The 112476-nt window shown below is 62.8% G+C and carries 109 protein-coding genes and 1 tRNA gene (1 of these 110 only partly in view); 56 read left to right on the top strand and 54 right to left on the bottom strand.

What is annotated here, in order from left to right; all coding sequences use genetic code 11:
• The 10 genes from PMI07_RS20245 to PMI07_RS20290 form a co-directional block, all read left to right on the top strand.
• Nucleotides 1–1409, top strand: a 1409-nt coding sequence (locus tag PMI07_RS20245) for a carboxylesterase family protein (protein ID WP_024163973.1), incomplete at its 5' end; no start/stop codon positions are given.
• Nucleotides 1410–1591: 182 nt separating this feature from the next.
• Nucleotides 1592–2989 (top strand): neutral/alkaline non-lysosomal ceramidase N-terminal domain-containing protein, encoded by a 1398-nt coding sequence (locus PMI07_RS20250; protein WP_024163974.1) that lies wholly within the window; start codon nt 1592–1594, stop codon nt 2987–2989.
• A gap of 230 nt (nt 2990–3219) precedes the next feature.
• Complete coding sequence (locus PMI07_RS20255) at nt 3220–4593, top strand: GH1 family beta-glucosidase (RefSeq protein WP_007768158.1); 1374 nt, start codon at nt 3220–3222, stop codon at nt 4591–4593.
• 66 nt (nt 4594–4659) lie between these two features.
• Nucleotides 4660–5409, top strand: coding sequence for an EAL domain-containing protein (locus PMI07_RS20260; RefSeq protein ID WP_007768160.1), 750 nt, complete (start codon nt 4660–4662; stop codon nt 5407–5409).
• 327 nt (nt 5410–5736) lie between these two features.
• Complete coding sequence (locus tag PMI07_RS20265; protein WP_037087722.1) at nt 5737–6777, top strand: ATP-binding cassette domain-containing protein; 1041 nt, start codon at nt 5737–5739, stop codon at nt 6775–6777.
• Nucleotides 6767–7435: a methionine ABC transporter permease gene (locus PMI07_RS20270; RefSeq protein ID WP_007766725.1), complete on the top strand. Its 669-nt coding sequence runs from the start codon at nt 6767–6769 to the stop codon at nt 7433–7435. The genes PMI07_RS20265 and PMI07_RS20270 overlap by 11 nt, the downstream gene beginning before the upstream one ends.
• Before the next feature lie 67 nt (nt 7436–7502).
• Nucleotides 7503–8279 carry a MetQ/NlpA family ABC transporter substrate-binding protein gene (locus tag PMI07_RS20275; protein ID WP_007766728.1) on the top strand — a complete coding sequence of 259 codons (777 nt, stop codon included), beginning with the start codon at nt 7503–7505 and terminating at the stop codon, nt 8277–8279.
• A 117-nt stretch (nt 8280–8396) separates the two neighbouring features.
• Complete coding sequence (locus PMI07_RS20280; protein WP_007766731.1) at nt 8397–10595, top strand: EAL domain-containing protein; 2199 nt, start codon at nt 8397–8399, stop codon at nt 10593–10595.
• A gap of 194 nt (nt 10596–10789) precedes the next feature.
• A complete protein-coding gene (locus PMI07_RS20285) occupies nt 10790–11047 on the top strand; it encodes a hypothetical protein (RefSeq protein WP_007766734.1) in 258 nt (85 codons plus the stop codon).
• Between the two features lie 307 nt (nt 11048–11354).
• The gene (locus PMI07_RS20290; RefSeq protein ID WP_007766736.1) at nt 11355–11753 is read left to right on the top strand and encodes a RidA family protein; all 399 of its coding nucleotides are present in this window, start codon (nt 11355–11357) and stop codon (nt 11751–11753) included.
• Nucleotides 11754–11798: 45 nt separating this feature from the next.
• Here PMI07_RS20290 and PMI07_RS20295 read toward each other — a convergent pair whose 3' ends face one another.
• From PMI07_RS20295 to PMI07_RS20305, 3 genes are read right to left on the bottom strand one after another with little or no spacing between them, the layout of a single operon-like run.
• Nucleotides 11799–12743 (bottom strand): rhodanese-related sulfurtransferase, encoded by a 945-nt coding sequence (locus PMI07_RS20295; protein WP_007766739.1) that lies wholly within the window; start codon nt 12741–12743, stop codon nt 11799–11801.
• Between the two features lie 17 nt (nt 12744–12760).
• Nucleotides 12761–13753 (bottom strand): CHAD domain-containing protein, encoded by a 993-nt coding sequence (locus PMI07_RS20300; protein ID WP_007766742.1) that lies wholly within the window; start codon nt 13751–13753, stop codon nt 12761–12763.
• Nucleotides 13753–14226: a CYTH domain-containing protein gene (locus tag PMI07_RS20305; protein ID WP_007766745.1), complete on the bottom strand. Its 474-nt coding sequence runs from the start codon at nt 14224–14226 to the stop codon at nt 13753–13755. The genes PMI07_RS20300 and PMI07_RS20305 overlap by 1 nt, the downstream gene beginning before the upstream one ends.
• A 167-nt stretch (nt 14227–14393) precedes the next feature.
• On the opposite strand from PMI07_RS20305, the gene PMI07_RS20310 reads away from it, so the two are divergent.
• The 3 genes from PMI07_RS20310 (at nt 14394) to PMI07_RS20320 (ending at nt 16286) form a co-directional block, all read left to right on the top strand.
• Nucleotides 14394–15032, top strand: coding sequence for a 2-dehydro-3-deoxy-phosphogluconate aldolase (locus PMI07_RS20310; RefSeq protein ID WP_007766748.1), 639 nt, complete (start codon nt 14394–14396; stop codon nt 15030–15032).
• Between the two features lie 46 nt (nt 15033–15078).
• Nucleotides 15079–15459 (top strand): GFA family protein, encoded by a 381-nt coding sequence (locus PMI07_RS20315; RefSeq protein WP_007766750.1) that lies wholly within the window; start codon nt 15079–15081, stop codon nt 15457–15459.
• Between the two features lie 110 nt (nt 15460–15569).
• Nucleotides 15570–16286, top strand: a complete 717-nt coding sequence (locus PMI07_RS20320; RefSeq protein ID WP_007766752.1) for a tellurite resistance TerB family protein — start codon at nt 15570–15572, stop codon at nt 16284–16286.
• Between the two features lie 96 nt (nt 16287–16382).
• On the opposite strand, the gene PMI07_RS20325 is transcribed toward PMI07_RS20320, so the two are convergent.
• Nucleotides 16383–16787 (bottom strand): heavy metal-binding domain-containing protein, encoded by a 405-nt coding sequence (locus PMI07_RS20325; RefSeq protein ID WP_081760903.1) that lies wholly within the window; start codon nt 16785–16787, stop codon nt 16383–16385.
• A 341-nt stretch (nt 16788–17128) separates the two neighbouring features.
• Here PMI07_RS20325 and PMI07_RS20330 point away from each other — a divergent pair, with 341 nt between their 5' ends.
• The 3 genes from PMI07_RS20330 to PMI07_RS33735 all read left to right on the top strand — a co-directional run bounded on the left by PMI07_RS20330 (nt 17129) and on the right by PMI07_RS33735 (nt 19233).
• The gene (locus PMI07_RS20330) at nt 17129–17824 is read left to right on the top strand and encodes a GNAT family protein (RefSeq protein WP_007766759.1); all 696 of its coding nucleotides are present in this window, start codon (nt 17129–17131) and stop codon (nt 17822–17824) included.
• A complete protein-coding gene (locus tag PMI07_RS20335) occupies nt 17821–18027 on the top strand; it encodes a hypothetical protein (protein ID WP_007766762.1) in 207 nt (68 codons plus the stop codon). The genes PMI07_RS20330 and PMI07_RS20335 overlap by 4 nt, the downstream gene beginning before the upstream one ends.
• 120 nt (nt 18028–18147) lie before the next feature.
• On the top strand, nt 18148–19233 hold the full coding sequence (locus tag PMI07_RS33735; protein ID WP_007766765.1) for an acyltransferase: 1086 nt from the start codon (nt 18148–18150) through the stop codon (nt 19231–19233).
• A 12-nt stretch (nt 19234–19245) separates the two neighbouring features.
• On the opposite strand, the gene PMI07_RS20345 is transcribed toward PMI07_RS33735, so the two are convergent.
• The 4 genes from PMI07_RS20345 to PMI07_RS20360 form a co-directional block, all read right to left on the bottom strand.
• Nucleotides 19246–20265 carry a nickel/cobalt transporter gene (locus tag PMI07_RS20345; RefSeq protein ID WP_155956608.1) on the bottom strand — a complete coding sequence of 340 codons (1020 nt, stop codon included), beginning with the start codon at nt 20263–20265 and terminating at the stop codon, nt 19246–19248.
• Between the two features lie 29 nt (nt 20266–20294).
• Nucleotides 20295–20939: a DUF1007 family protein gene (locus PMI07_RS20350; RefSeq protein WP_007766772.1), complete on the bottom strand. Its 645-nt coding sequence runs from the start codon at nt 20937–20939 to the stop codon at nt 20295–20297.
• Nucleotides 20940–21020: 81 nt separating this feature from the next.
• Entirely contained in the window at nt 21021–22196 is a 1176-nt protein-coding gene (locus tag PMI07_RS20355) for a glycosyltransferase (protein ID WP_007766781.1), read from the bottom strand.
• Nucleotides 22197–22356: 160 nt separating this feature from the next.
• Nucleotides 22357–23250 carry a LysR family transcriptional regulator gene (locus tag PMI07_RS20360; RefSeq protein WP_007766786.1) on the bottom strand — a complete coding sequence of 298 codons (894 nt, stop codon included), beginning with the start codon at nt 23248–23250 and terminating at the stop codon, nt 22357–22359.
• A gap of 528 nt (nt 23251–23778) precedes the next feature.
• Between PMI07_RS20360 and odc2 the strand changes: the two genes are divergently transcribed.
• The 3 genes from odc2 (at nt 23779) to PMI07_RS20375 (ending at nt 26538) form a co-directional block, all read left to right on the top strand.
• On the top strand, nt 23779–24912 hold the full coding sequence (gene odc2, locus PMI07_RS20365; RefSeq protein WP_007766789.1) for an ornithine/lysine decarboxylase: 1134 nt from the start codon (nt 23779–23781) through the stop codon (nt 24910–24912).
• Between the two features lie 110 nt (nt 24913–25022).
• Nucleotides 25023–25592, top strand: a complete 570-nt coding sequence (locus tag PMI07_RS20370) for an N-acetyltransferase (protein ID WP_007766792.1) — start codon at nt 25023–25025, stop codon at nt 25590–25592.
• 256 nt (nt 25593–25848) lie between these two features.
• Nucleotides 25849–26538, top strand: a complete 690-nt coding sequence (locus tag PMI07_RS20375) for an OmpW family protein (protein ID WP_007766794.1) — start codon at nt 25849–25851, stop codon at nt 26536–26538.
• 139 nt (nt 26539–26677) lie between these two features.
• On the opposite strand, the gene PMI07_RS20380 is transcribed toward PMI07_RS20375, so the two are convergent.
• The 4 genes from PMI07_RS20380 to PMI07_RS20395 form a co-directional block, all read right to left on the bottom strand.
• On the bottom strand, nt 26678–27757 hold the full coding sequence (locus tag PMI07_RS20380) for an aspartate-semialdehyde dehydrogenase (RefSeq protein ID WP_024163976.1): 1080 nt from the start codon (nt 27755–27757) through the stop codon (nt 26678–26680).
• A gap of 221 nt (nt 27758–27978) precedes the next feature.
• Entirely contained in the window at nt 27979–28632 is a 654-nt protein-coding gene (locus PMI07_RS20385) for a glutathione S-transferase (RefSeq protein WP_024163977.1), read from the bottom strand.
• 323 nt (nt 28633–28955) lie between these two features.
• Nucleotides 28956–29168 carry a 4-oxalocrotonate tautomerase family protein gene (locus PMI07_RS20390; RefSeq protein ID WP_007768466.1) on the bottom strand — a complete coding sequence of 71 codons (213 nt, stop codon included), beginning with the start codon at nt 29166–29168 and terminating at the stop codon, nt 28956–28958.
• A gap of 25 nt (nt 29169–29193) precedes the next feature.
• Nucleotides 29194–29934 carry an SDR family oxidoreductase gene (locus tag PMI07_RS20395; RefSeq protein ID WP_007768460.1) on the bottom strand — a complete coding sequence of 247 codons (741 nt, stop codon included), beginning with the start codon at nt 29932–29934 and terminating at the stop codon, nt 29194–29196.
• Nucleotides 29935–30034: 100 nt separating this feature from the next.
• On the opposite strand from PMI07_RS20395, the gene PMI07_RS20400 reads away from it, so the two are divergent.
• A complete protein-coding gene (locus PMI07_RS20400; protein WP_007768455.1) occupies nt 30035–30928 on the top strand; it encodes a LysR family transcriptional regulator in 894 nt (297 codons plus the stop codon).
• A gap of 228 nt (nt 30929–31156) precedes the next feature.
• Here PMI07_RS20400 and PMI07_RS20405 read toward each other — a convergent pair whose 3' ends face one another.
• Together PMI07_RS20405 and PMI07_RS20410 are read right to left on the bottom strand one after the other, a co-directional pair.
• Nucleotides 31157–31396, bottom strand: a complete 240-nt coding sequence (locus tag PMI07_RS20405) for a hypothetical protein (protein ID WP_007768452.1) — start codon at nt 31394–31396, stop codon at nt 31157–31159.
• The gene (locus PMI07_RS20410; protein ID WP_007768449.1) at nt 31396–31662 is read right to left on the bottom strand and encodes a hypothetical protein; all 267 of its coding nucleotides are present in this window, start codon (nt 31660–31662) and stop codon (nt 31396–31398) included. Before PMI07_RS20410 ends, PMI07_RS20405 begins: the two co-directional genes overlap by 1 nt.
• Nucleotides 31663–32117: 455 nt before the next feature.
• Here PMI07_RS20410 and PMI07_RS20415 point away from each other — a divergent pair, with 455 nt between their 5' ends.
• Nucleotides 32118–33149: a serine hydrolase gene (locus PMI07_RS20415; protein WP_007773053.1), complete on the top strand. Its 1032-nt coding sequence runs from the start codon at nt 32118–32120 to the stop codon at nt 33147–33149.
• An 89-nt stretch (nt 33150–33238) separates the two neighbouring features.
• Entirely contained in the window at nt 33239–34396 is a 1158-nt protein-coding gene (locus PMI07_RS20420) for a GGDEF domain-containing protein (protein WP_007773056.1), read from the top strand.
• Nucleotides 34397–34788: 392 nt separating this feature from the next.
• On the opposite strand, the gene PMI07_RS20425 is transcribed toward PMI07_RS20420, so the two are convergent.
• Nucleotides 34789–35775, bottom strand: a complete 987-nt coding sequence (locus PMI07_RS20425) for a WD40 repeat domain-containing protein (RefSeq protein WP_007773058.1) — start codon at nt 35773–35775, stop codon at nt 34789–34791.
• Nucleotides 35776–35833: 58 nt separating this feature from the next.
• Nucleotides 35834–36952, bottom strand: a complete 1119-nt coding sequence (locus tag PMI07_RS20430) for a GTP-binding protein (RefSeq protein ID WP_037087830.1) — start codon at nt 36950–36952, stop codon at nt 35834–35836.
• A 264-nt stretch (nt 36953–37216) separates the two neighbouring features.
• On the opposite strand from PMI07_RS20430, the gene PMI07_RS33740 reads away from it, so the two are divergent.
• Nucleotides 37217–37867 (top strand): GNAT family N-acetyltransferase, encoded by a 651-nt coding sequence (locus tag PMI07_RS33740; RefSeq protein ID WP_007756702.1) that lies wholly within the window; start codon nt 37217–37219, stop codon nt 37865–37867.
• An 11-nt stretch (nt 37868–37878) separates the two neighbouring features.
• Here PMI07_RS33740 and PMI07_RS20440 read toward each other — a convergent pair whose 3' ends face one another.
• From PMI07_RS20440 to PMI07_RS20450, 3 genes are read right to left on the bottom strand one after another with little or no spacing between them, the layout of a single operon-like run.
• Nucleotides 37879–38277, bottom strand: a complete 399-nt coding sequence (locus PMI07_RS20440; RefSeq protein WP_007756703.1) for a type II toxin-antitoxin system VapC family toxin — start codon at nt 38275–38277, stop codon at nt 37879–37881.
• The gene (locus PMI07_RS20445) at nt 38274–38531 is read right to left on the bottom strand and encodes a type II toxin-antitoxin system prevent-host-death family antitoxin (RefSeq protein WP_007756716.1); all 258 of its coding nucleotides are present in this window, start codon (nt 38529–38531) and stop codon (nt 38274–38276) included. Before PMI07_RS20445 ends, PMI07_RS20440 begins: the two co-directional genes overlap by 4 nt.
• A gap of 57 nt (nt 38532–38588) precedes the next feature.
• Nucleotides 38589–39386 (bottom strand): creatininase family protein, encoded by a 798-nt coding sequence (locus tag PMI07_RS20450; RefSeq protein WP_007756717.1) that lies wholly within the window; start codon nt 39384–39386, stop codon nt 38589–38591.
• An 83-nt stretch (nt 39387–39469) separates the two neighbouring features.
• On the opposite strand from PMI07_RS20450, the gene PMI07_RS20455 reads away from it, so the two are divergent.
• Complete coding sequence (locus PMI07_RS20455; protein ID WP_007756723.1) at nt 39470–39961, top strand: MarR family transcriptional regulator; 492 nt, start codon at nt 39470–39472, stop codon at nt 39959–39961.
• A gap of 116 nt (nt 39962–40077) precedes the next feature.
• Nucleotides 40078–41100: a LacI family DNA-binding transcriptional regulator gene (locus PMI07_RS20460; RefSeq protein WP_007756725.1), complete on the top strand. Its 1023-nt coding sequence runs from the start codon at nt 40078–40080 to the stop codon at nt 41098–41100.
• Here the strand turns inward: PMI07_RS20460 and PMI07_RS20465 are convergent.
• Complete coding sequence (locus PMI07_RS20465) at nt 41097–42164, bottom strand: FUSC family protein (RefSeq protein WP_007756727.1); 1068 nt, start codon at nt 42162–42164, stop codon at nt 41097–41099. The genes PMI07_RS20460 and PMI07_RS20465 overlap by 4 nt on opposite strands.
• 58 nt (nt 42165–42222) lie before the next feature.
• Between PMI07_RS20465 and PMI07_RS20470 the strand changes: the two genes are divergently transcribed.
• Nucleotides 42223–42678, top strand: a complete 456-nt coding sequence (locus tag PMI07_RS20470; protein WP_007756729.1) for a MarR family transcriptional regulator — start codon at nt 42223–42225, stop codon at nt 42676–42678.
• Between the two features lie 57 nt (nt 42679–42735).
• On the opposite strand, the gene PMI07_RS20475 is transcribed toward PMI07_RS20470, so the two are convergent.
• Nucleotides 42736–43509, bottom strand: coding sequence for a gamma-glutamyl-gamma-aminobutyrate hydrolase family protein (locus tag PMI07_RS20475; RefSeq protein WP_007756731.1), 774 nt, complete (start codon nt 43507–43509; stop codon nt 42736–42738).
• Between the two features lie 306 nt (nt 43510–43815).
• Between PMI07_RS20475 and PMI07_RS20480 the strand changes: the two genes are divergently transcribed.
• Entirely contained in the window at nt 43816–44922 is a 1107-nt protein-coding gene (locus PMI07_RS20480; protein ID WP_007756732.1) for a TRAP transporter substrate-binding protein, read from the top strand.
• A 753-nt stretch (nt 44923–45675) separates the two neighbouring features.
• Here PMI07_RS20480 and PMI07_RS20485 read toward each other — a convergent pair.
• Nucleotides 45676–47184, bottom strand: a complete 1509-nt coding sequence (locus PMI07_RS20485) for a TRAP transporter large permease subunit (RefSeq protein ID WP_007756733.1) — start codon at nt 47182–47184, stop codon at nt 45676–45678.
• 27 nt (nt 47185–47211) lie between these two features.
• Nucleotides 47212–47751, bottom strand: coding sequence for a TRAP transporter small permease subunit (locus PMI07_RS20490; RefSeq protein ID WP_007756734.1), 540 nt, complete (start codon nt 47749–47751; stop codon nt 47212–47214).
• A 315-nt stretch (nt 47752–48066) separates the two neighbouring features.
• Here PMI07_RS20490 and PMI07_RS20495 point away from each other — a divergent pair, with 315 nt between their 5' ends.
• From PMI07_RS20495 to PMI07_RS20530, 9 genes are all read left to right on the top strand, one after another.
• Nucleotides 48067–50388 carry a GGDEF domain-containing phosphodiesterase gene (locus PMI07_RS20495; protein WP_037087836.1) on the top strand — a complete coding sequence of 774 codons (2322 nt, stop codon included), beginning with the start codon at nt 48067–48069 and terminating at the stop codon, nt 50386–50388.
• A gap of 169 nt (nt 50389–50557) precedes the next feature.
• Entirely contained in the window at nt 50558–51316 is a 759-nt protein-coding gene (locus PMI07_RS20500) for a hypothetical protein (protein WP_007756736.1), read from the top strand.
• 101 nt (nt 51317–51417) lie between these two features.
• The gene (locus PMI07_RS20505) at nt 51418–51732 is read left to right on the top strand and encodes an aa3-type cytochrome c oxidase subunit IV (RefSeq protein WP_007756745.1); all 315 of its coding nucleotides are present in this window, start codon (nt 51418–51420) and stop codon (nt 51730–51732) included.
• 86 nt (nt 51733–51818) lie between these two features.
• A complete protein-coding gene (locus PMI07_RS20510) occupies nt 51819–53099 on the top strand; it encodes a Re/Si-specific NAD(P)(+) transhydrogenase subunit alpha (protein ID WP_024163979.1) in 1281 nt (426 codons plus the stop codon).
• A complete protein-coding gene (locus PMI07_RS20515) occupies nt 53099–53497 on the top strand; it encodes a proton-translocating transhydrogenase family protein (protein WP_007768069.1) in 399 nt (132 codons plus the stop codon). The genes PMI07_RS20510 and PMI07_RS20515 overlap by 1 nt, the downstream gene beginning before the upstream one ends.
• A gap of 13 nt (nt 53498–53510) precedes the next feature.
• Nucleotides 53511–54911: an NAD(P)(+) transhydrogenase (Re/Si-specific) subunit beta gene (locus tag PMI07_RS20520; RefSeq protein ID WP_024163980.1), complete on the top strand. Its 1401-nt coding sequence runs from the start codon at nt 53511–53513 to the stop codon at nt 54909–54911.
• Between the two features lie 98 nt (nt 54912–55009).
• Nucleotides 55010–55180 carry a hypothetical protein gene (locus tag PMI07_RS35390; protein WP_007765402.1) on the top strand — a complete coding sequence of 57 codons (171 nt, stop codon included), beginning with the start codon at nt 55010–55012 and terminating at the stop codon, nt 55178–55180.
• Between the two features lie 10 nt (nt 55181–55190).
• A complete protein-coding gene (locus PMI07_RS20525) occupies nt 55191–56156 on the top strand; it encodes an acetylxylan esterase (protein ID WP_037087726.1) in 966 nt (321 codons plus the stop codon).
• A complete protein-coding gene (locus tag PMI07_RS20530) occupies nt 56153–56881 on the top strand; it encodes an alpha/beta hydrolase-fold protein (RefSeq protein WP_007752466.1) in 729 nt (242 codons plus the stop codon). The genes PMI07_RS20525 and PMI07_RS20530 overlap by 4 nt, the downstream gene beginning before the upstream one ends.
• 32 nt (nt 56882–56913) lie before the next feature.
• Here the strand turns inward: PMI07_RS20530 and PMI07_RS20535 are convergent, their stop codons facing one another.
• The 3 genes from PMI07_RS20535 to rpsU form a co-directional block, all read right to left on the bottom strand.
• On the bottom strand, nt 56914–58206 hold the full coding sequence (locus tag PMI07_RS20535; RefSeq protein WP_007752469.1) for a pilus assembly protein TadG-related protein: 1293 nt from the start codon (nt 58204–58206) through the stop codon (nt 56914–56916).
• A 169-nt stretch (nt 58207–58375) separates the two neighbouring features.
• A complete protein-coding gene (locus PMI07_RS20540; protein ID WP_155956609.1) occupies nt 58376–59215 on the bottom strand; it encodes a tetratricopeptide repeat protein in 840 nt (279 codons plus the stop codon).
• Between the two features lie 236 nt (nt 59216–59451).
• Nucleotides 59452–59697 (bottom strand): 30S ribosomal protein S21, encoded by a 246-nt coding sequence (gene rpsU, locus PMI07_RS20545; RefSeq protein ID WP_007752473.1) that lies wholly within the window; start codon nt 59695–59697, stop codon nt 59452–59454.
• 250 nt (nt 59698–59947) lie between these two features.
• On the opposite strand from rpsU, the gene PMI07_RS20550 reads away from it, so the two are divergent.
• The 6 genes from PMI07_RS20550 to PMI07_RS20575 all read left to right on the top strand — a co-directional run bounded on the left by PMI07_RS20550 (nt 59948) and on the right by PMI07_RS20575 (nt 66132).
• Nucleotides 59948–60427, top strand: coding sequence for a VOC family protein (locus PMI07_RS20550; protein ID WP_007752476.1), 480 nt, complete (start codon nt 59948–59950; stop codon nt 60425–60427).
• A 163-nt stretch (nt 60428–60590) separates the two neighbouring features.
• Nucleotides 60591–61844, top strand: a complete 1254-nt coding sequence (locus PMI07_RS20555) for a sarcosine oxidase subunit beta family protein (protein WP_024163982.1) — start codon at nt 60591–60593, stop codon at nt 61842–61844.
• Between the two features lie 15 nt (nt 61845–61859).
• A complete protein-coding gene (locus PMI07_RS20560) occupies nt 61860–62201 on the top strand; it encodes a sarcosine oxidase subunit delta (protein ID WP_007766024.1) in 342 nt (113 codons plus the stop codon).
• Nucleotides 62198–65173 (top strand): sarcosine oxidase subunit alpha, encoded by a 2976-nt coding sequence (locus PMI07_RS20565; RefSeq protein WP_007766025.1) that lies wholly within the window; start codon nt 62198–62200, stop codon nt 65171–65173. The genes PMI07_RS20560 and PMI07_RS20565 overlap by 4 nt, the downstream gene beginning before the upstream one ends.
• Complete coding sequence (locus PMI07_RS20570; protein ID WP_024163983.1) at nt 65166–65738, top strand: sarcosine oxidase subunit gamma; 573 nt, start codon at nt 65166–65168, stop codon at nt 65736–65738. The genes PMI07_RS20565 and PMI07_RS20570 overlap by 8 nt, the downstream gene beginning before the upstream one ends.
• A gap of 85 nt (nt 65739–65823) precedes the next feature.
• The gene (locus tag PMI07_RS20575; protein WP_007771357.1) at nt 65824–66132 is read left to right on the top strand and encodes a hypothetical protein; all 309 of its coding nucleotides are present in this window, start codon (nt 65824–65826) and stop codon (nt 66130–66132) included.
• Nucleotides 66133–66142: 10 nt separating this feature from the next.
• Here PMI07_RS20575 and PMI07_RS35995 read toward each other — a convergent pair whose 3' ends face one another.
• From PMI07_RS35995 to PMI07_RS20660, 18 genes are all read right to left on the bottom strand, one after another.
• A complete protein-coding gene (locus PMI07_RS35995) occupies nt 66143–66271 on the bottom strand; it encodes a hypothetical protein (RefSeq protein WP_007771355.1) in 129 nt (42 codons plus the stop codon).
• Nucleotides 66268–66507: a hypothetical protein gene (locus PMI07_RS20580; protein ID WP_007771353.1), complete on the bottom strand. Its 240-nt coding sequence runs from the start codon at nt 66505–66507 to the stop codon at nt 66268–66270. Before PMI07_RS20580 ends, PMI07_RS35995 begins: the two co-directional genes overlap by 4 nt.
• Nucleotides 66504–67562 carry a DUF2332 family protein gene (locus PMI07_RS20585; protein ID WP_007771351.1) on the bottom strand — a complete coding sequence of 353 codons (1059 nt, stop codon included), beginning with the start codon at nt 67560–67562 and terminating at the stop codon, nt 66504–66506. Before PMI07_RS20585 ends, PMI07_RS20580 begins: the two co-directional genes overlap by 4 nt.
• Before the next feature lie 5 nt (nt 67563–67567).
• Nucleotides 67568–68053 (bottom strand): MaoC family dehydratase, encoded by a 486-nt coding sequence (locus tag PMI07_RS20590; protein WP_024163984.1) that lies wholly within the window; start codon nt 68051–68053, stop codon nt 67568–67570.
• A 135-nt stretch (nt 68054–68188) separates the two neighbouring features.
• Nucleotides 68189–70135, bottom strand: a complete 1947-nt coding sequence (gene glgX / locus PMI07_RS20595; RefSeq protein WP_007775667.1) for a glycogen debranching protein GlgX — start codon at nt 70133–70135, stop codon at nt 68189–68191.
• Nucleotides 70136–70139: 4 nt separating this feature from the next.
• Entirely contained in the window at nt 70140–71768 is a 1629-nt protein-coding gene (locus PMI07_RS20600; RefSeq protein WP_024163985.1) for an alpha-D-glucose phosphate-specific phosphoglucomutase, read from the bottom strand.
• A 2-nt stretch (nt 71769–71770) separates the two neighbouring features.
• Nucleotides 71771–73228 carry a glycogen synthase GlgA gene (glgA, locus tag PMI07_RS20605; protein ID WP_024163986.1) on the bottom strand — a complete coding sequence of 486 codons (1458 nt, stop codon included), beginning with the start codon at nt 73226–73228 and terminating at the stop codon, nt 71771–71773.
• A gap of 6 nt (nt 73229–73234) precedes the next feature.
• Nucleotides 73235–74497, bottom strand: coding sequence for a glucose-1-phosphate adenylyltransferase (gene glgC / locus PMI07_RS20610; protein ID WP_007770211.1), 1263 nt, complete (start codon nt 74495–74497; stop codon nt 73235–73237).
• A gap of 20 nt (nt 74498–74517) precedes the next feature.
• Nucleotides 74518–76728 carry a 1,4-alpha-glucan branching protein GlgB gene (glgB, locus tag PMI07_RS20615; protein ID WP_007770210.1) on the bottom strand — a complete coding sequence of 737 codons (2211 nt, stop codon included), beginning with the start codon at nt 76726–76728 and terminating at the stop codon, nt 74518–74520.
• Nucleotides 76728–79190 (bottom strand): glycogen/starch/alpha-glucan phosphorylase, encoded by a 2463-nt coding sequence (locus tag PMI07_RS20620; protein WP_024163987.1) that lies wholly within the window; start codon nt 79188–79190, stop codon nt 76728–76730. Before PMI07_RS20620 ends, glgB begins: the two co-directional genes overlap by 1 nt.
• 199 nt (nt 79191–79389) lie before the next feature.
• The gene (locus PMI07_RS20625) at nt 79390–80625 is read right to left on the bottom strand and encodes a TadE/TadG family type IV pilus assembly protein (RefSeq protein WP_007774196.1); all 1236 of its coding nucleotides are present in this window, start codon (nt 80623–80625) and stop codon (nt 79390–79392) included.
• Nucleotides 80626–80759: 134 nt separating this feature from the next.
• Nucleotides 80760–81641 carry a transglutaminase family protein gene (locus PMI07_RS20630; RefSeq protein ID WP_024163988.1) on the bottom strand — a complete coding sequence of 294 codons (882 nt, stop codon included), beginning with the start codon at nt 81639–81641 and terminating at the stop codon, nt 80760–80762.
• Complete coding sequence (locus PMI07_RS20635; RefSeq protein ID WP_024163989.1) at nt 81641–84052, bottom strand: circularly permuted type 2 ATP-grasp protein; 2412 nt, start codon at nt 84050–84052, stop codon at nt 81641–81643. The genes PMI07_RS20630 and PMI07_RS20635 overlap by 1 nt, the downstream gene beginning before the upstream one ends.
• Before the next feature lie 8 nt (nt 84053–84060).
• Nucleotides 84061–87387 carry a transglutaminase family protein gene (locus tag PMI07_RS20640; protein ID WP_024163990.1) on the bottom strand — a complete coding sequence of 1109 codons (3327 nt, stop codon included), beginning with the start codon at nt 87385–87387 and terminating at the stop codon, nt 84061–84063.
• Nucleotides 87388–87549: 162 nt separating this feature from the next.
• Nucleotides 87550–88713 carry an ABC transporter permease gene (locus PMI07_RS20645; protein WP_007771260.1) on the bottom strand — a complete coding sequence of 388 codons (1164 nt, stop codon included), beginning with the start codon at nt 88711–88713 and terminating at the stop codon, nt 87550–87552.
• Complete coding sequence (locus PMI07_RS20650; protein ID WP_007771258.1) at nt 88710–89675, bottom strand: ABC transporter ATP-binding protein; 966 nt, start codon at nt 89673–89675, stop codon at nt 88710–88712. The genes PMI07_RS20645 and PMI07_RS20650 overlap by 4 nt, the downstream gene beginning before the upstream one ends.
• On the bottom strand, nt 89672–90637 hold the full coding sequence (locus PMI07_RS20655; protein ID WP_024163991.1) for an HlyD family efflux transporter periplasmic adaptor subunit: 966 nt from the start codon (nt 90635–90637) through the stop codon (nt 89672–89674). Before PMI07_RS20655 ends, PMI07_RS20650 begins: the two co-directional genes overlap by 4 nt.
• Complete coding sequence (locus PMI07_RS20660; protein WP_007772175.1) at nt 90634–91254, bottom strand: TetR/AcrR family transcriptional regulator; 621 nt, start codon at nt 91252–91254, stop codon at nt 90634–90636. The genes PMI07_RS20655 and PMI07_RS20660 overlap by 4 nt, the downstream gene beginning before the upstream one ends.
• A 381-nt stretch (nt 91255–91635) precedes the next feature.
• Here PMI07_RS20660 and PMI07_RS20665 point away from each other — a divergent pair, with 381 nt between their 5' ends.
• From PMI07_RS20665 to PMI07_RS20675, 3 genes are all read left to right on the top strand, one after another.
• Nucleotides 91636–93414: an ABC transporter ATP-binding protein/permease gene (locus PMI07_RS20665; protein WP_007772177.1), complete on the top strand. Its 1779-nt coding sequence runs from the start codon at nt 91636–91638 to the stop codon at nt 93412–93414.
• 1 nt (nt 93415) lies between these two features.
• Nucleotides 93416–94138: a DUF1003 domain-containing protein gene (locus PMI07_RS20670; protein ID WP_007772185.1), complete on the top strand. Its 723-nt coding sequence runs from the start codon at nt 93416–93418 to the stop codon at nt 94136–94138.
• 166 nt (nt 94139–94304) lie between these two features.
• Nucleotides 94305–94802, top strand: a complete 498-nt coding sequence (locus PMI07_RS20675) for a hypothetical protein (protein ID WP_007772187.1) — start codon at nt 94305–94307, stop codon at nt 94800–94802.
• A gap of 83 nt (nt 94803–94885) precedes the next feature.
• Here PMI07_RS20675 and PMI07_RS20680 read toward each other — a convergent pair whose 3' ends face one another.
• The 4 genes from PMI07_RS20680 to PMI07_RS20695 form a co-directional block, all read right to left on the bottom strand.
• A complete protein-coding gene (locus tag PMI07_RS20680) occupies nt 94886–95668 on the bottom strand; it encodes an alpha/beta hydrolase (protein WP_024163992.1) in 783 nt (260 codons plus the stop codon).
• Nucleotides 95669–95788: 120 nt separating this feature from the next.
• Nucleotides 95789–97858 (bottom strand): ATP-dependent helicase, encoded by a 2070-nt coding sequence (locus PMI07_RS20685; RefSeq protein WP_007772148.1) that lies wholly within the window; start codon nt 97856–97858, stop codon nt 95789–95791.
• Between the two features lie 80 nt (nt 97859–97938).
• On the bottom strand, nt 97939–98745 hold the full coding sequence (locus PMI07_RS20690; protein WP_007772149.1) for a hypothetical protein: 807 nt from the start codon (nt 98743–98745) through the stop codon (nt 97939–97941).
• Nucleotides 98742–99317: an RNA polymerase sigma factor gene (locus tag PMI07_RS20695; RefSeq protein WP_007772150.1), complete on the bottom strand. Its 576-nt coding sequence runs from the start codon at nt 99315–99317 to the stop codon at nt 98742–98744. Before PMI07_RS20695 ends, PMI07_RS20690 begins: the two co-directional genes overlap by 4 nt.
• Nucleotides 99318–99652: 335 nt before the next feature.
• On the opposite strand from PMI07_RS20695, the gene PMI07_RS20700 reads away from it, so the two are divergent.
• The 4 genes from PMI07_RS20700 to PMI07_RS34380 all read left to right on the top strand — a co-directional run bounded on the left by PMI07_RS20700 (nt 99653) and on the right by PMI07_RS34380 (nt 103619).
• A complete protein-coding gene (locus tag PMI07_RS20700) occupies nt 99653–100666 on the top strand; it encodes an iron ABC transporter substrate-binding protein (RefSeq protein ID WP_007772151.1) in 1014 nt (337 codons plus the stop codon).
• Nucleotides 100667–100738: 72 nt separating this feature from the next.
• Nucleotides 100739–102307: an iron ABC transporter permease gene (locus tag PMI07_RS20705; RefSeq protein ID WP_007772152.1), complete on the top strand. Its 1569-nt coding sequence runs from the start codon at nt 100739–100741 to the stop codon at nt 102305–102307.
• A complete protein-coding gene (locus PMI07_RS20710; RefSeq protein ID WP_024163993.1) occupies nt 102304–103353 on the top strand; it encodes an ABC transporter ATP-binding protein in 1050 nt (349 codons plus the stop codon). The genes PMI07_RS20705 and PMI07_RS20710 overlap by 4 nt, the downstream gene beginning before the upstream one ends.
• A gap of 92 nt (nt 103354–103445) precedes the next feature.
• Nucleotides 103446–103619, top strand: a complete 174-nt coding sequence (locus PMI07_RS34380) for a DUF1328 domain-containing protein (protein ID WP_007773470.1) — start codon at nt 103446–103448, stop codon at nt 103617–103619.
• A gap of 217 nt (nt 103620–103836) precedes the next feature.
• Here the strand turns inward: PMI07_RS34380 and PMI07_RS20720 are convergent, their stop codons facing one another.
• The 3 genes from PMI07_RS20720 to cpdR1 all read right to left on the bottom strand — a co-directional run bounded on the left by PMI07_RS20720 (nt 103837) and on the right by cpdR1 (nt 104790).
• Nucleotides 103837–104076 carry a hypothetical protein gene (locus PMI07_RS20720; protein WP_007773472.1) on the bottom strand — a complete coding sequence of 80 codons (240 nt, stop codon included), beginning with the start codon at nt 104074–104076 and terminating at the stop codon, nt 103837–103839.
• Nucleotides 104077–104247: 171 nt separating this feature from the next.
• Nucleotides 104248–104322: transfer RNA gene (locus tag PMI07_RS20725), tRNA-Val, on the bottom strand.
• A gap of 105 nt (nt 104323–104427) precedes the next feature.
• Nucleotides 104428–104790, bottom strand: a complete 363-nt coding sequence (gene cpdR1, locus PMI07_RS20730; protein ID WP_037077221.1) for a response regulator CpdR1 — start codon at nt 104788–104790, stop codon at nt 104428–104430.
• A gap of 184 nt (nt 104791–104974) precedes the next feature.
• Here cpdR1 and PMI07_RS20735 point away from each other — a divergent pair, with 184 nt between their 5' ends.
• Nucleotides 104975–105862 (top strand): N-formylglutamate amidohydrolase, encoded by an 888-nt coding sequence (locus PMI07_RS20735; RefSeq protein WP_024163994.1) that lies wholly within the window; start codon nt 104975–104977, stop codon nt 105860–105862.
• A 347-nt stretch (nt 105863–106209) separates the two neighbouring features.
• Entirely contained in the window at nt 106210–106986 is a 777-nt protein-coding gene (gene hisN, locus PMI07_RS20740) for a histidinol-phosphatase (protein ID WP_007758996.1), read from the top strand.
• Nucleotides 106987–107005: 19 nt separating this feature from the next.
• On the opposite strand, the gene PMI07_RS20745 is transcribed toward hisN, so the two are convergent.
• Entirely contained in the window at nt 107006–107995 is a 990-nt protein-coding gene (locus tag PMI07_RS20745) for an alpha/beta hydrolase (protein ID WP_155956591.1), read from the bottom strand.
• A gap of 230 nt (nt 107996–108225) precedes the next feature.
• Here PMI07_RS20745 and PMI07_RS20750 point away from each other — a divergent pair, with 230 nt between their 5' ends.
• The 4 genes from PMI07_RS20750 to mazF all read left to right on the top strand — a co-directional run bounded on the left by PMI07_RS20750 (nt 108226) and on the right by mazF (nt 110179).
• Nucleotides 108226–108609 carry a YciI family protein gene (locus PMI07_RS20750; RefSeq protein WP_007759000.1) on the top strand — a complete coding sequence of 128 codons (384 nt, stop codon included), beginning with the start codon at nt 108226–108228 and terminating at the stop codon, nt 108607–108609.
• A gap of 357 nt (nt 108610–108966) precedes the next feature.
• Nucleotides 108967–109449 carry an Hsp20 family protein gene (locus tag PMI07_RS20755; protein ID WP_007759002.1) on the top strand — a complete coding sequence of 161 codons (483 nt, stop codon included), beginning with the start codon at nt 108967–108969 and terminating at the stop codon, nt 109447–109449.
• A 152-nt stretch (nt 109450–109601) separates the two neighbouring features.
• The gene (locus PMI07_RS20760; RefSeq protein ID WP_007759004.1) at nt 109602–109844 is read left to right on the top strand and encodes an AbrB/MazE/SpoVT family DNA-binding domain-containing protein; all 243 of its coding nucleotides are present in this window, start codon (nt 109602–109604) and stop codon (nt 109842–109844) included.
• Nucleotides 109841–110179, top strand: coding sequence for an endoribonuclease MazF (gene mazF / locus PMI07_RS20765; RefSeq protein WP_007759006.1), 339 nt, complete (start codon nt 109841–109843; stop codon nt 110177–110179). The genes PMI07_RS20760 and mazF overlap by 4 nt, the downstream gene beginning before the upstream one ends.
• Before the next feature lie 16 nt (nt 110180–110195).
• On the opposite strand, the gene PMI07_RS20770 is transcribed toward mazF, so the two are convergent.
• Nucleotides 110196–111197, bottom strand: coding sequence for a bile acid:sodium symporter family protein (locus tag PMI07_RS20770; RefSeq protein ID WP_007759008.1), 1002 nt, complete (start codon nt 111195–111197; stop codon nt 110196–110198).
• Between the two features lie 88 nt (nt 111198–111285).
• On the opposite strand from PMI07_RS20770, the gene PMI07_RS20775 reads away from it, so the two are divergent.
• Nucleotides 111286–112140: a LysR family transcriptional regulator gene (locus tag PMI07_RS20775; RefSeq protein ID WP_007759010.1), complete on the top strand. Its 855-nt coding sequence runs from the start codon at nt 111286–111288 to the stop codon at nt 112138–112140.
• Between the two features lie 194 nt (nt 112141–112334).
• Here the strand turns inward: PMI07_RS20775 and PMI07_RS20780 are convergent, their stop codons facing one another.
• Nucleotides 112335–112476 carry the end of a low specificity L-threonine aldolase gene (locus tag PMI07_RS20780; protein WP_007759028.1) on the bottom strand. Its footprint extends 911 nt past the window's final position, so the window shows 142 of its 1053 coding nt (coding positions 912–1053); its start codon lies off the right edge, out of view; it ends in the stop codon at nt 112335–112337.

Below are 112476 nucleotides of genomic sequence, written 5' to 3' on the forward strand. Positions count from 1 at the left end.
CGAAGCCGGTGGAGCCGTGGGAAGGCACCAAGCCTGCGGTTACCTATGGAGAGAATTGCTTCATCCCGGACATGAAGACGGTGGCGGGCGACGAACTCTTCAACCCGCATCGCTACCTGCCGATGAGCGAGAATTGCCAGTATCTCAACATCTGGACGAAGGGCATCAAGGACGGCGCCAAGCGCCCGGTCATGGTCTGGCTGCATGGCGGCGGTTACACCAACGGTTCGGGCATAGAACTGACCTCCTATGACGGAGAGAACCTTGCCCGCAAGGGCGATGCCGTCGTCATCACGCTCAACCATCGCCTGAACGTGCTCGGTTTTCTCGATCTTTCGGCCTATGGCCCGGAATATAAGCAGTCCGGCAATGCCAGCATGGCGGATCTCGTGGCAGCGCTGCAATGGGTGAAGGACAATGCCGAAGCTTTCGGCGGCGACCCGAACAATGTTACGATCTTCGGCCAGTCCGGCGGCGGCAGCAAGGTGCGTACCCTGATGGGCCTACCGGCAGCCAAGGGCCTGTTCCACAAGGCGATCGTCCAGAGCGGTGCCACCACCAGCCCGGTCACGTCGCAGAAATCGGCGCAGCGCGTCGCCGAGTTGACGCTCAAGAACCTCGGGCTCGATGGCTCCAAGGTGGGTGACCTGAAGACGGTGCCTTATCCGAAGCTCCTGGAAGCCGCCACCAAGGCGCTCGATGAGGCCAAGAAGGAAGGCGATCCGAACCCGCGCTGGGCGCCGGTCGTTGATGCAGCCTATCTGCCGCGTGATCCGGTCGGCGACGCCTGGGTGGATCAGGCCCGCGACATCCCGCTTCTGATCGGCACGGTGCTCAACGAAAGCGAAACGATTATCCGCAACAACCCGGCTGTTCTTTATGCGGACAACAAGAACAAGTGGACGGACGAGCGGGCACAGGCAAAGCTCAAGGAACGTTTCGGCGACAAGGCGAATGCGGTCGGCAAGGCCTTCCTCGAAGCCTATCCGAACAAGAAGCTCTCCGACGCTTTCTTCGTCGATCTGAGCGGCCGCCCGGGCACGCTGAAGAATACCCAGCTCAAGGCAAAGCAGGGCGGGGCGCCGGTCTATAGCTATGTCTTCTCGTGGGAATCACCGGCCATGGGCGGCATCGGCATGTCGTGGCATTGCTCGGAAATCTCGCATGTCTTCGCCAATGCGGCACTTGTCGCTACGGCCACCGGCGGCGGGGCGGATGCGGTCGCCATGTCGGAGAAGATGAGCCAGGCCTGGGTCAATTTCGCTCGCAGCGGCAATCCGAGCCACAAGGGCCTTCCCGAATGGCCGGCCTATACGGTGGAAAAGGGCGCGACGATGATCTTCGACAACAACAGCGAGGTCCGCTTCAACCACGACCTGCCGCTGCTGAAGGCCGCCGGCGTGATGTAGTCGGCAGCCGGGCTGTCACCAGCACATAACGAGCTACGGGCGCGGCAGACAAGATCGCCTGCCACGCCCAAGGGCCGGCCACGGGGAGGCGGTTATGCCGGCTCTCCATTATTTGGCTCGTCCCGGCTTGGGAGCGAGCCGATCGGCCGGATTTTTTCAGGAGGAATATTGTGGAGAACAAAATGAAGAAAGCAGCCACCGTACTGGCAATCGCCGCCTGCGCCGTCACGATGACGATGATGCCGGCCGGCGCACAGGAGAAGGCCGGGACACTGCGCGTCGGCACGGCGCGCATCGACATCACCCCGCCGGCAAATGCCGCCTATCCGGCGATGAACGAATACGAACACGAGAAGCTCTATCTGCGGGCGATCGTTGTCGACAACGGTACGACGAAGGCGGCATTCCTCGGCGCCGATCTCGGCGGCATCAACGAGAATGTCTGGGCTGACGCCAGCAAGCGCATCGCCGAGAAACTCGGCGCGCCGGCGGAGAACATCATCCTGTCGTCCACCCACACCCACAGTGACTGGCCGGCCAACGCCACGACGGCGCCGGGCCAGCCACGCTACGGCAGCGATTTCGTGGCGAATGTGGCGCTCGATGCGGTGACAAAGGCGATGGCCGGGCTGCAGCCCGCGCTCGTCGGTTATTCCACCGGCGAGTCCTATCTCAACGTCAACCGCGACGTGGTCGACGACGAGACGCATCTGTGGACGCAGGCCGCCAATTTCAAAGCCTTCTCCGACAAGACCGTCGGCGTGCTGTCCTTCGTCAAGCCGACCGGCGAGCCGATCGCGGCCTATGTCAATTACGCCATGCACCCGGTCAACGGCTACCTGTCCGGCTTCGTCAGCGGCGATTTCGCGGCCGCGACCAGCCGTTATGTCGAGCAGAACCTCAGCGATGACATGGTGACGATCTTCACGCAGGGCGCATCCGGCGACCAGAATCCGCGTTGGCTGCGCACCGGCACGAACACGCTTGCCTCCAAGACCGGCGTCAAGATCAGCGGCTACGAGATGACCCGCGAAAAGATCGAGGCGCCGCTCCGCAACAAGCAGGTGGCGGACGGGCCGCTCGATCCCAAGGTAGCCCGCCAGCTCGGCGAATACATGCAGGCGCTCGGCGTCATCCTCGGCGAAGAGGTGATCCGGGTCATGTCGCATACGGACGGCCGGCTGAAATCGCCGGAGATCTGGGGCGCGCAGAGCACGTTGACATGCCCGGGCCGGACGCGGCTCGACAATGCCCGCGAAGGCGTGGCCGGCCAGTACAAGGACGGCGACAATGTCGATATCCGGCTCGGCGTCGTCGGCATCGGCGATATCGCACTCACGACGGTCAATGCCGAGATCTACAGCCGCATCGGCCAGCGCACCAAGGAGGCATCGCCGCTTTCCAAGACGATGCTGGTGACGCTTGCCAACGGTCGCGCCAATTCCGGTTACATTCCCGACGACGAGTCCTTCCAGCACCAGACATTCCAGGTGCTTGGCTCGAAGCTCAAGCCGGGCTGCGCCGAAGACGGGATCGCCAGCGGGATTGCTGCCTTGGTGAGCGGCCACCTCACCCAATGAGGTGACGCGGGGCCGAGGCCACCCCGAAGGAGGCCGGTCTGGCGAGACCGGTCTGCGATACTGTGCCATCTGGGGCGCCATCCGGACGATCAGTACCGGATGGCGCCAATTGCATGATCTAAAACGTTTCAGAATTATCATCTGAAATCTGTACAATCGGGCTTGGCTTGGTTAAACCGCCGCCGAACACGGTCTGGCAGACCACCCGCAACCAGCTATGGCGGCATCCAATGATCGATCCCAAGACATTTGCGAAGCGTTTCCCCGGCGATTTCCTGTTCGGGGTCGCGACGGCGTCCTACCAGATCGAAGGCTCGACCAAGGCGGACGGCCGCAAATCCTCGATCTGGGATGCGTTTTCCAACATGCCGGGCCGGGTCCATAACCGAGACAATGGCGATATCGCCTGCGATCACTACAATCGCTGGGAGCAGGATCTCGATCTCATCCAGGAAATGGGCGTCGAAGCCTATCGGTTCTCGATCGCCTGGCCGCGGATCATTCCGGAGGGTACGGGCCGGATCAACGAGAAGGGGCTGGATTTCTACGACCGGCTGATCGACGGCTGCAAGGCCCGCGGCATCAAGACCTATGCGACGCTCTATCACTGGGACCTGCCGCTGGCGCTGATGGGCGAGGGCGGCTGGACGGCGCGTTCGACGGCCTATGCCTTCCAGCGTTATGCCAAGGTGGTGATGGCGCGGCTCGGCGACCGGCTCGATGCGGTGGCGACCTTCAACGAACCCTGGTGCATCGTCTGGCTCTCCCACCTCTACGGCATCCACGCACCGGGCGAAAAGAACATGCAGGCGGCGCTTGCCGCCATGCACCATGTCAATCTCGCTCATGGCCTCGGCGTCGAGGCGATCCGGCATGTGACGCCGAACGTGCCGGTCGGCACCGTCATCAACGCTGCGTCGATCATCGCCGGCTCCGACAGCCCGGCCGATATCGCCGCCGCCGAGCGCGCCCACCAGTTCCACAACGGCGCCTTCTTCGATCCTGTCTTCAAGGGTGAATATCCGAAAGCGTTCCTGGAAGCGCTCGGCGACCGCATGCCGGTCGTCGAAGAGGGCGATCTCAAGATCATCAGCCAGAAGCTCGACTGGTGGGGTCTCAACTATTACAAGCCCGACCGCGTCCATGATGATGCGACGCGCACCGGCGATTTCCCGTGGACGGTGGAGGCGAAGCCCGCCAGCGACGTCAAGACAGATATCGGCTGGGAGGTCTATTCGCCGGGCCTGAAGCTGCTGGTCGAGGATCTCTACCGCCGCTACGACCTGCCGGATTGCTACATCACCGAGAACGGCGCCTGCTACAACATGGAACCGGAAAACGGTGAGGTGGATGACCAGCCGCGTCTGGATTATTATGTCGAGCACCTTTCCGTCGTCGCCGACCTGATCAAGGACGGCTACCCGATGAAGGGTTATTTCGCCTGGAGCCTGATGGACAATTTCGAATGGGCGGAGGGCTACCGCATGCGGTTCGGTCTCGTGCATGTGAATTACGAGACCCAGGAACGGACGATCAAGAAAAGCGGCAAATGGTATCGCGAGTTCGCCTCGTTGTTCCCGAAAGGCAACCATAAATCGGCGTAAATGCGAAGATCCTTTTTTAAGGGATGCTGTGATACCCATCGCCTCCTGATTGCTGGAGATAGTGCGATGGCTGGTTGTGTGGGATGCCGCGATGGCGAGGGTTTCGAAATCCCATTTTCGATGGCTTTCCAGCCGATCGTCGATCTGCGAACCGGTACGGTCTTCGCGCAGGAGGCCCTGGTTCGCGGGCTCGGTGGAGAGGGCGCCATGTCGGTCCTGTCGCAGGTAACAGAGCATAACCGATATGCGTTCGACCAGCAGTGCCGCGTCAAAGCCATTCAGCTTGCGGCGCGCCTGGGCGCTGATTGTCCGGATACCAAGCTTTCCATCAATTTCATGCCGAACGCCGTCTACGAGCCGCGGGCCTGTATCCGGTTGACGCTTGCGACGGCCATGCAGGTAGGTTTCCCACTGGACCGCATCATCTTCGAATTCACCGAGGGCGAGCAGGTGGATGTGAAACATCTCCTGAATATTCTGCGCACCTACAAGGACATGGGCTTCAAGACGGCGATCGACGATTTCGGCGCCGGTTATTCAGGGCTCAACCTGCTTTCGCAATTCCAGCCGGATATCGTCAAATTCGATATGGAGCTGATCCGCGGCATCGATACCGACCCGGCCAAGCGCGTCGTCGTCAAACACAGCCTGGCGATGCTTGACGAATTCGGCGTCGTTGCCCTTTGCGAAGGCGTGGAAACGCACGAGGAACTCAAGGTCCTGCAGGATCTCGGCGTATCGCTGGTGCAGGGCTACATTTTCAGCCGGCCGACCTTCGAGAGCTTTGCAAGTCCGGAGATGAAACTGGCTTCGTGACGCGGATTGCCGCCTAATCCGTCCGAATATTTTCCATCCCCCGCAATATCTGGAAATTCGTTTCTCGGCCCGGCGACGCTGCGGTGCAATAAGAGCACTGGATTGTCGGCCGAGTGGCGGCTGCGTGTGGACGAGACATGGGTAGACTACTATATCGACGCGTGAGCCGAATGTGTGATTGACCAGCGGGATGTTCCCTTGTGTCACCATTGCGCCGGCCGGTCCGTAAAAGAGTTTCCGATGTCTATAAAAGTTCAAACCCTGCCCGAGGCGCAGCACGGCGCCGTGTCGATACCGCCTGAACAACCCCTGTCTTCACCAATATCGATGGTCACTTTCGAAGCGGTGACGAAGCGGTTCGGCGGGGCTGACGACAAGAGCCAGTTCACTGCTCTCGACGGTATCGACCTTTCGGTTGCGCGCGGCGCGATCACCGGCATTATCGGCCGCTCGGGCGCCGGCAAGTCGACGCTGATCCGGCTCGTCAACGGGCTGGAAAAGGCGACCTCCGGCCGCGTCGTCGTCGATGGCGTCGAGGTGGGCGATCTTTCAGAGACGGGGCTTCGGGACCTGCGCCGCCATGTCGGCATGATCTTCCAGCACTTCAATCTGCTTTCGTCGCGCACCGCCTTCGACAATGTCGCCCTGCCGCTCGAGATCGCCGGCCTTTCCGCCAAGGCGATCCGCGACAAGGTCGCGCCGCTGATCGATCTGGTCGGTCTTGGCGACAAGTCGGACCGTTACCCGGCCGAACTCTCCGGCGGCCAGAAGCAGCGCATCGGCATCGCCCGGGCGCTTGCCACCTCGCCGAAACTGCTGCTCTCCGACGAGGCGACCTCGGCGCTGGACCCGGAAACCACGCAGTCGATCCTGGCGCTTCTGAAGCGCATCAATGCCGAACTCGGCCTAACGGTGCTTCTGATCACCCACGAGATGGAGGTGGTGAAGACCATCGCCTCCGATGTCGCGGTGATCGACCGTGGCAAGATCGTCGAGGCGGGTCGCACCTTCGACGTCTTCACCGGCGCCAAGCACGAGACGACGCGCTCGCTTCTGTCGGCAGCGCTCGGCACCAATCTGCCGGACTGGATCCGCTCGAACCTGAAGCCGCAGCCCTCGGCAGGCGATCGCGTGCTGGTGCGGCTGATCTTCTTCGGCTCGACGGCCTTCCAGCCACTGACCGCCCGGCTGGTCACCGAACTCGGCGCCGACGTGAACATCCTCGCCGGCACGATCGAGGAGATCGCCGGCGAACCCTATGGTTCGCTGGTCGTCGCCTACCCGGCCGATCCCGCTGTCACGGAGCGCGCCGAACGCTTCTATGCCGCAACCGGTCTCACCACGGAGGTGCTCGGTTATGTCGCTTGATATGCTTTTCGGCCTTCTTTCGAAGGCGCTGTGGCAGACCCTGCAGATGGTCGCCGCCGCCGGCCTGATCGGTTCGCTGATCGGCCTGCCGATCGGCGTGTTCCTGGCAACCAGCGGCAAGGGTGAGCTCTTCCCCGCACCGGTCAGCAACCGCATCATCGGCGCGATCGTCAACGCGGCGCGCTCGACGCCCTTCATCATCCTGGTGGTGGCGATCATCCCGTTCACGCGTCTCGTCACCGGCACCTCGATCGGCACCTATGCCGCGATCGTGCCGCTCACGGTCGCGACCATTCCCTTCGTCGCGCGGCTTGCCGAAGCGGCGATCCGCGAGGTGGACAAAGGCCTGATCGAGGCCGCCCGCGCCATGGGTGCCACGCCGCTGCAGATCGTCTTCAAGGTGCTGCTGGCAGAAGCCAAACCCGGCCTCACGCTCGCGCTGACGCTCACCCTCGTCAGCCTGGTCGGCTATTCGGCCATGGTCGGCGCGGTCGGTGGCGGAGGCCTCGGCGATCTCGGCATCCGCTACGGCTACCAGCGCTTCATGCCGGATGTGATGCTGGCCGTCGTCGTGGTGCTGATCGTGCTCGTCCAGGCGATCCAGAGTGCCGGAGATGCGCTCGCCCGCCGCTTCGACAAGCGCAACCGCAAGACCTGACACTTCAATCCCGGAAAACCAGCCTCCCAAGACTGGCGTATATATAATCGAACCCAAGGAGACACTTATGAAGAAGCTCATCATCGCGGCGGCACTCGCCGCCTTCGTTGCTGCGCCGGCACTTGCCGAAGACATCAAGATCGGCGTCACGCCCGGCCCGCATGCGCAGATCATGGAAAAGGTCAAGGAAGTCGCGGCTGCCAAGGGCCTCAACATCCAGATCCTCGAATTCTCCGACTACGTCGTGCCGAACCAGGCGCTGGCCGACGGCGAACTCAACGCCAATTCCTTCCAGCACCAGCCTTATCTCGACAACCAGGTCAAGGATCGCAAGTTCGATATCGTCAGCGTCGCGCAGACCGTCAACTTCCCGATGGGCGTCTATTCCAAGAAGGTGAAGAGCCTCGCCGACCTGAAGCAGGGCGCCACCGTCGCCATCCCGAACGACCCGACCAATGGTGGCCGCGCGCTGCTCATCCTCGCCGACCAGGGCCTGATCAAGGTCAATGCCGCCAAGGGCCTGAAGATCGGCCCGGCCGACGTGACCGAGAACCCGAAGAAGATCGAGTTCGCCGAACTCGACGCCGCCCAGCTGCCGCGCTCGCTCGACGATGTCGACGCCTCGGTCATCAACACCAACTACGCATTGGAAGCCGGCCTCAACCCGAAGACCGATCCGGTCGCCAAGGAAGGTGAAAAGGCCCCTTACATCAACATCATCGTCGTCAAGGCGAAGGACAAGGACGCGGCCTGGGTGAAGACCCTCGTCGAGGCCTATCACAGCGCTCCGGTGAAGGATTTCGTCAACACCCAGTTCAAGGGCGCCGTCATCGCCGCCTGGTAATATCGAATTCTCGAAAATTCTTCGTGGGCCGGCCCTCTACTGCGAGGACCGGCCCATTTACTTTAACGCTATCTGAAGGAATACCCGCGAAAGATGTAGGACTTCACGAGGTCTTCGATGCGGCTTCTTCCGTCTCGCTTCCGCCGCTCCGCAACACTTGGCCGTCGCTCCGCCGTGACGTCGATGCTGCTTGCCTTCGCGGTGGTCGTGGTTCTGGTGACGATCTTCATCCTGACTGCACTCGACCGCATCGCCGACTACGCCAATCGCCTCGATGACGGGCGCTCGCAGGAGACGACGACAGGCGCGATCCAGACGTTCGAAGAGCAGCTGCATGCGACGCTCAACGATTACGCCGCCTGGGACGATGCCGCCCAGTTCGTCTATGCGGATGATCAGGCCTGGGTCGTCAGCAACTATGGGGAGATGACCGCCAACAGCGATCTCTTCGACGTCGCGATCGTCATGGACATGAACCAGAACGTGCTGATGGCCTATCAGGACGGCGCGCCGGCCAACTGGGCCCCGCGTGACTATTTCGACAGCTCGCTGTGGACGCTGTTCGACAAGGCGAGTTCCGCCGGCGCGGAAAACCTGCCGGAGGCAGCCGATTTCGTGCAGACCAAAAAGGGTGTGGCGGCCGTCGGCGTCGCGTTGATCCGGCAGAAATCGGGGCAGCTCGATCAGCCGGTCTCGAACCGCCGCTTCCTGATCTTTGCCCGGCATCTCGACGAGGCCAAGGTTCAGAAACTCTCCGATACCTATGTCATCGAGGGGCTTCGTTTCGCGAGCCCAGCCCATACCGTGTCCAACATGGTGGAGATCCGCAATATCCACGGCAAGGTGTTGCAGCGGCTCGTGTGGAATTCGCGCAGGCCGGGCGACATGGGTTATGCCCAGGTCCGGCCGCTCGTCTATTGCGCGCTCGCCATGGTCGGCCTGTTTTTCCTCCTCCTCTTCGTCAGCGGCAGCAACACGCTCAACCGCCTGACGGCGGACGAAGCGTCGGCGCGGCATCTCGCCATGAGCGACCGGTTGAGCGGGCTCCTCAACCGCGCCGGCTTCTTCGCCGCTCTCGATGCGCTGGTGCTGCAGAGCCGCCGCAACAACAATGACGTGGCGCTGCTCTATCTCGATCTCGACGGTTTCAAGGAAGTCAACGACGCCTATGGCCACGGTACCGGCGACAAGCTGATCCGCGGCGTCGCGGCCGGCCTCAAGACGCTGGTCGGCGATACGGCGACCCTTGCCCGCGTCGGCGGCGACGAGTTCGCCATCGCGCTCGCGACCACGGATATCGCCCGGGTCGTGGATACGCTAAGCGACCGCATTCTCGGTTTTTTCGACGAGCCCTTCGTGATCGGCGAGAGGGTCGCGACGATCGGCACCTGCATCGGCGTCGCCATTTCGCCGCGCGGCAAGGTCTCCGGCGAGGAGCTGGTGCGGCGTTCCGACATGGCCATGTATCACGCCAAGGAAACCGGACGCGGCCGCACCGAATATTACCGGCCGGAAATGGATGCGCAGCGCGAAGAGCGCAACATGCTGGAAATCGACCTCAGGATTGCCATCGAACGCCGGGAGCTCAGCGTCGTCTACCAGCCGGTGGTGGATGCCAGGACCTGGCGGATCATCGGCGTCGAGGCGCTCGCCCGCTGGAACCGCACCGGTTACGGCCCGGTCTCGCCCGACGTCTTCATTCCAATCGCCGAATCGACCGGGCTCATCGACCAGCTCGGCCTGTTCGTGCTGCACCGCGCCTGCGAAACGCTGACATTGTGGCCGGAGCTCAAGCTCGCGGTCAACATCTCGCCCGGCCAGTTCCGCGATCCGGCATTTGCCGTGCATGTCGCGTCGGTGTTCCGCAAGACCGGCACCGATCCTTCCCGCATTACGCTGGAAATGACCGAGGGCTATTTCATCCAGAGCCCGGAACGCGCCCGCGCCGCGCTTGCCAAGCTGAAACAGCTCGGGGTGAAGATCGCTCTCGACGATTTCGGTGCCGGCTTTTCGAGTGTCGGATATCTGCGCCAGTTCGGTTTCGACCGGATGAAGATCGACAAGTCGCTGGTGCATGCGCTCGAGGAGGGCGGCCGCGCCGTCGATCTCTTGCAGGCGACCGTGGCGCTCGCCCGCTCACTGGAAATCCCGGTCACCGCCGAAGGCGTCGAGACGGAGGCGCAGGCGATGCAGCTGAGGCTGACTGGCTGCGACGAGTTGCAGGGCTATCTGTTCGGCAAGCCGATGTCATGGGAAAAGATCGACATCATCTACCGCGGCAACCGACTGCCGGGCGGGATGAGCGGGGCGGCGTGAGCTCCTTACGCGTCACGTGGGCCTCTACGTCCTGAGGTCTGGATCCTCGGGTCGAGCCCACGGCAGAATAGGGCCATTTCTCATCCTTGTGATATTCTCTGGGTACAAACGAAGGATACAAGCAGGAAAATTATCAACAAGGCGCCCGAGCCGCATTGCCCGGTACTGCCTCAGCTTCGACCCGGGTGAACTCAATGACATCGCCATTGTTCAAGATACTACGCCGGCTCGACGAGGCGCACATCCATTACTTCATCGAGCGGCACCGGGATGACACGATCGACATTACCGCGACGATCGTCGGTCAGCGCATCGAGATATCGGTATTCGAGGACGACCACGTCGAGATATCGCGCTTTGTCGGACACGAGGAGATCGAGGGCGAAGACGTCCTACATGCGATCATCGACCGGGAGATAGCAGAAGAGCTACGTTACGAGAAGAAAGACTGACGGCAGAGCGCCGATTATTCACTGGCGAACCGTCGGACCCCATTTGTCCGGGATACTAGCCCAACCGTCTCCGCCGATATACCTCACGCCGCGCTTCTTGGCGAGCCTGATTTGGAGCTGGCGCCGGCTGCGGAAGCAGCTCCTTTATTCCACATACGCCGCGTATGCCAATTGACATACGCGGCGTATGTGATGTAAAGGCGCATACGGGGCGTATGTCAACGCGCCCGTATGTTAAAACCAAAGGCCGGATGCGAAGAGCCATCACGACGCGGCGGAAACCGGCCTTTCAAAAAGGAATGAAGCAATGAGCACACGCGAGGCGATCTTCCCTGCCGGCCGGCATGCACTCTACGAAGAGCACCGCTATTCGGCGGCCATCCGCTCTGGAGACCTTCTGTTCGTTTCCGGCCAGGTCGGCAGCCGGGTAGACGGTTCACCGGAGCCCGACTTCGAGCGTCAGGTGCAACTGGCGTTCGACAATCTGGCGGCCGTATTGAAGGCGGCCGGCTGCACGTTTCAGGACGTCGTCGACGTCACGACCTTCCATCCCGATCCGCAGGCCCAGCTCGAAACCGTCATGGCCGTGCGGCAAAAGGCGATCGGCGAGGCACCCTATCCGAACTGGACAGCGGTCGGCGTCACCTGGCTCGCCGGTTTCGATTTCGAAATCAAGGTGATCGCCCGGATACCGCAGGCGGCTTGAAGCAGCGACAATGCGCTCGCGCCAGCGATCTGGCGCGGGCAAGCCTTACCCGCCGATATGCCTCACGCCGCGCTTTTTGGCGAGTGCGATCTGGAGCTGGCGCTGGCGGTAGCGATCGCGGTCGTCCTCGGTGCGGGTCGGGTAGCAGTTCGAGCAGGAGACGCCTTCCTCGTAATGGGGCGAGGTCACTTCTTCAGCCGTGATCGGGTTGCGGCAGGCGTGGCAGAGCTTGTGGTTGCCTTCCTTCAATCCGTGCTCGACGGACACGCGTTCGTCGAAGACGAAGCAGGCGCCTTCCCAGAGGCTTTCCTCGGCGGGCACCTCTTCCAGATATTTCAGGATGCCGCCCTTGAGGTGGAAGACTTCGTCGAACCCCTCTTCCTTCATGAAGGCGGTCGCCTTCTCGCAGCGGATACCGCCGGTGCAGTACATGGCAATCTTCGGCTTGTTGTGCAGGCCGGGATTGTTCTTCACCCAGTCGGGAAACTCGCGAAATGTCTTGGTCTGCGGATCGACGGCGCCCTTGAAGATGCCGATCGCCGTTTCGTAGTCGTTGCGGGTGTCGATGACGATCGTTTCCGGATCGGAAATCAGCGCGTTCCAGTCTTTCGCCTCGACATAGGTGCCGACGATGCGCTTGGGGTCGATGTCCTCGACGCCCATGGTGACGATTTCCTTCTTCGGCCGCACCTTCATGCGCAGGAAGGGCATTTTGGAAGCACGGCTTTCCTTGTGCTCCAGGCCGGCGAATTCCGGCTGGGCGCGCAGATAGGTGATGAGGCCAGCGATCGCCGCGTCGGAGCCGGCAACCGTGCCGTTGATGCCCTCGCGGGCGATCAGCAGCGTGCCCTTGATGCCGTTCTCGTCGCAGAAGGCCTGCAGTGGCTCGCGAAAGCTCTCATAGCGGTCGAAACGCGCGAAATGATAGAGCGCGGCGACGAGCCAGGCGCCCGTTGTTTCCGGGCGGGTTTGAAGGATGTTGTCGGTCATGGCGCTGAAATACAGCGTCAGGACACGCCGCGCAACGCGGTTTCTTTCGCAGGTGCTTCATGCGCCCTGTGCAGCTTTGCCGCACGGCGCTCCCTGCGCGGCGCGGTAGCCGCCTTTTCCCAGAGCAGCGTGATCAGCCCGCTTTCCGTCTCGGCGCTGTCGGCAAACACCTCGTGCGCCGCTTCCAGCGCCTCGTACCGCAGCGCCTGCTGGCGGGTGATGATGGAGCCGAGCACCAGCGCCAGCGTGTCGCTGTCGCCGAACAGTTCCGGGTTTTCGTTGACGAGCCCGGTCAGCACCGAGAGGTCGTGCTCATGGCCGAGCAGATCGACAAGCGCTTTCGCCTGCTTCTGTTTGGCGAGCATCGCGGAGGGCCAGATCTCGCTGAGCAGGGACAGGTGCATCCAGTAGGTCTGGCCGCATTTTCGCAGCTCGTGATAGACCTCGGCATCGCCGTGTTCCTCGCAGCCGGCCAGTGCGCCGAGCGCTTTCTCGCGCTGTTTCTTCCAGGCCCTGGCGAGCCGCTTGGCCGTCTTGTGCGGATCGTCGTCGAGATCGAGGTCGTCGAGGGCCGCGATCGCGGCGCGACAGGTATCGGCGGCCGCTGCCATCTTGGCCGGCAGGTCGTGTTCCTCCGAAGCGATCCGGTCGCGCCTCTCGGTCAGTGCCGTGGACGCAAAGGCGAGTGCTGCCATTTCCTCCGCGGATGTGGCTTGGGTTGCGAGATAGTCGACCGTTTCGACCAGCGCGGTCGCGTCGCGCACGGCCGAGAGCGTCTGCGCCATGTCGCGGATGCGGCTGTTTTCGCGGGCACGGAATTCCTTGGCATCCTGCTGGACCAGCCGGTAGAGGGCGCGGACCCGCTTGAAGCGTTTTCGCGCGTCGTGGACTGCCTCGTGCGGGCCGTCCGGCTGTTCCTCCAGCAGATGGATTGCCTTGGAGAGCTGGCTTTCCGCAACCGAGCGGAACTCGTCGGTGAAGGGTTTGGCGGGCCGCAGACGGTATGCCATTACAGAAGTTCTCCGCTCATGTCTTCCGTTGCCATCACCATGTTGGAATATCGTCTGTCGCCGGTGATTTCCCGGCCGATCCAGTCGGGAATGTTGGGCAGGGCGCCCACATCCTCCACCTCGACTTCGGCGACGATCAATCCCTTGTAAGCTCCGTCATAGACGTCGACTTCCCAGATATAACCTCCGTGCTCGACTTCATGACGGGTCTTTTCGAGCACGACGCCGATGGCATTCTGCGCCATCTCTTCGGCATCGGCCAAGGGGATTTCGTATTCGAATTCATCGCGGGCGATCAGGTCCCGGCCGATCTTGATGGTCAGCTTGGCGCGCTTGCCGTCCATGATCCGGATGCGTACCGAACGGTCGTCGCCGGATGCGATATAGGCCTGCAGGAAATCGGTGGACGACGACACTTCCGAGCGCCAGCCGTCGCTCTTCACCAGAAATTTCCGTTCGATTTCCTTGGCCATGCTCCACCCGCCGCCCCGGGAATTTTTACAAACTGTGCCAACCCTAGTGCAAACTCTGCATGCCGCAAACCCGTTCGACGATGACAGCCTGTTTTTTCTCGACAATGACAGGCTTGAGGGGTATCTCGGCCTTAAAGTTTTCAATCGTTTTAGCGGAGACCTGACCCATGACCGGCAAGACCGAAAAGCTGCTTTCCATCCTGAAACTGCAGCCGGTGGTTCCGGTGCTGATCGTCGACGACGCCAAGTCGGCTGTGGGTCTGGCTCGCGCACTGGTCGCCGGCGGTCTGCGGGCGATCGAGATCACCATGCGCACGCCGGCGGCCCTCGATGCGGTGAAGGCGGTGGCCGCCGAAGTCGAAGGCGCCAATGTCGGCGCCGGCACGATCCTCAACGCCCGCGATTACGAGGCGGCCGTCAAGGCGGGTTCGACCTTCATCGTCTCCCCCGGCGTCACGCCCGGTGTGCTGTCGGCCGCCAAGGACTCTCCGGTGCCGCTTCTGCCGGGTGCCGCGACCGCCAGCGAAGTGATGACGCTGCGCGAGGCCGGCTACGAGGTGCTGAAATTCTTCCCCGCCGAACAGGCCGGTGGCGCCGCCTACCTGAAGGCGCTGTCCTCGCCGCTCGCCGGCACGCTGTTCTGCCCGACCGGCGGCATTTCGCTGAAGAACGCCAACGACTACCTGTCGCTGCCGAACGTTATCTGCGTCGGCGGCTCCTGGGTCGCGCCGAAGGACCTCGTTGCCGCAGGCGACTGGGCCGGCATCACCAAGCTCGCTTCGGAAGCGGCGGCGCTGAAGGCATAGCCGGAACTCGTTTCCGAGCTCTGACTGGTGGCCGGGGAGGGCTTGCATGCACAAGGGATCATGTCTCTGCGGCGCGGTCACCTTCGAGATCGAGGGTGACCTGTCCGCGCCGGATGCCTGTCATTGTTCGAAATGCCGAAAACATTCCGGCCATTTTTTCGCATCCACGGATGTCGTCAGGGAGCGGCTGGCGATCAAGGGTGCCGAGAACATCACCTGGTTTCAGTCTTCCGAGAAGGTCCGGCGCGGGTTTTGCGCCACCTGCGGCTCTTCCCTCTTCTGGGATCCGCTGCACAAAGACTGGATCGCCATTGCCATGGGCGCGTTTGACGGCCCGACCAGGACCCGGTTGAACAAGCATATCTTCGTCGCCGACAAAGGCGATTATTACGACATTGCCGACGGGCTGCCTCAGAACCAGCAATGAATGTCTTCGAGACCCTGTTTCTCCCGCGACACTAGGCCGCCGCAACCGGCCTTTGTAATTTGATGGCTGAATTCCTATCTCTCCCCGGAAACACAACAGGGAGATGTGCGATGTTCGACGCGAAGAAGCTTCTCGACCAATTTCTGGGGTCACAGATTCCGGGCATGTCGGGGGGAAGCGTGAGAGACCGGGCGGGGCAGGCGACCCAGCTTGCCAAGAACAACCCGCTCGCCACCGGCGCGATCCTGGCGGCCGTCCTCGGCACCAAGACCGGCCGCAACATCGCCGGCAATGTCGCCGCCGTCGGCGGCATCGCAGCGATCGCCGGCCTCGGTTATCTCGCCTACAAGAACTATCAGTCCGGCCAGTCGCCGCAGACGGCGCCGCAGCCAGCTCCCCAGGCCGACAAACCGCTGCTTTCGCCGCCGGCCGATTCACCCTTCCATCCGCAATCTTCCGCCCTCACCAACGATTTCGCGCTGACGCTGGTGCGCGCGATGATCGCCGCCGCCAAGGCCGACGGGCATATCGATGCCGGCGAGCGCGCCAACATCATGGACAAGGTGCATGCAGTCGATCTCGGCGCCGAGGCGGAAGCCTTCATCGAGAACGAGCTCGCCAATCCGGTCGATATCGACGATCTGGTCGCGGCTGCCCGCACCGAGGAGCAGAGGGTCGAGATCTACGCCGCCTCGCGCCTCACCATCGATCCGGACACCCGTGCGGAGCGCGGTTATCTCGACCTGCTGGCCGGCCGCCTCGGACTGAACGATGCGCTGATCGAGCATATCGACGCCACCGTTTCGGCCGCGAAGGTCAAGGCGTAAGCCGAAGCCGCGCTACCCTCTGTCAATTCGCTGTGTTTCCTATCCCGGTCCCGCTCCGGCGGGCTGGGGAACGCGCAATCGTCAGCGAGGTTGTGGTCAGTCGGCGAGTTTGACGGCGGTGCCAGTCGCCGCGACGAACAGGATGCCGCCGGACCCGCCGGTCGACAACTCGCTGAAATCGATCTTGATGGCGATGATCGCGTCGGCATTCAGGCGGATCGCCTCGCGGCGAAGCTCGATCATGCACACGGTCCGGGCGTCGCGCACGGCGGTTTGTACGGTCTTGCTGCGACCGCCGAATAAATCACGGAAACTGTTGGCGATATCCTTGAAGATGCTCATGCCGAGCGCCGTTTCGGCTCCGACGATCCCGACGATGCTGTCAATCTGCCGGCCCGGAATGTCGTTCCCGGTGGTGATGATGATCCTCGCAAGCGCCGGGTCATTGAGATCTTCGGGGGAGACGATACCCTCCTCGATCTTCTGGTAGGCCGATGCCATGCTTGCGGCTTCCGCCTTCGCGCGGCAGTCCCGGCAGATGCCGCCCCGCAGATCCCCGAAGCCGAATTCCCTATTGCATGAGGTGCAGACCGCCATTGGACAACTCCCATGATTGATCTTTGAAGGGAAGCAGAGAGCCGGGACCGTGTCCATATCAAAGTGAGGATGGGAAGCAGCCGCCCTCGCTCTTCTCCCCTCGGGGAGAAGATGTATGCCGTGCCGTCTTCTTCCCCATCAGCTCGAGCTCGGCAGGTCCTGCTACTTGCACGCAGACCACCTCGCTACCGGTTGCCTTTCGCGTATCGCTGGCCTAAGCCTCGGCTAAGATACAAGAGGCTGATATGCGCGATCTGAAGAACTACAAAGTTGCCGCCCCCTCTCCCGTTACCCTCAAGGGCCGGTTCGTGACGCTCGAACCCTATGACAGGGAGACCCATCTCCAGGCGCTGTGGGACGGGCTCGGCGGAAAGGACGGCATCAATCCGCTTCTCAAATATTTCCCCAACGACGATTTCGCTGATGTGAACGCGTTCGGCGACTGGCTGGAAAACGCCCGCGTCCATTCGAGCTTCGTGACGCTCGTCTCGCGCGACAACGCGACCGGCAAAGTGGTCGGCATGGCGAGCTATATGCGGCCGGATCCGAAGAACGGCGTCATCGAAGTCGGCTCGGTCGCGCATGGCGCGTCCATGAAGCGTTCGCCGCTGTCGACCGAAGTCCATTACCTGATGGCGAAACACGTGTTCGAGGGGCTTGATTACCGCCGCTACGAATGGAAATGCCACAACGAGAATGAGCCGAGCAAGACGACCGCCCGCCGTTACGGCTTCACCTTCGAGGGCGTGTTCCGCCAGCACGTCATTTCCAAGGGCGCCAATCGCGACACCGCCTGGTTCTCGATGATCGATGTGGAATGGCCGCTGTTGAAGGCGGCCTTCGAGGCCTGGCTGTCGCCCGACAATTTCGATGCGGACGGCATGCAGAAGCGGCGGCTCGAAGATATCCGCGCCGAGCTCGCAAAAGGAACGATGGCATGACGCCCGAGGCAAAATCGCAGGCGATCGCCGCTGCCGTCATTCTCGTCAGCATCGGGCTGGTGATCTATTTCCTGCCGACGATCGTGATGTGGATTGCCCAGTTTTCTCCGGTGCTCGCCTTTGTCATCGGCTCGCTGCTGCTGCTCGGTTTTTTTGCCATCTTCTGGCTGAGGGCGCGCTACCAGCGCAATCGCGGCCGCTGACCCCGCGATCGGGGCGCAGTCCTAAGGCGTAGCCGCCTAGCCTGATGGCCGGGTTGTGCGTTGTTCCAGCCCTTGTAAGCTGCCGGCCTTGCCTGGTTTACAGGTCCTGGAGGTGCTGTCATGGCGGTGGGCGAAATCAGGTCGATGACGGGCGTTCGCGGGGCGGCGGCCGTGTTCGTGATGGTCTATCATTTCGAGCTCGACCGGATCCCGTCGGACGGCGCACTCTCGACTTTCCTCAATCACGGCTATCTGTCTGTCGATCTGTTCTTCATCCTCAGCGGCTTCGTCATGGCGCATGTCTACGGGCCGTCGTTCCTGTCGGGCGCCTTCCGGTTCGGTGATTTCCTGTGGCACCGCATCGCCCGGATCTATCCGCTCTATCTCGCCGTGACGCTGGGGTTCATCGCGCTCGCCTTCGTCAAGTCCTCCCAGCTCGATATCGGGCCTGACGTCTTCGTCTCGAATGTCCTGATGCTGCAGGCGCTCGGCAACTGGCCGAGCATCGATCCGCCCGCCTGGTCGGTCAGCGCCGAAATGCTGGTCTACCTGCTGTTTCCGGTGATCGGCCTTTTGTGCCTGAAATCGAGCCGGACGGCGGCGCTCCTTCTCGGTATCGGAGCGCTCCTCGCGATCCTGATCCTGACGCTTGCCGCCTCGCTCCACTATATCGGGTCGACGATTTCCAAGGGACTGCTCGACCTGATCGCTGCCCCGTTCACGCTGATCCGCTGCCTTGCGGGTTTCACCCTCGGCCAGCTGCTCTGGCGGCTGCATAACGACCCGGTTGCCGCATCCTTCGCCTCGCGGACCTCGATCCAGATCTGTGTCGCTCTTCTGGCGCTGGTGGCGCTCACCCAGCCGGATTGGGATTTCCCGATCTATCTGCTGATCATCCTGCTGATCTTCTGCCTCAGCACCGACCGCGGCATGTTTTCCGGCTTTTTCGCCTCCCGGCCGCTGCATTTCCTCGGCGACATTTCCTTTGCCGTCTATCTCACCCATTACCGGGCGCTCGGCGTCTGGAGCATGGTCGAGGGTAGGCTCGGCAATACGGGCTTCGTGATCCGCAACGTGGTTGCGACGGTGGTGACGAGCATGGTGGTGATCGGCGTATCATGGCTGCTGCATGTGGGCATCGAACGGCCCTGCCGGCAATTGATGCGCAAGGGCAGCGCGGCTTTCGTGAGAAAGCCGGCCGCCTGAGAGCGACCGGGGTTACGCTTGCAAAGCGGCGCCGAGCAGCGACAGCCCGACCAGCAGCACGAACAGCGCGCCGCCGATCTCGATAACATGGGTGATCCGCCGTCCCGCGCGCGAGCCCGGTCCGGCAAAGCGGACGGCGAGGTCCTTGGCGGTAACCGCAAGCGTCGCCAGGATGGTGACGGTGATCGCCGTGCCGATCGACATGGCGAGGACCGACAGAACGCCGCCGAGATAAAGGCTGTTCAACAGCGCAAAGCTCATCACCAGGATCGCCCCGGAACAGGGCCGCAGGCCGACGGCAATGATCGCCGACCAGGCCTCGTGCAGGCTGAAATCCTTGGACTTCAGCATCGCCGGGTCCGGCATGTGACTGACGCCGCAGGTCTCGCAATATTCGCCGGAGCCCTGGTAGTCGTGATCGTCGATCTCGACCGCCTGGAAATTGAGTCCCGTCGGACCGCGCCCGATCCCGGCGGGGGCTGCGACCGGCATGCTGACGACACGCATCCGGAGCGCCCGGATCTTTTTCACCAGCAGCCAGGCGCCGAACAGAGCGACCATGGCGAAGCTGGCGATCTCCATTGCCTGGGTCGCCGCCGTCATGGTGATGCCGGAACCGCGCAGCACCAGATAGGCCGCGCCGACCAGCAGCACCGCCACCACGCCCTGCAGCAGCGCCGAGATGAAGGAGATGACGACGCCGCGCTTCAGCTCGATCTCGTTGGCGATCATGTAGGAGGAGATCACCGCCTTGCCGTGGCCGGGGCCGGCGGCATGGAAGACGCCGTAGGCGAATGACAGCCCGATCAGGCCGGAGAGCGCCCAGGGGTCCTCGCGCATCGCCTTCAGCGAACCGGTCAGCGCCCGGTAGAAGGACTGCTGGTAGACGTTGATCCACGCGAAGAACGGGCCGAGCGGCCCGCCGATCGAGAATGAGGGTTCCGCCGAACCGACGCCGAGCGGCGACTGCGCATGCGCCGAACCCGCCGTCAGGATGCCGACCGCCGCGACGGCAAGAAGGGCAGGGATCATGACGGAAGGGATAAGCGCGCTGCGGGTCGTCAGCATGTCAGTTCCAGTCGGGTAGCGAAGAGTTTCGACATGTCGGTGCCGGTCGGATCGTTGAAGAACGCGTCGGTCAGTGACGTGGTGTTCTGCGAGATCACCTCGTCGGGATCGGGGCGCACCACCTTGTGCTGGCAATGGGAAAAACCCTCGCCCTTGGTAATCAGGTCGCCGTCGGTCGGGAAGTCGATCGAGGTGTACATGGAGGGATCGTAGATGCCGAAGGTGAGCCTGCCCTTGAGCGGCACCGGTTTCTCGGGCTTGACCGCAAACAGGACCATAAGCTGGTTGCCGTCGAGCGAGACATGGATCACGTCCGGCTTCTGCACGCCGACGACCGCGCCGTTGACCGTGATCGTCGTGAAATAGTGATAGTCGCCCAGCGACTTGCGCATCACCTCGCCGAGGGCCGCGAGCTCCTTGGCGTCGAGCTTGAGGTCGGTATTCTTGTCGAAATCGAGCAGCACGCTCGAGGAGAAGACCTCGTCGAAGCGCCAGACATTGTGCAGCTCCGCGACATGGCCGTCGGTGCCGGCCACGACTTCCAGCCGCGCCTCGGCGAAGATGTGCGGGTGGGCGATCGCGGGGAGGGGAATGCAGCCTGCCGCCAGCGCGGCAATGGTCAAGACTCGGTATCGCATTCGGCCTGTGGCTCCCCGGTTCGTCCGCCCTTGCAGTGCAGCGCAAATGAGACGGAATTTCGACTCGAACCGAGTGGGAGTCTAGTGCCTGGTCAGATTTTCCAGATGCTCCATGCGTTTGCGGAACTGGCTTTCGAAATCCCAGCCTTGAGCGAATCGAAGCGCGTTTTCGCCGCGCTCCACGATCGACGGACGATCCCTATCGAGTGCTGCGATTCGCTCGGCCATCGCTCCGATATCACCGAGCGGTGCGATCCAGCCGGCCTTGGATTCTGCCATCAGTGCCGACCACATCTTGTTGTCGTAGCCGGCGATCGGAACGCCGCAGCCCATCGTCTCGATATAGGTGCAGGAGGGGTCGGACTGCCTGTGGCAGCTGAGGAAGATATCCGCACCCGTTCGCGTCAGCGGCACGAGTTCCCGCTCGAAATCGACCGGATCCTTGAGGAAGACGCAGTCCTGAAGCCAGTGTTTTTGGATGTCCGCGGCGATCTCACCGGAAAGGCTTCCTTCGCCGTAGATCGTCAGCGTGAAGTCGATGCCCTGCTCGTTGAGCAGCCTGGCGATCGGAATAAGATCCTGCGACCCTTTCATCGATTCGAGCCGTCCGGAATGGATGAGCCGCAACGGCTCGCCACTGAGAAGATACCGTTTTCGCGCGTTCATCTCCTCCGGTGTCGCGAACATCGCCGGTTTCATGCGGTTGTCGAGATAGAGGAGCTGGCTGCCGCCCATGTTCCGATAAGCGGTGTGGGCCGGATAACCGTTCGCCTGGATGCCGCGGGCGGCGCGGAAGGCGCGCTTGCGTTTGTATTCCTGCATTACCGTCCAGGCCATGCCGTAGATTTTCCGCGGCAGGTTGCGGCTATCGTCGAGCGAGATGATCTGCAGCCGGGTCTGATGAGTGTATTCGATCGAATAGACGACGGCGCTCTTCGCCTGCCGGATCACTGCCGGCGGCAACAGGTCCAGATAGGAATCCCCCGACAGCAGCGCGAGGTCGAAATCGGCAAGATGCTCTGCGGAAACCCGCTCCTCGGGCTCCAGGATACGCACCCGGAAATCCAGGTCGTCGACGTCGTAGCGACCCCCGAAGGGTATGTCGGTCGCGCCGCGCCGGATGAAGCAGGTGACTGGCCCCGACCAGTGCTGCACATGCAGGGCCATGCCGGAGACGAATTTCTTGTCGAGCACCAGCGTGCCGCTCGCCGCCTCGATCACCGGGGCCGATACGAACATCGCCAGGCTTTTCTGCATGGATATCCATCCCTCCGCGGTGACGAGACTTTTGCACGCCGAACCGCACTATGCGGATCGAATTGAAGCCTGGGCAAGCCGGCCAATAGGTCGACACATGTCGGAGAGATTACCTCGTTCGCGGTAGGAACGGCCGAGGCGCCGAGCGCCTCGCCCGGCATCAATGCTGGCGGCGGAACCAGGCGGAAAGGAAGTCCACGAAGCTTCTCACCTTCGCCGGCAGATAGCGGCGATGCGGATAGACCGCATAGATGCCGCGGTCCTTGGCGATATAATCGTCGAACAGCGTTACCAGTTCGCCCGACTGGATCGAGGCGTTGGCGATGAAATCCGGGATGATCGCGACGCCGAGGCCCGCACGGGCGGCACGCAGCGTCGCCTGCGGGCTGTTGATCTCGACCGGGCCGCTGACGGCGACCGAGATCGTCGAGCCGTCCTTGTCGGTGAAGCGGACATTGTTGTGCCAGCGGGAATTGGTGTCGATGATGAAGGGGACGCGGTTCAAATCCTGCGGGTGTTCGAGCGGGCCGTATTTCGCGACGAAATCGGCGGTCGCCACCGTATAGACCCGGAAGTCCGAGAGTTTTCGCGCGATCAGGCCGGAATCCTCGAGCTTGGTGATACGGATCGCGAGGTCGAAATTTTCCTCGATCAAGTCGACGAAGCGGTCTTCGGCGACGATTTCCAGCGACACTTCCGTATGGCTCTTGGCGAAATCGATCAGCGACTGGCCGACCTCCGCATCGACGAAGGTGCGGGGCACGGACACGCGCAGGCGGCCCTTCAGATCGGCATTGTTCTCGCGCACCAGGTCGGCGAGGTTGTCGATCTCCTTCAGGATGTCGGCGGCGGTCCTGTAATAGGTATGGCCGGCTTCGGTCATCGAGAACTGGCGGGTGGTGCGGTTGAGCAGCAGCGCGCCGAGATCGTCTTCGAGTTCGCGCACGTATTTGGACAGCAGCGCCTTGGACCGCCCGGTCCGCCGGGCGGCGGCCGAAAAGCCTTCTGCTTCAACCACATCGATGAAGGCCCGCATGCGGGTGAGAGTGTCCAAATGTCGCCCCTTTTGGTCTGGTCGATCCTAGTTGGGATTTTGCACGGAATTGTGCAATGCGAATTTTCGACGAAGGTCAAAAAAACTCTTGATTATGACCGCGAATATTCTTATCTCCCGGTCAGCCCAAAGTCGCACGTGCCCGTGGGTGTCCGCCGACCCTCTATTTGGTGAGGTCATCGGTAAGGTACCTGGAACTAACCCCTCCAGTCGCTATTCCGGCCATCCGGGAAATGCGAGGACATCTGAAGCAACGACGGTGCGGGCCTTTTTGTTCTCTCCCTGCTTTCCATCAGCGGGGGTTACTGAAGAGGCACACCATCATTGCCGGAAGTGCGGTAGGGACCTCCCTCCAATCCATGGCAGACAAAGCCGGATCATTGTTCGTGGCAGAGCGTTGATCCACTTATCGCGCGTTTGAGCGTGTCAAGGAACCGGTGTCTCCACCGATCGGGTCCTGGCGCATTCTCATCCGTCCTTTGTCCTCCGGTTCACAGCCGGAGCTTTGAGATTTGAAGGGACTGACCGATGACCACTGCTCGTATCCTCGACTTCATCAAGACCCAGCGTCCCGAAGGACCATATCTTGTTGTCGATCTCGACGTCGTGCGCGACAATTTCACCGCTTTCCGTCATGCCCTGCCGGACAGCGCGATCTATTACGCGGTCAAGGCCAACCCGGAACCGGCAATCCTGAAGCTGCTCGCTTCGATGGGTTCCAACTTCGACTGCGCCTCGGTCGCCGAAATCCAGATGGCCCTCGATGCCGGCGCTTCCGCCGACCGCATCTCGTTCGGCAACACGATCAAGAAGGAACGCGACATCGCTCGTGCCTTCGCGCTCGGCGTCGGCCTCTATGCCGTCGACAGCCATGAGGAAGTCGAGAAGATTTCCCGCGCTGCCCCGGGTTCCAAGGTGTTCTGCCGGGTGCTGACCGATGGCGAAGGCGCCGAATGGCCGCTGTCGCGCAAGTTCGGCTGCGTGCCGCAGATGGCCGTCGACGTGCTCGTCTATGCTCACCAGATGGGCCTCGAGTCCTACGGCGTGTCCTTCCATGTCGGCTCGCAGATGACCAAGGTCGATGCCTGGGATGCGGCTCTTGCCGATGCCAAGCGCGTCTTCGGCTCGCTTGCAAAGCAAGGCATCGTTCTGCAGATGGTCAACATGGGCGGTGGTTTTCCGACCAAGTACCTGCGCGACGTGCCGTCTGCCGAAGCCTACGGCAAGGCGATCTTCGCTTCGCTGCGCAAGCATTTCGGCAACAACCTGCCGAAGACGATCATCGAGCCGGGTCGCGGCATGGTCGGCAATGCGGGCGTCATCAAGGCTGAAGTCGTCCTCGTGTCGAAGAAGTCGGACAACGACAATCACCGATGGGTCTTCCTCGACATCGGCAAGTTCGGCGGTCTCGCCGAAACCATGGACGAGGCCATCCGTTACCCGATCCGCACCGAGCGGGACGGCGACGAGATGCAGCCCTGCGTTCTCGCCGGCCCGACCTGCGACAGCGCCGACGTGATGTACGAGAAGAACATGTATCCGCTGCCCGTGACGCTCACGATCGGCGACGAGGTTCTGATCGAAGGCACCGGCGCCTATACGACGACCTATTCGGCCGTCGCCTTCAACGGTTTCGACCCCCTGAAGGCCTACGTCATCTAAGGGGCGGATTTCCGCTCCCTAATACCGCCGGCCCCGTAACCAGCCGGGGCGGCAAATTCACAATTCCTCTTCATCGCCGCTGATAACGGTATTGGGTACGGGAGGCCAAGATGGCCGCTGTTCTTGATTCTGTACGCGCATTCTTTGCGCCAAACTCCACTTTCACCATCGACGCCGAAACTCCGGCCGATGTGGTCGCCCGCGAAACCCTGCTCGACCGTGCCATGGGGCCGGATCGTCGCAAGAAGTCGTCGGAAAAGATCCGCCGCAACCGCGTGCCGGCCGATGGCCTCGCCATCGTCGCCCGCGACGGCGCCGGCCATGTGATCGGCACCGTGCGGCTCTGGAACATCGAAGCCGGCATCTCCTCCGAGGGCCAGGCGATCGATGCGCTGCTGCTCGGCCCGCTGGCCGTCGACGCTGCCCACGAGGGCAAGGGCATCGGCGGGGCGCTGATGCGGGCTGCGATCGCCGAGGCCCACAAGCGTGGCCACGGCGCGATCCTGCTCGTCGGCGATGCAGCCTATTATGAGCGGTTCGGCTTCTTCGCCGACAAGACGCGGCATCTCGTCATGCCCGGCCCCTTCGAGCGTTCGCGTTTCCTGGCGCTCGAACTCAAGGCCGGCTGGCTGGAAGGTGCCGCCGGCGTGATCGTCGCCAACGGGCGCAAGCTGGCCTGACAAAGGTCGAGCTTCCATCGAAGGCATTCAGCACTCAAGGTCTCGCGCCCCGACGATCTGCCAAACCCCGTCTCCCCGGTGGAGCGTTCCGATTGGAACGCCCTGAAGGGGAGGCGGGGTTTTTCGTGCGACAAATTCTCCCTTTCGGGCTGCAACGGCGCCTCCGCCGGCAGCGGTTGATCCTGATCAATCCGACTCTCGATGACCGCTCCTAAGCCTCTCCCTGCAAGATAAAAACGCGAGCAGGAGAGCTTACATGAACACGAACGGGGTACGGCATCTGAGATGGATCGCAGGCGCGGGTGCGGTTTTTTTCGCATTCGGGGCGGCCGCGGCGGATCTGACGCCTGTTCCCGTCGCCCCGGTGGCGCAGGAGGTCGCAACCGGCCGGAGCCCCTGGCAGATCCGCGTGCGCGGCTTGGGCGTGATCACTGAGGACCGCGGTTCGGTCGATGGCGTTGCGGGTTCGGACCTGTCCTATTCCGACTCGGTCATCCCCGAACTGGATATCAGCTACTTCTTCACCGACAATATCGCCGCCGAACTGGTCCTCGGCACGACCTACGCAAATATCAAGGAAGACGGTGCGGTCGGCGTGCCGGTCGGTCGCGCCTGGCTTCTGCCGCCGACGCTGACGCTGCAATACCATTTTACGGATTTCGGCGCCTTCAAGCCCTATGTCGGTGCGGGCGTCAATTATTCGCTCTTCTACAACCAGTCGGAAAAGCCGGGCTTCCACAATCTCGACGTCGAGAACAATGTCGGCGCGGCCCTTCAGGTCGGCTTCGACTACATGATCGACCAGCACTGGGGCGTGAACTTCGACGTCAAGAAGATCTTCCTCGAAACCAAGTGGAAGGCCGACCACGACGTGCTCGGGCCGCTGAGCGGGAAGGCGAAGATCAATCCCTGGCTGATCGGGACAGGGGTTACCTACCGATTCTAGAAGAACAACGAGGGCGGTAGGGGGGCGGGGCCGGCGCCAGCCAGGTGGCGCCGGCCCCGTTTTATAAGTCTTCATCGCATGCAGGGCGGCGGGCCGCCATCGACGACGAACGCCTCACCGTCGCGCATGAGGTAGAGCCTCACGGCTTCCGCCCGGCATCGGCAAGCAGCCGTTCGGCGATCTGTACCGCGTTGAGCGCCGCACCCTTCAGCAACTGGTCGCCGGCGACGAAGATCGCCAGCGTGCGGCCGGACGGATCGCCGAGATCGGTGCGGATGCGGCCGACCAGCACGTCGTCTTCGCCGGAGGCTTCCGAAGGCATCGGGAAGCGGTTACGGATGCGGTCGTCGACCAGCCGCAGGCCGGGGGCGGCGGACAGCAGGCCGCGGGCTTCCTCGGGCGATACCGGCTGGTCGAACTCGATCGAGATCGCCATGGCATGGGCGCGCAGCACCGGCACGCGGATGCAGGTGATGCCGATCGGCAGGGCGGGCACGTCGAGGATGCGGCGGGTCTCGGCCACCACCTTCAGTTCCTCGCCGTTATAGCCGCTCTCCGGGTCCATCTCGGCATTGTGGCTGAAGAGGTTGAAGGCGTAAGGGTGCGGCAGCACCTTCGGTTCGAAGACCTCGTCGGCGAGATAGGCCGCGGTCGACAGCCGCAGCTCTTCCATCGCCGCAGCGCCTGCGCCAGAGGCTGCCTGGTAGGTCGAGATGTTCAGCCGGCGGATCGGATGGGCGCGGTGGAGCGGGGCGAGCGCCACGGTGGCGATAGCCGCGACGCAGTTCGGGTTGGCGATGATGCCCCGGTGCTGCCCAAGCGCCTCGCCGTTCACCTCCGGGACGATCAGCGGCACCGCGGCCTCCATGCGGAAGGCGGAGGAATTGTCGATGACGACGGCGCCGGCCTTCACCGCGATCGGCGCAAAGCGCTTGGAAATGCTGCTGCCGGCCGAGAAGAGGGCGATATCGACGCCCTCAAAGCTCTCCTCGGTCAGTTCCTCGATGACGAGTTCGGTGCCCTTGAATTCAACCGTCTTCCCGGCGGAACGGGCCGAGGCGAGCAGCTTCAAACCGCCGAGCGGAAAGTTGCGGGCTGCCAGGCAGTTCAGAAGCTCGACGCCGACCGCACCGGTGGCGCCGACGATCGCGACGATCGGGGTTGCGGTCGAAAGGCCGATGGACTGGCCGGGAGCGAGGTTTTCAAGATCGATCAGCATTTTGTCTCTCCTTGGATTTTCGAGAGAGACAGGGCTGTTTGTCACCTTTGAATCCCGTCCGTCTCTGGCGGGGTTTTGAGGATGATGTCGCTTCTACCGCGCACGCACCCAAAAACGCCCCGCGTCAGCGGTCGTTTTGGTGGTGGTTTTGGTGGTCAGGTTTGCGAACATGGCGGCTTGATAACACGAGCCTGCGGCGTCGCCAAGCGGGTCAGCGGCGGCTATTTTCCCGGCCGCGCGAAGACGTAGTCGCCGCCCTTCTGGAGCGCGCACTGATAGGCAGGTCGGGCATGGATGGTATCCAGCCAGGCGATGGTCGCCGGCCTGCTGTCGTCGAGGCCGGCGCGGCCTCTCGCTGTTTCCAGCGGAAAGCTCATCATGATGTCGGCGGCCGTCATCGTTTCGCCTGCAAACCACGGGCGGCCGGAAAGTTCTTGCTCGACATAGTCGAGATGGACGTCGATCATTGGCTGGACCTGTTTTCTCGCCCGTTTGCCGAGCAGCGGAACGCGGCTGACAACCAGTTTTGCGAAGATCACCGGCATGACCGAACCCTCGGCATAGTGCAGAAACTGCCGGTACTTCAAGGCACCCGCCTCGTCGGCTGGCGGACCGAGACGGCCACCGCTTTTGGCGACGAGGTATTCGCAGATGGCGCCGGTCTCGACCAGCTTGACGCCGGCGCCTGCGAGTGCCTCGGTGTCCTCGACGACCGGCGACTTGCCGAGCGGATGGACTTGGCTCAGCTCCGGCGGGGCAAGCATGGTCTGCCTGTCGCGCTGGTAGAAACGGATCTCGTAGGGCAGTTCCAGCTCCTCGAGCATCCAAAGCACGCGCTGCGAGCGGCTGTTGTTGAGATGGTGGACGATCAGCATGGCGGGCTCCGGTGGTTGCGGCGCAAACGGCACCTTGGAACCTATACGGATCGGCCAGCGGTTCGGACCACTCGGCGGGGCGTTGGGCGATCGCCCGGCGGGGTGGGATAGGGCCCGGCAGTGCGGCAAGCTAAGCCCCTCCCCCTTTTGGGGGTCCGCAGGACGGGTTGAGACGGGTGGCTCAACCCAGGTACGGTTGGTGAGGGGCCTTCGCTCCGCATAAAACCCCTCCCGCCTGCCGGCCACCCTCCCCACAAGGGGGAGGGTTAAGACCGCCGCACCGCCTCACCTCCGATATGTGATGCTCTGCCCATATTTCTCAATCACTCCCTGGCGCGGTAGGCGTCCGGGATCATGAAAATCTCGTCGGCGCGACCGTATCCGCCGTCCTTGACCTCCTCGATCAGCACCATGGTGTGAGGCCGAGCGGCCTCGCTCATGTATTCGACCAGCATCTCGGTCGTGCGGTGGACGATCTCTTCCTTCTGGGCCTTGCTGAGGGCGCCTTCGGGCGTCTTGATGTTCACGAATGGCATGGTTCTCTCCTTTGGTTTTGGTGTTTCAGATCATGCCGCCATTGGCGCGGAGCACTTGGCCGTTGACCCAGCCGCCATCCGGGCCGGCGAGAAAGGAGACCACTGTGGCGATGTCCTGCGGCTGGCCGAGGCGGCCAAGCGGGATGGTTCTCACGATATTCTGGACCAGTTCGTCGGACTTGCCGGTCATGAACAGCTCGGTTTCGACAGGGCCGGGGGCAACTGCGTTGACGGTGATCTTGCGCCGGCCGAGTTCTTTCGAGGCGACATGGGTCATCGCTTCGACAGCCGCCTTGGTGGCGGCATAACCGCCATAGGCTTGACCGTAGGCTCCGACGACGCTCGACGAGAAGTTGATGATGCGGCCGCCGTCGCGCAGCCGCTTGCCCGCTTCGCGAATGCCGCGGAACGTGCCGGTCAGGTTGATGGCAAGCAAGGTTTCGAAGGCCTCGTCATCCATCTCGGCGAGCGGCGCAAGCCTCATCACGCCGGCATTGTTGACGAGGATGTCGGCACCGCCGAAGTTTTGTTCCGCGGCGTCGAACAGGGTGGCGGCGGCGGTCGGGCTGCCGACATCCGCCTGCACCGCGACGGCCTTGCCGCCGCCCGCTTCGATCTCGGCAACGACCTCGTCGGCGGCCTGCCGGCTGGTTGCATAGTTGACGACGACGGCGATGCCATCCTTTGCGAGGCGGAGCGCGATGGCTCTGCCGATGCCCTTCGATGCGCCGGTGACGATCGCGACGCGTTGTCCGTTGGTGGTCATGGGATCTCTCCTTGGTTGGTGGCTAGGAGATATTGCTGACACGGACTGAGAACAATTGCCGATAAATTGACATCAGAGTTCCCCTGTGGTGAACAAAGCCATGGATCGTCTCGACCGCATGCAGCTTTTCGTCCGGATCGTCGAACGGCGCAGCTTTTCCGCTGCTGCCGCCGATCTCGGCCTTGCCCGCTCGACCGTCACCGAGGCTGTCAAGCTGCTGGAGGAGGGGATCGGCACGCGGCTGCTGGAGCGGACGACGCGCCACGTTACCCCGACATTGGACGGCCGGGCCTTCTACGAGCGTTGCCTTGCGATTCTGGCCGAGGTGGACGAGGCGGAGAACATCTTTCGCGATGCGCAGCCGCGCGGCCTGCTGAGGGTCGATGCGCACGGGTTCCTGACCCGCACGTTCCTTTTGCCGCGCCTCCATGAATTCCTCGACCGCTATCCGCTGCTGGAACTGCAGATCGGCCAGGGGGACCGGCTGGTGGACCTCGTGCGCGAAGGCGTGGACTGCGTCATCCGGGCCGGCGAAATCGACGACAGCGGGCTGATCATGCGCCGGCTGGGGACGATCGCCGAAATCACCTGCGCCGGCCGGACCTATGTCGAAAAGCACGGCATGCCGTTATCGCCGGACGCGCTGGAAGGACATTCCGCCATCGGCTTCATCTCCTCGCGTACCGGCCAGATCATGCCGCTCGAATTCATGGTTGGTGGGGAGGTGCGCTACGTCACCCTTCCAAGCCGGCTGACGATCAACAATTCCGACACGATGGTCGATCTTGCCCGCCGCGGCTTCGGCCTCATGCAGGCGCCGCGCTACCGCCTGCAAAAGGATATCGACGAGGGCGTCCTCGTCGAGGTGCTTGCGGATTTCCCGCCGCCGCCGACACCGCTTTCGGCGCTCTATCCGCAGAACCGCCAGCTTTCGCCGCGGGTGCGCGTCTTCCTCGACTGGATCGTCAAGGTGTTTGCCGAAGCCGGGCTTTGAGACCGGCCGGAAACACAAAATCGAGATGATTGCCGCAGTGCGGGAACATTTATCCGCGGTGCGGCTTTATGCGGAATTCGCTCGACCTCTCGCCAATACTCCGCGTTTCAAGCTCCCCGCCGAGGGCTGAGCCATCCGGGCGTCCTGAGGTTCCCTGCCGGGACGTTCGAGGGCGCGGGTGTCCATCAGCCACCCGCGCCCTGCTGTTCTGGAGCGCCGGGAAACTGCCTATGGCCGATAGATCGCCTGCAGCCTGGCGAGGTCGGCGATCTTCAGCTCGACGGGATCCATCTCGTCGCGCGAAGGCTTGAACCAGGCTGCCGCCTCCTGGATATGCCGGCCATAGGGTTCCGGATACATGCTCAGGCCCAACACCCATTGCCGGACGATTTCGCGGTCCATGCGGCCCGAAGCATAACGGTCGTGCATGGTCCTGGCGGACATGGTGAGGTCTTCGACATTCTTCATCAATGCACCGCGGGATTGGGTTCGGGTTCGCCGAAGAAGGAGCGGATGCCGTCGCGCTCGACGGTTGCGAGAAACTCGTCGAAGGCTTCGCGGTCGGTCGGAAACGGTTCTTCCCAGGAAGTGACGTCATCCTCCTCGGTGATGACTTCGAGCGTCCAGTCGCCCTGGGTGCCGGCAGGGCGGTAGATATCGACCAGCACGGTAATGCCGTCGTCGGTGAATTCGCCGGCGAGTTCGGAATGTTCAGTCTTGGGTGCCTTGGCCATGTCCTGTCCGATCGTAGAAACGGCTGTCCTCGCGCTGCGGCTCCGGTCCCGGGAGGGAGAATCGGGCACGCGGCGGTGAGACCGTCGGGAATGGTCCCATACACTGCTTTCCTTTCGGGCTCCACCGTGGATGAACTTGGAGGCGGTTCTCGTTTTCGAAGAAAATGAGAACGACTTTTCGGGGTGAGGACCGTCGCATATGGGACGTGAGGCGGTGCGGCATCCCTAACCCTCCCCCTTGTGGGGAGGGTGGCCGGCAGGCGGGAGGGGTTTTGTGGTACGAAGACCCCTCCCCAACCCCTCCCCACAAGGGGGAGGGGCTCCACGCACCCTCATGCGATTGCCCCTGGGTGCGTGCAGTCGCCGGCCGCTATCATCCTCACGCCCCATCATCTCTGCGTGAATCCACCCTTTCCGCCATAGTCTCGGCCGGCTTGCCGTCCTAGCTTCGTTGCATGATCACTCGCCGCGCAACCCTCATCTCCCTGCCGTTCGCATTGACCGCCGCCCGTAGCCTTGCCCAGGGCGAGCGCCAGGCACCAGTTCCGCAACCGCCCGTGACGCTCGATACCGTGCTCGGCGGCGCGGCGGAACTGGAGCCGCTGAAGGTCGTGCTCGTCGCCCGCCATGGCGGGATGCTCGCCGAGCGGGCGTTCAACGGCCGTTCGCTGAACGCCTCGACCAATATCAAATCGGCTTCGAAATCGATCATCTCGGCCCTGACCGGGATCGCTATCGACCGCAGGCTGCTGGAGGGGCCGGACCAGAAGATCGCCCCGATCCTGAAGGCCGACCTGCCGGCAAACCCGGACCCGCGCATCCACACCATCACCATCGGCAACCTGCTCTCGATGCAGGCGGGGCTCGGGCGGCTGTCGGGGCCGAACTACGGCCGCTGGGTTGCGAGCAGCAACTGGGTGCGGTTCGCGCTCGCCCAGCCGTTCAACGACGATCCCGGCGGTTCGATGCTCTATTCGACCGCCTTGACGCATCTGCTTTCGGCGATCCTTACCAAAGTCGCCGGGAAATCGACGCTGGCGCTGGCGCGGGAATGGCTGGAGCCGGTCGACGGTTTCCGCATCGCCTCCTGGGAGCGCGACCGCCAGGGCATCTATCTCGGCGGCAACCAGATGGCGATGACCGCCCGCTCGCTGTTGGCCTTCGGCGAACTCTACCGCAACGGCGGCAAGGCGAAGGACGGCCGCCAGGTCGTCTCCAGGGATTGGATCGACCGGTCCTGGACGCCACGCACCAATTCCCGCTTTTCCGGCGATGGCTACGGATACGGCTGGTTCCTGCGCTCGATCGGCGGCGAGGACGTCAAGTTCGGCTGGGGTTATGGCGGGCAGATGCTCTATATCGTGCCGTCGCTCGACCTCACCGTGGTGATGACATCAGACGAGAGCGGCCCGTCGGCCCGCAGCGGCTATCGCGACGACCTGCACGCCCTGCTTGGCGAGATCATCGGCGCCGTTCGCGCCGTTTGAAGGCTGATCGCTAAAACTTGAACGACCGGACACACCGAACCGCAATCGGCTGGCGCTAGTATGCCTCGCGTCGCTATTGGGGGTGTTCCATGCTGGATCTGCGGACGATCTATATCGTCTCGGCTATGACCTGCTCGGTCCTGGGCATCGTCCAGATGATCGCCTATTCCAGCGGCCGCTTCGAGCGCTGGCTGTTCTGGTGGAGCGCCAGCGGCATCGTCATCGGAGTGGGCCTGTTCAGCATCGGCCTGCGCAACATGGTGCCGGATGTCGTTTCGGTCCTGATCGGCAACAACCTGATCCTGGTCGGCTATCTGTTGCTGATCGTCTCCATCCGGCTTTTCGGCGGTCGTCCGGCGCGCTGGGGCCTGAGCTGGCTGATCCTCGCCATTCTTTCGGCCCCGCTGATCCTCTTGTGGCGGGACGATGCCAGTTCCGCGCCGCGCATCGCCATCTTCTCGCTGGTCTGCGCCCTCGGAGATCTCATGGTGGTGGTGGAAGGCATTCGCCTCGCACGGCAGGAAAGGCTGCGTTCGGCATGGCTGGTCGCGGCTATCTATCTGCCGACAGCCGGCATCTTCATCGGACGGGCCGTGCTGGCGGCGACGGGGTGGATCGGCGAAGGCGGCCTGTTCGCCCCCGGCAACGGAGCCGATGCCTGGCTCGGCCTCTGGGCGGCGCCCTTCCTGGCATTGCGCAGCATCGTCATCAATCTCATGGCGGCCGAACAGGCGGGAAACAAGCTCACCCACCTGGCGGACCGCGATGCGCTTACCGGCGTGCTCAACCGCGGCGGGCTGATGCGCTCCTATGCCGGCCTGGAGGCCGGGCCGGTCGCCCTGATGCTGATCGATGTCGATCATTTCAAGCAACTCAACGACACGCATGGGCACGCGGTCGGCGACGAAGTGCTCAGGCGGTTCGCATCCTCCGCGGCCCTGCACCTGCGCAGCAGCGATCTCTTCGCCCGGCATGGCGGCGACGAATTCGTGATCGTCCTCAAGGGAAGCCCGGTCGAGAAGGCCGTGGAGACCGCCGAGAAGATCCGTGCCGCCTTTGCCGATTCCCTGAGGGAGATGGAAGACCTTACGGTGCTTCCGACGCTCAGCATCGGCGTGGCGACCGAGATCTGCGGCCCCGGCGAGCTCGAAAGCCTGCTGCAGCGGGCCGACCAGGCGCTTTATGCCCGCAAGCGCAACGGCCGAGACGGTATCGACACGTTCGAGGAAGACCGCCAGGCGGCCTGAATGCGGGGACGATTCCGCAGCGGGGAGCAGAAATTCCCTTTTCGTTTGAAGCAAATTCGCGTCGAAATAACCCTGCGTCATCCCCGCCTGTGCGGTTGCGGCCATACTGGTCGCGTCACAGGGCAGGGAGCCGGGTCGCATTCCACGGAGAACATCCGGCGCCCGGTGATGGTCGCAAAGGCGAGGGCGGCTCCGTCAGGGCGCCGACCGCCGAGAGGTGCAAGGTATCGGAATTCGGACCCTCCGCTACCCACCTTTCGGGAAAACCGGAACGATCGGGCAGGCAGAACAGCCTGACACTTATACCACCTGATACAAGCTGCCTGCCCGTCCCGTATGGACCAGGCCGCGGCGGAGATTTTTCCGCCGCGGTCATTCGTGCCGGGATTAACTCAAGCCGAGATATCGATGACGCCGCAATCGCCAGCATCGGAGGAGAAGGCGACGAGCTTGCCGCTGGCGCTCCAGCTCAATCCGGTAATGCCGCCCTTGCCGGGCCGGCGCAGGAGCGCTTCCTTGGCGTCGGCCAGCCTCACGCCAAGGATCATGCCGTCGATGAAACCGATGGCGAGCACTTCCTCGGCCGGATGGAAGGCCACCGACGTGACCATGATATTGGCGCGGGTGCCGAGTTCCTGCGGTGCCTTGCCCATCGGGCCATCCTTGGCCGAAAACGGCCAGACGATCGCCGCCGGCGCACCCGACGAGGCGAGCCATTTGCCCTTCGGCGACCAAGAGAGCGACTTCACCTTGGCCGGATAACCGGTCATCCGCATATGGCGGTTCTCGCCCGGCTTGCCGTCGAGCTTCCAGCCGTGGAGTGCATTTTCCTGCATCGTCGTCACCAGGAAGCGCCCGTCCGGCGAGAAGGTGACGGCGTTGTGAGCGCCCTTCCATTCGAGATCGACCGGCGGCGCATTGGTGCCGACCCAGTGCAGCGAGACGCCGTTGTAACGGGCGGCGGCGATCCTGAGGCCCTTGCTCGCGAAGGCGAGGCCTTCGACGCTGCGCTCTTCGGGAAATTCCTTCAGCGTGCCGTCGTTCAGCTTCACGAAGCTCGACTTGCCATGCGCATAGGCGACCGCATTCTGCGGACCGCCGGCGACGACGCTGATCCATTTGCGCGGCGCTTCGGCGATCAGGGTCGCCTCGCCATTGCTGCCGATACGCATCACCTTGCCGTCCTCGCCGCCGGTCAGCAGCGTGGCGCTGAAGGGATCGCGGATGCAGGTCAGGAGACCTTGATGAGCCTCCGTGACTTTCTCTCCGCCATCCAGGCGGTGGATCGTGCCGGCGGCGGTGGCAAAGAACGGGACGTCGCCGAGGAAATGCGCGGCGACGACATGGCCTTCCAGATCAAGCGGTGCAACAGTCGGCATTACGCAGCATTTCTCCCGGGCATGACGTGGTCCGAAAACCGCTTCACACTTTTCGGCGTCATGCCGCTACCTCACAAGCCCTGAAACTCTTCTCGATCTTGTCGACGTCGAGATCGCGGCCGATGAAGACGAGGCGCGATTCGCGCTTTTCGCCATCCTTCCACGGACGCTGGTGATCGCCCTCGACGATCATGTGGACGCCCTGCACGACATAACGTTCCTCGTCGCCCTTGAAGGCGATGATACCCTTGAGGCGCAGGATGCTCGGGCCGTCGGTCTGGGTGATCTTCTGGATCCAAGGAAAGAACCGTTCCGGGTTCATCTCGCCGCCGCGCAGCGAAATCGACTTCACCGTGACGTCATGGATCGGCGACATTTCGCCGTGGTGGTGATGGTGGTGATCGTGGCCGTGATGATCGTGATCGTGGTCATGCGCATGATGGTCATGATCGTGATGATGGTGGTCGTGCCCATGGTCGTGGTCGCAATCCGGGCCGCAGACATGGTCGTCATGGCCCTGATCGAGGAAATGCGGATCGTTTTCGAGCGCGCGTTCCAGGTTGAAGGCGCCCTGATCGAGCACGCGGGCGAGATCGACGCCGGAACGGCTGGTCTTGTAGACGCGGGCGGTCGGGTTGATGGCGCGCACCACGTCTTCGATGATGGCCAGTTCTTCCGGGGTGACGAGGTCGGTCTTGTTGATGACGACGACGTCGGCAAAGGCGATCTGGTCTTCGGCTTCGCGGCTGTCCTTCAGGCGCAGCGGCAGGTGCTTGGCGTCGACGAGGGCGACGACTGCATCGAGCTCGGTCTTGGCGCGCACGTCGTCATCCATGAAGAAGGTCTGGGCGACCGGGACCGGATCGGCAAGGCCGGTGGTCTCGACGATGATGCCGTCGAAGCGGCCGGGGCGGCGCATCAGGCCCTCGACGACGCGGATCAGGTCGCCGCGCACGGTGCAGCAGACGCAGCCGTTGTTCATTTCGTAGATCTCTTCATCCGACTCGACGATCAGGTCGTTGTCGATGCCGATCTCGCCGAACTCGTTGACGATGACCGCGTATTTCTTGCCGTGGCTTTCGGAGAGAATGCGGTTCAGCAGCGTCGTCTTGCCGGCGCCGAGATAACCGGTGAGCACGGTGACGGGAACGGGCTTCGGGGTGGCTGTGTCGGTCATTTTTTCGGCCATGGGGAAACCTCGAGAGACTTTGAAAGCGCCCGGTGGGCGCGGAAGCTTGGTTCGCCTCATATAAGGGTAAGCCGGGACGAGTTCAAAGGGTTTGTATGTTATAAGATCACATCGGCTACAGGATGCAGCAGAAGCGGTTAGCCCGCCTATGAAAGGGTCCTATGAAAATTCATCGGTGACTAGCCGCTCTATCAAAAAATCGGCATCTCCCCTAACAAATGTTCCTGGGGACAGGCGGGGTCTGCTGTTTGAATGGAACGTCAATTTGATGGGTTTCTTACGTGCTGTCCGAATCCGTCAGACACAGAGGGGTCGGGCATAAGGGACAGGGTCCAGCGCGGCAGGACCTCGCTCCGATATTTTCTCGGCGATGACCTTCGCCGCAGCCGTTTCTTCGCAAACAGCGTCAACGACGACCGCATCATCGCCATCAAATCCGGCGATGAGATGATCGGTTACGCAGCCTTTTACCTCCGGGGGAAAGGTCCCTTGTCTCCGGCCTTCCCGGCGTTTCTGTCCGAATACGGACTTCTCAAGGGTTTTGGGAATTTCCTGCTGTTCAAGGCGACGGAACCGCGCGTCAATGCGTCGACGCTCTACATCTACAACATCAACGTCGATGCGAAGCAGCGCGGCAAGGGCGCCGGCAGCGCGCTGATCGATGCGATTTCCGACTTGGCGGCGATGAACGGCTGCACGTCCGTCAAGCTCCAGGTTGCCGCCCACAATCGCGCGATGATCCTCTACCTCAAGAAGGGTTTTGTGGTCACCGGCGCGATGAAGATGCGCTGGCTGAAGCGCTTCTTTCCGTTTGAATGTCTGGTGGACATGGAACTGCGGCTTGAGCCGGCCAAGGTGGTCGCGGTATCGGTCGTGGTGGAGACGGTCCCGGAGGCGGCTTGATTTCTTGCCGCTCAAGCGGATGATGACTTGATCGCCGAAACCACATCGGTCTTGGCAAAATCGTCACCTACATAGAGAAGCGGACAGTTGAATTCCTTGGCCGTCGCATAGGCGAAGCAATCGCCGAAATTGAGCGAAGCCTTGTGAAAGCCCTTGCCGAACAGAGCGTAAGCCACAGCGGCGCGTTCTGCTCTTACTGCGTCCAGCTCGATGATGGTGATGGGGAGCCTGTCGATCAGGTTCGTAAGGCCAGGTAGACATTTCTGTCCACGAGCGACAATCAGAGCTTCGGTGAGAGTGGCTGCGTTGAGGAGGACCTTGGATTCCCGCGTGAGTACCTCCTGGCAATCAAAGGCACCAATTTCATTCTTGACGATGGCGATCAGAGCTGACGTGTCGACGACAATCATGCCGGCAAGCCGTCGTCACCATAGAGAAAATCCTGGCTTCGCTCAGCAGGGACGTCATCGGCCTTGGGTTCGGGAGCCATGGCTCTGATTTCCTCGATCAGTGCTCTGCGTTGATCGCGCGTCAGTTCCGGCTCAATGGGTACAAGCCTTGCGATCTTATGACCTCTTCGCGTGAGAACGACATCTTCTCCAGCTTCCGCGCGATGAAGGAGTTCAGTCAGACTTGCTTTGGCCTCGCTCACTGAAATTTCCATGACATGCTCCATTGGTCCAATTACATGGTCCAGATATACGCTTGTCGTGTCGTCGATTCAACATTGCTCCAATGCTGCGAGATCGAACCTCGCCACATCCTCCAGCAATTCGATGATGCCCTTCACCGCATGCGCGACCAGCACCTCGCCCCGTTCGGCCGTCGCCGCAGCCGCGTTGCCGGCGACGCCTTGTGGGTTGAGGTCGGACATCTTCCAGCCGAAGGCGTGCGGGCCATAGGCGCGCAGATGCTTGAAATCGCGGGAAAAATCCGACTGACGGGAGGGGAAGTTTTCAGCCCTGGCCATATCGACACGGTCCGGATGGAGCGCCAGCATCACCGATGTCTCGATGTCGCCGCCGTGGATGTCAACCGCCTTGTCTGCCGGCGCGATCCAGCCGTCCGGCTGGCCGAAGCGGGTCCAGCTCGTCGCCACCGCCAGCATGCCGAACCGCACCCGCGCCTCGGTCGCCACGATCGTCAGGAGCGGCGAATTGCCGCCATGGGCATTGAGCAGCACCAGTTTGTCGATGCCTTTGCTATGAAGGTCACTGGCAATGGAGAGCCAGCGATTGACGGCCTCATCGAAGGCAAGCGTCTTCGTGCCGGTGACATCCATGTGCTCTATCGAATAACCGACTGGTTCCGTGGCTAAAAACGTGACTGGTAGGTCGGCGGGCAGGGCAGGGATGAGGCGGGCGACCAACCCCTCGGCTATCAGTGTGTCGGTCTCGAAAGGCAGGTGCGGTCCGTGCTGTTCGTGGGCGCCGAGCGGCAGGACAGCGATCCACTCTCGCCTTTCTGTGGACGCAAGTGTCGTATCATTGTCTTGATAACGCGGCGAAGGATGCGGCATCTGGCGGTGGTTTCCGGGTTTCGATATGCATAGCGCGGCACAGATATAACGGTTCCTTCTCCAGGGCAAAACGGGCAGAGCGAATGAGCAAGAAGAAGGGCGACAAAAAAGCCAAGTCCGGCAAGAAGAAGGAGCTGGAAGGCCTGTCGGCCACAGACCTTGCGCCGGCGATCACCCAGGCTGCCCGCTCGATGCGCACCGCGCTCAGCCGCAGCCTCGGCGAAAGCGGGCTTTATGCCGGCCAGGACGGCGTCATCCTGATCCTTGCCGAAGAGGACGGCATGACCCCCGGCCAGCTCGCCATACGGCTCGGCGTCAAGGCCCCGACCATGACCCGCACGATCGGCCGGATGGAGGCTCAAGGCTTCCTGGAACGCCGCGCAGACGGCACCGACGGGCGCCTCACGAAAGTGCACCTGACGGAAGCCGGATTGCAGACCGTCGAACAGATCGGCCGTTCCGTCTCAGCATGCGGTTCGATGGCCGCAAAAGGCCTTTCCGACAAGGAGATCCGCACGCTCCTCAAGCTTCTGAAAACCGTCGAGCAGAATCTCCAGTCGAACCCGGACGACTGAGGCTGATTTCCTTTTGAAATTTTCGCTGTCACAGGATTGTCGCACCGAATTAAATTGTTTATTTAAAGTTTAATTCGAGCATCGGATAGCGATGCCGGCCATTGCGGGTGGGGGAAATGGCACAAAAGATCAAGTTGTCGACGATCGGCGAGAGCCTCGGTCTTTCCACCGCCACCATATCGCTTGCGCTGCGCGACAGCCCGCTGGTCGCCGCCGATACGCGGGAAAAGATCAAGGAACAGGCGAGAGCGCTCGGCTACATCTACAATCGCCGCGCGGCCAGCCTGCGGACCTCCCGCTCCGGCATTATCGGCGTCGTGGTGCACGACATCATGAACCCGTTCTACGGGGAAATCCTCAAGGCGATCGAAAGCGAGCTCGACCGCAGCCGCCATACCTTCATCCTGTCCAACCACTACGACTCGGTCGAAAAACAGCGCACCTTCATTGAAACGCTGCTGCAGCTGGGCGGGGACGGGGTGATCATGTCGCCGGCGATCGGCACGCCGATCGAGGATATGAGGCTCGCGGAGGAAAACGGCATGCCGGCCATCCTCGTTGCCCGCTCGATGGAAGGCGTCGAACTGCCGACCTATCGCGGCGACGACAGCTACGGCATTTCACTTGCGACCAACCATCTGATCGGCCTCGGACATCGGGTCATCGCCATGATCGGCGGCACGGACCAGACGTCGACCGGCCGCGACCGCTACCAGGGTTATGTCAATGCGCTGCGCAAGGCAGGCATCGAGGTGGATCCGAACCTGCGCATTCCCGGGCCGCGCTCGAAGCAGGGCGGGTTCGAGGCGGCGGTGCATTTCCTCTCCCTGCCGCAGAAGCCGACCGCCGCCGTCTGCTGGAACGATCTGGTGGCGATCGGCCTGATGAACGGCATTGCCCGCGCCGGGCTGATGCCCGGCCACGACATCTCAGTCACCGGTTACGACGATCTGGAAGAGGCCTCGATTGCGACACCCGCACTGACGACGGTGTGGAACGGCCAGACGGAAGTCGGCCGGCTTGCGGCGCGCGCGCTGCTCGACCGCCTTGCCGGCAGCCACGAGCCGGACGGCATCCATCTGATCAAGCCGGAAATGCGCATCCGCCAGTCAACCGGCGTGCACCGGCCAAGGGCTTAGGCTTTGGGTGCCGCGGTCTGCGGCAGCAGAAGGATGGCTCCCTGGTTGACGAAAAGCACCATGCAGGCGGCGAAGACGGTCGCGTAGAGCCGGTCCCAGAGCATGCCGACCGGGATGACATGATCGGCCGTGCCCATGGCCATCATCATCAGCGGCGCCATGACGATCGAATAGGCGAGGTAGTTCCTGGCCCGCAGGAATGGCCGGCAGCCGCCGAGAACGGCGATGCTCAGGACGTCCGCCCAGGCGGGCAGAGCCAGGAATGAAAGCAGGCCCGCACAGCAGACGCCGACGATGACTCCGATCACCCTTTGCGTCGTCTTCAGCGGCATGCGCTCGGGCCGCCGTTCGACCAGCAGCACAAGCGTCAGCGCCGCCCAATGAATGTCGTGGGAGGGAAAAAGCGCGTGCGCCAGCGAGACGGCGCCGAGGCAGAAGACCAGCCGGATCGGATACTGCCAGCCCGCCAGTTCCCCCAACGAGCGCTTCAGCCGGTTGAACTTCTGCCCGGCGGTCGGGACACGTTCGGTTTCAATCGGCTTTTCCTCAGGCTTGCGGATGCGATCGACGATGGCGGACATGCCGATATGCAGGATCATCGCGAAGAGCGCGCCGCTCATGACAACGGCAAAGATCAGCAGCGGATCTGCGCTCGTCGTCGCCACGATGCCGCCGACCATCATCAGATAGAAGACGAACCGCATCGAGGCTGCCACCATAGCCCGATCGAACCCGCCGACGACGCCTGCAATCGCCGCAAGCGTAAGGCTCGCCACTTGGCCGGCCATGCCCATGCGGCCGATGAGGCAGGCAAGTCCTGCCGCGAGCGCCAGCGTCGCGAAGGCGGCACCCGCACTGCCGGCTTGCACCCTCAACTTGCCATGCGCTACGGTTCCGCTCATCGCCATGCCGCCGACGAGGCCGAGGCCCGTATGATGCCCCCTTGCGGCCAGCAGCGCCGGGACGGCCATGGCAAGCGCCGAAACGACGATCTCGATCGCCGTCACTTCTTTTTCCGTCGACCAGCGAAAGGCTCCGGCAACGTGATTGAGTGTCTGTTTCATCCGCCGTCTCTCAAGGCCAGGTTTGAGCAGTGGCGGAATAATACGCAATGCGTATCATATGTCCAGTGATCGGGACGAAGCCTCGACGTTGATCGTGCGCAGCGTGCTGCTGCTCGGCCGACGCCTGCGCGCAGCGCGAGCGGAAGGCTCAGTCAGCCTTTCGACGATCGCCATGCTCGCCACGCTTCACCGGCTCGGCCCGATGCCCGCCTGGCGCCTTGCCCAGGAGGAACGCCTGCAGCCGCAATCGGTCACCCGCATCGTCGCAGCCATGGAACGCGACGGCTTCATCAGCCGTAGCCGCAGCGAACAGGACCGCCGCGAAATCGAGTTGGCGCTTACGCCGCATGGCCGCAAGGTTCTCTCCGAAGATATCCGCTCCCGCAGAGCCTGGCTGGAAAAGGCGATCGAAGCCAGCCTAGGGGACGAAGAGCGCGAAACGCTGATGGAGGCTTCGCAGATCATGCTGAAGCTTGCTTATGTGCATGTCGAAGGAGAGCCGGGGCAGGAGTAACTTTTGCCGTATCCGGCGCCCTGACGGGTTGGGGGGCAGGCGGCGACCTTGTGAGTGTCAAGCCGCCACGTTGGTAATCGCCTTGCGGGCCGCATAGGCGCGGACCGCTTCGCCGAACGCGTGGAACAGCGCCCGGGACGGCGCATCGGTTTCGGCCCAGTATTCCGGGTGCCATTGCACGCCGACCGCAAAATTCTTGGCGTCGATGACTGAAACAGCCTCGATCGTGCCGTCTTCGGCCGTCGCTTCGACCTTCAGACGCGGGGCGGTTTCGGCGATCGCCTGGCGGTGCAGAGAGTTCACCTGGACCTCGCCCGTGAGGCCCAGATAATTGGCGATGCAGGAGCCTTCAGCCACGAAGACCGGCTGGCGGATCGCATACATGCCGTCGCGCTCCTTCACATCGGGTTTGCGGTGATCCCAGATACCCGGCTGTTCCTGGATTTCGCTTGCAAGGGTGCCGCCGAGCGCCACGTTCAGTTCCTGGATGCCACGGCAGATGGCGAGCAGCGGAATGCCGCGGTCGATCGCCCGGCGGATGAGCGGCAGGGAGGTCGCATCGCGGGCCGGATCGAAGGGACCGTCACCGGCCGTGGCCTCCCTGCCGTAGAGCGAGGGGTGAACATTGGTCGCCGAACCGGAAACCAGCACGCCATCGACGCGGTCGAGGATCGCGTCGGTCTCGTTGCCCTCTTCGAAAGCGGGGATGATGAAGGTCATCACATCCGCCACCTTCAGCGCCGCCTGGACATATTGGTTCGGCGAGGCATGCCAGATCGCTCCGTCCAGTTCGCGGATATCAGCGGGCAGGGCGACGATCGGTTTCGGCATCAGGCTCTCCAACAAAGCAGGCTGTAACGGCTCGCTTCGTTGTGCCGCCGGACACCGCCTCAAGTCAAGTTCCAGGCCGTGCCTTCCGGTCTGCATTGCTCAAGGAATAAGCATCGCCCCTTTGAAATATCTTAGGAATCCAGTTTCGACGGGACGCTACGAAAGTCTAAGGTCAAAAGACGTTCCCGCATTAAGGAATATTAGCTCCGGCGCTTGCAACCCATAGACCAAAATGTTTACCTCGCGGCAGGACCGGGGGAGTGGGAACAGATAATCCCTACGGTTTCTCTTACTGGGAGGTATTTCATGGATCGTCGTTCATTCTTTAAAAAGGCCGCCGTCACCGGGGCAGGGGCAGCCGCCGCTACGGTGCTCGCCGCTCCGGCCATCGCACAGTCGGCGCCTAAGGTCACCTGGCGTCTGACGTCTTCATTCCCGAAGTCGCTGGATACCATCTACGGCGGCGCGGAAGACATCGCCAAGCATGTCGCCGCAGCAACCGATGGCAATTTCACCATTCAGCCGTTTGCCGCCGCTGAAATCGTGCCGGCCATGCAAGCGGCAGACGCCGTCAGCAATGCGACGGTCGAAATGTGCCATACCTGCTCCTACTACTATGTCGGCAAGGATCCGACATTTGCGATCGGCACCGCGATCCCCTTCGGCCTCAATGCCCGCCTGACGAACTCGTGGTTTTACGAGGGCAACGGCAACAAGCTGATGAACGAATTCTACGCCAAGCACGGCCTCTACGGCATGATCGCCGGCAATACCGGCGCGCAGATGGGTGGCTGGTTCCGTAAGGAAATCAACACGGTCGATGACTTCAAGGGCGTCAAGATGCGCATCGCCGGCATTGCCGGCAAGGTGCTGGAAAAGCTCGGCGCGGTGCCGCAGCAGATCGCCGGCGGCGACATCTACCCGGCGCTCGAAAAGGGCACGATCGACGCGGCGGAATGGGTCGGCCCCTATGACGACCACAAGCTCGGCTTCTACAAGGTCGCCAAGTACTACTACTATCCGGCCTTCTGGGAAGGCGGCCCGGTCATCCATGCGCTGATCAATCTCGACAAGTGGAACGCCCTCCCGAAGAGCTACCAGGCGGCGCTGACAGACGCCTGCGCGTTTGCCAATACCAGCATGATGGCGAAATACGACGCGAAGAACCCGACGGCGATCAAGCAGATCGTCTCGCAGGGCACCACCCTTCGCCCGTTCAGCCAGGACATTCTCGAAGCCTGCTACAAGGCATCCCTCGAGGTCTACAAGGATATCTCCGCCACCAACGCGGACTTCAAGAAGATCTACGAAGACCAGGTCGCCTTCAAGAAGGAAGGTTACCTCTGGATGCAGCTGTCGGAATACACGTTCGACACGTTCATGATGATCCAGCAGCGCAACGGCAAGCTCTGATCGCAGATCGGGCAGGTCTCATTTCAGGAACCCCGGATCGGAAGGTCCGGGGTTTTTGTTTGCCCGCGGTTCGGCTGGTTGCGGCAGGTTGTGCCGTCTCGACAATCACACGCGCTTATCTATGATTGCAGCGTTCGAGGGCTGAAGCAGCACGCTCCGCGGCCAGCCGGAGCATCGGTGAAGACGGGCTTCACCGACTTCAAGCAAAAGCCCTGCTCTCGAACTGGAGGTGATGCGATGTGGAAACCACTGAGCATTACGTTGCTGTTTAGGAAAAATCGGACGGGCTGGTCAGTGTCCGTCCGATTCATGTTCTTAACCAAGTAACAAAGGAGGGCAGAGTTCGCGCTCTGTCCTCCACTCCGAAAATATACTCTCCCGTCAGCAGCCTGACAAGGGAAGCCGATCATCGATCTTTGTCAGGTTGCGGAAGGTTGTGTCGTCTCGACAATCACACGCGCTTATCTATGATTGCGACGTTCGAGGGCTGAAGCAGCACGCTCCGTGGCCAGCCGGAACATCGGTGAAGACGGGCTTCACCGACTTCAAGCAAAAGCCCTGATCTCGAACTGGAGGTAATGTGATGTGGAAACCACTGATCATTACGCTGAGGTTTAGGAAAAACCGGACAAGCTGGTCAACAGCCGTCCGGTTCAGGTTCCTAATCTAAGCAAACGGAAAGCAGGGAGGCACCCCTGTCTTCCACTCCAAAAATATACTCTCCCATCAGCAACCTGACAAGAGAAGCCGCCCTTAGGGGTTGATCTTCGGGGGCTCGCCGAAGTTCGGCATGCCGGGCAATCCCTGCTGGCCGGGTTGGGCCGGCGCGCCGTCCATCGGGGGCAGGCCGAAATTCGGCATCTGGTTGCCGCCGCCATTGCCGTTGCCGAAGCCGGGCACCTCGATCTTGATCGTGTTGAGATCGACGTCCGGCGCCTTGTCCAGCCAGTAGGTGACCGACTCGGGCCAGAAGATCACGATGGCGACCAGGACGAGCTGCATGCAGAGCCACGGAATGGCGCCGAGATAGATATCCTTGGTCTTGACCGATTTCGGGGCGATCGAACGCAGATAGAAGAGCGCGAATCCGAAGGGCGGGTGCATGAACGAGGTCTGCATGTTGATGCAGAGCAGGACGCCGAACCAGATCAGGTCGATGCCGAGCGCGCTTGCGACCGGCGCCAGCATCGGGATGACGATGAAGGCGATCTCGAAGAAATCGAGGAAGAAGGCCAGGAAGAAGATGAAGATGTTGACGAAGATCAGGAAGCCGATGGCGCCGCCCGGAACGTGAGACAGAAGATGCTCGATCCACAGGCCGCCATCCATGCCCTGGAAGACGAGGCTGAAGCAGGTGGCGCCGACCAGGATGAAGACGACCATGGAGGTGATCGTCATCGTCGAGTGCATGCCTTGGCGCAGCAAATCCCAGGTGAGACGGCGATGCATCGCAGCGATGGCCATGGCGCCGACGACACCGAGCGCGCCTGCTTCCGTCGGGGTTGCGAGGCCCATGAAAATGGTGCCGAGCACGAGGAAGATCAGCACGATCGACGGGACCATGCCCCAGAGGACCTTCATGACCAGAGCCGCGTTCATCTCGCCGCGCGCTTCGGGCGGCAGCGGGGGAACGTCTTTCGGCCGGAAGATCGACAGGCCGAGGATGAACAGCATGAAGATCGTGACCTGCAGGATCGAAGGTCCGATCGCGCCGAGATACATGTCGCCGACGGAACGGCCCAACTGGTCGGCCAATACGATCAGCACGAGCGAAGGCGGGATGACCTGGGTGATGGTGCCCGATGCGGCGATGACGCCCGTCGCAAGCCGCGGGTTATATCCGTATTTCAGCATGATCGGCAGCGAGATCACGCCCATGGTGATGACCGAGGCGGCGACCGTGCCGGTAATCGCGCCGAGGATGGCGCCGACGACGATGACCGCATAGGCGAGGCCGCCGGGGACGGCGCCGAACAGCTTGCCCGTTCCTTCGAGCAGGTCTTCGGCCAGGCCGCAACGCTCCAGGATGGCTCCCATGAAGGTGAAGAAGGGAATGGCGAGCAGCAGGTCGTTGGAGACGATCCCGAAGATGCGGAACGGCAACGCCTGCATGAAGGCGAACTCGAAATGGCCGGTGGCGATGCCGAGAAGACCGAAGAACAGGCCGACGGCCGAGAGCGAAAAGGCGACCGGGAACCCGTAGAGCATGAATATGATCATGCCCAGGAACATTGCCGGCGGCATTATACCGTATGCGAACATGAGCGGCTTATTCCCCAGAATTTCTTGTTATTGGAGCGGCTTTTCGTAGGTCGTATCGACCTGGAGTATGCCCAGAAGGCCCGCGATGCGCTTCACCAGTTCGGAGAGGCCCTGCAGCGCCAAAAGGAAGAAACCCGCCACGATGATCAGCTTGACCGGCCAGCGGATGAGGCCGCCGGCATTCGACGACACTTCACCCTGCGCGTAGGACAGCGCAAAGAAGGGCCAGGCGAGCCAGGCAAGGTAAAGGCAGGCCGGGATGAGGAAGACGATCAGGCCGATCGTATCGATCCACAGGCGGGCACGGTCCGAAACGGAGCCGTAGATCAGGTCGACGCGAACGTGCTCGTTGAGCCTCAAGGTATGTGAGGCGCCGAGCAGCACGATGAAGGCGAAGAGATACCACTGGATTTCAAGCCAGCCGTTGGAACTGTAGTTGAAAAGGTAGCGGATAATGGCGTTGCCGGCGCTGATGAGCGTGCAGGCGAGGACCAGATAGCCGGAGAATTTGCCAACGATTTCGCTCAAGCGATCGATGAGACCGCTGATCTTCAACAATGCAGCCATGCTTTCCCCAATTCCGACGGGTCTCTCTTATCCCGCCCGTTCTTGGATGGCGATGTAAACCAAGGTCTAAGAAAAGGAAAGTCCTAATAGACTGGGTTTTCGTCTACAAAAAGCCGGATCATAAGGGGTTGCGCAAGCTGTCGATGGGTTGCGCCCGTCGTGGAGGCGGCCTCTTGAAAAATTTAGCTATGCCGTTGGCAATTTGTTCAGCAAACTCTCAAGAACCCCCCAATGAAAGGGGGTTGCAAGGCGCGCGGACAAGCAAATTTTAAAGGGTTTCCCGCAGTGTCGACCGGAAGACAAGGGATGAACCCGATGAAAGAGACCGAAGCGAAGACGTTGTCGACGGATGTGTATCTGTCGTTCGTCACGTCGCTGTTTGGAAATCGCGGCACATTGTGGACCGGCGTGGTTGTTCACGTCCTGTGGTGCCTGCTCGTTTTCCATTACAGCGGTGCGCAATTCTATCTCCTGTTTGCCTGCGGGTTCGCGGCGGTGTTTGCCTATCGCATGTACTGGTTCCACCGGTTCGACAAGGTGGACAAGGCGTCGCTGACCCATGACGATATCGCTGCCTGGGAGCAGCAATATGTGATCGGCGCGTTCCTTGCGGCCTTTCTGCTCGGCGTCGCCAGCGGTTACGCCCTGCTCGTGCTGGAAAACCCCTTCGTCGGCTTCACCTGCATCGCCATGACGCTCGGCTCGATGATGTCGATCGTTGGCCGCAACTACGGCTCGCGCATCGCCGTCGATCTCCAGACCCTCGGCTGCTGCGGGCCGATCCTGATCGCCTGCCTGTTTACCGAGGATCTGCATCTGGCGCTGATGTCGTTGCTGCTCATCCCGTTCGGCCTCACCACGCGGTCGATGGCCAATGGCGTGCGCGAATTCCTCTATGAGAACGTCATCGCCTCGCGGAAGATGGCAATCATCGCCGGCCGTTTCGACATCGCACTGAAGACGATTTCCCACGGTCTCGTCATGCTCGACGGCGAAGGCAAGATCCAGGTGATCAACCGTCGCGCCCGCGATCTGCTCGGCCTCGACAAGAAGAGCGATCTGAAGGACCGCGATTTCGCCGCCGTGCTCTGCGAAGATGCGGAAAATGCGCCCGAAACCATCCTGCGGCAGCTTTCCAAGCTGGCCGACGGCACGCTTGAACGCGCGCTCTTCAAGTTCAAGGACGAGCGCCACCTCGAATTCTCGGTCAGCCCGCGTTCCGACGGCGGTGTCGTGCTGATCTTCGAAGACGTCACAGCCCGTCTCGCGGCCGAGGAAAAGGTGCTGCACATGGTGCGGTTCGACGCCCTGACGGGCCTGCCGAACCGCGGCCACTTCGCGGATCTTTCGACCAAGAAGCTGAAACGCCGCGGTGAGGCGCTCGCCGCGCTCGCCGTGTTCGACGTGGACGGTTTCAAGCATGTCAACGACCTGCGCGGCCATGTGGTCGGCGACCGGCTGCTTGCGGCGATCTCGGCAAGGCTCTCGGCGCTGAAGACCGACGGCCTGCTGGCGGGCCGTCTGGTCGGCGACGAATTCGTCGTGCTTTTGACCGGTGGCGACGACGGTTGCGAACTGGAGCGTCAGGTCCGGCGTATCCACGCCGAGATCCAGGGTGACTATTATGTCGATGGCCTTCGCCTTCCCGTTTCGATGAACAGCGGTTGTGTCATCCTGCCCTCGCAGGACTTCGATATGGAAAACTGGCAGATCAAGGCGGACCTTGCCCTCAATCATGCGAAATCGACCGGCAACGGCACGCTGACTGTGTTCCTTTCGGAAATGGACGCCCAGTATATCGACGAGCAGAAGCTGCGCGTCGACCTTCGTCAGGCGATCGAGAACCATGGCCTGCATGTCGTCTATCAGCCGATGTATCGTCCCGATGGCTCCGGCATCGAATGCAGCGAGGCTCTGGTGCGCTGGCGCCATGCGGAGCGCGGCATGGTGGGGCCGAACGTCTTCATCCCCATGGCCGAGGATATGGGGCTTGTCTCGCATATCACCCATCTGGTGCTCGATCAGGCCTGCCGCGACTGCGCGACCTGGCCGGAGCCGATGGCCGTTTCCGTCAACCTTTCGATCCAGGACCTGCGCAACGACGATATCGTCGGCTATGTCGCCGACGTGCTGAAGCGCTATGCGCTCGATCCGTCGCGGTTGCATCTCGAAGTCACCGAAAGCTGCTTCATGGACGAACCGGTGGCGGTCAGCGCCATTCTCAACCAGTTCCGCGTGACCGGGGTGACGATTGCGATCGACGATTTCGGCACCGGATTCTCGAGCCTCAGCTATCTCGACTCCCTGCCGCTCGACGTGGTCAAGATCGACCGGGCGTTCATCCGCAATATCGCCGAGGATCAGCGCAAGCTGAAGCTGCTGCGCGGCATCGTGCACCTGTCCCGCGAACTCGGCCTCAAGATCGTCGTCGAAGGCGTGGAAACGAAGGAGCAGCTCGCGCTGATCAACCGCCATCGGTTCTCCGACCTGGTGCAGGGTTACGTGTTTTCCATGCCGGTCGCGTCCGAAAAGATCATCGAGCTGGCGGCCGAGGCTGCCCCCACGGCCAAGCTTTCGGCTATCCGACGCGGTGCCAAAAGTGCACAGGCCTCGCCTCTGCGGGCCGCAGCGCGCTGAATTCTGCCTGAAATTGCAACAGTGTTAACGGTTTTGGTACGTTAGGAGACGCTTATTAACCGTTTATTAACCATAACATTTAGAATTTTATTCAATTCGGGTTCCATTCATTGCGGGCTATGGGTCTTTTAGGGTTAATCCATGGTTAAAGCACATGGAACAAATACCGATGCCCCTAGGCCAGACCTTTCCCGACGGAAACTTTTCGAGCAAACTACTCTCCACTCTCGACCATGTTGAGTACCGACGGATCGAGAGCAACGAAGATTTCGAGGATATCGCTCGGCTGCGATACAAGGCGTACAAGACGCATAACGTGCTGCCGGTGGCGGCAACCAAGCTCATCGACGAGATCGATTTCGACAAGAATGCGCATGTCTTCGGCGTCTATTACGACGAGGAACTGGTCAGCACGATCCGCCTCCATTACGTCACGCCGGAACACCGGGTCTGCCAGTCGATCAGCATCTTTCCGGAGGCCGTGAACGGCCTTCTCGATGCCGGGATGACGCTGATCGATTCGGCGCGTTTCGCCATCGCCCCGGAATATGCCAGCGAACTTTCGGCCATGCCCTACCTGACGGTGCGCCTGACCCCGGTCGCGGCGATCTATTTCGATGCGGACCGGGTGTTGCAGCCGATCCGCCCGGCGCATGCGGCATTTTACCGCCGCTTCTTCTACGCCCAGCCGCTCGTGCCGCCGCGGCGGATCCCGCTATACGATTTCGATCTGATGCTGCTCGCCTCGCAGACGCGCGAATTGCGTTCCAAGATGATGAAGCGCTTCCCGGCGTTCCAGTCCGAAGCCTATGAGCGCCGCCTGCTGTTTGCGCGCTCTTCGAATTTCGACACCGCGCCGCTCACCATCCTGCCGACGGCCCGCATCGCCGGCCGCCCGAATTCCCCCGAAATGTCCTATGTCACCTGAAGCCAGACGCTTTGGCGTACCGGAAGCCATTGTGGCGGCATTGCGCTTTCCCATTGCTTTGGTGTAAGGCCTGAACAGACGTCCATCCTGCCGGTCGAGGCATGATTCCGGATGTCGACAAGGGTTTTCCCGCACGCGCCGACGCTTCGATCAAGCGGGCCCGCGTGCGGTTGATGAAGGAGACGGGACTGATGGACAATCACCATAGCGGGCCGGCGGAAACGGGCGCTCCCATGGATTATGCGGAACACGACAGGACCTACAATGCCTTCATCGCCGGTGCGAAATGGGGCACGATGGTCATCGTCATCCTGATGATCGCCATGGCTGCCGGTTTCTTCGGCGGCGCAGGCTTCATCGGCAGCCTTCTCGTTTTCATCATTCTCAATATCGCCGGCGTTTTCCTGCTGCGTTGATCCGGTTCGGCCAGCCCGGCCACCGGCTTTGAGGCAGGGCGAAATATTTCGCCCGCCTTGCGATATCGACTGGGAGGAGACAGTCTTTGCCGAAGATCGTATTTGTATGCCGCGAAGGTTCCGACGAACCGCGCGTGTCCGCTTCGCCCGAGAGCGTCAAGCGGCTTTCCGGACTTGGCCTTTCCGTTCTGGTTGAGAGCGGAGCAGGCCTTTCCTCCGGTGTTCCCGATGCGGATTTCGAAGCCACGGGCGCCCGCATTGCCGGTCCCGGCGAGGTCGGTTCGGCGGATATCATCCTGAAGGTCAATCGGCCGACTGCGGCGGAGATGGCATCCTACAAGCCCGGCGCCGTGGTGTTTGCGGTTATGGACCCGTATGGCAACGAGGCGGCGCTTGCGGACATGGCGAAAGCTGGGCTCACCACCTTTGCGATGGAGCTGATGCCGCGCATCACCCGCGCCCAGTCGATGGACGTGCTGTCGTCCCAGGCAAACCTTGCCGGATATCGCGCCGTCATCGACGCATCCCATGAATATGGCCGCGCCATGCCGATGATGATGACCGCCGCCGGCACCGTGCCCGCCGCAAAAGTATTCGTCATGGGTGCCGGCGTTGCCGGTCTGCAGGCGATCGCCACGGCCCGGCGTCTCGGCGCCGTCGTGTCGGCCACCGACGTTCGCCCCGCCGCCAAGGAACAGGTCGCCTCGCTCGGCGCCAAGTTCATCGCGGTCGAGGACGAGGAATTCAAGGCGGCCGAAACCGCTGCTGGTTACGCCAAGCCGATGTCCGAAGCCTATCAGGCGAAACAGGCGGCACTGGTCGCCGAGCACATCGCCAAGCAGGACATCGTCATCACCACGGCCCTCATCCCCGGCCGTCCGGCCCCGAAGCTGGTATCGCGCGCCATGCTGGCCTCGATGAAGCCGGGTTCGGTGGCGGTCGACCTCGCCGTCGAACGCGGCGGCAATATCGAAGGCTCGGAAAAGGGCAAGGTCGCCGATGTCGAGGGTGTCACCGTGATCGGTTACGCCAATGTCGCAGGCCGCATCGCCGCGTCCGCCTCGGCGCTTTATGCCCGCAATCTGTTCGCCTTCATCGAGACCATGGTCGACAAGGGCACCAAGGAATTTGCCATCAATGTCGAGGACGAGCTGGTCAAGGCGACCATGCTGACCAACGGCGGCCAGGTCGTGCATCCGAATTTTGCCGCTGCTGCGGCTGCGCATGCCGGCGAGGCACCGGTTGTCGTGACGGCTGGCCCGACGGCGACCCCGGCGGGGGAGCCGACCGCCGCAAAACCGACCCGCGCCCGCAAAAAACCTGACGCCGAGACGACCGGGGATGCCGCAGCCGAGGAGACGCTTTGATGGCCAGTGAAGCAATGGAAAAGGCGCTGGAGCAGCTCGACCAGGCCGTGAATGCCGTGGTGAGCGCAGCCGCCCAAGCGCCGGAAGCCGCGAGCGCCGCAACCGGCGGAGCGATCGATCCTTTCGTGTTCCGGCTGGCGATCTTCGTGCTGTCGATCTTCGTCGGCTATTACGTCGTCTGGTCGGTGACGCCGGCGCTGCATACGCCGCTGATGGCGGTCACCAACGCGATCTCTTCGGTCATCGTCGTCGGCGCGCTTCTTGCGGTCGGCGTATCGGCTAGCGGGTTTGCGACCGGCTTCGGTTTCGTCGCTCTGGTGCTCGTCTCTGTGAACATTTTTGGCGGCTTCCTGGTAACCAGCCGGATGCTCGCCATGTACAAGAAAAAAGATCGCTGAGGGTTCGGATACCATGTCGCAGAGCCTCGCAGCTTTCCTCTATCTCGTGTCCGGCGTGCTGTTCATCACGGCGCTCCGGGGTCTTTCCCACCCGACGACCAGCCGCAAGGGCAATTTCTACGGCATGGTCGGCATGGCAATCGCCATCGTCACCACCCTGCTGCTTGCCACGCCCACCTTCGGCGGCTTCATCCTGATCGTTCTGGCGCTCAGCATCGGCGGCGGGGCAGGGGCCTATATCGCCCGGACCATCCCCATGACGGCGATGCCGCAGCTCGTCGCCGGCTTCCACTCGCTGGTCGGCTTTGCCGCCGTGATGGTGGCGGCGGCGGCGCTTTATGCGCCGGATTCCTTCGGCATCGGCGCGATCGGCCATATCCACGGCCAGGCGCTGATCGAACTGGCGCTTGGTGCTGCGATCGGCGCGATCACCTTTACCGGCTCGGTCATCGCCTTCCTGAAGCTCGACGGGCGGATGTCCGGCAAGCCGATCATGCTGCCCTACCGGCACTTCATCAATATCGGCCTGCTGGTCCTCGTCGTCGTCTTCATCTTCGGCCTGGTGCAGACCGAAAGCCATTTCGACTTCTGGCTGGTCGTGGTGCTGGCGCTGGCGCTCGGCGTGCTCTTGATCGTGCCGATCGGCGGCGCCGACATGCCGGTCGTCGTGTCGATGCTGAACTCCTATTCGGGCTGGGCCGCCGCCGGCATCGGGTTTACGCTCGGCAATCTCGCACTGATCATCACCGGCGCGCTGGTCGGCTCCTCCGGTGCGATTCTCTCCTACATCATGTGCAAGGGCATGAACCGCTCCTTCATCTCGGTCATCCTGGGCGGCTTCGGCGGCGAGACGGCGTCTGCCGCCGGCGATGACGGCGTACAGCGGACGGTGAAGCAGGGTTCGGCCGACGACGCGGCCTTCCTGATGCAGAACGCCGAGAAGGTGATCATCGTGCCGGGTTACGGCATGGCGGTTGCCCAGGCGCAGCATGCTCTGAGAGAGCTCGCCGATACGCTGAAGAGCCACGGCGTCGAGGTGAAATACGCGATTCATCCGGTCGCCGGCCGCATGCCGGGCCACATGAACGTGCTGCTCGCCGAAGCCAACGTCCCCTATGACGAAGTCTTCGAGTTGGAAGACATCAACGCGGAATTCGCCCAGGCCGACGTCGCCTATGTGATCGGCGCCAATGACGTGACCAACCCGGCGGCGCGCGACGACAAGACCTCGCCGATCTACGGCATGCCGATCCTCGACGTCGACAAGGCCAAGACCTGCCTGTTCGTCAAGCGCTCGCTGGGCTCGGGTTACGCCGGCATCGACAACACGCTGTTCTACAAGGACGGCACGATGATGCTGCTCGGCGACGCCAAGAAGATGACCGAGGACATCGTCAAGGCGATGAAGCACTGAGTGATTAGCGGATAGTGAGCAGTGAATTGAAGCCCGGCAGTGCCGGGCTTTTTTGTGAAGACGCTTCGTGCGAGATTGGAAGGGAGCAGGAGGCCAGAATGGCGAAGATTGCCGATCAGACACACGCTGCCGAAGAGCTTTCGCTGCGGGAATCGCAGCAGCCTCTCTCCCAGGTTTCCCGTGAAGAGGTTTTGAGGCGATTGGAAAAATTCCGTGGCCGGCTTCCTGACGATTTTATCTTCGACCGGGATGATGCGAATTGCCGGTAATTTTTCGAGCATGACTATCCCCACCAGTCACCCTTTCGATTTCGATCCCACCTATGGCATGGGGCTGAAGCAGCTTCAGGCCGTGGCGCCGCCGCAGGCGCCGGACGGATTCGATGGGTTCTGGAAGGACCGCTACCGGCGGGCGATGACCGTCGATCCTGAGCCGGGCCTGCGCAAGAACGGGATCGACCATCCGAAATGGCATGTCTTCGACATCGCCTACATGTCGAGCGGCCGGTTTCCGATCGGCGGGTGGCTTCTCTTACCAAAAAAAGGTGAAATCCGGCGGGGCCTCGTCGTCGGCCATGGTTATGGCGGGCGCGATGCGCCGAATCTCGATATTCCGGTCGAGGAGACCGCTATCCTCTTTCCCTGCTTTCGCGGCATGTCGCGCAGCACCCGCCCGCCCATCTCGCCGGACTCCTATTGGCACGTGCTGCACGACATCGACAAGCCGGACCGCTATATCATTGGCGGTTGCGTCGAGGACCTGTGGGTCGGGGTGAGCATGCTGATCGCCCTCTATCCCTGGCTGTCCGGTCATATCGGCTATAGCGGCATCAGCTTCGGCGGCGGCATCGGCGGGCTTGCCATTCCCCATGACAACCGCATCGACCGGGGCCACCTGTCGCTGCCGACCTTCGGGCATCAGGAACTGCGGCTGAAGCTGAAAAGCATCGGCAGCGCGGCTTCCGTGCAGGCCTATCAGGCGAAATACGGCAATGCGCTGAAGACGCTGCGCCTGCATGATTCGGCGGTGGCGGCGAGCCGTATCACCGTGCCGATGCTGATGAGCGTGGCGCTGTTCGATCCGGCGGTGGCGCCGCCCTGCCAGTTCGCGGTCGCCAACGCCATTCCGAAATCAAAATTTAACGAAAATTTCATCCTGGATGCCGGGCATTTCGATTATCCTGACAGTGCGTCGCAAGAGGCGGCCCTTCGCGAGAGGGTCGGACAGTTCTTCAAGGTGTCATGAACCGCGAATATCTGCGCTGGTACAGCCAGCGGCTCCATCGAGACATGGAACTCCTGGTGTTCGGCCATGCCGGCGCCAAGGTGTTGATGTTCCCGACCCGCGAGGGGCGTTTCTGGGAATATGAAGAGCTCGGCATCGTTGGAAGCCTGGCCGACAAGATCCGGGCCGGCCAGTTGCAGCTCTACTGCGTCGACGGCCTGGCGACCGAGACCTTCTACGACAGCCGGCAGCATCCCTCGGTGCGCATCCGCAGGCACGCGGCCTTCGAGGATTATATCCTCAACGAGGTTCTGCCGCTGATGGCCACCCGGAACGGACATGACTGCACGATCGTGCAGGGCTGCAGCCTCGGCGCCTTCCAGGCCGCCAGCATCGCATTCCGCCATCCGCACCTTTTCCGCAAGCTCGTCGCGTTTTCGGGGCGTTACGACCTGACCCTGAAGGTCGAGGCGTTCGGCGACCTGCTGGATGGTTATTACGACGAGACCGTCTACTTCCACACCCCGTCGCATTTCCTGCCCGGCATCAGCAGCGGGTGGCAGCTCGACAGGCTGCGGCAGGTGGAGATCGTGCTGACGATCGGCGATGCCGACCCGTTCTTCGACAACAACCAGCATCTCAGCCGAGTTCTGTCGGAGAAAGGGGTGGGGCATCTGATGCATGTCTGGGACGGGCGCGCCCATCGGGCCGCCGTCTGGCGCAAGATGGCGGCGCTTTATATCTGAGCGCACGGCAGCCCCGCTTGCGAGGGCAAGCATTAGCTTGCGAGGCGCGGCGTCGAGACGATCTTCAGGAAGAGGGTATTCATTGCATCGCTGATGCCCTGCGACGGGCTGACCTCGAAGAAATAGCCGGGAGACGAACACTCCTGCATCCGGGTGCTGATTTCGCTCTGGAACGGCTTGATCCAGGAATTGTACCAGCTGTTGGTCGGCAGCGGCAGATAGGTCGTGTAGAGGACGGCGATCCTGTATCCCTTGTTCTTGAGTTTTTGGCATGCCTTTGTGTCGATCGGCTCCTGGCATCGGCTGCTAGTGAGCTTCTTGGTACAACCCGCCGGCTTCTTGCTGTCGCCCAGGCCGTCCGACACGAAGAACAGGATTTTTTCCGGGCTGGAGGACGTCAGTCCGGTCCCAGGCGTACCCATCTTGTCGCCGATATTCTTCATGGCGAGATCGAAATCCGTCTGCTGGTCGTTGTTATAGCCCTGGTAGGGGATCGACATCAGGTCGATCAGCGAAGACTTGCTCTTGGCGTCGGCAAGATTGTCGGTCAGCGGGCTGATCTCGAGCAGCTTGGTATCCTCGGCCTTCTGACCGAAGGTATAGACCGCCATCCGATACTGGTTGCTGCTCTTGCGTACCGATACGGCGGTGTCCATCAGCGCCGCCGTTGCTCGGGCGACGACATCGATGCGGATCGTCACGCCGAGGCGCTTGGCGAGATTGTAGTAGCTGTTCGGATCCTCGACGCCGTTGTTGACGATATGGCAGGCGAAGGCACATTTGTCGGAGGTATTGGCAACCATGGTGTTGATGTCGGCCGTCGTGGCGCCGACCCCCATGGAGGGCGTGTTGTCGAGCAGAAGGTAGAAATCCCGGTAGGTTTCCGTCTGAAAGACCGCCGTTGCCTGGCCGGTGATCGTGAACTCGTTCTTGCCGATGACCTGCAGAAGCGTGGTCGGCACGGTTGCGGTATAGGTAAAGACCGCCGTCAGCTGGTTGTTGACCTTGGTGACGGTCGCGCCATGGTCCGTGAGGACGTAGCCGGTCATTGATGCGAGCTGGGCCGCGAAGATCTTTTCGGCATCCTGGACGGCCGGAGTGATCTGGCCGTCGCTCCCCATCTTCATGGCTTCCGCCGTGCCGATGGACGTTTCCGCGACGGCACCCAAGGCGGCGGCGTCCGCCGCACCCTGCAGCTGGTTCTTGACCATGAGGGCGTCGGCCAGATCGATGGCAAGACCCGCGGTCGCGATCAGCGGCACCAGCAGAAAGGCGCTCATCACGCCGAAGTTTCCGGACCTGTCTTTCAAGAGTTTAATCAGCATTCCTGCGTCCCGTTTTTATCGGGTGACAGTAATGCTAAATAGTAACGCCTTTATTAGTTGCATCTGTTATTAACTTTTGGCGGCATGGCCGCACCGTCGCAAGCATCGCGCTTGCGTCGGATGAAATTCCGTCGGTCTCGGGTCTTGCCGCAGCAGCGCTGCGCGGGTCTCAGGTATTGGCGCGGGTGCGGGCAGCGCCGTCCTGGGCGGGCTTGTAGTTCGGGTCGAGGCGCATGGCGTGCGAATAGGACTTGTAGGCACGCGCCTTGTCGCCGCGGCGCTCATAGACCAGCGCCTGGTTTGCCCAGGATTCGGCGAGCTTGTCGTTGAGCTCGATGGCCCGGTTGAAGTCGGCAAACGCGTTGTCGTCGTCGTTCAGGGCGACGTAGGAGATGCCGCGGCCGTTATAGGGTTCCGGCGAATTCGCAGACAGCGAGATGGCTTTCGAGAAATCCTCGATCGCCTGGGCGTGCTGGCCGCGCAGCTGATAGATCAGGCCGCGATTGTGCCAGGCGCGGCCATCGGTGGTTTCGAGCTGGATCGCCTTGTTGAAGTCGTTGAAGGCTTCGTTGGTGCGGCCGGCCTGGCGATAGATATTGCCGCGGCCGATATAGGCGACGTCGTAGTTCGGGTTTATCTGGAGCGAGCGGTTGTAGTCGTTCGCCGCTTCGACAGGCTTGCCCATGTTGCGGTAGACCAGAGCCCGGTTGGCATAGGCCTGATAGAATTGCGGATTGAGCTGGATGGCGCGGTTGAAGTCCTCAAGCGCGCGCGAAAACTCGCCGGCACGTCCATAGGCCGTGCCACGGACATTGTAGCCTTCCGGATCCTGCGGGCTGGAGCTGATGACGGAAGAAAGCGAAGCGATGTTCTCTTGCGACCCCTGGGCGCGATCGACGGTGATCATGTCGGTCGAGGTTGTGGTCGAGCAGCCGGCGAGCGCCAGGAGGGCAATCAGCGCGGCGGGCAGGGCAGATTTGCTGCGACTATGAGAGATACGGGGCGACATACGGGTCGAGAGGCCGGAAATTTCGGTTCCACGATTGAGAACGGCATATTTGGCGGCCATCAGGCGCTTTTCCTCATGTCGGGCAAGGAGCGGTTTATTGTCCTGCATGCCGCTATCCCAAAACCGGTTTCAGCTTCGGGCGATATGCAGGTGGTTCTCAGACCAAATCAAAAGAGCGGCGGCGCCCATGTCGCCACCGCCCTGAAAGCACATGAAAACGTCCAAAAAGCGGCCGATCAACGAGCCGGGCGTGCCGGAGCCGTACGAGCCGGAGCCGCAATCAGGCCTTCGCGCTGCATGCGCTTGCGGGCCAGCTTGCGGACGCGACGAACAGCCTCTGCCTTTTCGCGGGCGCGCTTTTCAGACGGCTTCTCATAATAATCACGCATCTTCATTTCACGGAAAATGCCTTCGCGCTGCATCTTCTTCTTGAGAGCGCGGAGCGCCTGATCAACGTTGTTGTCGCGGACTAGTACCTGCACGTGAACCCGTTCCTTTAATGTGTTGCCCGCCTGGATCGGTACGATTCGAGGCGAAAGAATAACGTCCGCTCGGCCTGGAGCTGAGCGATTGATGACGGCAGATAGCAGAAGAGATGTGCGAAGTCCAGACGGTTTAAGGTCGATTGCGCCAATTCGGCGGCCTTTTGCGGGGCTGCCGCAAAATGTGAAGAGCCTGTCGCAGTTTACAGTTAGAGTGCCGGCCGATCCAGGCGAATTAGGAGACCCGGCCATGAAACACCCTTTATCTCAGGCGGAACGCAACAGCGCGGCCGGAAGCGGCTCGATGCCCGAGGGCGGTTTCAACCGGCTGGTTCCGGAACTGGACGTGACCGATATCGGCGCGAGCCTCCGATTCTGGTGCGACTATCTCGGGTTCCGCGTCGCATACGACCGGCCGGCGGCCGGGTTTGCCTATTGCGAGCGCGACGGCGCGCAGGTGATGCTGTGCCAGATCAACGGCGAATGGGTGACCGGCCCGCTGGAGCGCCCGTTCGGACGGGGAATCAATTTCCAGATCATGGTCGAGGATATCGAGCCGCCGCTTGCAAGGCTCAGGGAGGCGGAGTGGCTGCTGTTCCGGGACGTCAGGGAAAGCTGGTATCGGGTCGGCGACGAGGAGCGCGGCTCGCGCGAGTTCCTGGTCCTCGATCCCGATGGTTATCTCGTCCGGTTCTCGCAAAGCCTTGGTTCGAGAGTCGCGGCACCGTGACCCGGATGCGCCCGGTCGGCGGCGATATTCGCCGGTGTCGATACGGAAGGCGAATGCGTCGCAATACGGCCATTGCGTCGCATATTGATTTGCGATGGGTATGGCTCTACCCAAATGCCGGCTCCCGCGATCGGGGCTGACGATCCGAGGAGTTTGAGGCGAGATGCGCAGATATTCGGTTTTCGCCGTTGCCCGCGAGGCCATGCGTGCCCACAAGGGCTGGGAGGCGCAGTGGACCTCGCCGGAGCCGCGCAGCGCTTACGACGTGATCATCGTCGGCGCCGGCGGGCATGGTCTCGGGGCTGCCTATTACCTGGCCAAGGAACACGGCATCACCAATGTCGCGGTGATCGAAAAGGGCTGGCTCGGTGGCGGCAATACCGGCCGCAACACGACGATCATCCGCTCCAACTATCTCTATGAAGAGAGCATGGATATCTACGAGCACTCGCTGAAGCTCTGGGAGGGCTTGAGCCAGGACCTCAACTACAATGTCATGTACTCGCCGCGCGGCGTGATGATGCTGTCGCACAACACCCACGACATGCAGAGTTTCAAGCGGCATATCAACGCCAACCGGCTCTACGGTATCGACAACGAATGGCTGACCCCGGAACAGGCCAAGGCCTATGTGCCGGTTCTCGATATTTCCAAGACCGCGCGCTATCCGATCAACGGTGCTGCCCTGCAGCGGCGCGGCGGCACCGCCCGCCACGATGCGGTCGCCTGGGGTTATGCGCGGGCTGCGTCGGATCGCGGCGTCCACATCATCCAGAATTGCGAAGTGACCGGCATCCGCCGCGGGCCGAACGGCGAGGTTCTGGGCGTCGAAACTTCGAAGGGTTTCATCGGCGCGAAGAAGATCGGCGTTTCGGCCGCCGGGCATTCCTCCGTGGTGATGGAGATGGCGGGCGTCCGAGTCCCTCTCCACAGCACCCCTCTGCAGGCGCTGGTGTCCGAGCCGCTGAAGCCGATCTTCCCCTGTGTCGTCATGTCGAACACGGTGCATGCCTATATCTCGCAGTCGGACAAGGGCGAGCTCGTCATCGGCGCCGGCACCGACCAGTATAATTCCTATTCCCAGACCGGCGGGCTGCAGATCATCACCCATACCCTCGACGCCATCTGCGAGCTGTTCCCGATCTTCCGGCGCGTCAAGATGATGCGCCAGTGGGGCGGCATTACCGACAACACTCCCGACCGCTCGCCGATCCAGGGCGTGACGCCGGTGCCGGGCCTGTTCGTCAATTGCGGCTGGGGCACCGGCGGTTTCAAGGCGACGCCTGGTTCGGCCAATCTCTTCGCGCACCTGATCGCCAAGGGCGAGCCGCACCGGCTGGCGGCAGGACTGACGCTCGACCGGTTCCGGACGGGACGGCTGATCGACGAGGCCGCGGCTGCCGCGGTGGCGCATTAATACAGGGACATCAAGATGCTGCTGATCCATTGCCCCTATTGCGAGGAAGATCGCTCCGAGCTGGAATTCCGCTGGGCCGGTGAGGCGCATATTGCGCGGCCGGAGAATATCTCAGCGATTTCCGACGAGGAATTCGCGGAATTCTTCTTCCTGCGCAACAACGAAAAGGGCCTCACCTATGAGCGCTGGCGGCATATCCATGGCTGCGGCCGGTTCTTCAATGCGGCCCGCGACACGGTGAGCGACAGGTTCCTGATGACCTACAAGGCAGGAATGCCGAAGCAGCCGGTGCCGGAAACGGGTGCGTCCGAAAAGACCGTCGAGACCTATGAAGCAACCGAGGGAGATGCCCGATGAGCGCTTCCTCCAATTCCGGCGCCTTCCGCATCAAGGGTGCGGGGCGTCTGACGCCCGCCCGCACGGCGCGCTTCACCTTCGACGGCAAGAGCTTTACCGCGCTGGAAGGCGATACCGTCGCTTCGGCGCTCCTGGCGCATGGCGTGCATCTGCTTGGCCGTTCGTTCAAATACCACCGGCCGCGCGGCATTCTCTCCGCCGGGCCGGAAGAGCCGAATGCGCTGATCGATGTGTCGCGCGATGCGGCGCGGCGCCAGCCGAACGTGCGGGCCACCGTGCAGGAAGTGTTCGACGGGGCGAAGATCGTCTCGCAGAACCGCTGGCCGTCGTTGAAGTTCGATGTCGGGGCGATCAACAATCTCTTCTCGCCCTTCTTTGCGGCCGGCTTCTACTACAAGACCTTCATGTGGCCGCGGGAGGCCTGGGTGAAGGTCTACGAACCCTTCATCCGCCGTGCGGCCGGCCTCGGCGTCGCTCCGACGGAAGAGGATCCGGATCACTATGCCAACCGTTACGCCCATTGCGACGTGCTGATCGCCGGCGCCGGCGTGGCTGGCCTGACGGCGGCGCTTTCGGCGGCCGCGACGGGGGCGAGCGTTTTCCTCGTCGACGAGCAGCCGGAGGTCGGCGGCGCGCTGCACTACGATGCCGCGACCATGATCGACGGGCAAAATGGATATGACTGGGCGCAGGCGAGTGCCGCGAAGCTCAAGGCCATGCCGAACGTGACGGTTCTGACCCGCACGACAGTGTTCGGTTATTACAACCACGGTTTCCTCGGCCTCGTGGAGCGGGTGACCGACCATGTCGCAAAGCCTGACAAGAGCAGCCCGCGCGAGCGGCTGTGGCAGGTGCGGGCGAAAAAGGTGGTGCTGGCGACCGGGTCGATCGAGCGGCACATGGTATTCGCCAACAACGACCGGCCAGGCATCATGCTGGCCTCCGCGGCGCGCACCTTCCTCAACCATCACGGCGTCGCGGTCGGCCGCAACGTCGGCGTCTATACGGCGCATGATTCGGCCTACGAGGCGGCCTTCGACCTGAGGCGGGCGGGTGTTTCCATCGCGGCGATCGTGGACAATCGTGCCGATCCCAGCGAGGCGCTGCTGGCGGAAGCCCGCGCGCTCGGCATTTCCGTGCTGAGCGGCCATTCGGTGACCGATACCGGCGGCCGGCTGCGGATTTCCTCGATGACCGTCGCACGCAATGGCGGCGGCAATGCCCGCAGAATAGCAGTCGATGCGCTGATCATTTCGGCCGGCTGGACGCCCTCCGTGCATCTGTTCTCGCAGTCGCGCGGAAAGCTGCGGTTCGACGACGTCAACCAGCGTTTCCTGCCGGATATCTATGCGCAAGATTGCGTTTCTATCGGCGGCTGCAACGGCACGGACGACTTGGCCGAGTTGATCGACGAGGCGATTGCGGCCGGCGGCGGTTCGGTGGCGCTTTCTGGTGAAAACCGGTTCGAATGGACCGGCGGCATGATCGGTGCGGCGGAAGGGGCCGGGCCGGATACGACCGTAAAAGCCTTCGTCGATTTCCAGCATGACGTGACCGCCAAGGACATCCGCCTTGCAGTGCGCGAGGGCATGCACTCGATCGAGCATATCAAGCGCTTCACCACCAATGGCATGGCGTCGGACCAAGGCAAGCTTTCCAACATGCACGGCCTGGCGATTGCCGCCGAAATGCTCGACCGGCCGATCCCTAAGGTGGGACTGACCACGTTCCGCGCGCCCTATACGCCCGTGACATACGGCACGCTGGTCGGCCATTCGCGCGGAGAACTGTTCGACCCGGCGCGCAAGACGCCGATGCATGTGCTGGAAACGGCTGAAGGTGCAGAGTTCGAGGATGTCGGCAACTGGAAGCGCGCCTGGTATTACCCGAAGCGCGGCGAGGACATGCTGGCCGCCGTCAACCGCGAATGCCGCACCGTGCGCGAAGTGGCGGGCGTGTTCAACGGTTCGACGCTCGGCAAGATCGAGGTGGTCGGCCCTGATGCGGCGCAGTTCCTCAACCTGCTCTATACGAATGCCTGGGACAGCCTGAAGCCCGGCAAGAGCCGCTACGGGATCATGACCCGCGAGGACGGTTTCGTTTATGACGACGGCGTCGTCGGCCGGCTTGCCGAGGACCGGTTCCATGTGACGACCACGACGGGCGGGGCGCCGCGCGTGCTGCATCACATGGAAGATTATCTCCAGACGGAATTTCCGCATCTTCGGGTATGGCTGACTTCGACCACCGAGCAATGGGCCGTCATCGCAGTGCAGGGGCCGAAGGCGCGCGAAATCATTCAGCCCTTCGTCGAAGGGGTCGACCTCTCCAACGAGGCATTCCCGCATATGAGCGTGTCGGAATGCAGCGTGATGGGCGTGCCGGCGCGGCTGTTTCGCGTGTCGTTCACCGGCGAGCTGGGCTTTGAGCTCAACGTGCCGGCCGATTACGGTCCGGCGGTGTGGAAGGCGATCTGGGAACGGGCGGAGTCGATGGGCGCCTGCCTCTACGGCACCGAAACCATGCACGTGCTGCGCGCCGAAAAGGGTTACATTATCGTCGGCCAAGATACGGACGGCACGGTGACACCGGACGATGCGGGGCTCGGCTGGGCGGTGTCTTCCAAGAAGCTGGATTTCGTCGGCATTCGCGGGCTGAAGCGTCCCGACCTGGTGCGCGAAAACCGCAAACAGCTCGTCGGGCTGTTGACCAAGGACCCGGCACTGGTGCTGGAGGAGGGCGGGCAGATCGTCGCCGATCCGAACCAGGCCAAGCCGATGACCATGCTCGGCCATGTCACCTCCGCCTATTGGTCGGAAAATTGCGGCCGGTCGATCGCGCTGGCGCTGGTTGCCGGCGGACGGTCGCGGATCGGCGAGACGCTCTATGTGCCGCTGAAGGACAGGACGATCGAGGTGGAAGTGACCGACATGGTGTTCTTCGACAAGCAGGGAGGCCGCATCCATGGTTGATTCTGGGGCTAATTTCGGTTCCGATATCGCCGCCCGCACGCTCCCGCTTGCCGGCTTTCATGGCGGCTCGTCGGCCGCCCGCCTCGAAACCGCGCCCCCCGCCGAGCGTATTTCGCTGCGCGCCAGGGCCGAGGATGTCGGAGCACTTTCCGGCGCGCTTGGTGTCGCTCTGCCGGTGAAGCCGAAGACGTCGTCTTCCGCCAACGGCCGTACGGCGCTCTGGCTCGGGCCGGATGAATGGCTGGTGATCGCGGAAGGCAATGGCGGGCTGATGCAGGCCGCGAAGAATTCCGGCGTGCTGCATTCGGCGGCCGATGTCTCCCACCGCAATACGGCGATCCTGGTATCGGGGCCGGGCGCTGCTGCGGCGATCAATGCGGGCTGCCCGCAGGACCTGTCCTTGAAAGCCTTTCCGGTCGGCGCCTGCTCGCGGACCGTGTTCGGCAAGGTCGAGATCGTGCTGCTCAGGACCGCGGAGGATGCCTTCCGGGTGGAAGTCTGGCGGTCGTTTTCGGACTATGCGTTCGGGCTGCTCTGCGAGGGTGCGCAGGACGCATCGCTATAAGCGCAGAATGCTGCGCTATAAGACAATAGCCTCACTTGACTTGGCCGGTAGGAACCGCACTCTCTCGTCAGAACGGGAGGATGTCATGGGACAATCTACACTGATGGCGATTGCCGTCGTCGCGGCGGTGATCGGCGGAGCGATTGCGGCGAGACTGATGAAAATCGAGATCTGGAAGGGGGCACTGGTCGGCGCCTGCGCGTCGATCGCGGGTGTGATCGCCTTCTTCGCGCCGGGGATCGACCGGGACCTTTCGATCCCGATGGCCGGTCTGATCGCAGCCGGCATTTCCGGCTCGGCCGTCGGCCTGACCCCAGCGCGCACCGCCAATATCGCCATCGGCGCGGCGCTGCCGCCGCTGATCGGGTTTGTGCTGATGGAAATGGGCGCTTAGAGAGTCGGGATCATTCGCCGGGCTGGCGGGGTTTGTGTTTGCGGTCGAGATCCCACTCGTGCAGGCGATAAGCCGTATAAGCGATGATCCCGATGATCGCCGGCATTCCGAATGAGACGAAAAGCCATTCTGCCGTCATGCCAGTCTCCTGAGTGTCAGCCTCGCCAAGTAATGTAGGAAGACCGCGATCATAAGCCAACCCAGGAAGTATCCTACCACGGCGAAGCCGAACTGGGTACCGACATTGCCAATACCATAGAGCATGGCTGCAACCGGAGTGACGATGCCAACCGTAATACAGGCTGTCGAAGCCCGGTCGAAGGCATTCGCCAGGAGCTTCGTCTGCTCGATCTCGGCCGGGTTCAGGTCGCTCAAGCCTGCCAGCCCTTCCACTTTACCCAGCGGCCGTGGGGATCGATGCGACCGAGTTCGCGTTGTTCGCCGGTCGGCCAGATCTGCAGGCTGAGCGCCGCGCCGGCCGGATCGTCGTCCATTTCCATCTGCAGGCGGGCGAGCGGAGCGTCCTCGGTGGCGCGACTGCCGGCTTCGGCGATGATCGCTTCGCCCTTTTCACGGGCTTCGGGCGGCAGGTATTGCCAGGCGATCGAGTGGTAGACGACATGGACTGTGCCGGGCACGAGCACCTTCAGCCGCTTGTCGCGCAGCCAGGCAAGCGCATCGCCCTTTTCGACGGGAGCCGGGTAGTCCCTGGCGATCTGCAGCGCCGCTCGCGTGCGTTCCATTCGGTCGGTCTGGTCGGCCCAGATATAGGATAGCAGCCGCAGGCTGTCTTGCTGCGAGTTCGGGTCGAGCGGGTTGAGGTCGCAACCGGCGCGGTCGGTGACGGTGATCTCGACATCGGGCGGGGGTGGACCTTGCCAGTCGGGCTTGAGCCGGACAGGCGATGACGGATTACCCCAGAGAAAGCCGCCGAGATCGTGATGGTAGCGGTCCCAGTTGAGGTTGAGGCCCATGCTGGCGCCGAATTCCGACAGGATCAGCGGCTTTTGGAGCAGGTCGGCGATGGTGAGGAAGCCCGCGAGCAGGCCGCTCGATCGGCGCACCTCGTTGGTCTGCGGGGCGAAATTCAGCCGTTCCAGAATGAAGGCTTCTTGGGTTTCGAAGGCTTTGGCGATCGCTGTCCAAAGCACGTCGTCGCTCACGTCGTTCGGCGGATAGGCTGCCTTCAGGCGATCGTCCTTGCCGTCGATGACCAGCGCATGCAGCGCGCCGGCGAGGCGTGTGGGCACCAGGTCACCCCGTGTCGCAGGATCTCCTTCCCAGCTTAAAATTCGCCGGCCCACTTCAGTCGAACGGTCGAGATGTTCCAGCATCAATGTGCCGAGGCGAGCGGTAAAGGGTGACCCCAGAATTCGGCCCCCGACGACCTGTTCCCGGAACGCTTGCCTGATTTCGTCTTCGGATGCCATCGCGCTCACACTCCTTCCGGCCGGTCCTTTGGGTCGAACTGGACGATGGTGGTCCAGATTGCCGTGAGCGCCGGTTTCTTTTCGTTCTCGATCTCGACCGAGACGTCATAGGTGGTCAACAGCATGCCGCCGCCGCGGAAGCGGATTTCGGCAAGGGTGAAATGGCCGCGGATGCGGCTGCCGCTCTTGACCGGCGACATGAAGCGGACGCGGTCGAAACCGTAATTGATGCCCATGGTCTGTTCGCGGATCCTCGGCACGCAGTCGAAGTTCATGGCGGACAGCAGCGACAGCGTCAGGAAACCGTGGGCGATGGTGCCGCCGAAGGGGCTTTCGGCCAGGGCCCGTTCCGGATCGACATGAATGAACTGGTGATCGTGGGTGGCGTTTGCGAAGAGGTCGATCATCGGCTGATCCACCGTGATCCATTCCGATATGCCGACCTCCGTGCCAACCAAATCTCCGACTTCGGTTAGCGAAATTTCACGCATGCGACCTCGCTGATGTCTTCGAGAAGTAAACGCCGTTCCGGGCGGAAAACCGCCTCGTATGCTCCCCGGAATTGCTCCGGGAGTTGGCGGACTTTACAAGGTTTGCATGGGTTGGCGAGCGATTTTTGCACTGCATCATTCTTCGATGCAGAACCGCACGGAGCGGGCGGGAAGGAGCTGATTCCACAGCTCGCGGGAGGCGAAATGTCTCCAGCCCCAGCCGGGAAGCGCAAAGCTCGCCGGCTCGTGGCCGCGGTTGAACAGAATGGCGATGCGGGTGTCCCGGTCGGTCTGCCGGTCGAGGGTTTGCAGCACCATTCCGAGCACCGGATTGCCCGGATTTTCCCAGTCGCCGATCTCCATCGCCTTGCCTGAGGCCGACAGCCATTCGACGTCGCCCTTGCCGGTGAAGAAGGAGGTTTGCGAAAAGACCGCGAAGCGCTTACGGATCGCGGCGAGCATGGCGGTGTGTTCGACCAGCGCCTTGTCGACCTTGCTCCAGTCGAACCAGGTGATCGCATTGTCCTGGGCATAGGCGTTATTGTTGCCGCGTTGGCTGCGGCCTGCCTCATCGCCCATGGTGAGCATGACCGTGCCGCGGCTGGCGAACAGGGTGGAGATGAGGGCGGCGACATCCCGGCGGCGGTTTTCGAGGATGGCTGGATCGTCGGTCTCGCCTTCGACGCCGTTGTTCCAGGAAAAATTCTCGCCGTGTCCGTCGCGGTTCTGCTCGCCGTTCGCCTCGTTGTGTTTGTGCTCGTTGGAAACGAGGTCCATCAGCGTGAAACCGTCATGGGCAGCGAGGAAGTTGACGGTCCGCGTGCGGCCGGATTTCTCGAAGATATCCGACGAGCCGGAGAGCCTCGTTGCGAGCGCGCCCGTCGTCCACTGGTCGCCGCGCCAGTAGCGGCGCATGTCGTCACGGGCGCGGTCGTTCCATTCGAGGAAGGGTTCCGGAAAATTGCCGAGCTGATAACCGCCGGGGCCGATATCCCAGGGTTCGGCGATCAGGATACGATCTTTCAGCGCCTCGTCCGAGATCATCGCCTTCAGTGTCTCGCCCTTGGCGTCGAAACCGTTTTCCGTGCGGCCGATGATCGGTGCCAAGTCGAAGCGGAAACCGTCTATGCCGGCATGCACGACGAAATGGCGGAGCGTGTCGATGATCAGCCGGCGGACGTAAGGGTGGTCGCAGGCGACCGTGTTGCCGGTGCCGGTATCGTTGACGAGGTGGCCCGGCTCGCCGGGTACATGGCGGTAATAAGAGCGGTTGTCGAGGCCGCGCATGGAGAGCGTCGCGCCATACCGGTCGCTCTCGCCGGTATGGTTGAAGACGAGGTCGAGGATGGTGCCGATGCCGGCCTGGTGCAGCGTCGTGACCGTCTCGCGCAGTTCCCTTATGCCGCCGGGGCAGAGGCGCGGATCGAGCGCCATGAAGGCGACCGGATTATAGCCCCAGCCGTTGGTGAGGCCGAGCGACGGCAGATGCCGTTCATCGATCCAGGCGGTGATCGGCATCAACTCGATGGCATCGACGGCGAGCTTCTTCAGGTGCGCGATGATCGAGGGGTGGGCGAGCGCTGCGACCGTGCCGCGCTGTTTTTCCGGGATCGCCGGATGCAGCATGGTGAAGGGCTTGACCGCGACCTCATAGACGAAGCCGCCCGGCGGCAGGATCGGCCGGCCGATCTTGGCGAGCGGATCGCGGGTGACGATCGTCTTCGGCACGAGATCGGCGGTATCGACGCCGAACATCGAGAGCCGGGCGTCGTGGCGGAAGGGGCGGTCGAGCTCGCGGGCATAGGGATCGACGAGCAGTTTCGACGAATCGAACCAGGAGCCATTATCGGGATCGTAGGCACCCCAGGCGCGGTAGCCGTAGCGGGCGCCGGCACCAACCGCCGGCACCGAGATGCGATGAATGTCGTCGCGGCCGCGCACCAGGCGGTGGCGCGCGGTTTCCCGTTTGCCCTCGGCGTCGAAGAGGCATAGTTCGATCCGCTCCGCATGGTGCGACCAGACGGCGAAATCCGCGCCGTCTGCTGTCAAGGTCACGCCGCCCTGGATCGCCGTTTTTGCCATGGGCTCAGGTAATCACGGTCGGCTTGTCGCGGCCTGTCCTCTTGCGGAGGTCGGAGATCTGGTCGGCGACGGCGATGAGGTCGGCAAGCGCCTGCTGGGTGTCGATGTCGTGCTTGGCAGCGTCCGGCTCGTAGCGTTCGACATAGACGCGGATGGTGGCGCCCGAAGTGCCGGTGCCGGAGAGGCGGAAGACGACGCGTGAGCCGCCTTCGAACAGGATGCGGATGCCCTGGTTCTTGGAGACGGAGCCGTCGATCGGATCGTGATAGGCGAAGTCGTCAGCGGTTGCGACCTTGAGCGTGCCGAAAGCCTGGCCGGGGAGGGTCGCCAACTTGTCGCGCAGGGCGGTGATCAGCAGGTTGGCGGCGTCCGAATCGACTTCCTCGTAATCGTGGCGGGAATAGTAGTTGCGGCCGTATTCGGCCCAGTGCGACTTGACGATCTCCGCGACGCTTTCGTTGCGGGCGGCCATGATGTTCAGCCAGAAGAGTACCGCCCAGAGGCCGTCCTTTTCGCGCACGTGGTCGGAGCCGGTGCCAAAGCTTTCCTCGCCGCAGACGGTCGCCTTGCCGGCGTCGAGCAGGTTGCCGAAGAATTTCCAGCCGGTCGGGGTCTCGTACATGCCGATGCCGAGCTTTTCGGCGACGCGGTCGGCAGCGGCGCTGGTGGGCATGGAGCGGGCGATGCCGGCGATGCCGCGGGCGTAACCGGGGGCGACGGTGGCGTTGGCGGCGATGATCGCCAGACTGTCGGAGGGGGTGACGAACATGCCCTTGCCGACGATCATGTTGCGATCGCCGTCGCCGTCGGAGGCGGCGCCGAAATGCGGTCCGTCCTTGCTCATCACGTCGTCATAAAGTTCCTTGGCATGGACGAGGTTGGGGTCCGGGTGGTGGCCGCCGAAATCCGGCAGGGGCACCGCGTTGCGCACAGAACCTTCCGGAGCGCCGAGACGGTTTTCGAGGATCTGCCGCGCATAGGGGCCGGTGACGGCGCCCATCGAATCGATGACGACATTGACGCCGCTGGCGATCAGCGCGCGGATCGACGGGAAGTCGAAGAGCTGTTCCATCAGCTCGGCATAGTCGGCGACCGGATCGATCACCTCGACCGCCATGCCGGCGACGTCGAAGGTCCCGATCGCATCGAGATCGAGATCGGCGACATCGGCTATTCTGTAGCTATCGATGACCTTGGAGCGGGCGAAGATCGCGTCGGTGATCTTTTCCGGCGCCGGGCCGCCATTGCCGATATTGTACTTGATGCCGAAATCCTCGGTCGGGCCGCCGGGATTGTGGCTGGCCGAGAGGATGATGCCGCCGAAGGCCTTGTACTTGCGGATGATGTTGGAGGCGGCGGGGGTGGAGAGGATGCCGCCCTGGCCGACCATGACCTTGCCGAAGCCGCTGGCCGCGGCCATCTTGATCGCCTTCTGGATGACCTCGCGGTTGTAGTAGCGGCCGTCGCCGCCGATCACCAGCGTCTGGCCCTCGAAGCCTTCGAGGCTGTCGAAGATCGACTGGATGAAGTTTTCCGCATAGTTCACTTGCGCGAAGACCGGAACCTTCTTGCGCAGGCCGGATGTGCCCGGCTTCTGATCCTGAAAGGGTGTCGTCGAAACGGTGTTGATCATGGTCATGATCCTTTTTTGGCAATGAGGCTGGAATAGAGGCCGGCATAGAGACCGGCGCTTCTTTCCCAGGAGACATCGGATTTCATGCCCTGCTTCTGCATCCCCGTCCAGACCTTCGGCTGGTGGTAGAGGCCAACGGTGCGGCGAAGCGCCCGGCGCAGGTTGTCGGTGGTGACCGGCCCGAAGGTGACGCCCGTCGCGGCCTTGGAGGCGACCGCCGCGTGGCTGGCGTCGATGACGGTGTCGTTCAGGCCGCCGGTGCGGGCGACGACGGGAATGCAGCCGTAGCGTAGGCCGTAGAGTTGAGTGAGGCCGCAGGGCTCGAAGCGGGAGGGGATAACGATCGCATCGCAGCCCGCCTGCATCAGATGGGAGAGCGGCTCGTCATAGATGGAAAGGACGGCGACCTTGCCGGGATGGCGCTTGGCAGCGGCATGGAAGGCATTTTCGAGCGCCCGGTCGCCGGAGCCGAGAACGGCGAGCCGACCGCCCATGGCGACGAGATCGTCAAGCGTTTCGGCGAGCAGGTCCATGCCCTTCTGCCAGGTCAATCGCGAGATGACGCAGAAGAGCGGCCCGGCCTCCCGGTCGAGACCGAAGCGTTCGGCGACCGCCCGCTTGTTTTCGGCACGGGTCTTCAGCGTCGTCGCATTGTAGTGGGCCTTCACGGCGGGGTCGGTCGCCGGGTCCCAGATGTCGGCATCGATGCCGTTGACGATGCCGTGCAGATCGCCCTGGCGGAGCGTTAGCAGACCTTCGAGGCCCATGCCGAATTCGGGGGTGAGGATTTCCTCGGCATAGGAGGGGCTGACGGTGGAGATTGCCCAGCTCGTCTGCAGGCCGGCCTTCAGGAAGCCGACGCCGCCGAAATATTCGACGCCTTCGATGCCGAAGGCATGCGCCGGCAGTTCGAGATAGGGGAAGATATCGGCACCGTACTGGCCCTGGAAGGCGATGTTGTGAATGGTGATGAGGGTCGGCACTTCGGGCTCGGCGGAATAGCGCATATAGGCCGGCACCATGGCCGCCTGCCAGTCGTGCACGTGGACGATATCCGGACGCCAGCCTTCTTTACCGTCCGCCATTGCCCCTTGGGCGATCATTGCGCCGGCCTTGGAAAGGGCCGCGAAACGCCGCCAGTTGTCGAAATGGTCCTTGGAGGCGGCATCGACATAGGGGCCGCCGGGCCGATCGAAAAAGGTCGGGGAATCGAGGATCAGGAGGTCGAGGCCCTGATACTCGACTTCGAGCACGTCGGCCCTGGCGCCGAGCAGGTTTTCGAAACTCAGGCGGAGCTTGGCGTCCTTGACGACGCGCATCACGGCCGGATAACCGGGCATCAGCGTCTTGACCGAAACGCCATGCCCTTTCAAGGCAAGCGGCAGCGCGCCGGCCACATCGGCCAGCCCGCCGGTCTTCACGAGCGGATAGACTTCGGACGCGACCGAAAGCACTTGCATAAGACGTTACAGATCCAGTTTGTCGATCATCGCCTGGGTGATCAGGCAGATACCGGTTTCGGTGCGGCGGAAACGTTTCGCATCGAGTTCGGGATCTTCCCCGACCACCAGGCCTTCAGGAATGGTTACACCGTGATCGATGACGACATTGCGAAGCTGCGCGCGCCTTCCGATCCTGACATTCGGCAGCACGACCGCGCCGTCGAGGCGGGAATAGGAATTGGCGCGCACGCCGGTGAACAGCAGGCTTCGATTGAGCGACGAGCCGGAGATGATGCAGTCGCCGGATACGACCGAGGAAATCGCCGAGCCGCGGCGGTCTTCGTCGTCATGGACGAATTTCGCCGGCGGGGTGATCTCCGCATAGGTCCAGATCGGCCAGGACTTGTCGTAGATATCGAGGCCGGGGACAATCTCGGTCAGGTCGATATTGGCCTGCCAGTAGGCGTCCACCGTGCCGGCGTCGCGCCAGTAGGGCTCGCGCTCGAAATCGGAGCGGACGCAACTATCGGCAAAACGATGGGCGACGGCTTTGCCGTGCTCGACGATATAGGGGATGATGTCCTTGCCGAAGTCGCGGCTGGAGCCGGGCGTTTCTGCATCGCGCTTCAGGACGTCCATCAGGAACTTGGTGTGGAAGACGTAGATGCCCATCGAGGCGAGCGCGAAATCCGGATTGCCGGGAATGCCGGGCGGATCGGCTGGCTTTTCGACGAAGGCGATGATCTCGTCCTTCTCGTTGACATGCATGACGCCGAAGCCGGTCGCTTCCATGCGCGGCACTTCCAGGCAGCCGACGGTGACCTGCGCGCCGCTGTCCACATGCTGCTGCAGCATGTATTCATAGTCCATCTTGTAGACGTGGTCGCCGGCGAGGATGACCATGTATTCAGGCGCATAGGCCTCGATGATGTCGATGTTCTGGAAGACGGCGTCGGCGGTGCCCTCATACCATTGCGTCTCGGAGACGCGCTGGGAGGCGGGCAGGATGTCGAAGCTCTCGTTGCGCTCGGGGCGGAAGAAGTTCCAGCCGCGCTGCATGTGGCGGATCAGCGAATGGGCCTTGTACTGCGTCGCCACCCCGATGCGGCGAATGCCGGAATTCAGCGCGTTCGACAGCGCGAAATCGATGATGCGCGCCTTGCCGCCGAAATAGACCGCGGGCTTGGCGCGGCGGTCGGTGAGTTCCTTCAAGCGGCTGCCTCGGCCGCCGGCAAGCACATAAGCCATTGCATCGCGCGACAGGGGCTGAATTCTCTTTTCGTTCATCGTTTCCCTCCCAAGGTCCCTTATGCTTGTTCCAGTTCGAGCATGATCGTCGCGAGCGGGGGCAGCGTGACTTCTGCCTGGACGGTTCCTCCCGCGTTCACAGCGTGAACGCGACCGCCATTGCCTTTGCCGCTGCCGCCGTAGATCTCGGCGTCGGTATTCAAGATTTCCCGCCATCTGCCTTCCTTTGGCAAGGGGATGCGGAAATTTTCACGATAGACGGGGGTGAAATTGCTGATCACCGCCACCGGCTTTTCTCCCGGCGACATGCGCAGCCATGCATAGACGGAATTTTCCGCGTCGTCGGCGATCAGCCAGCGGAAACCTTCGCCCTCGCAGTCACGCGCATGCAGCGCGGGCTTGGAGCGGTAGGTGAAGTTGAGGTCGCGCACTAGGCGGCGCATGCCTTCGTGCGGGTGGTACTGGAGCAGGTTCCAGTCGAGCGAACGCTCCTCGCTCCACTCGCTCCACTGGGCGAATTCCTGGCCCATGAACAGCAGCTTCTTGCCCGGATAACCCCACATGAAGCCGTAATAGGCCCGCAGGTTGGCGAATTTCTGCCAGTCATCGCCGGCCATCTTGGCGATCAGCGAGCCCTTTCCGTGCACGACCTCGTCATGGGAAAGCGGCAGCACGAAATTCTCCGTATAGGCGTAGAGCAGGCCGAAGGTGAGTTCGTGGTGATGGTGCTTGCGGTGGATCGGCTCGCGCTTGAAGTAGCTCAGCGTGTCATGCATGAAGCCCATGTTCCACTTGAAGCCGAAGCCGAGGCCGCCCTCGTGAACGGGCTGCGAGACCTTCGGCCAGGACGTGGATTCCTCGGCGATCGTCATCATGCCGGGATGGGCGCCGTAGGAGAGAGAGTTCATCTTCTGCAGGAAGCGCACGGCTTCGAGGTTTTCGCGCCCGCCATATTCGTTCGGCACCCATTCGCCCTCCTTCCTCGAATAGTCGAGATAGAGCATGGAGGCGACGGCATCGACGCGCAGGCCGTCGAGATGGAACTTTTCCGCCCAGTAGAGCGCGTTGTTGACGAGGTAGGAGAGGACCTCGTTGCGGCCGAAATTGTAGATCGCCGTGTTCCAGTCGGGGTGGAAACCCTGGCGGGGATCGGCGTGCTCGTAGAGCGCCGTGCCGTCGAAGAAACGCAGGCCGTGGGCGTCGGTCGGGAAATGGGCGGGCACCCAGTCGAGGATGACGCCGATGCCGACCTTGTGGCAGCCGTTGACGAAGCGGGCGAACCCTTCCGGCTCGCCGAACCTTGCGGTCGGGGCGAAAAGCCCGGTCGTCTGGTAACCCCAGGACGGATCGAAGGGATGCTCGGTAATGGGCAGGAACTCGATATGGGTGAAGCCCATGTCGGTGCAATAGGGGATCAGTTCCGAGGCGAGTTCGTCCCAGGTGAGGAAGGAGCCGTCGGGCTTCCTGCGCCAGGAGCCGGCATGCACTTCGTAGATGGTGATCGGCTGGCGGCGGTGGTCTGCCTTTTCCCAGAATTCCAGGTGGGCCGCGTCGTCCCATTTCTGGGAGAGTTCCGGCGCGGTGACCGAGGCGGTGTTGGGGCGCATCTCGGCGCGGCGGGCATAGGGGTCGGCTTTCAGCGGCAGGACAACGCCGTTCTTGCCGACGAGCTCGAACTTGTAGGCCGCGCCCGGCCGGATGTCGGGAGCGAAGATCTCCCAGATGCCGGTATCGACGCGCAGGCGCATGACATGCCGGCGGCCGTCCCATCCGTTGAATTCGCCGACGACGGAAACCCGCTTGGCGTTCGGCGCCCAGACGGCAAAATGGAAACCCTCGACGCCCTCGTGTTTCAGGGCATGGGCGCCCATCTTGTCGAAGAGGCGCAGGTGCGAGCCCTCGCGGACGAAATAGTCGTCCATAGGGCCCAGCACCGGGCCGAACGTGTAGGGATCGGTGACCGCCCATTCGTCATCGCCGCGGCGGGCGCGGTATCGGATGGGCTGCAGGTGGGTGGCGTTGACGAGGCCTTCGAAATATCCGGCGTCGTGGCGGCGCGTCAGTTCGCCGAGTTCGGTGCCATTCAGCGAAAGGGCGGTGACCGCTTCCGCTCCGGGCACGAAACAGCGGACCCTGAAACCGTCCCCGAGCTTGTGAAGCCCGAGGACGGCGAAGGGATTGGTATGCCTGCCTTCCAGAATCGCCTCGATCTCGGATAACGGTATTTCGCCAGGGGCTCTCCCGTCATCGACGCGCGGCGATTTCTTCATCAGGCTCTCCAGATTTCCGACGCATACTGACGAATAGTTCTGTCCGAGGAGAACCATCCCATCCGGGCGGTATTGCGAATTGTCTTCGAATACCAGGATTTAGGGTCGGACCAGATTTGGTCAACGTTGCGCTGGGCATCCGCGTAGGCGTCGAAATCGGCGGCGACCATGAACCAGTCATGATTGTAGATGCCGTCGATCAGGGCGGTGAAGCGCGAGCGGTCGTCGGGCGAGAAGACGCCTGTGGCGATCGCGTTGAGCGCCTGGGCCAGTTCACGCGACTTCTCGATGATGGCGCGTGGCTGATGGCCTTCCTCGCGGACCTTGGCGACCTCGTCGGCGGTCATGCCGAAGATGACGATATTCTCCTCGCCGACATGGTCGCGCATCTCGACATTGGCGCCGTCGAGCGTGCCGATCGTCAACGCGCCGTTCAGCGCGAACTTCATGTTGCCGGTGCCGGATGCTTCCATGCCGGCGGTCGAGATCTGTTCCGACAGGTCGGCGGCCGGGACCATGATCTCGGCAAGCGAGACATTGTAGTTCGGCACGAAGACGATCTTCAACAGGCCGCGCACGGCCGGGTCGTTGTTGATGGTGCGGGCGACGTCATTGGCAAGCTTGATGATGAGCTTGGCGTTGTGATAGCTCGGCGCCGCCTTGCCGGCGAACAGTTTGACGCGCGGCACCCAGTCCATTTCGGGATGCGAGCGGATCTGGTCGTAAAGGGCGACGGCCTCGATGATGTTCAGAAGCTGGCGCTTGTATTCGTGGATGCGCTTGATCTGGATGTCGAACATGGCCGACGGGTCGATGCGGATGCCCATGCGGCTGCCCACGAGGTTGGCGAGCTGCACCTTGTTGGCCCGCTTCACGGCAGCGAACTTCTCCTGGAAGGCCGGGTCGTCCGCATGCGCGTCGAGTGCCTTGAGCGCTTCGGTATTGTCGAGGAACTCGTCGCCGATCGCGTCCTGGATCAGCGAGGTGAGGCCCTGGTTGCACTGCATCAGCCAGCGGCGCGGGGTGATGCCGTTGGTCTTGTTGTTGATGCGGGCCGGATACATCGTGTGCAGGTCGGCGAAGACCGTGACCTTCATCAGGTCCGTATGCAGGGCCGAGACGCCATTGACCGAATGCGAGCCGACAAAGGCAAGGTTGCCCATGCGGACGCGACGGTCACCGCTTTCGTCGATCAGCGAGATCGCGCGGATCTGGGTGTCGGAGAAGCTCTTCTGCTTGCGGGCCTCGATCAGGATGATGGCGTTGATCGCATAGACGATCTGCATGTGGCGCGGCAGAAGGCGTTCGAACAGCGGTACCGGCCAGGTTTCCAGCGCTTCCGGCAGCAGGGTGTGGTTGGTGTAGGAGAAGGTCTGGCGGGTGACCGACCAGGCCTGCTCGAAATCCATGCCGTGGATGTCGGTGAGCAGGCGCATCAGTTCGGCGATCGACACGGCCGGGTGGGTGTCGTTGAGCTGGATCGCCACCTTCTCATGCAGGTTGGTGAAGTCCGGGTACTGCTGCAGGTGGCGGCGCAGGATGTCCTGCAGCGAGGCGGACGAGAAGAAGAATTCCTGGCGCAGGCGCAGTTCCTGGCCGGCCGGGTTGGCGTCGGCCGGATAGAGGACGCGGGTCAGGCTTTCCGCCTTGTTGCTTTCGCGCAGCGCGCCGATGTGGTCGCCGGCGTTGAAGGCGTCAAGCAGGATCGGGTCGATCGGCTGTGCCGACCAGAGGCGCAGCGTGTTGACGCGCTTGCCGCGCCAGCCGACTGCCGGCGTGTCATAGGCCATGGCGATGACGCGTTCGGCCGGCTTCCAGACGTAGCGCGGCGTCTCGTCGTAACCGCCGACGGTTTCGACCGTGCCGCCGTAACCGATCTCGTAGGAGCTCTCGCGGCGTTCGAATTCCCAGGGGTTGCCGTGGGCGAGCCAGCTTTCCGGAAGCTCGACCTGCCAGCCGTCGGCCATCTGTTGGCGGAACAGGCCGTGGACGTAGCGGATACCGTAGCCATAGGCGGGAATGTCGACGGTCGCCATGCTCTCCATGAAACAGGCAGCAAGACGGCCGAGACCGCCGTTGCCGAGTGCTGCGTCCGGTTCAAGAACGGCGATCACGTCGATATCGACACCGAGGGAAGACAGCGCGTCGCGGATTTCCTGCATCAGGCCCATGTTGCTGACGGCGTCGCGCATCAGGCGGCCGATCAGGAATTCGAGCGACAGGTAATAGACGCGCTTGTCGCCCGTCCGATAGACCTTGCGGGTCGATTCCATCCATGTGTCGATGATGCGGTCGCGTACTACCAGGATCGTGGCGGTCAGCCAGTCGTGCGGCTTGGCGACCTTGGCGTCCTTGCCGATACGGTAGGTCAGGCGCTCGATGATCTCTTCCGCCATGATTTCGGGGCGGGAGCTGCGGGGGGCCGGCTGGGGAATTTCGACAGGAGAAGACGTGTTATTCATATGTCGCCAACTTTCTGGGGAGCGGGAGGAAGGGCGTCCGATTCAGTCCATCTGGCATGATGTATAGAGACAGTTTATGCACCGTTATGACACTGTTGCAATGCTCGATTTATCTTTGTGCATTTCCATCGAAAAGGATGCAACAAAAACGCCCCGCCGGTAAGGGCGAGGCGCTTTGCGGCCTTTCTGGAAGGCAGGTTTAGTTGGTCAGGCGGGTGCCGGTCTTGGCGGCCTTGCGGGCGATCTCGCCGAAACTTTCCACCAGTGTGGTCATGTCGTCCGGCTCGTAATAGTACTCGTCCTTGCCGCTCGAGCAGTATTCCAGCAGGCTCTTGCCCTTGTCGGGGGCCATGAAGGCGATCGTGTAGATCTTGATACCGTCGGCCTTGGCCGTCTGGCACTCCGTGCGCACCTTGGTATCCAGCGTCTGGTTCCAGCTTGAACTGTTGCCGGTCATCTCACCATCGGTCATCAGCACGATGAAACGCTCGAACGAGGTGTTATGCTTGCCGTCATGCGCCGTCTTTTCCGTGGCGTTGGCGGCCTTCAGGGCGTTGTAGGCATTGGTCATCGCGCCGCTGGCGTCGGTACCGCCGTCCGGGACCGCAGGCAGGTTGTTGACATAGCTTGCGGCGGCGGTGGTGCCCCATTGGATCGACTGCTCGGTCTTGGTCTTGTCGTCGTAGCTGTCGGCGCCGACGCGGATGAGTTCGCTGTTGGGGTCCGCCTTCTTCAGTTCGTCGAACATCACCGCGGCAGCGGTTTTCAGCGACAGCATCTTGGACAGATAGTTCGGCACGTCCCTGGTGCAGGTCTTCGGCTTCTTTTTGGTGCCGCAGTCGTAGGTTTCCGGCTTGGTCGGATTTGTCGGGTCGACCGTCGTCGTATCCCAGGCCATCGAGCCGGATTCGTCGAGCGCCAGATACATGGAGAGCGCATTGCCTTCGCGGCCGCTCGCAGACTTGCTCTCGACGCCGACGCGCATGGCGGTGAAGCCGAGGAGCGAGGTCAGTCCGGTCAACGGCACGTCGTAGGCGGACGTCATGCTGACTTCGTAACTGGCGGCGGTGTTCGAGGTCGTCGAGATGGTCGCAACGGCTGCGGTGTCCTTCTCGAGCTTGGCGATCGCGGCCTCCTGCTGATCGATTGGCAGGCCGGAATTCCTGATGTCGTCCTTCTTCGGGCCGAGGACAAAGCTTTTAGCGAGGGTCTGGGCTTCCTCTACCGTCATGGTGCCCTTGTCGGCCATGGCGGCCGCGGCGGCGAGCGTGGCGCTGTCGGCCAGGGCCTGCAGCTTGTTCTTTTCTTCCATGACGTGGGTCAGATCGACCGCGACGCCGCCAACGGCGAGCAGCACGGGAAGCATGATCGCCGTCATGATGCCGAAATTGCCTGCGCGGTCCTTTGCCAGCCGCCTAAGAAGTGTGTGCCTCATCGTAACCCCCAGATCCGTTCAACTCATTTGAACTTCCATGGGCTTGGTTTATTCCCGGCGGGTATAGGAAGGACTAAACCATTCGCTGCAATTTTATCCAACTGCCGGAATCAGCGCCAAAACGGAGCGGGATGTCACGATTTCAGCGGAATGACGTCGACGGCCTGCTCCGCCTTCTGACTTCCGTAACCTTTGAGCACGCCGATGACCGGGGCGACGTCGGAATAATCGCGGCCGTAGCCGACGACGATGTGATCGCTGCCGGCGGGAATGTTGTTGGTCGGGTCGAGCTCGACATAACCCATGGCCTCGCCGCACCAGACCCGCACCCAGGCATGCATGGCATCGGCGCCTTCGAGCCGTTCCTTGCCCGGCGGCGGAATGGTGCGCAGGAAGCCGCTGACGTAACCCGCCGGAATGCCGAGGCTGCGCAGCGCTACGATCATGATATGGGTGAAATCCTGGCAGACGCCGCGCTTCAGCCGGAAGGCTTCCTTCGGCGTCGTGTCGACCTTGGTCGCCTTGCCGTCGTAGGTGAAGTCCTTGTAGATGCGGGCGCAGACGGCGAGCGCGATCTCAAGCACCGTCTGGTCGGGCCTGAGGATCTCGCGGGCATAGGCGGCGATCAGCGGCTCTTCGGCAAGCCGCGGGCTTGCGCTCGTCAGGTGATGCGGCGAGGCCGCATCGACCGACCAGAAATCCGCCAGTTCGTCGCCGAGCGTCTCGAGTTGCGGCGACAGGTCCGCGGTCATCGACGTGGCTTCCACCATGACGCGGGCCTGCATGCGGATGTCGAGCTTTTCGTGGGGGGCGCGCAGCAGCACGGAAGTCGCCGGCTGGCCGAAGAAATCGATGAAGGTGGTGCGCTCCTCGGCGTTCGGGCCGACGGTGACGGAGCCGGCGATCAGCCTCTGCCGGTCGGGCAGCGACAGCGGCAGGAGGCGGATGACATGGCGGGCGTTGGAAGCCGGCACGTCGTAGGTATAGCCCATGTGCAGCGAGAGGTCGTAGAGCATCAGCTGAAATAAGTCTGGCCGAGAATATCGGACAGCTTCTCCATCTCCTGTTCGAGCTTGCGGTAGGTCTCCTGGCTCATCGCTTCGGGGGTCATGACGGCAAGCCCGGAATGCAGCCGCATCGCCTCGCGGTAGAAGGGCGACATCTGGCCGTTGACGAAGGCGTTCGGCAGCTGCTCCACCTCGGTGCGGATCTCGTTCAGCTGGAAGAGGATCGAGCGCGGATTGAGCGGATCGAGCCCCAAAAGGTCGGCGACAGTCAGCCGTGCTGTTGCGACGTTGTAGCGCCGGCGATGGGTCATGACGCTGTCGCCGATCTCGAGCAGCATGTCGAGCGAGCCGTCGGGCGCGTCCGGGCCGGACATGTGGCCGAGCAGGCGGGTCATGTGCATGCCGCGTTCGAGATGGCGGCCGATCGACAGGAAACGCCAGCCGGTGAAGCGGTACATGTTTTCATGCACCAGACCGGCAAAGCCCGCGAGCTTGCGCAGGAGGATGGTCATGGCATGCGAGGCGTCGTCGCCCGCATGCACGGTGTCGTGGAAGCGGCGGGCGGTCTTGGCGAGGTCGGTCAGCGCCAGCCAGCCATCCGGAGAGAACCGGTCGCGGATATTGCTCGCCGAATAGATGGCGCTGTCGATGTTGCGCAAGAGCGGTGCCGGCACCGCCTTCACCATCTCGATATCGATGCCCTTCAGGTAACGGGTGACGTCGGCGAGCAGCGGTGCGTTCGGATCGGCGGATTCGGCATAACGCTGGTGCCAGGCGCGCAGGATGCGCAGCGCGCCTTCGGCCCGCTCGATATAGCGCCCCAGCCAGTAGAGATTGTCGGCGGCGCGGCTCGGCAGGCTGCCGGGCATGTTGCGGGTGAAACTCTCTTCGGGCGGCAGGAGCGTCGGCCTTGCGACCGGTTTGTCGCTGACGATCCAGACGTCGGCTGCGGCTCCGCCGGACTGCATGGCGATCGCCGCGACGTCGTCGCCGGCGCCGATGCGGGCAAAGCCGCCCGGCATGATCTGCCAGCCGTGTTCCGTGCGGGCCGCAAACACGCGCAGCGACATCGGCCGCGGGGTGAGCTTGCCGTTGACATAGGCGGGCGTCGTCGAGAGCGTCACCACTTCCTGGCCGACCAGCTTGGCGCCTTCTGTCGCCAGCCAATCGCCGATGGTGTCTCTGGCGGTGGTGCGCAGCGATGAGCCGAGCACCGACTGGCCGTTGTCGTCGAAGAAGGGCAGCCGCGAATAGGCAGGTCCGATGACCATGCGCTCGATGTTCTTCGCGACGTGCTCGCGTTCCTTTTTCTGCCCGCACCACCAGGTGGCGATCGAGGGCATGATCAGGTCCTCGCCGATCAGCCGCCGACAGACGGTCGGGGCAAAGGCGAGCAGAGCGCGGGTCTCGAGGATGCCGGAGCCGAGCGCATTGACGAAGGTGAGCGCGCCGGCACGCAGCGCCTGGACCATGCCGGGCGTGCCGATATGGGAGTGCTGGTTGAGTTCGAGCGGATCCGCGTAAGCCGCATCGAGGCGGCGCCAGAGCACGCCGACCGGCTTGAGGCCGGCGACGGTGCGGACCATGACCCGGTCGTTGACGACGGTCAGGTCCTCGCCTTCCAAAAGCATGAAGCCGAGGTAGCGGGCGATATAGGCGTGTTCGAAATAGGTCTCGTTGGCGGGGCCGGGCGACAGCACGGCGATGCGGTCGTCCGGATACTGCTTGTGCGACTGCAGCGCATCGCGGAAGGCACCGAAGAAGGAGGCCAGCCGGTGGACGTGGCTTTCGGCATAGATGTCGGAAAAGGCGCGGGTGGTGGCGACGCGGTTTTCCAGCGCGAAACCGGCGCCCGACGGGGCTTGTGTGCGGTCGGCGAGCACCCACCAGTTGCCATCCGGGCCGCGGCCGATTTCGAAGGAACAGAAATGCAGGTAATGACCGCCGACCGGCTTGACGCCGACCAGGGGCCGCAGGAACTCGGAATTTCCGGCAATCAGCGCAGGCGGCAGGAAACCTTCCTGCACCAGCTTGTTGTCGCCGTAGATATCGGCGATCAGCGCTTCGAGAAGATCGGCGCGCTGTATGAGGCCCTTGCAGACCGTTTCCCATTCGCGGCCGTCGATCAGCACCGGCACGTGGCTGATCGGCCAGTTGCGCTCGCCGCTGCCCTGAGCGCCGTAGGTGCGGTAGAAGACGCCGGCGTCGCGCAGGTAGCGGTCGGCGCGGGCGAAACGCTCGCGCAGATCGTGCTCGGACATGCGGCCGAGATGGGAAATCAGGTTGCGCCAGACCGGGCGGATCTGGCCTTTCGCGTCGAGCATCTCGTCGGCAACGCCCGACAGCGCGGCATAACCAAGCAAGGGATCGCGAGCGACCCCCTCCTTTGCCTTGCGTTCGGATGCCGGTGCCTTGGACATCGGGCGTTTCAGACTCCTTGCGGCCGGCGCAGATCGAGCGTCAGCGGGAATTCGGGCGAGGGCGATTCGGCCAGAAGCGTATAACCTCCAGCGGTATGGCCCCATGGTTCGAACCGGGCGAGCCGGCGTGCTTCCGCCTCGTTGCCGTTGACCGGGAAGGTGTCATAACTACGCCCGCCTGGATGGGCAACGTGATAGATGCAGCCGCCGATCGAACGGCCAGACCATGTATCATATATGTCGAAGGTGAGCGGCGTATTAACCGGCAGGACCGGATGCAGGCCGGCCGACGGCTGCCAGGCCTTGAAGCGGACGCCGGCAACCGAGACGCCGGACGTGCCGGTGGCCTTGAGCGGCACGGCGCGGCCGTTGCAGGCGACGGTGTAGCGGGCCGGGTTGGTGGTTTCGAGCCGGACCTGGAGGCGCTCGACCGACGAATCGACATACCGCACGGTGCCGCCGATGGCCCCTTGTTCGCCCATCACGTGCCAGGGTTCGAGCGCCTGGCGGAGCTCCAGCTTGGAGCCTTCGTATTCGACCTCGCCGAAGAAGGGGAAGCGGAATTCGAGCTGCGCCTCGAACCATTCGGGGCGAAGGTCGAAGCCGTTTTCGCGCAGGTCCTGGAGGACGTCCATGAAGTCGGCCCAGACATATTGCGGCAGCATGAAGCGGTCGGCGAGCGCTGTGCCCCAGCGGACGAACCGGCCCTGCAGCGGGTTCTTCCAGAAGCGCGCGATCAGCGCCCGGACGAGAAGCTGCTGGGCAAGCGACATGCGGGCGTTCGGCGGCATTTCGAAGCCGCGGAATTCGACGAGGCCGAGGCGGCCGGTCGGGCCGTCCGGCGAGAACAGCTTGTCGATGCAGATTTCCGACCGATGCGTATTGCCGGTGACGTCGGTCAAGAGGTTGCGGAACAGGCGGTCGACCAGCCACGGCAGCGGGGCCAAGCCCTGGCCGGGCGCCGGCACCTGGGCAAGGGCGATTTCCAGCTCGTACATCGAGTCGTGGCGGGCCTCGTCGATGCGCGGCGCCTGGGAGGTCGGGCCGATGAACAGGCCGGAGAACAGGTAGGAGAGCGAGGGGTGGCGCTGCCAGTGGAGCACCAGGCTCTTCAACAGGTCGGGGCGGCGCAGGAACGGGCTGTCGTTGGGATTGGCGCCGCCGACCACGACATGGTTGCCGCCGCCGGTGCCGGTGTGGCGGCCGTCGATCATGAACTTGTCGGCGCCGAGACGGCTCTGGCGGGCCTCCTCGTAGATCGCGGTGGTGATCGACACGGTTTCCTTCCAGCTTGCGGCCGGATGGATGTTGACCTCGATGACGCCCGGATCGGGCGCGACGCGGATGACGTTGATGCGCTCGTCGTGGGGTGGCGCGTAGCCCTCGATATGCACGGCGAGGCCGAGTGCGGTCGCGGCGTTTTCGGCAGCTGCGATCAGTTCGAGATAGTCCTCGATCTTTTCCACCGGCGGCATGAAGACGCAGAGCCGGCCGTCGCGGGCTTCGACCGAGATCGCCGTGCGCACCGCGCCGCCGATCTCGCCGAGGGTTTGTTCGACGCGGCCGGGATTGGCCGCGTCCCCTGCCTTGAAGGAGGATTCCGGCATGGCGCGGCCGGCCGGTATGATCGCCTCGGGCAGCGGCTGGCGGGGGATCGAGGGGTCGGCCTCGTGGATATAGGGGAATTGCGACGGTGGAACGTAAGGCAGCGTGCCGAGCGGCAGGCGGTAACCGACCGGGCTGTCGCCGGGCACCAGGAAGATGCGGCCGCGGCGGGTGCGCCATTTCTCGCTGATCCAGCGCTTGCCCGTCGCCTGGGCGTTCCAGGCCTGGACAGGCAGAACGTAACCGCTCGGGCTGGTCAGGCCGCGTTCGAAGACGCGGGCGATGCGGTTACGCTCTTCGGGGTCCTTGAGCTTGGAGTTCGACGGGTCGACATTGTCCGGCAGCGAGCCTTCCTTGATGATCCATTCGGCCGGATCCTCATAGGCCGGCACGACCATGTCGGGGGTGATGCCGAGTTCGGCGGCGATGCCGGTCAGGAGCTTGGCGGAATCCTGCTCGCCGACGCCATAGTCGCGGCCTTCCTCGGCGACGAGATCCGGGTTGCTCCAGATCGGCCGTCCGTCCTTGCGCCAATAGAGCGAGAAGGTCCAGCGCGGCAGGCTTTCGCCCGGATACCACTTGCCCTGGCCGTAATGCAGGAAGCCACCGGGTGCGAAACGCTCGCGCAGCTTGCGGATCAGGATATCGGCCTTTTCGCGCTTGGTGGGACCGACGGCATCGGTGTTCCATTCGCCGGATTCGAAATCGTCGATCGAAACGAAGGTCGGTTCGCCGCCCATGGTCAGGCGCACGTCCTGCGCCTTCAGCACGCGGTCGACCTGTTCGCCGAGGTGGTTCAGCGCATCCCAGGATTCGTCGGAGAAGGGCTTGGTGATGCGCGGGTGCTCGGCGACGCGGTTGACCTTCATGTCGAAGGCGAAGGAGGTTTGCGCCTCGCCGAAATAACCGCCTGATATCGGCGCGGCGTTGCGGAAATGCGGCGTTGCGGCAAGCGGGATATGACTTTCGCCGGTCAGCAGCCCGGAGGTCGGGTCGAGGCCGACCCAGCCGGCGCCGGGAAGATAGACTTCGCACCAGGCATGCAGGTCGGTGAAATCGACTTCGGTGCCCGAGGGGCCGTCAAGCGCCTTCAAGTCCGGCGTGAGCTGGATCAGGTAACCGGAGACGAAGCGGGCGGCGAGGCCGAGATGGCGGAGAATCTGGACCAGCAGCCAGCTGGTGTCGCGGCAGGAGCCCAGGGCCGAGGTCAGCGTCTGTTCCGGCGTCTGCACGCCGGGCTCCATGCGGATGACATACCCGATCGCCTGCTGCAGGCGGGCGTTGATGCCGACCACCATGTCGACCGTCGGCTGGCCGGGGGACATGTCGAAGGTCTTCAGGTAGTCGACCAACGCCGGTTCGGGCGGCTCCGGCACCATGTAGATCGACAGGTCCTCGACCAGTTCCGGCGGATAGCTGAACGGCCATTTCATCGCATCCTCTTCGACGAAGAAGTCGAAAGGATTGTAGACCGTCATGTCGGCGACAAGATCGACCTCGATCTTGAACTCGGTGACCGGGTCCGGGAAGACGAATCGGGCGAGGTAGTTGCCGTAGGGATCCTGCTGCAGGTTCACGAAGTGGTTGGACGGCGTCACCTTCAGCGAATGGCTGAGCACCTTGGTGCGCGAATGGGCGGCCGGTTTGAGGCGGATGATCTGCGGTCCGAGACGGACGGGCTTGTCGTACATGTAATGGGTAAGGTGGTAGATACTCGCCTTGATCGACATACTGCCCCTTTGGCTGCGCCTCTGGCTGCCCTTGCCGGCCTTTACGCTGGCCGATCGATGATCGTTGCAAGGATTTTGTGCAATGCACGAGAATAATGCAAGGCGTATTGCAAGCTTATCCCGCTGCGGCAATACCGGTGAAATACGTAGGGTTTGCAGCCTTCAGTCCAGCGTGCGGCGAAAACGGCGGACCGCGATCAGCATGGCGACGGCCATCAGGCCGACGAGCGCCAGCGTGTCATAGGCCAATGTCTCGATGCTGGCGCCCTTCAGCATCACCGCACGGACGATGCGGATATAGTGGGTGAGCGGCAGCGCCTCGCCGATCCATTGCGCCCAATTCGGCATGCCGGCGAAGGGGAACATGAAGCCGGAGAGAAGGATGTTCGGCAGGAAGAACATCATCGCCATCTGCACGGCCTGAAGCTGGTTCGCCGCAATCGTCGAGAACGTGTAGCCGATCGACAGGTTGGTGATGACGAAGAGGGAGGTCGCGGCTGCCAGCGACAGGGGGTCCCCAAGGATCGGCACGCGGAAAACCAGGATGCCGACGCCGATGATGACGAGCGCCTGGACGAGGCCGATCAGTACATAGGGCGCGATCTTGCCGAGCATGATCTCCAGTGGCTTTATCGGCATGGAGAGCAGGTTCTCCATCGTGCCGCGTTCGACCTCGCGGGTGACGGAGAGGGCGGTGAAGATCAGCAGCGTCATCGTCAGGATCGTGCCGAGCAGGCCTGGGACGATGTTGAGCGTCGAGGAGCCGGCCGGATTGTAGCGGCGGTGCTGGACGATCTGGAAAGCAGGTTTCACCGGCTCGGCGAAGGCAACCTGGCGGTCGTTTTCGAGGGCGGTCGAGAGGATGCCGGGGAGCGCGCCGAGCGCGGAGCTGGCAGCAACCGGGTCTGTGGCGTCGGCGGCGACCAGCAGCGAAGGAGAATCGCCCCGGCGCAGCGAGCGTTCGAACCCTTCGGGGATTTCGACGACGAACAGGGCTTCGCCGGACTGCAGGAGGGCGTCCATGTCCTCGGCGCGGGTGATAACGGTCTTCACTTCGAAGAAATCGGTGTTCTTCAGGGCGGCGAGGATGGAGCGGCCGACATCGCTGTTTTCGCGCATCAGCACCGCCGTCGGCAGGTTGTGCGGGGTGGTGTTGATGGCAAAACCGAACAGGAAGAGCTGCATGATCGGCAGCATGACCATGGTCGCGAGCGTGATGCGGTCGCGGGTCATCTGGATGAATTCCTTGACCGTCATCGCCCAGAAGCGGCCGAAGGAGCCACCCCCGGAAGCGCCATTGCCGTTCGTGCCTCGGGCGGTCGTCATTGGAAATTGTCCTCCGAGCGGCGCATCAGGTCGATGAAGGCATCCTCCAGCGTCGGTTCGCCCCTTTCCCATTTGAGGCCTGGCCTGTCGCGATAGGGGGCGATCGCCTGTTCCAGCGTTGCGGCATCCCGGCCTGCGACATGCAGGCTGGCGCCGAAGGGGGCGATCATGTCGATGCCGGGCCGGTTCTTGAGTTCTGCCTGGAGATGGTGGACGTCCGGGCCGGAGGCGGTGCCGGAGACCGTGAAAGTAACGAGGCCGGTACCGGCGATCACCTCGTCCACGGTGCCTTCGGCGAGCAGCTTTCCGTAGGCGATATAGGCGATCTCGTGGCAGCGCTCGGCCTCGTCCATGTAGTGGGTGGAGACCAGCACCGAGAGACCGTCGGCGGCGAGCGCATGGATCTCGTTCCAGAAATCGCGGCGGGCCTTCGGGTCGACGCCGGCGGTCGGTTCGTCGAGGAGCAGAAGCGCGGGTTCTGGCAGGATACAGGCGCCGAGCGCCAGGCGCTGTTTCCAGCCCCCGGACAGCTCGCCGGCCAATTGTTTCTCGCGGCCCTTGAGGCCGAGGCGTTCTATTGCCGCGCCTGCCTTGCCGCGCGGATCGGGCAGGCCGTAGACGCGGGCGACGAATTCGAGGTTCTCGCGGATCGAGAGGTCCTGGTAGAGCGAGAATTTCTGGGTCATGTAGCCGACCCGGCGGCGGATGCGGTCGCTCTCGGTCAGAATGTCGAAGCCGAGGCAGGTGCCGTCGCCGCTGTCGGGCGTCAGGAGGCCGCAGAGCATGCGGATGGTGGTCGTCTTGCCGGAACCGTTGGGGCCGAGAAAGCCGTGGATGCGGCCTTTCTTCACCGACATGGAGAGGTCGTCGACCACCTTGCGGCCGCCAAAGCTCTTGGTCAGGTGATGGACATCGATCACCGTTTCGGGGGCGTCGACTTCGTAGGTTTCGGCGGCGGTCATGGGCGTGGTCCGGTCAGGACATCGACCGGCTGGCCGGGGCGGAGCGCCTTCGGATCGGACGGGATCGCCTCGACGCGGTAGACGAGTTTTGCGCGCTCCTCGAGGCTGTAGATTTCCGGCGGGGTGTATTCGGCGGTTTTGGATATGAAGCTGACTTTGGCGTCGGTCGGCCGGCAGGCGTCGCAGGTGACGCGGATCGGCTGGCCGAGTGAGAACCGGGCAATTTCGGTTTCGGGCACGAAAAAGCGGACGCGGACGTTTTCGGGCGGCAGGAGGGCGACGATCGGCCGGCCGGCGGGGATGACTTCGCCGCGGCGGTAATAGAGGGTCTCGACGCTGCCGGCGGCCGGTGCCGAAACCGAACGGCGGGCAAGCGCTGCTTCGGCCGAGGCAAGCTCGGCCTTGGCCGCCGCAACGGCTTCGCGTGCCTGGCGCAGGGTCTCGTCGCGGGCGGGGAGGGCGGCGAGGATGATCTGGCTGCGGACGTTGTCGAGGGCGGCGCGGTTGGCGGCTTCGGTTGCTGTCGCCGTGTCGAGATTGGCGCGGGTGGACGTGCCGCGTTCGACCAGGACGCGGGTGCGGTCGAGGTCCTGTTCGGCAAGCTCCAGCCGGGCCGAGGCCTCCCGTTCGGAGGCGCGCAGCACGTCGATCTCTTCCGGCCGCTTCTGGGCGGCCTCGGAAAGGTCCAGCGCGGCCTGGGATTGGGCAAGCGCAGCGCGGGCAGCCGAGACCGCCGCTTCTTCGCTGGAAGAGTCGAGTTTGAAGAGTGGTGTTCCCGCCTCGATGGTCTGACTTTCGGCGACATCGAGTTTCGTCAGGCGGCCGGCGGTTTCGGCGCCGATGAACAGCGTATCGGCCTCGATCCAACCCTGATAGGGGCGCGGCGGCCTGTCAGCGAGCAGAAAGGGCAAGGCGGCGAGGGCAGCGCCTGCGAGGATGATGATGGCGAGGATACGCTTCATCTCGCGGCACCCTCCGGCACGAACAGGGTATCGAGGAAGGTGTCGAACAGCTTTTGCGCGTCGAGATGTTCGTAGGCTTCGAAAAGCGTCGTCCAGATGATCGACAGCAGCGCCGGGGACATGACGATCTGCGGCATGTCGGCGAGCGCCGGATTGCGCAGCTCGCCGCGCTCGGCCGCCCGCTTCAGAAGGATGCGCAGCAAGCCGAGGCCCTTGGAGATGATCTCGCGATGGTAAAATTCGGTGACGTCCGGAAACATCGGGCCCTCGGCGAGGATCAGCCGCAGCAGGTGGCGGCGCTCGGTCTCCAGCACCTCGCGCTTGAAGAGCGTGTAGAACATCGACACCGCGAAACGCGGCGGAATGGCCTCGTTGGCCGCCAGCCCGTCGATCTGGCCGAGGATCGGCGAGGCGATGCCGGAGACGAGTTCGGTGAACAGCGCCTCCTTGTCCGGGAAATGCAGGTAGACCGTGCCCTTGGCGATGCCGGCGCGGGCCGCGACATCCTCCATGCGGGTTGCGGCGAAACCGCGCTCCGAGAAACAGGCGAAGGCCGCGGCCAGGATCTCGGCCCGGCGCTGCTGCGGATCGCGTTTCTCTCTTTTCCTCCCGGCCACCGTGCATCTCCATTTATGACTGACTGGTCGGTCATTAACATTCTGTTGCAAAAATTGCAAGCGGTTTTGGGACGCGTCGGGGCTGGCAGGGGGCGATCCGTGCAGCCCCTCCCTCTTGTGGAGGAGGGTTGGCGATGCCACCCCCACTTTACATCCCGGATGCGATTGTCCTGCCGTATCAATGGGGTAGGGAATGCCGCGCACTCCCCGGATCATCCCTGCTGCGGGCTCCGCGGAGACGAGTTGCTCAATTTTGGTGGGGTAGGGTGAGGAATTGCGATTGCGTCATCATATAGGGGGAGCCGATCCCCTTGAAGCTGCGCAAGCCGCAAACGCATGCTAAGTTGAGGGTGACGAGGGTGTTTGCAGGAGTCGCAGTAGATGTCGCAGAATTCCGAAGGTGTAGTGCCGGCCTTCGAACTTTCCCTGGGTGGTCAGCTCCGCATGATGGGCAGAGCATTCTGGAATGCGCCGGTGCGCAATCGCGTCCTGGTGCTGACGGTGGCGCTGCTCCTGGTCATCTTCGCAACCACCTATGCGACATACCGATTGAACGAGTGGAACGGGCCGTTCTACGACGCGCTGGAACGGCGCGACATGCCGGAATTCCTAAACCAGCTCGTCATCTTCGGCGTCATCGCCTTTTCGCTGACCCTGCTCAACGTCGTCCAGCAGTGGCTCAACCAGATCACTGCGATGCGGATGCGCGAGGGGCTGGCGCGCGATCTCGCCGACGTCTGGCTAAAGCCCGGCCGGGCGCTGAAGCTCGCCGGGGCCGGCACGATCGCCAACAATCCCGACCAGCGGCTGCACGAGGACACGCGCATCCTGGCGGAAAACACCACGGCGCTGGCGATCGGGCTCGTCAACTCCACCATTCTGCTGGCGAGTTTCATCGGCGTGCTCTGGGCGATCTCGTCGGATTTCGTCTTCCATTTTGGCGGCCGTACCATTTCTATTCCCGGTTACATGGTTTGGACGACGATCCTCTATGCGTTGCTGGGCTCGGTGCTCAGCAACGTGGTCGGCAACCTGTTGCCGCGGTTGAACGCCGAGCGTTATGCGCGCGAAGCGGACCTGCGCTCAGCCCTGGTGCGCGCCAACGAGAACCTGAAGCCGATCGCGCTGGCGCGCGGCGAGGCGAACGAGCTCACCCGCGTGCATTTCGCGATTGACGGGGTGCTGGGCATGCTGCGCAAGCTCGCCTGGGCGCTCGCCAATCTCACCTGGGTGTCGGCCGGGTTCGGCTGGCTGGCGCTGGTGGCGCCGATCATCATCGCCTCGCCGATGTATTTTTCGGGCGAGCTTTCCTTCGGCGGTCTGATGATGGCGGTCGGCGCCTTCAACCAGGTCAACCAGGCGCTGCGCTGGTATGTCGTCAATTTCAGCGTCATCGCCGACTGGCGCGCCACGCTGAACCGCGTCTCCTCCTTCCGCCACGCGCTGCTGACCATGGACAGTCTGGACAAGGAGGGCGAGGTGATCGCCTATCGCGAAGCGGCTGCCGGCGAGGGTATCAGCCTTTGCGGCATCGTGGTCTATGGCGAGCCCAGCCGGGCCGAGGCGGGACACGGGGTGCGCGTCGTTGAAGGCGATTGCGGCATCAAGCCGGGCGAGCGGGTGATGATCAACGGCGATCCGGGTGCCGACCGGCACCTGTTCTTCCAGGCGCTGGCAGGCATCTGGCCCTGGGGCCGCGGCGAGATCGGCCTGCCGCCGGTGGACAGCATGATCCTGATGCCGCAGGACGGATACCTGCCGACGGCGACGCTGCGCGAGGTGATGACCTCTCCCGCCGAGCCGACCGGTGCCGACGACAAGGCACTGACACAAGCCCTCGAAAAGGTCGGGCTTGGCCGTCTCGTGGGCAGGCTGGACGACGTGGAGCGCTGGGACCGGCTGCTCGACAAGGACGAAGAAGCGGCGCTCGCGATCGCCAACGCCGTGCTGCGCAAGCCGGCCTGGCTGATCATGGACGACGTGCTGGAAGGCCTGGAGCCGGAAACCCAGGAACGGCTGCTGAACGTGCTCAGCCGTCTCGATGGCGTGACGCTCATCTATATCGGCCGTTCGGAAGAGTTCCGGGCCAAATTCTCGCCGCGCCTCTTCCACCTGTCGCCGCTTCACGCGCAAGCGAAGAAGAAGAAGGAAGAGGCATGACATGGGCAGGCATATGACGTCCGCCAAGACCGGACAATGCATCGTCTGCGGCCGCACCTTCCCACTCTCGAAAATGCACAGGACCGGATATCTGCGACCGCATCTTGCCGAGATGATCGTCGAGGAGGTCAAGGACTGCGACGAGAACAGCCTGATCTGCGACGAGGACCTCGCCCGTTTCCGCCGCCGTTACGTGGAAAAGCTGCTGGACGAGGAGCGGGGCGAGCTCTCCGAACTCGACAAACGCGTGCTCGACAGTTTCGAGAGGGGCGCCTCGACGGTGCAGAGGAGCATTGCCGGCCTGCTCGAACGCAATCCCACCTTCGGCGAGCGGGTGGCCGACAAGGTCGCCTCCTTCGGCGGCTCCTGGACCTTCATCCTGAGCTTTCTCGGCGTGCTGGTCGTGTGGATGGCGATCAACGTCGTCGGCCTGTTCGCCCAGCCTTTCGACCCCTATCCGTTCATCCTGCTCAACCTGGTGCTCTCGTGCCTTGCGGCGCTGCAGGCGCCGGTCATCATGATGAGCCAGCGAAGGCAGGAGGAAAAGGACCGGATGCGTTCCGAGAACGACTACATGATCAACCTGCGCGCCGAACTGGAAATCCGCCAGCTTCACGAAAAGATCGACCACCAGATGGCGCATCAATGGGAGCGGCTGGCGGAGATGCAGCAGATCCAGATCGAGCTTCTGGAACGGCATGGTGGCGGGCGCAGCCCGAGCTAGGCTCGCCCTCCGGAGTTCGAAGAGGACGGCTGCAACCCTAAAGGCAAGTTTGGCGGAATTCCCGGCTTTTGAGCGATTGCTCCACCCATTCTTAAAGGCCTGTGTGCTAAACGGTTTTTGCCGCTGGTAGACGCATCTGCGGTTCCCGTCTTTTTAGGATTCCCAGATGAAAAAAGCTCTTCTCATTGCCATGCTCGTCCTGGCCGCTCCCGGGCTGGCCCAGGCGAAAACACTCAAATTCCCGAGCGATGCTCCGATCGCCAGCATCAAGATCCCCGACAGCTGGAACCCGAAGGAAACCGACACCGGCGTCGATGCCACGTCCAGTGACGACGCCGTCTATCTCTCCGCCGATGTCGCGGAGCTGAAGTCGATGGACAAGACCGTTTCCGATGCCATCGACTTCCTGAAGGAGGTCGGCGTCACCGTCGATCCGAAGACGCTGAAGGAAACTCCGGTCGAGGAGTTCAACGGCATGCAGATGACGACGCTCGATTGGGACGGCAAGGACGAGAACGGTCCGGTGAGCGTCGGGCTTGCACTGATCCAGACGTCGCCGACCAAGGGTCTCGTCGTCACCTATTGGGGAACCAAGGGCGACGAGGAAAAGCACCAGAAGGAACTGGTCGACATCCTGTTGTCGATAAAGCCGATCGTAAAGTAATACGCAATTGCGGCGGCGGTTTTTCCGCCGCCGCTTTCAGGCTCGGCGCTTGAACGGGCGCCCGGCCGGCCGCTCAGCGGCTGTCAGCCGATGAAATCGGCGATGATGCGGGCGACCTCTTCCGGCATTTCGAGCTGCAGCATGTGGCCGCTCGGCACCTCCAGGGATACCCAGGATGGATCGGCGCCGACCTTGGCGTAGATGCCGGAGAAGATCGCCGACTGCTCGATATTGGCCGAGACGTAGAGCCTTTTCGTGACCTTCCGATAGTCGCCCGACAGCCTGATCTTCTGGATCATCGTCGCGAACGGCTGCGGCGAGCGGCTGGTCATGTAGTGACGCAGATGTTCCGGCACGCGGGTGGCATGACGGGCAGGGGGCGGCACGGCGATGCCGCCATGTTCGCCGGCCATGGCGAGGTTGGCGAGAGCGACTTCGGGGCCGAGCAGATCGAGCGCCGACTGGCTGTTTTCCGGCAGGAAAGCGTCGAGATAGGTCAGCGTGCGGATGCGGGCTGCGAAACGGTCGGCGACGCCTGTGATCACCATGCCGCCATAGGAATGGCCGACGAGGTCGAACTCGTCGAGGCCTTCCGCTTCGATGAGGCCGCAGACATCGCCGATATGGGCGTCGAGATTGATGGCGCCCGAAAACAGATGGGTGCGTTCGCCAAGCCCGGTCAGACTCGGCACGAAGACCTGGTGGCCCATGCTGCGGAGAATATCGGCGACCGGCGTCCAGCTCGCGCTCGACCCCCAGGCGCCCTGCACCAATACGATCTTGCGGCTTGTCATCTCGATCCCCTCCCTTGCGACAAAGATGATGACGGCTGCCGGGAAATCCTCCCGATACCGGCTGACTGCCATCTGCAGCTCGGGTTGTTCCACCCGGTGCCGTCATAGTCAACGCGACAACGGGGGGACAAACGGCCCTCTGTTTCGCATGCCGTCGTCCTGAAACCGGTACGCCCTTTAGGGCGGCCCGGCTTACCGCCACATGCCGCGCATGCGGGCGGTGACGTCGATGCGGACCTGGTGGCGGGCCTGGCGTTCGGCGTCGGACATCGGTGCGACGACCGGCCAGGCGGCGGTTTCGAAGAATTGCAGCAAGGTCGCCGGGATGAAGCGGCTGCGGGCCGCATAGACATGCCGGTCGCCCTGTGAGGCCTGGCCGTGGACGAAGAAACGCTGCGGCGTCATCAGGTGCAGGTGGTCCTTGGCCCGCGTCATCGCGACGTAGAGAAGGCGGCGTTCCTCCTCGATCTCGGCGGTCGAACCGACGCCGAGGTCGGAGGGGATGCAGCCGTCGACGCAGTTCAAGAGGAAGACCGAGCGCCATTCCTGGCCCTTCGACGAATGGATGGTCGAGAGAATGAGATAGTCCTCATCGAGCAGCGGCGTGCCGGATTCGGCGCTGGTCGCATCCGGCGGATCGAGCGTCAGCTCGGTGAGGAAACGTTCGCGCGACGTATAACCGGAGGCGATCTGTTCGAGCTGCAGCAGGTCGGCCTTGCGGGTTTCGGCATCCTCGTGGATGCGGGAAAGATGCGGCTCGTACCAGAGGCGGGCAAGGCCGATTTCGGAGGGCCAGCCTGCGCCCCTGCGGACGGTGGCGAGCATGTCGACGAAGGCGGGCCAGTCGGCGCCGGAGCGCGGCGGAGCGGGGATTTCCTGCAGCGCCGCGAGCGGTTCCGGGTCGGCGGCGATGGCGTCGAGGATCTTGCCGGCCGTCTGCGGACCGATGCCCGGGATCAACTGCATCAGCCGGAAACCGGCGACGCGGTCGCGCGGGTTCTGGGCGAAGCGCAGCGCGGCCAGCATGTCCTTCACATGGGCGCTGTCCAGGAATTTCAGGCCGCCGAATTTCACGAAGGGGATGTTGCGGCGGGTGAGCTCGACTTCGAGCGGGCCGGAATGGTGCGAGGAGCGGAACAGCACGGCTTGGCTTTTGAGCGTCATGCCGGTTTCGCGGTTTTCGAGGATTTTTTCGACGATGTAGTTGGCCTGCTCGGTCTCGTCCTTGACGGCGACGAGGCGGGGGCGCTCCTCGGACTGGCGGTCGGTCCACAGGTTCTTGGTGAAGCGTTCGCGGGCAAGATCGATGACGCCGTTGGCGGCGGCGAGGATTGTATTGGTCGAGCGGTAGTTGCGGTCGAGGGTGACGATATTGGCCGGCGGATCGAAGGTGTTCGGGAAATCGAGGATGTTGCGGATCGTCGCGGCGCGGAAGGAATAGATCGACTGGGCGTCGTCGCCGACGACGGTCAGCCCGATGCCGCCGGGCTTCATTGCCATCAGGATCGACGATTGCAGGCGGTTGGTGTCCTGGTATTCGTCGACCAGCACATGGTCGAAGCGGCCGCCGACATCCTGCGCAATTGCCGGCTCGCTCATCATCTGCGCCCAATAGAGCAGGAGGTCGTCGTAATCCAGCACGTTCTGGGCCTGCTTGGCCTCGACATAGGAGGCGAACAGTTCGCGCAGCTGTGGTTCCCAGGCCGAGCACCAGGGGAAATGCAGTTTCAGCACCTCGTCGAGCGGCGTTTCGGAATTTACGGCGCGGGAATAGATTTGCAGGCAGGTGCCCTTGGTCGGAAACCGGTTCTCGGTCTTCGAGAAGCCGAGTTCGTGGCGCACCAGGTTCATCAGGTCGGCGGAATCTTCCCGGTCGTGGATGGTGAAATCGTGGTCGAGGCCGATCTGGTCGGCGTGGAGACGCAGCAGCCGGGCGCCGATGCCGTGGAAGGTGCCGGCCCAGGCGAGCGCGTCGGTCATGATGGAGGCATTGGCGCCGAGAACCTGCGCGCAGATGCGCTCGACGCGGCGGCCCATTTCGGAAGCGGCGCGGCGGGAAAAGGTCATCAGCAGGATGCGGCGCGGATCGGCGCCCGAGACGATCAGGTGCGCGACGCGGTGGGCGAGCGTGTTGGTCTTGCCGGACCCGGCGCCGGCGATGACCAGCAAGGGCCCGGCCGGACCGCCCTTGGGCACGTCCGAGCCGTGCTCCACCGCACGCCGCTGCGCGTCATTCAGCTTTTCCAGATAAGCAACAGCCATGCCCGTTCCCGATGTGTTCGAATGAGCAATAGCTGATTCGAATGGGATCGCGGAAATCTACGTGGTGGATCGCGAACGGATCATGCCTGGTTGCGGTCGGTGAGTTCGTACTGGATCTCCTCGGCGCGGGCGTGGAGATCGTCGATCGGATTGCGGGCAGCCATGACGAAGGCGTGGCAGTCGCTCGACCAGTAGACGATATTCAGCCCATGGCGCTGCTCTGTCAGCATCGGCTTCGGACCGGCGGTCGAGGCGATGATGCAGAAGGCGACAGGGCCGTGTTCGGGATGCAGATACATGATCTGGCCGAGCGGCTTGCCGTCATATTCGAGGATCTGGGTGCGGCGCATTTCCAGTCCGCCGAGGCTCATGGCATAGGGGTCGAGCCTGAGGCCGAGCCGTTCGCTGGCGCGGCGGAGCTGTTCGGCGCGCTTGCCCGCATCGATGGTCATGTTACGCAGGGTTTCGGGCGTGTAGAGGGCGAGATATTCCGCCACTTCCCCGCGCCAGTCGGCCTCCTCGTCGGCTGGTGCCGCGGCAAAATTCTGCGCAGCGAGGATTCCCCGGTCGAGGGCGATGCCCGCAACGAGACAGCCGAATGCGGCGGCGATCAGGCCGCGCCGGCTCACCCTGTCCGTCGGCTTCGTCGGTGCTGCGGGCGAGGAAATGGCGGCGGCCAGCATGGCGTCGAGCTTTGCCTTCGGCGCCTGGTCGAGCAGCGGCGCGAAGGCCTGGCGGTAGGGAAGGTCGCTGCGGCGCAACTCGTCCAGCCGGGCTGCGACGGCGATGTTGTCGGCGATCGCCGCTTCCAATGCGGCGCACTCGCCGGGGCCGAGTTCGTCGTCGAGATAGGCGACCAGCATTTCGTCGTTCGGGAGGATGGTCATCTGGTTTTCCCCCGAGTGGGGACGGCGGCGACCTTCGGCTCGGTCGCCTCGGCGATCCTGGCGCGGGCGGCGGCGAGCCTGCTCATCACAGTGCCGACCGGGATCTGCAGCACTTCGGCGACTTCGCGGTAGGACAGTCCCTCGACATAACAGAGGAAGACTGCGGAGCGCTGCGCCTCTGGAAGAGCTTGGACATGGCTCATGACCTGGGTTGCGAGGACATGGTTTTCGGTCTGTCCGGCGCCATCGAAGACCAGCGCCTCTCCGGCCTCGACGAAACCCTGGCCGAGCCGAACGCGGCGGGCGCGCACCTCGTTCAGCCAGATCGAATGCAGGATGGCGAAGAGCCAGTGGTCGAGCCGCGTGCCCGGTGAGAACTGGCCGGACCGTTCGAGTGCGCGCAGGCAGGTCGCCTGGACAAGATCGTCGGCCGTATCGCGGTGATGCGACAGCATGACGCCGTAACGCCACAGCCGCGTCAGATACTGGCTCAGATCCGCCCTGATTTCCTGTTCGCTGGCGATGTCGACCTCCGCAACCGGCCGCCGGAAATGTTTGATTGTCGATCGCATATCGCTGCAAAACGAGGCCGTCCATAGAATCTGGAAAACCTGATCAGAAAAATCCGAATATTTTTCGCCGTCGCGTGTTCTCGCTCTGTCGGCAAGGCACGGGCTTCGTGTCCGCCGCGATATCGGGATGGTGCCGGCTGGTGCGTTTCCGAATAGTACAAGTGGACCGTGTGTGCGGCCGGTGTTGCGATTACTTCGCCGCTGGCCCGCATCCTATTGTATTGAAATAATAAATCACGGATTTGTTACGCTTTGCCCCGAAATAAACTTGACCTCAAATCTCTGCTTTGGTTATGACGGCCTCGTCAAATTCCTGACTTGTTGCGGAGGCGATCTTGAAGACTTCATTCACCTTGGCCGCGGGCGTTGCCCTGGCCTTTTCCGTTCTCGCCCTTTCCTCGCCGGCCTCGGCGCAGGTCAAGGACAGCCTGACCATCTATAATGCCCAGCACGAAGGGCTGACCAAGGAATGGGCGCAGGCCTTCACGGAAGAGACCGGCATCGTCGTCACCATCCGCCAGGGCAGCGATCTCGAAATCGCCAATCAGATCGTCCAGGAAGGCGCAAATTCGCCGGCCGACGTGTTTCTGACCGAAAATTCGCCGGCCATGGTGCTGGTCGACAGCAAGGGCCTGTTCTCGCCGATCGACAAGGCGACGCTCGACCAGGTTCTGCCGGGTTTCCATCCGGCGAGCGGCAACTGGGTCGGCATCGCGGCCCGCTCGACCGTTTTTGCCTATGACAAGACCAAGCTGACCGCCGACAAGCTGCCGAAGTCGATGCTCGACCTTGCCAAGCCGGAATGGAAGGGCCGCTGGACGGCATCTCCGTCGGGCGCCGACTTTCAGGCCATCGTCGGTGCGCTGCTGCAGTTGAAGGGCGAAGAAGCGACCGCCGCCTGGCTGAAAGGCATGAAGGAAAACGCCACCGCGATTCGCGGCAATTCGACTGCGATGAAGGCAGTCAATGCCGGCCAGTTCGAAGGCGCGCTGATCTATCACTACTACTATTTCGGCGACGTGGCGAAGACCGGCGAGAACACCAAGAACGTCGGCATGCATTATTTCAAGAACCAGGATCCGGGCGCTTTCGTGTCGATCTCGGGCGGCGGAATCCTTGCCTCCTCCAAGCACAAGGAACAGGCCCAGGCCTTCCTGAAGTGGGTCACCGGCAAGGGTGGCCAGAAGGTTCTGCGCGACGGCACATCTTACGAATACGCCGTCGGCAAGGGCGAGGCTTCCAACAAGCTGCTGACCCCGATCGCCGATCTGCAGGCGCCGAAGGTCGAGCCCTCGACCCTCAACAACGCCAAGGTCACCGACATGATGACCGCCGCCGGCCTGCTCTAAAAAAGCCGCCATACCAGTTGCATGGAGACATCGCAGGGCGTACCTGCGATGTCTTATCTTTTCGGACCGGCAATGACTTCCACCACAGATACCAGGATCTCCATCGCGCCGCGGCACCGCCTGCCGGCGGCATCGTCATGGACGCTGACGATCGCGGTCGTGGTGGCTTTCCTGGCCCTGCTGCCGCTCGGCTTCGTGCTGTGGGCGGCGGTCGTCACCGGCTGGGACATGGCCTCGCAGTTGATCTTCCGCTCGCGGGTCGGCGAACTGCTGGCCAATACCGTCCTGCTGGTCATTTTCACCATTCCGATCTGCGCCGTGCTCGGCGTTTCACTCGCCTGGCTGACGGAACGCAGCGACCTGCCGGGTGCGCGGCTCTGGTCCTGGCTCTGCGTCACGCCGCTCGCGGTGCCCGCCTTCGTGCATTCCTATGCCTGGATCGGGCTGTGGCCCAGCTTCCACGGACTGCCCGCCGGCGTGGCGATTTCGGTCGTCGCCTATTTTCCGTTTCTCTACCTTCCGCTTTCGGCCGCCTTCCGGCTGCTCGACCCGGCGCTGGAAGACCAGGCGGCCTCGCTGGGGCTGGCACCGTTTGCCGTCTTCCGGCGCGTCGTGCTGCCGCAGCTGCGGCTTGCCCTTTGCGGCGGCGCGCTGCTGATCGGTCTGCATCTGCTTGCCGAATACGGGCTGTTTGCGATGATCCGCTTCGACACGTTCACGACGGCGATCATCGACCAGTTCCAGTCGACCTATAACGGCGTTGCCGCCTACATGCTGGCGCTGATGCTGGTGCTCTGCTGCTTCGTGCTGCTTGGTCTCGAGGCTGGCTTGCGCGGGCGCAGCCGGTATGCGCGGCTCGGCTCCGGCGTCGCCCGCCGGCCGAAGGTCGCCCGGCTGGGCAGGTGGAAATACGTCGCTCTCATCCTGCCCGCCGTGACGACCGCGTTTGCGCTCGGCATCCCGGTGCTGACCCTCGGTCGCTGGCTGATCGCCGGTGGGGCCGCCGTCTGGCGGATCGATGAGGTCGGGCTGGCGCTGTGGCAGACGCTGGTCATCTGCCTGATCGGCGGGCTTGCGACGACGGCCGCCGCGGTGCCGATCGCCTGGCTTTCCGTGCGCCGTCCGACCCGCGCCAGCCGGTTCCTCGAAGGCTGCTATTATCTCGCAAGCTCGATGCCGGGCGTTGTCGTGGCGCTGGCGCTGGTCACCGTCACCGTGCGCGTGGTGCTGCCGCTCTACCAGAGCGTTGCGACCATCGTGCTCGCCTATGTGGTGATGTTCCTGCCGCGCGCGCTGGTGAGCCTACGCGCCAGCATCGCGCAGGTGCCGGTCGAAATCGAACAGGCGGCGGCAAGCCTCGGGCGCTCGCCCGGCAATGCGCTGTTTGCGACGACGATCCGGCTTGCCGCACCGGGGGCTGCGGCGGGCGTGGCGCTCTCCTCGCTCGGCATCATGAACGAACTCACCGCCACCCAGATGCTGGCGCCGAACGGCACCCGCACGCTCGCCATGGCCTTCTGGGCGCTGACCGGCGAGATCGACTATGCGGGCGCTGCGCCTTATGCGGTGCTGATGGTCGCCTTCTCGCTGCCGCTTACCTTCCTTCTCCATCACCAATCGAAAAAGATCGCCGGGCGATGACGTTTCTTACACTGACCTCCCTGCGCAAACAGTATGGCTCCGTCGTCGCCCTCGACGGCATCGACCTGTCGGTGACATCAGGCAGCCGCACAGCGATCGTCGGGCCTTCCGGTTGCGGCAAGACCACGCTTCTGCGCCTGGTTGCCGGCTTCGACGCGCCGGATGAGGGCCGCATCGTGTTCGCCGGCCAGCAGCTTGCCGACGGTCGTTCCCAGGTGCCGGCGCACAAGCGCGGCATCGGCATCGTCGCACAGGACGGCTGCCTGTTTCCGCACCTGACGATCCGGCAGAATATCGGTTTCGGGCTGGAAGCGGAGGCCTCGGTGAAGAACGCCCGCATCGCCCAGCTGATGGACATGGTCGGGCTCGACCCGGCCATGCTCGCCCGCAAGCCGGACCAGCTCTCAGGCGGCCAGCAGCAGCGCGTAGCGCTCGCCAGGGCTCTGGCGCGCAAGCCGAGGCTGATGCTGCTCGACGAGCCCTTCTCGGCGCTGGATACCGGCCTCAGGGCCGCCACCCGCAAGGCGGTGACCGATGTGCTGACCGCCGCCGGCATCACCACGCTTTTGGTCACCCACGACCAGGGCGAGGCGCTTGCCTTCGCCGACCAACTGGCGGTGATGCGGGCGGGAAAATTCGCGCAGGTGGGTTCTCCGCGCGAGGTCTATTCCAGACCGGTCGATGCTGCGACGGCAGCCTTTCTCGGCGAGGCGATCGTGCTGCCCGCCGATGTCGCGGACGGGAGGGCGCAAAGCCCGCTCGGGGTCCTGCCGGTCGATGACACCGCCTATCGCGGCAAGGCGCAGATCATGCTGCGGCCGGAACAGATCACCGTTACGCGGGCCAGGGCTCAGAATGGCGGCGAGGGGGCTTCCGGGACGATCGCCGAAATCAATTTCTGCGGCCCGACCTCGGATGTCCGGATCACGCTCGGCGGCGATCCGAACGGCTTCTCCTTCCGGCTCGACATCCCGAGCCGCGAGACGCTGGTCCCCGGCGATCGGGTGACGATCGGCGTGGCGGGAACGGCGCACCTCTTCCGGTAGCCCGGCCGTCTGACCGCAAGGTCTTGGGGTCGTCGGGAACCCTGGAACATTTCTTCGCGTTATCGGACCATCAACGTGAAGGAAAAAATTCCATGCTGAAATGGGCTCTCATCTTCCTGGTCATCTCGCTGATTTCCGGTTTCCTTGGCTTTTCCGGCGTTTCCGCCGCGACGGCTTCGATCGCGAAAATCCTCTTCTTCATCTTCCTCGTCATCTTCCTGATTTTCGTCGTGCTCGCGTTTGTGGCCGGCAACGCGATTCTCTGATCACCGGGCGTGAAACGCGAGAAAACCGGGCGAATCAGTCCCCCGAAACAAAAAAGCCCCGCCGAAGGTCGGGCGGGGCAAATTGGGGAAAATCCGCATCAATGACGCGGTGGGTCGCATTTGGCACATTCCATGTCGTGATGCGAGGCGGGTTCCGGCCGATTCGGTACTCTCCGCGAAAAAAGATGACAGCAGAACTGCGCGGAAACGCGGATAATCAGGGGCGCGACGGATGTTTCTGGGCGAAGACCAGCAATTTCCAGGTCACGGGGCCGAGGACCGTATGCTCGTGATGGATCTGCGGGATGGCCGCGTCCTTGTGAACGACGATCTCGTCGCCGCAGGTCTTGCACCGATAGATGCCGGCATTGGGCACCTTCTGCCCCGGCATCCACTCCTTGTCGAAAGCCGGTACGCCAGCCTTTACGAGATGCTCCGAATTCTTGAACTGCGCCACGCTCCGCCTCCCTGATGCCGTAACACCATAACAGGCGCAGATGACCAAATTGCCAGCGAGGCTGGTGAAGAATTCTGGACGCTTGTGTGCCGTTTCGGAACGGGCAGACCAATGGGAGGGTCAGAAACGAAGAAATCCGCCGAAGCGGATTTCTTAACGTTTTGAACTGGATGGTGGGCGTGACAGGGATTGAACCTGTGACCCCTACGATGTCAACGTAGTGCTCTCCCGCTGAGCTACACGCCCATCCGTGGCGGCGCATAGACCATAGACTGGTCGGGCCGTCAACAGGTTTTTGCCATGAAATGCGAAGGTTTTTTGAAGGCCTTGCAGATCAGGGCTTTGCGGGCTTCAGGCCGCCAGAAGCTTGTTCACTTCGTCCACCAGATCGCGCAGGTGGAAGGGCTTCGACAGGACCTTGGCGTCCTTTGGGGCCTTGGAATCGGAGTTCAGCGCGACGGCCGCAAAGCCGGTGATGAACATCACCTTCAGATCCGGGTCGAGTTCGGTTGCCCGGCGGGCAAGCTCGATCCCGTCCATTTCCGGCATGACGATGTCGGTCAGGAGCAGCGAGAAGGGCTCTTCGCGCAGGCGGTCATAGGCGCTCGCGCCGTTGTCGAAGGACGCGACCTTGTAACCCGCCTTTTCAAGCGCCTTCACCAGGAAACGACGCATGTCGTTATCGTCTTCGGCGAGAAGGATTTTCTGAATCATCTCCAGGACCGTTATCCAATGCAAATTTTTAGAGTTGTCGGTATCTCTTACACTGCCAACGCGCGGTAAACATCCGTTTAATGGGGGTGGAAGAGGATTTGATAGGGTATAGATAGTATGGACTTCGCGTCGGGCAACTGGCAACATGTGTTCCTGAACAAGTTCGTGACATGGTAAAGGCAGGATGGATTGCAACGCAGGTGATTTTGAACAGTTCGAAGTGAGGGAGCCCGCCACGCAGACTATCCCCTTCGTTTTCAATTCGCCTCACAGCGGCAGCTTCTATCCGCCTGAATTTCTCGCCGAGAGCGGGCTCGATTCGCTCGCCATCCGCCGTTCCGCAGACCACTATGTCGACGAGCTTTTTGCCGATGCGCCGGAACTCGGTGCGCCGCTGCTTCGAGCCCATTTCCCGCGCGCCTATCTCGACGTCAACCGCGAACCCTACGAGCTTGATCCGCGCATGTTCGACGGGCCCTTGCCGCCGTTCGTCAATATCGGCTCGATGCGGGTCGCGGGTGGACTCGGCACGATCCCGCGGATCGTGGCGGAAAACATGGAAATCTACCGCCGCAGGCTGCCGGTCAACGAGGCGATGTCGCGGATCGAGACGATCTACAAGCCCTACCATGCCTGCCTGCGCAAGCTGATCGCCCGCACCCATGCGCGCTTCGGGCTCGCCATCCTGATCGACTGCCATTCGATGCCGGGCAATATCCGGCTGTCCGGTTCGGACGTGCGGCCGGACTTCATCATCGGCGATCGCTACGGCACCAGCGCGTCTGCCGAGCTCTCCCGGGCGGCGATGCAGTTCCTCGACGGCATGGGTTTTTCGGCGGTGCGCAACAAGCCTTATGCCGGTGGCTTCATCACCGAACATTACGGACGGCCGGTACGCGGCCTGCACGCGCTGCAGATCGAGATCAACCGGGCGCTCTACGTGGATGAAGTGACGCTCGACAAGCGGCCGGAATTTCCGGTGATCGCGGCCGCGCTTTCCACTTTCATGCGGCAGATGGCGGACTTCGTCATCGACTTTGCCGGCGGCGACAGCGCGCTCGCGGCCGAATAACCTCCCCAAGTTTTCCACAGGTTTGGTCAGTCGCCGGCGGGATGGCCGGCTTGCGGGCTCGTTCGAGAGCAAAAAAAACCGCGCTTGAGAGCGCGGCTAAGTCTAGGGAGGAAACACCCAAGGAGGGTATTTACAGTCAAAGACTGTGCATTGAACCTACGAGTGCACTGCACAAATGTCAAGCAGCTTTTTTGAGTGCTTAAATATGCGCCATTTTTAGGCGAGTTGCCGAGATTTGAAGCAGTGAAAGATCATTTTTTGATTTTCTGCGTATTCGGCTCGAAACCGGTTCCAAGGTCGAAGCGGGTGTTTTAAAAGAGATCTTCCTTCCAACAGCGGATTCCCCCATGCTTCCCGATCGCGACTTCTTCCATGCGCTTGCCGATGCTGCCAAGGCCGAGACCCTGCCGCGCTTCCGGACCGGACTTTCCGTCGTCAACAAGGAGCAGGGCGGGTTCGACCCGGTGACCGAGGGCGACCGCGCCGCCGAGACGGCGATCCGGGCGCTGATCACCGCATGCTTTCCCCAACACGGCATTCTCGGCGAGGAGCATGGGAATGTCGGCCTCGACCGTGAGCATGTCTGGGTGATCGATCCGATCGACGGCACGCGCGCCTTCATTTCCGGCCTGCCGGTCTGGGGGACGCTGATCGGCTTCCAGTCGAACGGCCGCGCCGCCATGGGCCTGATGGACCAGCCGTTCATCGGCGAGCGTTATTTTGCCGACGGCACGAACGCCTGGTATTGCGGCCCGGACGGCGAGCGGCAGATTTCGGTGCGCGATTGCGGCAGCCTTGCCGACGCCACCCTCTTCACCACCTCGCCGCATATCTTCGGCGGCGACGATCTGGCGAAATACCGTTCGGTCGAGGAGAAGGTGCGGCTGTTCCGCTATGGCTGCGATTGCTACGCCTATGTGCTGCTGGCTTCCGGCCATGTCGATCTGGTCGTCGAGAACAACCTGAAGCCCTATGACGTGGGGGCGCTGATCCCGATCATCGAGCAGGCAGGCGGCATCATCACCACCTGGGACGGCGGGCGGCCGGAGAACGGCGGCAATATTCTTGCGGCTGGCAGCAAGGCCGTGCATGCGGAAGCGATGAAGCTGCTTTCCGGCAAATAGGCAACAAGAGCAGCCGCGATCAGGCTGCGGTTTCGGAAAGTCCGAAGCCGCCATCCTGGCCGGGCATGAAGGCCTCGATCGCCGCAAGTCCCTGGGCGCGGTAGATATCCCTGTCGTGAAACAGTTCATGGCGCGCGCCGTTGATGGTGATGAGCTGGCCGGCGCGGAAATTGCGCGACAGTTCCTCCTGCGCCGCATAGGGGACGATCGCGTCGAGGACGGGAGCAAGGATCAGGGTCGGGATGGTGATTTTTGTCAGATGCGACTGGGAGGATACCCGGCGCGCGGCCTTGAACGTCTCGTGCAGCCAGCGGGCCGTCGGCGGACCGATCGTCAGATCCGGATGGGCGGCACCGATCTCCATGTTGCGGGCGAAACGCTTCGGATCCGATGTCAGCGGATTGCCTTCGAAGGCGCGATTGCTGCGGTCGGTACCCATCGAGAGGCGGCCGAAGCCGGTCCAGCTTGCCAATCCCGCGAGCGAGCGGATCAGTCCTTCCGGTACGCCCTGGCCGGACAGCGCGATATAGGGCGCTGCGAGCGCCATGCGGTTGATGCGGTTCGAAAGCCGCGGGGCGACCGACAGGGCGATCAGCGCCCCGGTCGAGTGTGCAATCAGGAAGAAGGGCAGGCGGGCATCCGGCAGGACGATATGCTCGAGGAAGATCTCGAGATCCCGCTCGTAGTCGGAAAAGCGTCGGACATGGCCCTTGCGCGTGTTTTTCGTCAGCCGCTGCGATCCGCCCTGGCCGCGCAGGTCGAAGGTCGCGACCCACAGGCCCATGGCGTTCAGGTCTCGGATCGTCTCGAAATATTTTTCGATGGACTCGTTGCGGCCCTGCATGAGCACGACGGTGCCGATCGCAGGCGACATCTCGGAGCGGAACAGGCCGTAGCGCAGCCTGGTGCCGCGATGGCCGGTGAAATAGCCGGCCGTGTAATTGGCCGGGGCCTGATTGCCCGGCGTCGGGTAGAGAATGTCGTCGATGGTACCTGGCGCTTCGCTCATGGCGGTCAGGGTCAGGCAGTGGCGGCGGGACGTCAAGGGAAAAGCGCAGTTAGCGGCATTCAATGGCACGCCGGGGCGATTTCGGAGACATCGGAGACTTGCACCCCGCCGGTCAAACATGTGTATTCAACGGCGTTTACAAGTTTCGATGTTTGTCGGTCCGCCTGGTATGGGAGTGTGCGTGAGGAGGCGGGATCGGTGTCAGTCGACGGATGATGAGGAGACAAGCCATGTATTACGCAATCCTTGCCTATCACCAGGAGGGAGTGGTCGAATCCTGGTCCCAGGAGGAGGACGAGGCCCTGATGGTCGATCTGCTCCAGGTCAACGACCGCCTGGTTGCGCAAAAATCCTTGGGGCCGGCCGCACGGCTCGGCCCGACCGAACGGGCCGTGACCCTGCGGGGCAAGGGTGAGGGCATGGTCATCGACGGCCCGTTTGCCGAAACCAAGGAGCAGCTGCTCGGATTCTACGTGGTGGATTTTCCGACCATCGAGGGTGCCATAGCGGCGGCGCGGGAGCTTCGCCGCGCCAATCCGACGGCGGTCTACGAGATCAGGCCGATCTTGCTCTACGTGCCGGGTGCTTCGCTGGAGACGCGCGACGAGGGCTGAAAGGTCTTTTTCGGCAGAGCATGAAAAAAAGAAGCCGGAATCGCGGGTCTAGGGATACCCGATCGATTCCGGCAATTGATGACCGAAGCGAAGGGACGAATGGAGCTTCGGTCGAGAGAGACAGTCTGCCTTCCACTGTCCGTTCTATCAAAATGATCCTGAACGGGTTCGAAACGGGCTGTTCATGTCAGGTTCACGCGTAAAACGCGCCGCGAACCGGGGCCTTGAAGCCGCGAAAACCAATCCCCATCTGAACTCTGCGGGCGCCACAAAGGGTCCGCTGAACGCGACCGACATCGCCATTACGGGATGCGGAAGCTTAACTTAACCGCAACGTCGCTTCCCAAGGAGGACTCCATGCGTCACGTCGATTTTACCCCCCTTTATCGTTCCACGGTCGGTTTCGACCGCCTTTTCAACCTGCTCGACAATCGCGGCCCGGCCGACCAGACCCCGAGCTATCCGCCCTACAATATCGAGCGGACCGGTGAAAACACCTATCGCATCACCATGGCCGTTGCCGGTTTCGACGAAAAGGAACTGAGCCTCGAAGCCCATGCGAACGTGCTGACCGTGAAGGGTGAAAAGAGCGAGGACGAAACCGCTGCCGACCAGAGCGAATATCTCTATCGCGGCATCGCCAAGCGCGCTTTCGAGCGCCGCTTCCAGCTCGCCGATCATGTCGAAGTGCAGTCCGCTTCGCTCAAGAACGGCCTGCTCCATATCGACCTCCTCCGGAACATTCCGGAAGCCATGAAGCCTCGTCGCATCGCGATTGCCGCAGACGCAGTCGCTCCGAAGACGATCGAGGCCCAGGTTACCCCGCAGCAGGTCAACTAACCCGCTGCCGGGTTACCGGCCGATATATTCGAGCAAGCCCAATGCGGCCCTTCCTCTTGGGGGAAGGGCCGTTTTTCGTTTTTGTGGGGATTAATTGACCGGCGCGGCATACGTCTCTATTGTATCGACAATGTTTCTACATGGAGCGACCCATGCGCGTCACCGTCAAAAAATGGGGCAACAGCGCCTCCGTGCGCATTCCCGCTGCCGTCATGGAGGCGGCGCAGCTGCAGATCGATACGGTCGTGGATGTTTCGGAGGAAAACGGGCGGATCATTATCGAGGTGGTGCGGGACGCAGAGTTAGATCTCGACCAGCTCATCGCCGGGATAACGCCCGACAATCTGCATGAGGAAATTGATTTTGGAGCGCCTGTCGGCAAGGAAGCACTATGACGCCTGGTCCCTACGTTCCGGATGCAGGCGATATCGTCTGGCTGGAGTTTTCTCCGCAGGCGGGACATGAGCAGGCCGGGCGCCGGCCTGCGGTCGTATTGAGTCCTCAAAGCTACAATCGCTTCGGCTTGATGCTGTGCTGCCCGATGACAACCAAGCGGAAGGGATATCCTTTCGAAGTGGCGGTCGGTGACGACGGAGACAGCACGGTCCTTGCCGACCAGGTGAAGAGCCTCGACTGGAAGGCGCGCAATGCGCAGCGCAAGGGCCGGGTTTCCCCCCGGGAGCTTTCCCAGATCAGGGCCAGAGCGGGTGCGCTGATCGGCAAGCCCTGATCAACGCCGCCGGCTCTCAAGCCGCAGCCGGGGCCGCGACGGCATCCTTCGTCGCCTTCAGGCGGTTCGCATATTTCTGGGCGATGACGGCGCAGGCCATGAGCTGGATCTGGTGGAAGAGCATCAAGGGCAGGACGATGGCGCCGATCGAGGAGGACTGGCCGGCGAAAATGGCGTTGGCCATCGGCACGCCGCTTGCCAGCGACTTCTTCGAGCCGGCGAAGGCAATGGTGATCTCGTCTTCCTTGTTGAAGCCGAGTGCGCGGCTGCCGAACATGGTGATGCAGAGCACGACCGCCAGCAGCGCCATATCGACCAGGATGACGACGGCGATATCGGTTGCCGAAAAGGTGTGCCACAGGCCTTCCATCACCGCTTCCGAGAAGGCGAGATAGACGACCATGAGGATCGAGCCGCGATCGACGGGAGCGAGGATTTTCTTCTTCGAGCGGATCCAGTTGCCGATCCAGGGCTGCAGGATCTGGCCGACGACGAAGGGGGCGAGAAGCTGCAGCAGGATGCTTTCCAGCGCATCCCAGGAAAAGCCGGCGTCGCCGGTGGTCGACAGCAGGAGGCCGGCGAGAAGCGGCGTCAGGAACATGCCGAAGATGTTGGAACCGGACGCTGCGCAGATCGCCGCCGGCACGTTGCCGCCGGCGATCGAGGTGAAGGCGATCGAGGACTGCACGGTCGAGGGCAGCACGCAGAGGAAGAGGATGCCGGCATAGAGCGGCGGCGCCAGGATATCGTCCGGAATGAAGCCGATCATCAGCCCGAGGATCGGGAAGATCGCAAACGTCGTCAGCAGGATCGTCAGGTGCAGGCGCCAGTGCAGGATGCCCGCCACCACGACATCGCGCGACAGGCGCGCACCATGCAGGAAGAAGAGCAGGCCGATGGCGATATCGGTCGCGACGTTGAACCAGTCGGCATAGACGCCGTGGATCGGCAGGACGGAGGCGAGAATGACGGTGCAGACGAGAAGGACCGTGAAGCGGTCCGGCAGAAAACGGCTCATGGGCGGATTCCTCGGATTTGAGGATTTACCCTTCACTTATCATGAAGCAGAATGCAAACACTAACAGTTATCACGGTAACGGATAGCCATGCTGAACCTTCACCACCTGAACAGTTTCGTCATGCTGCAGCAGACCGGCAGTTTTACCGAAGCCGCGGCGCGCCTGCGCATCGGCCAGTCCACCGTGACGCAGCATATCCAGCGGCTGGAAAAATCGCTCGGACGGCAGCTGGTGTTTCGCGATACGCATCAGGTGAAGCTGACGGCGGAGGGCGAGGCATTGCTCGGTTATGCGCGGGGCATGCTGGACATGAACGGCAAGGTGGCCTCGCTGTTCGGCGAAAGCCGGTTGCGCGGACGGCTGCGGCTCGGGGTTTCGGAAGACGTGGTGGCGAGCCGGCTGACCTCTATCCTCGAAGATTTCATCCGGCTTTATCCGCTGGTCGATCTGGAGCTGACGGTGGCGCTCTCCGCGGTGCTTTATCAGATGCAGGATATCGGCGCTCTCGACCTGGTGCTCGCCAAGCGGCATATCGGCGAGACGCACGGCCGGCTGCTTTATCGCGAACCGCTGGTCTGGCTGGCGCGCGACCCGGATCTGGCGCTGCGCGGCGATGTGCTGCCGCTGATCGCCTTTCCGCCGCCGAGCATTACCAGGCGGGTGGCGCAGGAGGCGCTCGACCGGGAAAAGATGGCGTGGCGGATCGTCTGCACCTGCGGCAGCTTGAGTGGGCTCACCGCTGCGGCGCGGGCTGGCATGGGCGTGCTCGTGCAGCCGCGCAGCATGGCGCCGGCGGGGCTGAAGGAGATCCCGGCAGACCGGCTGCCGGTGCTGGAAGACGTGGAATTCGTGCTGGTTCCGCGGCGCGGCGCCGATGCCGCGCTCACGGAGGCACTGTCGAGCCTGATCGTGGCGCAGATCGCGCCACAGAATTTGGGGTGACGGTCGCGAGAGAGGTGCCTGGCTCGCTGGGCAGGGGTGCAAATGGGACGGGCGGTGCGGCAGTCTTAACCCTCCCCCTTGTGGGGAGGGTGGCCGGCAGGCGGGAGGGGGGTTATTTGGAGCGAAGACCCCTCCCCAACCCCTCCCCACAAGGGGGAGGGGCTCCACGCCGCCTTGCGTCTTGTGGGATAGATTTACCCCGCTTTGCAGATCGACAGGAACTGGTCGATATCCTCTTCGGTGGTGGCAAACGAGGTGACGAGGCGGATCAGAGTTTCGTCGTCCCGGACCGGCTCCGGCATGTTGGTGGGCACCGGCCAGCCATAGAATTTGGCG

This window comes from Rhizobium sp. CF080 (genome assembly GCF_000282095.2).
Taxonomy (GTDB): Bacteria; Pseudomonadota; Alphaproteobacteria; order Rhizobiales; family Rhizobiaceae; genus Neorhizobium.

Coding starts and splice junctions, on each gene's coding strand:
- PMI07_RS20480 (WP_007756732.1), top strand. CDS start 43,816: ATGGATCGTCGTTCATTCTTTAAAAAGGCCGCCGTCACCGGGGCAGGG.
- PMI07_RS20345 (WP_155956608.1), bottom strand. CDS start 20,265: ATGATCCCTGCCCTTCTTGCCGTCGCGGCGGTCGGCATCCTGACGGCG.
- PMI07_RS20425 (WP_007773058.1), bottom strand. CDS start 35,775: ATGCCGACTGTTGCACCGCTTGATCTGGAAGGCCATGTCGTCGCCGCG.
- PMI07_RS20285 (WP_007766734.1), top strand. CDS start 10,790: ATGACATCGCCATTGTTCAAGATACTACGCCGGCTCGACGAGGCGCAC.
- PMI07_RS20620 (WP_024163987.1), bottom strand. CDS start 79,190: ATGAATAACACGTCTTCTCCTGTCGAAATTCCCCAGCCGGCCCCCCGC.
- cpdR1 (WP_037077221.1), bottom strand. CDS start 104,790: ATGATTCAGAAAATCCTTCTCGCCGAAGACGATAACGACATGCGTCGT.
- PMI07_RS20375 (WP_007766794.1), top strand. CDS start 25,849: ATGAACACGAACGGGGTACGGCATCTGAGATGGATCGCAGGCGCGGGT.
- PMI07_RS20525 (WP_037087726.1), top strand. CDS start 55,191: ATGACTATCCCCACCAGTCACCCTTTCGATTTCGATCCCACCTATGGC.
- PMI07_RS20255 (WP_007768158.1), top strand. CDS start 3,220: ATGATCGATCCCAAGACATTTGCGAAGCGTTTCCCCGGCGATTTCCTG.
- PMI07_RS20575 (WP_007771357.1), top strand. CDS start 65,824: ATGGGACAATCTACACTGATGGCGATTGCCGTCGTCGCGGCGGTGATC.
- PMI07_RS20735 (WP_024163994.1), top strand. CDS start 104,975: ATGGATTGCAACGCAGGTGATTTTGAACAGTTCGAAGTGAGGGAGCCC.
- PMI07_RS20490 (WP_007756734.1), bottom strand. CDS start 47,751: ATGGCTGCATTGTTGAAGATCAGCGGTCTCATCGATCGCTTGAGCGAA.
- PMI07_RS20505 (WP_007756745.1), top strand. CDS start 51,418: ATGATTCCGGATGTCGACAAGGGTTTTCCCGCACGCGCCGACGCTTCG.
- PMI07_RS20675 (WP_007772187.1), top strand. CDS start 94,305: ATGAAAAAAGCTCTTCTCATTGCCATGCTCGTCCTGGCCGCTCCCGGG.
- PMI07_RS20500 (WP_007756736.1), top strand. CDS start 50,558: ATGCCCCTAGGCCAGACCTTTCCCGACGGAAACTTTTCGAGCAAACTA.
- PMI07_RS20540 (WP_155956609.1), bottom strand. CDS start 59,215: ATGTCGCCCCGTATCTCTCATAGTCGCAGCAAATCTGCCCTGCCCGCC.
- PMI07_RS20300 (WP_007766742.1), bottom strand. CDS start 13,753: ATGGCATACCGTCTGCGGCCCGCCAAACCCTTCACCGACGAGTTCCGC.
- PMI07_RS20625 (WP_007774196.1), bottom strand. CDS start 80,625: ATGAGGCACACACTTCTTAGGCGGCTGGCAAAGGACCGCGCAGGCAAT.
- PMI07_RS35390 (WP_007765402.1), top strand. CDS start 55,010: ATGGCGAAGATTGCCGATCAGACACACGCTGCCGAAGAGCTTTCGCTG.
- PMI07_RS20385 (WP_024163977.1), bottom strand. CDS start 28,632: ATGCTGATCGTCCACCATCTCAACAACAGCCGCTCGCAGCGCGTGCTT.
- PMI07_RS20590 (WP_024163984.1), bottom strand. CDS start 68,053: ATGCGTGAAATTTCGCTAACCGAAGTCGGAGATTTGGTTGGCACGGAG.
- PMI07_RS20655 (WP_024163991.1), bottom strand. CDS start 90,637: ATGAAGCGTATCCTCGCCATCATCATCCTCGCAGGCGCTGCCCTCGCC.
- PMI07_RS20530 (WP_007752466.1), top strand. CDS start 56,153: ATGAACCGCGAATATCTGCGCTGGTACAGCCAGCGGCTCCATCGAGAC.
- PMI07_RS20515 (WP_007768069.1), top strand. CDS start 53,099: ATGGCCAGTGAAGCAATGGAAAAGGCGCTGGAGCAGCTCGACCAGGCC.
- PMI07_RS20265 (WP_037087722.1), top strand. CDS start 5,737: ATGGTCACTTTCGAAGCGGTGACGAAGCGGTTCGGCGGGGCTGACGAC.
- PMI07_RS20450 (WP_007756717.1), bottom strand. CDS start 39,386: ATGCCGCATCCTTCGCCGCGTTATCAAGACAATGATACGACACTTGCG.
- PMI07_RS20760 (WP_007759004.1), top strand. CDS start 109,602: ATGCGCGTCACCGTCAAAAAATGGGGCAACAGCGCCTCCGTGCGCATT.
- PMI07_RS20645 (WP_007771260.1), bottom strand. CDS start 88,713: ATGACGACCGCCCGAGGCACGAACGGCAATGGCGCTTCCGGGGGTGGC.
- PMI07_RS20390 (WP_007768466.1), bottom strand. CDS start 29,168: ATGCCATTCGTGAACATCAAGACGCCCGAAGGCGCCCTCAGCAAGGCC.
- mazF (WP_007759006.1), top strand. CDS start 109,841: ATGACGCCTGGTCCCTACGTTCCGGATGCAGGCGATATCGTCTGGCTG.
- PMI07_RS20465 (WP_007756727.1), bottom strand. CDS start 42,164: ATGAAACAGACACTCAATCACGTTGCCGGAGCCTTTCGCTGGTCGACG.
- PMI07_RS20535 (WP_007752469.1), bottom strand. CDS start 58,206: ATGCTGATTAAACTCTTGAAAGACAGGTCCGGAAACTTCGGCGTGATG.
- PMI07_RS20685 (WP_007772148.1), bottom strand. CDS start 97,858: ATGGCTGTTGCTTATCTGGAAAAGCTGAATGACGCGCAGCGGCGTGCG.
- PMI07_RS20350 (WP_007766772.1), bottom strand. CDS start 20,939: ATGCGATACCGAGTCTTGACCATTGCCGCGCTGGCGGCAGGCTGCATT.
- PMI07_RS20290 (WP_007766736.1), top strand. CDS start 11,355: ATGAGCACACGCGAGGCGATCTTCCCTGCCGGCCGGCATGCACTCTAC.
- PMI07_RS33735 (WP_007766765.1), top strand. CDS start 18,148: ATGGCGGTGGGCGAAATCAGGTCGATGACGGGCGTTCGCGGGGCGGCG.
- PMI07_RS20455 (WP_007756723.1), top strand. CDS start 39,470: ATGAGCAAGAAGAAGGGCGACAAAAAAGCCAAGTCCGGCAAGAAGAAG.
- PMI07_RS20775 (WP_007759010.1), top strand. CDS start 111,286: ATGCTGAACCTTCACCACCTGAACAGTTTCGTCATGCTGCAGCAGACC.
- PMI07_RS20250 (WP_024163974.1), top strand. CDS start 1,592: ATGAAGAAAGCAGCCACCGTACTGGCAATCGCCGCCTGCGCCGTCACG.
- PMI07_RS20405 (WP_007768452.1), bottom strand. CDS start 31,396: ATGAAGAATGTCGAAGACCTCACCATGTCCGCCAGGACCATGCACGAC.
- PMI07_RS20315 (WP_007766750.1), top strand. CDS start 15,079: ATGCACAAGGGATCATGTCTCTGCGGCGCGGTCACCTTCGAGATCGAG.
- PMI07_RS20755 (WP_007759002.1), top strand. CDS start 108,967: ATGCGTCACGTCGATTTTACCCCCCTTTATCGTTCCACGGTCGGTTTC.
- PMI07_RS20470 (WP_007756729.1), top strand. CDS start 42,223: ATGTCCAGTGATCGGGACGAAGCCTCGACGTTGATCGTGCGCAGCGTG.
- PMI07_RS20415 (WP_007773053.1), top strand. CDS start 32,118: ATGATCACTCGCCGCGCAACCCTCATCTCCCTGCCGTTCGCATTGACC.
- PMI07_RS20750 (WP_007759000.1), top strand. CDS start 108,226: ATGTATTACGCAATCCTTGCCTATCACCAGGAGGGAGTGGTCGAATCC.
- PMI07_RS20745 (WP_155956591.1), bottom strand. CDS start 107,995: ATGAGCGAAGCGCCAGGTACCATCGACGACATTCTCTACCCGACGCCG.
- PMI07_RS20640 (WP_024163990.1), bottom strand. CDS start 87,387: ATGTCGATCAAGGCGAGTATCTACCACCTTACCCATTACATGTACGAC.
- glgA (WP_024163986.1), bottom strand. CDS start 73,228: ATGCAAGTGCTTTCGGTCGCGTCCGAAGTCTATCCGCTCGTGAAGACC.
- PMI07_RS20495 (WP_037087836.1), top strand. CDS start 48,067: ATGAAAGAGACCGAAGCGAAGACGTTGTCGACGGATGTGTATCTGTCG.
- PMI07_RS20320 (WP_007766752.1), top strand. CDS start 15,570: ATGTTCGACGCGAAGAAGCTTCTCGACCAATTTCTGGGGTCACAGATT.
- PMI07_RS20370 (WP_007766792.1), top strand. CDS start 25,023: ATGGCCGCTGTTCTTGATTCTGTACGCGCATTCTTTGCGCCAAACTCC.
- PMI07_RS20330 (WP_007766759.1), top strand. CDS start 17,129: ATGCGCGATCTGAAGAACTACAAAGTTGCCGCCCCCTCTCCCGTTACC.
- PMI07_RS20670 (WP_007772185.1), top strand. CDS start 93,416: ATGGGCAGGCATATGACGTCCGCCAAGACCGGACAATGCATCGTCTGC.
- odc2 (WP_007766789.1), top strand. CDS start 23,779: ATGACCACTGCTCGTATCCTCGACTTCATCAAGACCCAGCGTCCCGAA.
- PMI07_RS20570 (WP_024163983.1), top strand. CDS start 65,166: ATGGTTGATTCTGGGGCTAATTTCGGTTCCGATATCGCCGCCCGCACG.
- PMI07_RS20275 (WP_007766728.1), top strand. CDS start 7,503: ATGAAGAAGCTCATCATCGCGGCGGCACTCGCCGCCTTCGTTGCTGCG.
- PMI07_RS20430 (WP_037087830.1), bottom strand. CDS start 36,952: ATGACCGACACAGCCACCCCGAAGCCCGTTCCCGTCACCGTGCTCACC.
- PMI07_RS20420 (WP_007773056.1), top strand. CDS start 33,239: ATGCTGGATCTGCGGACGATCTATATCGTCTCGGCTATGACCTGCTCG.
- PMI07_RS20305 (WP_007766745.1), bottom strand. CDS start 14,226: ATGGCCAAGGAAATCGAACGGAAATTTCTGGTGAAGAGCGACGGCTGG.
- PMI07_RS20565 (WP_007766025.1), top strand. CDS start 62,198: ATGAGCGCTTCCTCCAATTCCGGCGCCTTCCGCATCAAGGGTGCGGGG.
- PMI07_RS20280 (WP_007766731.1), top strand. CDS start 8,397: ATGCGGCTTCTTCCGTCTCGCTTCCGCCGCTCCGCAACACTTGGCCGT.
- PMI07_RS20695 (WP_007772150.1), bottom strand. CDS start 99,317: ATGCGATCGACAATCAAACATTTCCGGCGGCCGGTTGCGGAGGTCGAC.
- PMI07_RS20440 (WP_007756703.1), bottom strand. CDS start 38,277: ATGATTGTCGTCGACACGTCAGCTCTGATCGCCATCGTCAAGAATGAA.
- PMI07_RS20410 (WP_007768449.1), bottom strand. CDS start 31,662: ATGGCCAAGGCACCCAAGACTGAACATTCCGAACTCGCCGGCGAATTC.
- PMI07_RS20555 (WP_024163982.1), top strand. CDS start 60,591: ATGCGCAGATATTCGGTTTTCGCCGTTGCCCGCGAGGCCATGCGTGCC.
- PMI07_RS20380 (WP_024163976.1), bottom strand. CDS start 27,757: ATGCTGATCGATCTTGAAAACCTCGCTCCCGGCCAGTCCATCGGCCTT.
- PMI07_RS34380 (WP_007773470.1), top strand. CDS start 103,446: ATGCTGAAATGGGCTCTCATCTTCCTGGTCATCTCGCTGATTTCCGGT.
- PMI07_RS20445 (WP_007756716.1), bottom strand. CDS start 38,531: ATGGAAATTTCAGTGAGCGAGGCCAAAGCAAGTCTGACTGAACTCCTT.
- PMI07_RS20770 (WP_007759008.1), bottom strand. CDS start 111,197: ATGAGCCGTTTTCTGCCGGACCGCTTCACGGTCCTTCTCGTCTGCACC.
- PMI07_RS20600 (WP_024163985.1), bottom strand. CDS start 71,768: ATGATCAACACCGTTTCGACGACACCCTTTCAGGATCAGAAGCCGGGC.
- PMI07_RS20560 (WP_007766024.1), top strand. CDS start 61,860: ATGCTGCTGATCCATTGCCCCTATTGCGAGGAAGATCGCTCCGAGCTG.
- PMI07_RS20400 (WP_007768455.1), top strand. CDS start 30,035: ATGGATCGTCTCGACCGCATGCAGCTTTTCGTCCGGATCGTCGAACGG.
- PMI07_RS20630 (WP_024163988.1), bottom strand. CDS start 81,641: ATGCTCTACGACCTCTCGCTGCACATGGGCTATACCTACGACGTGCCG.
- PMI07_RS20710 (WP_024163993.1), top strand. CDS start 102,304: ATGACGTTTCTTACACTGACCTCCCTGCGCAAACAGTATGGCTCCGTC.
- PMI07_RS20585 (WP_007771351.1), bottom strand. CDS start 67,562: ATGGCATCCGAAGACGAAATCAGGCAAGCGTTCCGGGAACAGGTCGTC.
- PMI07_RS20635 (WP_024163989.1), bottom strand. CDS start 84,052: ATGTCCAAGGCACCGGCATCCGAACGCAAGGCAAAGGAGGGGGTCGCT.
- PMI07_RS20335 (WP_007766762.1), top strand. CDS start 17,821: ATGACGCCCGAGGCAAAATCGCAGGCGATCGCCGCTGCCGTCATTCTC.
- PMI07_RS20295 (WP_007766739.1), bottom strand. CDS start 12,743: ATGACCGACAACATCCTTCAAACCCGCCCGGAAACAACGGGCGCCTGG.
- PMI07_RS20705 (WP_007772152.1), top strand. CDS start 100,739: ATGACTTCCACCACAGATACCAGGATCTCCATCGCGCCGCGGCACCGC.
- PMI07_RS20690 (WP_007772149.1), bottom strand. CDS start 98,745: ATGACCATCCTCCCGAACGACGAAATGCTGGTCGCCTATCTCGACGAC.
- PMI07_RS35995 (WP_007771355.1), bottom strand. CDS start 66,271: ATGACGGCAGAATGGCTTTTCGTCTCATTCGGAATGCCGGCGATCATC.
- PMI07_RS20395 (WP_007768460.1), bottom strand. CDS start 29,934: ATGACCACCAACGGACAACGCGTCGCGATCGTCACCGGCGCATCGAAG.
- PMI07_RS20325 (WP_081760903.1), bottom strand. CDS start 16,787: ATGGCATCGGCCTACCAGAAGATCGAGGAGGGTATCGTCTCCCCCGAA.
- PMI07_RS20665 (WP_007772177.1), top strand. CDS start 91,636: ATGTCGCAGAATTCCGAAGGTGTAGTGCCGGCCTTCGAACTTTCCCTG.
- PMI07_RS20260 (WP_007768160.1), top strand. CDS start 4,660: ATGGCTGGTTGTGTGGGATGCCGCGATGGCGAGGGTTTCGAAATCCCA.
- PMI07_RS20650 (WP_007771258.1), bottom strand. CDS start 89,675: ATGACCGCCGCCGAAACCTACGAAGTCGACGCCCCCGAAACGGTGATC.
- PMI07_RS20355 (WP_007766781.1), bottom strand. CDS start 22,196: ATGCAGAAAAGCCTGGCGATGTTCGTATCGGCCCCGGTGATCGAGGCG.
- glgB (WP_007770210.1), bottom strand. CDS start 76,728: ATGAAGAAATCGCCGCGCGTCGATGACGGGAGAGCCCCTGGCGAAATA.
- PMI07_RS20270 (WP_007766725.1), top strand. CDS start 6,767: ATGTCGCTTGATATGCTTTTCGGCCTTCTTTCGAAGGCGCTGTGGCAG.
- PMI07_RS20520 (WP_024163980.1), top strand. CDS start 53,511: ATGTCGCAGAGCCTCGCAGCTTTCCTCTATCTCGTGTCCGGCGTGCTG.
- PMI07_RS20310 (WP_007766748.1), top strand. CDS start 14,394: ATGACCGGCAAGACCGAAAAGCTGCTTTCCATCCTGAAACTGCAGCCG.
- glgC (WP_007770211.1), bottom strand. CDS start 74,497: ATGAACGAAAAGAGAATTCAGCCCCTGTCGCGCGATGCAATGGCTTAT.
- PMI07_RS20460 (WP_007756725.1), top strand. CDS start 40,078: ATGGCACAAAAGATCAAGTTGTCGACGATCGGCGAGAGCCTCGGTCTT.
- PMI07_RS20680 (WP_024163992.1), bottom strand. CDS start 95,668: ATGGCAGTCAGCCGGTATCGGGAGGATTTCCCGGCAGCCGTCATCATC.
- PMI07_RS33740 (WP_007756702.1), top strand. CDS start 37,217: ATGGAACGTCAATTTGATGGGTTTCTTACGTGCTGTCCGAATCCGTCA.
- PMI07_RS20550 (WP_007752476.1), top strand. CDS start 59,948: ATGAAACACCCTTTATCTCAGGCGGAACGCAACAGCGCGGCCGGAAGC.
- hisN (WP_007758996.1), top strand. CDS start 106,210: ATGCTTCCCGATCGCGACTTCTTCCATGCGCTTGCCGATGCTGCCAAG.
- PMI07_RS20475 (WP_007756731.1), bottom strand. CDS start 43,509: ATGCCGAAACCGATCGTCGCCCTGCCCGCTGATATCCGCGAACTGGAC.
- glgX (WP_007775667.1), bottom strand. CDS start 70,135: ATGGCAAAAACGGCGATCCAGGGCGGCGTGACCTTGACAGCAGACGGC.
- PMI07_RS20485 (WP_007756733.1), bottom strand. CDS start 47,184: ATGTTCGCATACGGTATAATGCCGCCGGCAATGTTCCTGGGCATGATC.